Here is a 114,934-nt window from a genome sequence, read left to right on the forward strand (position 1 = left end):
ATCCGGAGTTTTGCAGGCAGTGATGACGCTATTTTCTGGTTGTGCCGTGCTTTACCGCTTCGCGGTGGGTTTGCTGCCTCGCCCCAATCCTCCCTCACCGGGGGAGGGGGCTCTGTGGCGGCATTTTGTTTTTCTGTTGTCTGTTTACATTCACCTGAGCGCTCAAGGTGTATGTAAATGGCATCTGGGGTTTTGCAGGCAGTTATGACGCTATTTTCTGGTTGTGCCGTGCTTTGTCGCTTCGCGGTGGGTTTGCTGCCCCCACCCCAACCCTCCCCCACCGGGGGAGGGGGCTCTGGACGGTTTTCCCCGCCTCATCCCCAAAGAGGCGCTTTTTATTGCGGGCGGAATTTGAGCAGGGTGCCGTCGTCGAGTTGCCAGAGGATGCTGTCGCGCAGGACGACGGCCGGGGTGTCGGCGCTGCCCGCGGCGATTTTTTGTTGGCCGATGAGTTCGCCACTCGTGCCATCTATCCAGTGCAGCCAGCCTTCGTAGTCCAGTACGCCAACGCGGCCATCGGAGAGGGCGAATGGCGGCGAGAGGCGGCGGCCTTCGAGGCGGTCGTTTTGCCAGCGCATGCGGCCATCCTGCGGGTTGAGCGCGATGAGGTGGTCGGTGTCGCTGACGAGGTAGATGCCGTTGCGGTTGAGTGCGATGTCTTTTTGGGTGGAGGCTTGTTCTTGTTGCCACAGCGGCTGGCCTTTTTGCAGGTCCACCGCGAAGAGCATGGATTGGTAGGCGGCACCGTAGAGGACGCCGTTGGCGACGAGCGGGGTGCTGTCCATATCGACCAAGCGGGCGACGGGGTTGCTGCCGCTGCTGCTGGCAACGCGCTGTTCGATGACCGGCAGGCCGTTTTTTTGGTCGAGGACGACGAAGTAGCCGTTGTCGGTGGTGATGATGACGACGCCACCGCCCACTACGGGTTCGGCGTTGCCGCGCACGCTCAGCACGGGTTCGTTGATGTGGTAGCGCCACAGTTCGCTGCCGTTGTCGGCGTCAAAGGCGGTGAGGGTGCCGTCAATGCTGCGCGCATAGACCATGCCGTCGGCGGCAACCGGCGCGGCGAGCATCAGTCCGGAGAGGGGTGCGCGCCAGCGGGTTTCGCCGTCTTCGGTGGAGAGGGCGAGCAGGTCGCCGCTGTCGGTGCCGACGAAGACGCTGTTGTGGTTGACGGCAACTCCGGCGCTGATGTTGTTGCCGAGTTTTTCCCGCCACAGTTGTGCGCCGCTTTCGGCTTCGAAGGCGTAGAGGCGGCCGTCGGCGGAGACGGCATAGACGCGGCCGCCGTCGTAGGCGGGTTTGAGGGCGAGGCCTTTGTCCGCACCACCGTCGCCGAGGTTGTGTTTCCACAGGATGTTGGTCACGACTTGGCCGCTGCTGGCAGGCAGCGGTTTGGGCGCGGGGCGGTTGTCTTTGCCGAGGAAGAAGTCGGAGGTGGCGGAGCAGGAGGCTAGCAGGAGCGCGACGGCGCCCAGCTGGATGAGGCGGCGGCGTTGCATGTCAGTTTTCCTTCACCGCAAGGTGCGCTTGCAGGGCGTTGATTTCGGCAGCGGTCGCCGGGCTGGGCGCGAGTTCCTGGCTGCGTTGCCAGGCTTGCAAGGCTTCCGGCAGTTTGTTTTGTTTTTCGAGGATGAGGCCTTGCAGGGCTGCGGCCTGCGGGGCGTAGGCGCTGTTTTTCAGGGCGTCCGCGCTTTGCAGGGCGGCGTCGTAGTCGCCGTTTTCTACTTGGAACAGCGCCTGTTGCCAGCGTGCGCTTTGGGCGACGAGTGGGTCGGGGCTGGCGGCGGCGAGTTTGAGTGCGGTCTGCGCGTCTTCTTTTTTGTCCGCTTTTTGGTAGGCACTCGCCATGTTGAGCGCGGCCAGCGCGGTGATGTCGCTGCTTTCTTTCAGCAGGGCGTCATATGGGGCGGCGGCGGCTTGCAGGTCGTTTTTTTCCAGCGCCTGCAGCAGGGTGTCGAGTTGTGCCGATTCGTTCAGCCGCTGGGTTTCTTGCTGGTTTTGCCAGTAGCGGTAGCCGCCGATGGCTCCCAGGCCAAGTACCAGTCCGGCGATGATGGTCAGGCCGTATTGTTGCAGCCATTCGCGGATGAGTTCTACGGTTTCTTCGTCGGTTCTGTCGGTTGTGGGGATCATGCGGTTTCCTTGAGGCGTTCTTGGAGGTAGGCGGGTGTTTCGGCCAACGGCAGGCGCTCCTGGTTGCCGTCGCGCAGGTTTTTCAGGCTGGCGCTTTGGTTCGCTGCTTCGTCATCGCCGATGATGAGGGCGTAATGCGCGCCTTCTTGGTCGGCTTTGCGCAGCTGGTTTTTCAGCGCCTGAACCTGGGTTTGTACGAGGACGGCGATGTCGGCGTCGCGCAGGCGTTGTACCAGCGGCAGCAGGCTCGCAAAGTGGGCGTCATCGGTGGCGATGGCATAGACGGCGGGCGGGGTGTCGCGGAAGGTGTCGCGCGTTTGCGCCAGTAGCAGGATGCGCTCGATGCCGAAGGCAAATCCGGCGGCAGGGGTCGGTTTGCCACCCAGTTGTTCGACCAAGCCATCGTAGCGGCCGCCGGCGGTGACGGTGCCTTGCGCACCGAGGGCGTCGGTCGTCCATTCGAAGACAGTGTGGCAGTAGTAGTCGAGGCCGCGGACGAGGCGCGGGTTGCGCCGCCAGGCGATACCCTGCGCGTCCAGTAGTGCTGTCAGGCGGGCAAAGTGGGCGCGGCTTTCGGCGCCGAGGTAGTCGTCCAGCGCGGGTGCACCGTCCAGCACCGCCTGTACGCCAGCGTTTTTGCTGTCGAGGATGCGCAGCGGGTTGATAGTCAAACGGCGGCGGCTGTCGTCATCCAGCGCGTCCAGGTGGTTTTGCAGGTAGGCAACCAGCGCTTGTTGGAAGGCGTGGCGTTCTTCGGCAAGGCCGATGGTATTCAGCTCCAGCGTCAGCAGGTCAAGTACGCCTAGGCGACGGAAGAGGTCGGCGCAGATGGCGATGAGTTCGGCGTCAAGTGCCGCACCTGCCATGCCGAAGGCTTCGACGCTGACTTGCGAGAATTGGCGGCTACGTCCTTTTTGCGGGCGTTCGTAGCGGAACATTGGCCCTTCGGCATAGACGCGCTGCGGTTGTTGCAGTTTGCCGTGCTGGATCATCGCCCGCACCACGCCTGCGGTCGCTTCCGGGCGCAGGGTGATGCTTTCGTCGTTGCGGTCGCAGAAGGTGTACATTTCTTTGCTGACGACGTCGGTTTCTTCGCCGACGGCACGCTTGAACAGGCCGGTTTGTTCGAGGAGCGGCAGTTGTAGCGGGCGGTAGGCGTAGCGGGCAAGCACGGCGTGGATGAGGTCGTGCAGTTGTTGCAGGTGGCTGGCTTCGGGCGGGAAGACGTCGTTCATCCCGCGCAGCGACTGGATTTGTGCTTTAGCCATTGGGGACATCTACGTTGAAGCGGCGGCCGGAGTTTTTCTGGCGGTAGTTTTCCAGCGGCTGTTCTTGGCCGTTTATCAGCATGACGACGCCATCGGGGCGACCGAGGTTGAGGTTGTACGGCGCGCCGTCGGCGGGCAGTTCGATTTTTTCGCCCGCTTTGACGAGTTTGGACAGTACTTTTTTGTTGCCGCTGTCTTTGATTTCTATCCAGCTTTCGACGGAGAACGAGAGCTGGATGCCGCGGTTAGCGGTACTAGCGGGCGGGGTGTCGCTAGCCGGGGTTTCTGCGCCTTGTTCGCTGTTGGTGGCGCTGCTGTCGCTGGCAGGCGGCGGGGTCAGGCCGGGGATGTTCTGCGCGCTTTCGGGGGAGAGCGGCGTGCCTTCCGGCGAGAGCGGGGTGCCGCCCACTTCCAGCACAATTTCGTTGCCGCTGTTGGCGCTGCCGCCTTCGGCCGGGGTGGTTTCGCCGCTCGCCTGCGGGGCGTTGAAGGCGCCGTTGATTTGTGTCATCAGCCAGGAGTTGTTGTCAAACAGCTGGTAGAGGAGGATGCCGCCGATGGCAACGACCGGGATGAGCAGCAGCCAGGAGCCGAGGTAGCTGCGGCGGCGGTAGGGGCGCGCCTGGCTTTCGATGTTGGCAGCGGTCAAGCGCAATTCTGGCGCGGGTTCGCTTTTGATTTTGTTGAATGCCTGGCTGACCGCCGCTTCGTTTAGGCCGAGGAAGCGGGCATAGAGGCCAAGGTAGCCGCGGGTAAAAACCGGTGCGCCGATTTCGGCGAAGCGGTTTTGTTCGAGTCTTTCGATGATTTCCTGGCTGAGGTTGGACTGCATCGCCGCGGTGGCGATGGAGAGGTCCCGCTTCATGCGCGCGGCCGAGAGGACTGCGCCGATATCCAGCGCGCCGGTGGTGTTGGTCTTTTCGCTCATGGTCAGATTCCTAGCGCTTTTGCCTCAGGGGTACTTTTGTAGTTGCCGCGCATGACGCGTACCAGTTCTTCTTCCATGCGCGTGTCGCCGCTTTTGCGCGCCGCCTCAATGCCGAGTTTGACGCTTTCCGGGCTGTAGCCGACGTAGGTGTGCACGACACGCAGGTAACGCAAGGCGCTGGCGTAGTCGCCTTTTTGCAGGGAGATTTGTGCCAGCGGCAAGAGCGCGCCTTCGGCCTGCGGGTTGGCGGCAAGCGCCTGTTTGTAGGCGTTTTCGGCGGTGCCACTCTGGCCGCGGCGCTGCATGCAGTTGCCTTCGGCGATACCGGCGGCAGCTTTGAATTCGGCATTGCGGCCGCGCATTTGTCCGAGCAGGGTTTGCATTTCGCTGTCGCGGTCGAATTTGCAGAGGAAGGTGGCGTAGTTGGTATAGCCGAGCAGGTATTCGGGATGGCTGTGAATCAGTTTTTGGTACACCTGGTTGCCGGAGGCGATATCGCGTTTTTCTTCGTAAAGGACGGCGAGGATGTTCCAGGCTTCCGGCGGGTGCGAGTCGATTTCGATGGCGCGTTGCAGTTTGGGTTCGGCGAGGTCGTAGCGCCCCATTTGCAGGTATTGCGCGCCCAGCTCGACGTAGTCTTTGTAGGCTTGGCCGTAGTCGGCTTTTTTCTTGACGACGGTGGGGACGTTGTCGTCATCGTTGTTGCTGCCGCCAAAGCCGAATGTGCTACAGCCGCCCAAAAGCACCGTCGCGGCGGCGCAGAGCAGGGGAAATTTTTTCATTTTCATACGGTTTCCACCTCTTTTCTGGTTTGTTTGCGTTCTCGGATAAGGCGGTCTTTGAACTGCCCCACCAGCTGCCCGCAGGCAGCGTCAATGTCTTCTCCGCGGGTTTTGCGGATGGTGGCTACGTAACCGTTTTCGGTCAGGTAGCGCTGGAAAGCGAGGATGTCGCTGCGGCGTGAGCATTGGTAGCGACTGCCGGGAAAGGCGTTGAACGGGATCAGGTTGATTTTGCCGGGGATGCCGCGCAGCAGTTCGGCCAGTTGGCGTGCGTGCTCCAGGCTGTCATTGACGTCGCGCAGCATGACGTATTCCCAGGTGACGCCGCCGTGCTGGCCGTTATGGCGCACGTATTGGTGGCAGGCGTCAAGCAGTGCGGCGAGGCCGTAGCGGGCGTTTACCGGGACGATTTGGTTGCGCAGTTCGTCGTTCGGCGCGTGCAGCGAGACGGCGAGGCTCAGGTCGGTCACTTCGCGCAGGGCGTGGATGGCGGGGACGATACCGGAGGTGCTCAGGGTCACGCGGCGCTTGGAGAGGCCGAAGGCGTGGTCGTCCATCATCAGCCGGGTGGCGGGCAGGACGTTGTTGAAGTTCACCAGCGGCTCGCCCATGCCCATGAGGACGACGTTGGTCACGACGCGGTTGTTGCCGTGGCGGTCGCAGTTGAGGATGTCTTTGGCAAGCCATACCTGGACGATGATTTCGCCGGTGGTGAGGTTGCGGTTAAAGCCCGCGTGGCCGGTGGAGCAGAAGGGGCAGGCCAGGGCGCAGCCTGCCTGCGAGGAGATGCAGAGGGTGCCGCGGTCGTCTTCCGGGATGAAGACGGCTTCGATGCTGTTGCCGCAGTCGTAGCGGAAAATCCATTTGCGTGTGCCGTCGCTGGCGGTTTTGTCGGCGATGATGGTCGGGAAGCGCAGTTCGGCGATGTTTTTCAGTTTTTCGCGCAGCGGTTTGCTGAGGTCGGTCATCGCGTCAAAGTCGGTGACGCGCTCGTGGTAAATCCATTTCAGCAGTTGTTTGGCGCGGAAGGGTTTTTCGCCGTTGTCGATGAACCACGCGGTCATTGCCTCGCGGTCCAGATCGAACAGGTTGATTTTGTCTGCCATCAGCGGCACAGCTCGCGTTCGGCGAAGAAGAAGGCGATTTCGCGCGCGGCGTTTTCAAGGCTGTCCGAGCCGTGCACGGCGTTGCGTCCCTTGTCTTCGGCAAAGTCGGCACGCAGCGTGCCGGGGGCGGCTTCTTTCGGGTCGGTCGCGCCCATGAGTGTGCGGTAACGGGCGACGGCATCCTCGCCGCGCAGCACTTGCACCATCACCGCGCCGGAGGTCATGAATTCGACCAGTTCGGCAAAAAAAGGACGTTCGCGGTGAACGTCGTAGAAACGGGCGGCATCGTCGCGGCTAAGGCGCAGCATTTTGGCGGCGACGATTTCCAGGCCGTTTTTTTCGAGGCGGTCGAGGATGGCGCCGGTATGGTGGTTTTGCACGGCATCGGGTTTGATGATGGAGAGCGTCATTTGCGCGGGCATGGAGACTCCGTGAAGATGGTGTGAGGTTAAAAACGGGCGGTATGGTAGCACATCGGGCGACGTTTGAAATTAGTCGTATTGTGCTTGCAGGGCGGCGAGACGCTCCGGTGTGCCGATGTCCTGCCAGACGCCGCCGTACTCCTCGCCGCTCAATTCGCCGCGCGGCAGATGCTCGCGCAGAATGGGGGCGAGCGGGCGGAAACCGGGGGCAACGCCGGCGAACAGGCGCGGATGCAGCACGGAAATGCCGGTAAACGTCAGCGTTTCGCCCGCAATCAGCATTTGCCCGGCAAGGGAAAAATCGCCGCGCGCTTTCCATGCGGGCGTCGGCACGAGCAGGAGGTGGGCGAGGCTGTCCGCCGGGCGGTTTTCGCGGAAACGGTGCAGGTCGGCGTCGCACCAGATGTCGGCATTGACGACGAGAAACGGCGCATCGCCCAAGAGCGGCAAGGCCTGGATGATGCCGCCGGCGGTTTCCAGCCCTTCCTCCGGCTCGCGCGAATAATGGATGCGCAGGCCGTAAGCGCTGCCGTCGCCGAGCGCGTCGGCAATCATCGCGCCGCGATAGCCGAGGTTGATGACCACTTCACGGAACCCGGCGTGCGCAAGGCGCCGCAACTGCCAGCCGATAAGACTGTCGCTGCCGACACGCAACAGCGGTTTGGGGCGGTCGGCGGTCAGCGCCCCCATGCGTTTGCCGCGCCCGGCGGCGAGGATCATGGCTTTCATGTTGATGTTTCCGCTTCAGGAAATTTATACGCTTATTGTGTCTGTATTTGCTGCAACTGCGCTGTTAAGCGCGGGGCGGCGCTCGTCAGCACTTCCGCCAGCGGTGCGTATTCCCGCAGGGCGGCGGCTTCTTCGCAGGCGTAGGCGAGCACACGCGGCAGGTCGGCCAGATACCCGCTTTTGCCGTCGCGCGTGGCGAGGCGGACGAACAGCCCCAGCACTTTCAGGTGGCGTTGCAGCGACACGGCATCGCAGGCGCGCGCCCAGTCTTGCGCAGCAACCGCCGGATGGTGGCGGACACGGAAGGCTTCTTCCCAGCGGCGCACGTCGGCAGACGGGTAGCGCAGGTAGCAGTCGCGGGTGAGGGAAACGAGGTCGTAGGCGGGATGCCCCCACAGCGCATCCTGATAGTCGAGAATGCCGATGCTGCCATCATTGCAGCGCATCAGGTTGCGGCAGTGGTAGTCGCGGTGCACGCAGACGGCGTTGTCGCTGACTTCTTCTGCCAGCCGCGTTTCCAGCGCCTGTAACGGCGCGCTGTCTGCGTGGATGCCAAGCCACGGCAAAAACCATTCGCGCATGAGCGCGGCTTCGGTGTGCAGGCGGGCGGTTTCATACGGCGGGATGGCATCGCGCAGGTTGGCGGTCGCCTGTTGCCAGTCGCCGAGCAGGGCGAGCGCTTGGGTCATCGCCGCTTCCGGCGCGGCGGCGAGGTCGTGATAGAGCCAGCGGTCGCCGTAGTCTTGCAGCAGCAGCAAACCTTGCGCGGTATCGGCGGCGTGGATTTCCGGCACCGGCAGACCGCAGGCGCGGAACTGGTCGCTGCGCGTTTGGAATAGTGCAACGCCGCCGTGTTCGGGCGGTGCGTCCATCAGGATGAAGGAGCGGTCGCCATCCTGCACGCGGAAGTAGCGGCGGAAACTGGCATCGCCGCCGAGCGCGGTGAGGGTGATGCCCGCGCCCAATGCAGAAACCGCGAAAGCACGGCGGGCACTTTCGCGGTTTTCGGTTGGGGTTTGCATCAGGAGGCGGGTTTCGCTTCTTCGGCAGGCTTCGCTGCTTCTGCCGGTTTGGCTTCCGGTTTGGTCGCGAGCGTGTTCAGTTCGTCAAAGAGGCGCGGGTAGTCTTCGCTGGAGTTCGGCACGTATTTGCCATCGACGACAAATCCCGGTACGCCTTCGAGTTTGCTCGCTTCAAAGAGGTTTTTGGCGCGGTTCACTTTTTCTTTGACGGCGAGTGAGTCCCAGGCTTTTTCAGCCTCTTCCTGTTTGGCACCGTTGGCGACGAGGAAGGCAATGGCTTCTTTTTTGTCGAAAATGATGCCGCGCTTGCGGTCTTTGTGGACGGCCTCGAAGATTTTTTCATCCATCGCTTTTTCGTCCATGCCCAGCTCGCGCACGGTGTAATACATTTGCGCGCCGCCCGCCCAGTTCGCAGTAACGGCCGGAACACGGGTGAATTTCAGCGCCGGGTCAATGCCGTTTTCCAGCCATTTTTGCAGCGCCGGCTCCATGTGGTAGCAGTGCGGGCAGCCGTACCAGAAGAATTCGACGATTTCGCCCGGTTTGATGTCTTCAACGGCGACGGGCAGAACGGTGTAATCAGCGCCTTCGCGGTATTTCACCGGTTGTGCCTGGGCGACGGTAGCAAGGGCGGCGGCAAGGGCGAGGACGGTCAGGGATTTTTTCAACATATTAAACTCCGTGTGGGTACCAAAAGAGGCGCGCATTATAACGGCTCGCGCTTAGGCGACAGCGGGTTATCCGAACGGTAATACCGCATGCTAAGATGCGCCCGTTTTTTCTACCGGACACCGCCATGCACCTGCCCCCGCAATCTTTTCCGCTGACGCGCAAACGCCGCAACCGCAAGGACGACTTTACCCGCCGCCTGATGCGCGAAACCACCCTGAGCGCCGCCGATTTCATCCTGCCCGTCTTTGTCTGTGAGGGCGAAGGCAAGCGCGAGGCGGTGCCGTCCATGCCCGGCGTGTACCGCCTTTCCATCGACCTGCTGCTCGCCGAATGCGCGGAGCTGGTCGCGCTCGGCATTCCGGCGATAGCGCCGTTTCCCGTCATCAGTCCCGAATACAAAAGCGCGGACGCCGCCGCCGCTTACGACCCGGACGGACTCATCCCGCGCACGGTGCGCGCGGTCAAAGCCGCCTACCCCGAGCTGGGTGTGATGACCGACGTCGCGCTTGACCCCTACACCATCCACGGTCAGGACGGCATCACTGACGAAGCTGGCTACATCCTGAACGACACCACCGTCGCCACCCTCATCAAACAGGCGCTGAGTCATGCCGACGCGGGGGTGGACATCGTCGCGCCGTCGGACATGATGGACGGCCGCATCGGCGCCATCCGCCAGGCGCTGGAAACAAACGGCCACGAAAACGTGCGCATCATGGCGTATTCCGCCAAATACGCCAGCGCCTACTACGGCCCCTTCCGCGACGCGGTCGGCTCTGCGGCGAACCTCGGCAAGGCGGACAAACGCAACTACCAGATGGACCCGGCCAACAGCAACGAAGCGCTGCACGAAATCGCGCTGGACATCAGCGAGGGCGCGGATTTCGTTATGGTCAAACCCGGCATGCCCTACCTCGACGTGCTGCGCCGCGCCAAAGACCAGTTCGCCTTCCCGCTCGCCGTCTACCAAGTCAGCGGCGAATACGCGATGCTCAATGCCGCCTTTGAAAAAGGCTGGCTCGACCGCGAAGCGGTTATCCTCGAAACCCTGCTCGCCTTCAAACGCGCCGGCGCCGACATCATCATCAGCTACTTCGCCAAAGACGCGGCGCAGCTGCTACAACGCCCATAACCTTCCCATTTATAGCGATATACTCAAAGTTTTACACAAAGAGCAACGCCGAAGACAGTACAGATAGTACGGCGAAGCGGCGCAACACCGTATGAAGCTTTCAGTAGATTGCTATATCAATAAAATTGGAGAGAACTATGGATAGATATAATAACTCTATTTATCAGGAAATAGAGCGCAGACAAATCAAATATCTCTGTCATTTTACTCCGCAGAATAATTTAGAACATATTAAAAATTATGGACTTTTATTGCGTAATGAAATGCCATGTGGTGCTACTATTACCGATAGTACTCGCGCGGATAACGTCAGGAGTGCCATTTGTATGACCATTAGTAAGCCTAATAGATGGATGCTTGAGCAGAAGCAACGAGAAGGACATCATTTAGCATTGTTACTAATTTCGCCCGATGTACTTTTTATGAGAAAGTGTCTATTTTACCCACATAATGCAGCAACTGCTAGTTTAAGAAGACGTCCAATAGAAGATTTTATGGGCATAGACGCATTTAAAGAAATCTTTGCAGAAGAAGTTGAATATAAGAAAAGTGGAAAAGAGTCACAAATTATTCGCAGATCCTCCCATTTAAGCGCTGCAGAAACCACCTCTGATCAAGCAGAAGTCCAATGTTTAGAGCAAATATCACCCCAACATATTATGCGGATAATAACTTATAATATTCCACTAGATTATCAGGACGTCCAAATACTTGCAGGCAAACTCTTTCTAAACCCACAAAGATATCGCAATATTCCAGCAGAAAGGCTAATTTATCCAAAACCCAATAATACTTACGACCCTGATAATATTATAGAAATTGACTTTTAAGGAGAATTCATGGAAACTCAAAAGAATAAATTCAGCGCTATTGGGAGAGCAAAACGACCTATTTTTATCCCCAATCCTAACGCGCCTGGTGTGAGTGAAGAATTGATAACGTTTGATTGGCATATGGGCATGAGTGCTGCTGTGAAAAAGCGTTCTATTACCAGCCTGCATGAGCAAGCTAAGAAAAAGGGCTTCAAGAATATTTTAGAGGCTTCCAGTAAATCAGAGCAGCCACTTGGTCTGCCACTAAGCGCTTTTTTTCTAAAGGATGAAGACGGCGTTCCTGTTGAGAACCTTTTTCAAAGTAGCAAAGTATTTGAAAATGGTGGTGCTTTTTTGGATTTACGCCATGTATCTCCCCGCGCTGCAAAAAAAGATCTGCGTTTGAAGGAAAGTGGCGCGATGCTGAAATTCTTGTTTAATGGCAAGGAATTCCCATTAGAACCCAAAAGTTTATTTTATGACTGGCTTTATTCTAAGATTTTATATGGGAATAATAATATTGAACTAAAAAATCAGTTGATTAATGAAGTGTTTGATGCCTTTAGTGACATTGAGTTTAATCCAAAAAAATCGTTTAGCTGCCAAGCGCGAACTTTGGCACTTTTTATTTCTCTTCACTCCACTAACTGCCTCAAAGAATTTATTGAGGATCCATTTGGTACTGCGGACAAATATCAGCTTTATAGAGGAGTAAGTTATGGAGAGCATCGTAAACAGAAAAAATACAATTCGCATAATTCAATGACAGAAGAACCATCTCTTTTTCCTTCGGAATCTATAAAAAAGAAGGAAGAAGCTAGCAATACTAATATCGCCAATACAGCAATCATCTTTACACAACCTGTTATATCGCAAAACATTCATGAAATTACGTTAGGTGTCGCCAGTATTGAAGACTCACGGTATTTCTATCGTAATATTTTTGGCTGGCGAGAAATTGAAAATAGTAATGATGGCGTGGTACGTTTTCAAGTTAATAATATCCTAGTTTTGGTGCTGCGTCCTCGTAAAAGTAGCAATGGCAATATTCCTTACCCTTTCAGCTTATCGCATAGTGTTGCAACCCGTGAAGAAGTAGATCGTTTATTTAGCTGGTTTGCCAGTAAAAATATAAAAATCTCCAAATCCCCCTGTAAAGATAAAGGTAAATATGGTGGCTATATTTCAGACCCTGATGGTTTTTTATGGAATTTTTTTGCGGCTTGAGTTTTTATTTTCTTTTAAAAAATTCTGTCAAATGGCAGAGTTTTTTAAGGTATAACGTATAGACACCTACCTAAAAATTTAGGTACCAAAGAGATAAAGCATCACTGATTAATCTTTTCGGTGCATCGCTATACATACACCTTAGTCGCTACCCTGTATGTAAACGACCATCTAACAAAACCATGCCCCACCACTGCGCCGTCATCGGCAACCCCATCGCCCACTCACGTTCGCCGGAAATCCACGCCGGATTCGCCGCCGCGCGCGGCATTGCGCTGCGCTACGACCGTATCCTCGCCGCAGATGAGGCGGACTTTGCCGTCATCGTCGCCCGTTTCTTTGCCGACGGCGGGCGCGGGCTGAACGTAACCGTTCCCTACAAACAAGCCGCCTACCGCCTCTGCGGCCGCACCACGCCGTATGCCGCAGCGGCCGAAGCCGTCAATACCCTGTGGCAAGAAAACGGCCAACTCTGCGGCGACAACACCGACGGACGCGGCCTCCGCCTCGCCCTGCAAGAGCACGGCATCAGCCTCGCCGGCGCCCGCATCCTCATCCTCGGCGCGGGTGGTGCAGCGCGCGGCGTCATCCTGCCGCTGTGCGAGGCGAAGCCGGCGGCGTTGCACCTCGCCAACCGGACACTGGCGAACGCCGAAGCCATCATCGCCAGCCAACAACTGCTGACCCGCGTGCCGCTTGCCGCCTATGCGCTCACCGACCTCACCACCCGCGCGCCCTACGACCTCATCATCAACGCCACCTCGACCGGCCTAACCGACCAACCGCTCGCCCTGCCCGCCAACCTCGCCCACTGCAACAGCCGCGCCTACGACATGCAATACGGCAAAAGCACGCCATTCCTCGCCTGGGCGGCGGCACAACAAATCACCGCGCACGACGGCTACAGCATGCTCGTCGCGCAAGCCCGCCTCTCCTTCCAACAATGGTTCCCGCTATGAACACCGAACTGCTGAAAAACTACCGCGACCCCATCCTCGACCTGCAACCCTTCGCCCACCCCGGCGCCATCCGCGAAAACAGCGACGGCAGCATCACCCTCGCCCCCGGCTTCCCGGCAGCCAGCGAAGAAACCCGCTGGCGCAGCGGCCTGCAAGCACTCGGCATCGACACCAGCGCACTGCACTTTGACTATCGCATCGAAAGCCAAAACGTCCAAAGCGGCCTGAAGCCCTACCCCGGCGTAAAAAACATCATCGCTGTCGCCTCCGGCAAAGGCGGCGTTGGCAAATCCACCCTCTCGGTGAACCTCGCCATCGCCCTGAGCCAACTGGGCGCGGCGACCGGCCTGCTCGATGCCGACATCTACGGCCCCAGCCAGGCGCGCATGCTCGGCGGCGCGACCCGCCCGGAAAGCACCGACGGCCACACCATGCAGCCCATCGTCCGCCACGGCCTGCAAACCCTCTCGCTCGGCGACCTCGTCGAAGAAGACACCGCGATGATTTGGCGCGGCCCCATCGTCACCCAAACCCTCCTGCAACTCTTCCGCGAAACCCGCTGGAAAGACCTTGACTACCTCATCATCGACCTGCCGCCCGGCACCGGCGACACCCAGCTCACCCTCTCGCAACAAATCCCGGTGGCAGGCGCGGTCATCATCACCACGCCGCAGGACATCGCCCTGCTGGACGCGAAAAAAGCGAAAACCATGTTCGACAAAGTCGCCGTGCCGGTACTTGGCCTCGTCGAAAACATGAGCAGCTACACCTGCCCCAACTGCGGCCATGAAGCGCACATCTTCGGCAAAGACGGCGGCAAACTGCTGGCGGTCAGCCACCATCTGCCCTACCTCGGCGACATCCCGCTGGACATCCGCATCCGCGAAGAAACCGACAACGGCAACCCGACCACCGCCGCCGAACCCGACAGCGACATCGCCCGGCGCTACCGCACTATCGCGCTGCGCACCACCGCCCACCTCGCCGCCAGACAAAAAAGCGAGACGCAGGCATTCCCGAAAATCGTGATCGAACGCTGAAACCGCGGACTTACAGGATGCGTTCGCGTCGTAGGTTGGATGAGCGAGGAACTCGCGTAACCCAACACCACACAAATCAATGCTGAATGACACCTTATTCACCCAAAACAATGAAAAAACACCTCTTCCCCCTCATCGCCGCCTTGGCCTTCCCGCTCGCCCACGCCGCTGACAGCGCGCTGGACGCCGCTCGCCTTTTCTTTGAAGCCGTGCGCGACCAACAAGGCGCTGCCGCCGTCGCCCAACTCGCCATCCCGGCAGACCAACGCGACGCCTTCCAAAAAATGATTGATAACGGCGACATCACCCGCATCTTCGCCGAACACGGCGGCATTGAGCGCTTCAGTATCGACGAAACCGGCGTCAAAGACACGCAGCACCAGCTCGTGCGCGTCACCGTTCACAGCAAAGACGGCAACAGCGCCCCCTTCGGCGACATCCTCATCATCCACACGGACGACCGCGGCTGGCTGGTGGACGCGCGCAGTTTCTAGCCCATCACCCGCGACCTCCTGAAACCCCCAACCCGGAAACCCTCATGAGCATCAAAAACGACCGCTGGATCAAACAAATGGCCGAACAACACGGCATGATTGACCCCTTCGAGCCCAACCTCATCAGCCACGACGAAAACGGGCGCAAAATCGTCTCCTACGGCACCTCCAGCTACGGCTACGACGTCCGCTGCGCGCGCGAATTCAAAGTATTTACCAACATCAACAGCGCCATCGTCGATCCCAAAGCCTTCGACCCGCAGAGCTTCGTCGATATCGAAAGCGACGTCTGCATCATCCCGCCGAACAGCTTTGCCCTCGCGCGCACCGTCGAATACTTCCGCATCCCGCGCGACATCCTCACCATCTGCCTCGGCAAAAGCACCTACGCCAGATGCGGCATCATCGTGAACGTCACCCCGCTCGAACCCGAATGGGAAGGCCACGTCACCCTCGAATTCTCCAACACCACACCGCTGCCGGCGAAAATCTACGCGCACGAAGGCGTGGCGCAAATGCTCTTCCTCCAGTCCGACCAGCCCTGCGCCATCTCCTACAAAGACCGCGCGGGCAAATACCAGGGACAAACCGGCGTTACCCTGCCGCGCACTTAAAAACGCCCCGCGTCACGAACACGCGGGAATCCCGTTATAATCCCCTCCCCTTCACAACACAGGAAAAACCCATGGCAGACTTCAACCAAATCCTCGACGCTGGCGACGTGGACGGCGGCATCATCAACGTCGTTGTCGAAATCCCGGCAGGCTCCAACCACAAAATCGAGTGGAAACGCAAAGTGGGCGCGCTGATGCTTGACCGCGTCGAGCCGCTCATCTTCGCCAAGCCCACCAACTACGGCTTCATCCCGCAAACCCTCGACGAAGACGGCGACGAGCTGGACGCCCTCATCATCACCGACACCCCGCTGCCGACCGGCGTGTACCTGCAAGCGCGCGTCATCGGCGTGATGAAATTCGTCGATGACGGCGAAGTCGATGACAAAATCGTCTGCGTCCCGGCGGACGACCGCCAAACGGGTGACGCCATCAAAACGCTGGCCGACCTGCCGGCGCAACTCATCAAACAAATCGAATTCCACTTCAACAACTACAAAGCGCTGAAAAAACCCGGCTCGACCAAAGTTGACCACTGGGGCGACATCAGCGAAGCCAAACAAGTCATCCGCGACTCACAAACCCGCTGGAAGCAGCAATAACCTCCCGCCCCGCGCCCGCGCGGGGCTTTTTTCACCCAGGAAGGCATCCCGATGAAAAAACTCCTCACCCTCCTCCTCATCCAAGCGAGCACCGCCATGGCAGACACCCAAGACCCCAACCTCTGGCTCGAAGACATCGACGGCGAACGCGCCCTGCAATGGGTGCGCGAACAAAACGCCGTCGCCGAAAAAGCATTGACCACCAGCCCCGACTTCAAACAAGCCGAAGCCGACATCCTCGCCGTCCTCGATTCCCAAGAAAAAATCCCCTACGTCGGCAAGCGCGGCGACTACTACTACAACTACTGGCAGGACGACAAAAACCCGCGCGGCATCTGGCGGCGCACCACGCTGGACGAATACAAGAAGCCCAACCCGCAGTGGGACGTCATCCTCGACCTCGACGCGCTCAACAAAGCGGAAAACGCCACCTGGGTCTGGCACGGCGCCGAGTGCCTGCGCCCTGACTACCGCCATTGCCTCATCAGCCTCTCCGCCGGCGGCTCGGACGCCGACGAAACCCGCGAATACGACCTGGAAAAACGCGAATTCGTCAAAGACGGCTTCTACCGCCCCGAAGCCAAAGGCTCAATGAGCTGGATAGACAAAGACCACGTCTACATCCAGACCGACTTCGGCGAGGGCAGCATGACCAGCTCCGGCTACCCGCGCGAAGCCCGCCTGTGGACGCGCGGTACCCCGCTCGACCAGGCCGAAATCATCTACCAGGGCAAGGCCGATGACATGATGGTTGCCGCCTGGCACGACAGCACCCCCGGCTACGAACGCGACTTCGTCAGCCGCGTCATCGGCTTCTACCAAAAAGAACTCTACCAACGCCTGAAAGACGGCAAACTGGTGAAAATCGACGTGCCCGATACCGCCGAAAAAGGCGTGGTGCGCGACTGGCTGGTCATCACCCCGCGCGAAGACTGGACCGTTGGCGACAAAACCTACCCCTCCGGCAGCTACCTCATCGCCAACTACAACGACTGGATGGCGGGCAAACGCGAACTGACCGCGCTCTTTACCCCGGACGAACACACCTCGCTCTCCGGCAGCACCTGGACCAAAAACTACCTCATCCTCGAAACCCTCGAAGACGTCAAAACCCGCCTCACCGTTTACGACCCGGCGAAAAACTGGGCAAAAACCCCGCTTGCGGGCGTGCCGGACATCGGCACCGCCAGCACCAGCGCGGTGGACGCCGACGAAAACGACCAAATCTGGCTGACCATATCCGGCTACACCCAGCCGACCACCCTCGCCCTCGCAGAAATCGGCAAAGAACCGGAAACCCTGAAAAGCCTGCCCGCCTACTTCGACGCAAGCGACCTTACCGTCGAACAACACTTCGCCACCAGCGCCGACGGCACGCGCATCCCCTACTTCGTCGTCCGGCCGAAAAACCTCAAAACCGACGGCAAAAACCCGACCCTGCTCTACGGCTACGGCGGCTTTGAAGTCGCGCTCATCCCCGGCTACAACGGCGGCATCGGCAAAACCTGGCTGACCCGCAAAACCGCGAGCGGCCGCAGCGGCGTGTACGTCGTCGCCAACATCCGTGGCGGCGGCGAATACGGGCCGCGTTGGCACCAGGCGGCACTCAAACAAAACCGCCACAAAGCCTACGAAGACTTCGCCGCCGTCGCCCGCGATTTGGCCGCACGCGGCATCGCCGACGCGCAGCACCTTGGCATCCAGGGCGGCAGCAACGGCGGCCTACTGATGGGCAACATGCTCACCCAATACCCGGAACTCTTCGGCGCCATCGTCGTACAAGTCCCGTTGCTCGACATGCAGCGCTACCACAAACTGCTTGCCGGTGCTTCGTGGATGGCGGAATACGGCGACCCGGACAAACCCGAAGAATGGGCATACCTGCAAAACTACTCGCCCTACCACCGCTTTGACCCGGCGAAAAACTACCCGCCGGTGCTGTTCACCACCTCGACCCGCGACGACCGCGTCCACCCCGGCCACGCGCGCAAAATGATGGCGAAAATGTTGGACGCGGGCAAAACTGCGCTCTACTACGAAAACATCGAAGGCGGGCACGGCGGCGCGGCCGACAACAAACAGCGCGCCTACATGAGCGCGCTCGCCTATACCTTCCTCTGGAACGAACTGACGAAGGGACTATAACAATCCTCCTAAACCTCATACGGTGTTTCGTTGTAGGGGGTTATAGGGTGCGCCTTGGCGCACCATTAATTAAGAAACAAATGCTTCCGCGACGGTGCGCCGAGGCGCACCCTATGGTGCTGTTTTCAGACCTGACAAAAGACCGGGCATCGCCCGGTCTTTCATATCCAACACCAGTACTTAACCTTCCTGCTCGGCGACGATGCCCGCATCTTCCAATTCGCGCACGATATCCTCCCAGCCCGCATCACGGGCGTATTTGACCATTTGCGCGAGGGTGTGTGCGCTGGCCGGGCGGTGCTGCGTGGCAGGAATTTCTGCCGGACGCATTTTCCAGGGACGCAGGGTGTGCCCGCTTGCTGCGGCGCAACGGCTTATCAGGGCGGCGATGCGGAAGCCGCCTTCGTCAATGTCGCCCCAGTGGTACACGGGGACGTCCGGCGGCAGTCCCGCAAGCAAGCGGCCATACAGGGCGCGCCATGCCGGTGAGGGCATACCGGCGGTATAAAGGCAGAGGGTGTTGCTGTCGCCGTGTTGTCGCGCCCAGACGTGAAAGGTGGTCAGGTTTTCAATGGTGAGGATTTGCGCGGGCTGTGCGGCCAGTCCATGAATCGCAGACGGCGGCAAGGCGCTGTAGGGGAAATCTGGCGGGAAATCGCCCCGCGTGCGGCGCAATAGGACGTTGCCCGCGAGGCGTACCGGCTGCGGCTCGCGGTAGAGGCCGAGTTCTTGCAGGATTTCTGTTTCCGGCCGCGCTTCACCGGCGAGGTTTCCGGTGAGCAGCACGTCAAGGCAGGGATGCAGATTCTCGATGCGTTTGCTGTCTTTGAACAGCAGCGCGCTGGCATCACGCACGGCGCTTTCGGTGATGCCGCGCTGCTCCTGTTCGCGGCACCAGTTGATGGTTTGGCAGGCGTCGTGCCAACGCCCGGCGTCTTCCGGCGCGGTTTGCCGCACGTTTTTCAGTTTTGCCCAGGCAGCGAGGACGTCGTGCAGGACCGGGTAGTCGGCGAGGCAGGCGGCAAGGGTCTCTGTTGCGTGCCGGATTTGTGCGGCGCGGGTTTCTTGGCCGAGGATGGCCGCCAGTTTGGCTGCGTCGGCGAGTTCGATGCGGCTGATGAAACTCTGCGGTTCGTGGCGCGGGCGTGTCAGGGTAATCGCGCCTTCTGCTTGCGCGTGTGCCATGACGGCGTCATAGGTTTCTTTGTCTTGTAGCCGGGGCAGCTGGTGGTAGTCTGCCAGCGCTTTGCCGGAAAGGGCGGCACGGCGCGTCGTCGTGCCTGCCGCATATTTGTCGGCGGCGCGCAGCAACCGCCTCAGCGCCTGATGTGCCAGTTCTTCTGCCGGGGAAGTCATGGCGCACTGCCCTCACCCGCTTGTCGGCTGATTTCGGCTGCAAGCAGTTCCGGATGAAATTCGGGCAGGTCGGCGCGTAATTGTTCGCGGGTTTCGGCGGTGACGTCGTGGCCGTCGAGAACGATGCCGTTTTTTTCGGCATCCCGCAGGATGTCGTAATAGCGGTCAAGGAAGGCCGTCAGGATGCCCAGCGCGTCGCCGGTGCTCGCCATGAGTACTTGCAGTCCCAGTGCTTCAAAGTAGCGCATGGTGGCGACGATGTTGCCCGGGTCCATTTTGATGAAGGCTTCGTCGATGACGAGCAGGCGCTGGCCGCTGTTGTCGCCGCGCGTCAGGCGGCAGGCCGATGCCAATGCTGCGCCGGCGATGACGTAGAGCGGCGCGCGGCGTTCACCGCCGGAGCCGGAGTCAATACGTTTGCTCAGCCACTCTACGCGCCGGGTTTCGCCACTCGCGCGGTCTTCGCGCAGGATTTCGATGTCGTAGTGGTAGAACTCGCGGTAGTCGTCGAGGGCGTTTTGTGCGGCACCCATGCCGGTGGCGGTTTTTTCGTTCATCAGTTCGTCAAAGACGGGCGGGGTGGCGCCCGCATCGCCAAAGAGGTCTTCGTCGGGGCCGTAGCGGGCGATGTCCTTGATGAATTTTAGCAGTGCCGCGGTTTCCGGCCGTTCTTGTGCGCGGAACTGGTAGCGTTCGTTGTTGGTAAACAGCGGGGCGAGGCGCAGCGCTTCGTCGGCAGGCGCGTTCTATCAGGTGGTGTCGGCGCGTCGCTTTCTGCGAGGCAGTTTTTTCCTGTGTTCTGCTTCTGTCTGCCGTGCCTGGTATTGGTCAAAGAGGTAGCCGATGCGTTCGGCTTCGCCGGAAAACGGCACGGCGCGGTAGAGTTTTTCCACGGCTTTATCCAGGGCGCGGTGCGCTTTTTTGAGCGCGGCGGGCATGGTGTCGGGGTGGTAGAGGGCGGCGAGGGTGGCGGCGGGGTCGGTTTGGCGTTCGGCGGCGCGTGCGTCCAGCACTTTTTGCGCGAGGCGGGCGACGGTTTCGCGCTGTTTTTCATCGGTTTGGGGGAAGGGGAAGCTGTGGTACACGTTGGGCGAGTAGCTGTAATCGCTTTTCAGACGGCCTGCCATAGTGCGCATCCAGTCCATGTGCATTTCGCTGTTCAATACGCCGAAGAGGTACAAGTCGGCATCGGGAATCATGTAAATCTTGTTGCTGGCGACGGTATCGGTGGTCAAAAAATCTATCGGGATATAGCGGCGTGTTTCGGACGATACTTCGGGCACGGCGATATAGGTTTTTTCAGGCTGCCTGTTTTGGGTAAACAGGAACGGTTCGTTTGCCAGTTCGCGCACGCTGGCGGTGGGGCTTTTTTGGCGTGTGGCTTTGACGCCTTCGATGCGCGCCTTGATTTCGGGATATTTGAGAAAGCGGGCGCGTTCGGCGGCGCTGCTGTTGGCAAACCACAGGCACCAGCGCTGTTTGCCGTTAATCAGTTCTTCCGCGCCGATAAAGGGTTTGACGAAGGGGGCAAGGTCGGGATGGGCGGCAAGCAGGGTTTGGTGTTCGGCGGCGTTCAAGAGCAGGTGGCCGCCGTCCACAGGTTTGCTGCCTTGGGTCATTTTCGCCATACCTGCGGGCGGGTTGGCGCGCGAAGGAATAATCACGCTTGCGCCTGCGGTGAGGTATTGGTTGATGTTGGCGACTTCATGCTTTTCAGGCTGCCCTTTGATGTCGGGATAGTCAAACAAAAGGCGCGGGGCGCTGTTGGTTTCAGACGGCCTGCCGAAGCCGACGATGATGCAATGCACGGCGGCTTTGCCTTTGGCGGCGGATGTCCATTGGAAGGTGCGGTGCGCGAAGCGGATTTTGAAGCCTTGCGCAAACAGCCATGCCCACAGGATGCCCGCCTGCTCGCCCTGGCAGATGGAGTTGGTGGAGACAAAGGCGGTTTGGATATGCGGCTGCGCGGCCATGCGTTCGGCGGCTTTTACATACCACGCGGCAACGTAATCCATCTTGCCGAATTTGCCGTTTTTGGGGAACACGGCTTCTACATCGGCTTGCTGCGCGGTGCTGCGCCATTGGTGGCCGATAAACGGCGGATTGCCGAAGATATAGTCGGCTTGCGGCCATTCGGTGGTGAGGGCGTTGGCGTTGATGATTTCGGCGCTGTCGGCAAGCGGGATGGTGGGACGGGTTTCGCCGAAGCGTGCGGCGGTGGCGAGGTTGCATTGGTGGTCGGTGAGCCACATGGCGACTTTGGCGATTTGCGCGGGGTATTCGTCGAGCTCGATGCCGTGGAATTGGCCGATGTGGACGCGCTGCATGGTGGCGATGTCTAAAAGCTGGTTTTCGCCGTAAAGCTCGCCGATGATTTCGTCTTCGAGGCGGCGAAGTTCGCGGTAGGCGACGACGAGAAAATTGCCGCAGCCGCAGGCGGGGTCGAGGAAGCGCAGACTGGCAATTTTTTGGTGGAAGTCATCAATGGCTTTTTTGCGGTTGCCTTTGCCGCGCGTTTTGCAGGCGACTGCAAATTCGGCGCGCAGGCCGTCCATGAAGAGGCTGTTGATGACTTTGAGGATGTTGGCTTCTTCGGTGTAGTGCGCACCGGAAGCACGGCGCTCACTGTTGTCCATCACGCTCTGGAAGAGGCTGCCGAAGATTTCCGGGCTGATTTTTGCCCAGTCGCGCCGCGAGCAGGCGAGCAGGTTGTCGCGCAAGGCGGCGTCAAAGTAGAGTTCTTCCGGGGCATCGGCAAAGAGGCGGCCATTGACGTAGGGAAAGGCTTTGAGTTCGGCGTTCATGCCCTGCGGTCGCCGCGTTTCCGGGGTATTGAGCACGCGGTATATTTGGTTGAGTACGCTGCCAGTGTCGGAGCCGTCGGCGCGGGTGTGTTTTTCCAGATAGTCTTCAAACTGGTTTTTAGTGAATATCAGGGTGTCGTCGGCAAAGAAACAGAACAACAGGCGGATGAGGAATTGTTTGAGGCGGTGTTCGTCGTAGGCATTGTCGGCACGGAAGGCGCGGTAGAGTTTGCCCACGGCATTGGCGGCATCGATGTTGGCCTGTTCTTCGGCGGCTTTGAGGTCGCGGCTGATGCCGTCCATGAAGTCAAAGTTGCGGTTTTTGATTTGCTCCGGCAGGTCTTCCAGCGGGAAATCGAGGCGGCTGCCCGCTTGCAGATCGTAGAGGCGCATACGGGCAAAGTCGCAAATGATGAGGTAACGCGGTACGTCGTCCGGGTTTTCGCGGCGGATTTCGTCTACATATCCCGCCGCCTGCGCGTAGGCTTTGTCGAGGTCTTTGTGGGCGGATTTGTGTTCGCAAAGGAGGCGTCCTGCCCAGAAGACGTCGGCAAATTTGGTGGTTTTTTGCTGGCGATGGCGGATGGCGTATTCGAGGCTGGCAGTTTTGTAGCGGTCAAGGTTGAAGATACGGAAAAATTCGTCCCAGAAGGTTTTGGCTTCGGCTTCTTCGCGGGTTTCGTGCCGCCAGCGGGCGGCAAATTGTTGGGCAAGGCGGTATTTGTGTTCGTAGGTGTAGGCGGTCACGGTTTTTCCGGGTGTTTGCAGGCGGCGCGCATTTTATGGTTGGTACCGGGGGCTGCCAACTGTCCGCATGGCGGCGCGTTTTGCGGTGTGGCTTTGCCGTAGCACCAGCGCGAGCAGGGTTTGCTTAACGCTTGCCACCGCATTGCGGCTGTGGCGCGGAATGGCGCAGGCGTAGCGCAGTTGGCCGTTGATGTGCAGGCGGTAACCCAGCGGTTCGAGGGCGCGGCGGAATTCGCGCTCAAAATCGCGGATGAGGGCATAAGCCACTTTGCTGCGGTAATCTGCCGCATACAGCACCTGTTCGGTGATGAGGCGGCTCGCTGCCTGTTCGAAATCGTCTTCCGTCATGCCGTCCGCGCTCGCGACGGCGTTTTCCCAGAAACTCATGTTTTGTCCTCCTTGCTGGCGCGCAAACGGATCAGGCTAAAAGGGATGTGCGAGATGGTGGGCGACGGCTGTTCGTCTTTGCCATCGCGCCGGATGATAAAACCGCCGGGTAGCGGGCGGGGTCTGCCTGCGTGCTCGGTGGCAAGGGTGCAGAGCATCTGCAAGGCGCGCACCGCTTCAATGCTGTCAGTAGGCAATTCAGCGCTGGTCATGGCATCGCGTCCGGCAAGCTGCATGCGGACGAAGGCGGCGAGTTTGGGGAATGTCATCACGCGCCGGTTGCGTGCCTGTAAGACCAGCCGGGCATAGGCCGCCCGTTCCGGAGATATCGTCTGTGTGCGCAGTTTGCCCGGCGGCGCCTGGTAGTTTTGCTGACGGGGGCGGGCGAGGCGCTCGCCGCTGATGGCATTGCCACAGGCAAACGGCGTGCAGGCAGCCGCTTTTTCACCGTGTTTAATGACCGCTGCGACGGCATCATGAATCATTTGCCCCAGCGGTTGCGTAGCGCGCAGGCGGTAATCGAGATAGGCGAGTGCTTGCCGGTTGGCGCGGCGGATTTCGTCATCGAGGCGGTTAAGGTATTCGTCAATGCGCTGCAATTCTTCAATCTTTTGCAAATCGCGTTCAAATAGCGCTTCAGCGCGTGCCGCATTACCCGCCGCCTGTTTTTCCTGATACCAGCGCAGCAGACGTTCGCGCAGCGCTGTCTGCCGGATATAACCCAGCAGGCGGAGGATTTCCTGCCGCCGCGCCAGCGGGTGTTCGCGTGTGCGCAATTCTTTGTAATCGGCGATAAAAATGCGTTCGACGTAATCATCAAAGAAACGGCGCACAAACTCACTCGTCGCTTCAATATCGCCGATTTCACGCATCAGGTCGCGCACATTGGTGCTGGCGATGCGGATATGCTCCAACAGCGCGCGCGACTGTCTGGCAGCTTCCTGCAAGGAGGCACCGTCGGCGTTTTCGTGCAATAGCAATTTCAGGTTCGCCTCAATACTGCGGATTTTGCCGGAGACAAACTCCGGTCCGGTATGGGCAAATTCGATGAGGCGGTTCATGAAATGAGCGACCGCGGGCGGCATGGTCACCATGTCCCGCACGCCCAAGCGCTCAACCCGCAGCCAGCCGCTGTCACGCAGGCGGTTAAATACTGCATTGGCGCGGTTGGCGAGTGGGGTTGACGGCGTCGCCTCGAATTCCTCCAATACCCATTCCTGATGCTGCATTTCTTCGGCAATGTCATGGGTAATCTCGCGCATTAAAAAGCCGCTGCCTGGCGGCAACGGCGCGTCCGGGCCGAAACGTTTGTCGTAGAGGGCACAAAGCAGATGCCAATATTGCCCACGATTAGCAGACGCCAGCGGGGCAAAAATCCGCTCCGGCAGGCGCTTGAACAGGGATGGACTGCGTGCCGTCAGCTGCGTGATTGCGCTGTTCGTCTCGTCAAGCATCATGAGTACCCTCCTCCTGGAATGATTACGTCAAAACGGATTCATAACTCAGAGAAACATAGCACAAATCTTAAGCGCCCAGGGCGCAGACGGCCGCCGCTTGACCCGCCCGCGTTTTGCGCTACATTAGCGCGCTTTCTTCTCTTAAATTCATTCATCATCAGAGGCTTTCATGCTGCGTATTGTGGCGATTCTGCATAATCCCGCCGGTTCGACCGGTTTGATCGGGAAGTTTTTGGACGAACAGCCGGAGGTCGATTTCCGCGTGTTGTGTCCGCTCGCTGGCGACCCTTTGCCGGAGGCGGATACTTTTGACGCGGCGATTGTTTTCGGCGGCAAGATGAGCGCCAATGATTGTCCGGCCCTGCCGCCGCTGCTTTCGGAGCTGCTATGGATTCGCGGCATTGTGGACGCGGGCAAGCCGTTTCTGGGCATTTGTCTGGGCGCGCAGCTGCTCGCGATGGCTTATGGCGGCAAGATTACCCGCCACGCCGAGCATATTGTCGAGATTGGTTTTTATCCGCTCTATCCGACGGTGGACGGCTTTAATTCGATTTTTGCCGAGATGCCGGAGCGCTTTTTTCAGTGGCATAACGAGGGTTTTACCCTGCCGGATGGCGCGGTGAAACTGGCGGCGAGCGATGCTTTTCCCAATCAGGCGTTTTCCTTGGGCGGGCAGGCGTTCGGTTTTCAGTTTCACCCGGAGGCGACGATTGAGCAGATTCGTTATTGGCACACGCGCGACAGCGAGGAGCTGGCAAGCCCCGGCGCGCAGACAGTCACCTCGCAATGGCTCTATCAAGAGCGGCATTGCGAGGAAATCGGCGCATGGCTGCAAGGGTTTTTGGCGTTTTGGTTGAAGGGAGCGGCGTGATGTGGCGCAAATCGGATTTTATGTATGAGTTGCCGGACGAGTTAATCGCCCGCTTCCCGCTCGCCGAGCGCAGCGCGGCGCGGCTCTTGCTGGCGCGGGCGGTATCAGTGGATGAGGTCGCGCTTGCCGACCGCATGGTGCGCGATTTGCCGGATTTGCTCGAGCCCGATGATTTGCTGGTGTTCAACAACACGCGGGTGTTACCTGCGCGGCTGTTCGGGCAGAAGGAAAGCGGCGGCCGCGTCGAGATTTTGCTGGAGCGCCTGAAGAGCGCGCATGAGGCGAATGCTTATGTGCGCGCCTCGAAATCGCCGAAGGTTGGCGGGGTGATTCGCATTGGCTCGGCGGAATTGCGCGTGACCGGGCGGCATGAGGCGCTGTTTGCCCTGTATAGCGAGACGCCGTGGGCGGAGCTGCTGGCGGCGCAGGGCGAGATGCCGATTCCGCCGTATCTGGAGCGGGCGGCGCTGGAGAGCGACAAGCAGCGCTATCAGACGGTGTTTGCCAAGCACAGCGGCGCGGTCGCCGCCCCCACCGCCGGACTGCATTTTGACGAGGCCTTGCTCGCCGCCATCCGCCTGCGCGGCGTGAAGATGGCAGAGGTGACGCTGCACGTTGGCGCGGGGACGTTCCAACCAGTGCGCCACGAAAACCTCGCCGAGCACATCATGCACGAGGAATGGTTACAGGTGGGGCAAGACGTGGTTGATGCGGTCGCGGCTTGCCGTGCGCGCGGCGGGCGGGTGGTCGCCATCGGCACTACCAGTCTGCGTGCGCTGGAGTCGGCGGCGGAGGGCGGCGAACTGGCGCCGTTTAGCGGCGATACCAATCTGTTCATCACGCCGGGTTACCGTTTCCGCGTCGTCGATGCGCTGCTTACCAATTTCCATCTGCCGGAATCCACGCTGCTGATGCTGGTCAGCGCCTTTGCCGGTTACGCCAACATCCGCGCCGCCTATCAGCACGCCATCGCCGCGCGCTACCGCTTTTTCAGCTACGGCGACGCGATGTTTTTGCCGACGCGCCTCGATGTCTGATTTTGACCGCATCGGCGCGGTTTTCCTGAAAAATATTTACGCGACGACGAAAGGCCGCATCCGCCTCGCTGTGTTGCAACGCGACCTGGCGCCGCTGCTCGCCGGCGCGCCGTTGCGCATTCTGGACGTCGGCGGCGGCGCCGGACAGATGGCGCTGTGGTATGCGAGTTTAGGGCATGAAGTGGTGGTTGCCGACCGCTCGCAAGTGCTGCTCGACGAAGGGCGCGCGGCGGCACAAACGCTCGGTTTGGCGGTGGATTTCGTCCATGCCGACGCCTTTCAGCTGGCAGATGCCCTGAATGACGCGACCTTTGACCTCGTCTGCTGCCATGCCGTGCTGGAATGGGTCGAGGATGGCGTGGCGCTGCTCGCGGCGTGCGCGGCGCGGGTGCGCGCGGGCGGACATTTCTCGCTGATGTACTACAACCGCCGCGCGCTCGTCTTCGCGCAGCACGTTTTCGGCAATTTCGACTATCTTGACCGCGGCCTGCGTCCCTACCGCAAAACGGCGAAGCTCACCCCCGATTACCCGCGCGAACCGGAAAGCGTCGCCGCCTGGCTCGACGATTTGGGATTCACGCGCGTGCGCCGCTCCGCCATCCGCTGTTTTCATGACTACATGAAGCCGCACGACCGCGCCCGCCACGATGACGCCGAAATCGTCGCGCGCGAACTGGCGGTGTCGGCAAGCGAAGACTATCTGCCGGTCGCACGCTACATTCACGAATTGTGCCGCAAAACATGAACATCGCAGAAGCGGTCAAGCGCTATATGCAGAATAAAAGAATCATTCCATACACTTGCCAGCAAACGCATTTTTGACAAAAACAGGTGAGGTCGCTATAGTTGCCCTTGCCGCGAAGTAATGAACAAAAAATTACCAAACGCGATTTGATGCGAACCCGTCTGCACCGATTTACGCGGGCGACCCCGGAAAAACAAGAGGAAAAGGACATGCAAAAAACCCTACGAACCCTGAAAGTCGTCCTGATTGCCGCCCTGCTCGGCGCCAGCGCCGCCAGCAGCGCCCAACAAGGACTCTCCGAGCGCTGGCAAACCTTCGGCGCACCCGCGCCCGGCAGCGAAGCCGTGAATCCCGGCTGGGCTGGCGCGATGTTCTACCGCACGGGCGGTGGCGGCGGCGCAGCCAACATCTACGTCAACGGCGAATACCTCGCCTCGCTCCTGCCCGGCGGCTACCGCTACGCCGAACTCTGCCCCTACAACCAGCGCCTCGCCGCCGCCTACACTGGTCGTGACCGCGCCTACGGCATCAAGGCGAACGCGGGCGAGTTTTACGACCTGCCGCAAGGCCACGTCAGCTACTTCCGTGTCGTCGATACCGGCGGCGGCCCGACCCTGCAAGCGGTTGACCGCGGCACCGCCAGCGCTGAAATCAGCCAACTGCGCGAACAAACCCACACCCTGCCGCGCCTCGAACAAAACCGCAACTGCTCACCTGAACTCGTGCAGCAATACAATATTGACGTCTCCGCGCTGTTCAAATTTGACCGCTCCGACTACGCCAGCATCCTGCCGGAAGGCAAACGCCAACTGCAAGAAATCGCGGCCGCCGCCGCGCAATACCGCGACGCGACCAGCGTGATTTACATTGACGGCTACACCGACCCCGAAGGCAAACCGGCATACAACCAGCGCCTGTCACAACGCCGCGCGCAAACCGTCAAACGCGTCATGATCGAAAACGGCTTCCCCGCTGCGTCACTGAAAGCCCGTGGCCACGGCGAAAACGATCCGGTCGTCACCGGCTGCCGCAAACGCAACCCGCGTAACGCCAGCGCCCGCGCCGCCTGCGACCAACCAAACCGTCGCGTGGAAATCAAACTCTACGGCAAGAACATGCACTAAACCCTTGCCATCGAAAAAGCGCTCCGCCACAACGAGAGCGCTTTTTTTAACCCTGCCACTGGACGCCCCATGAACATCAAGAACACCATCACCCCGCCCGTCACCGACGACAACCTCCCGCCTGTCGCACCGCGCAAAAGCAAAGCGCCGCTTGTCACCCTCATCATCAGCGCCGTAGCCGTCCTCATCCTGCTGATGACGACCGGCGGCAGCATGTACACCGTGGACCAGGGCGAGCGCGGCGTCGTCCTCCATTACGGCGAAGTGAGCAAAGTCGCCGATCCGGGCCTGCATTTCAAATGGCCGTATGTGGACCGCGTCGTGCGCGTACCGACCCGCACCACCACCGGTACGATGAAAGACATCTTCGCCTACTCCAGCGACCAGCAACCGGCGCAAATCGCCCTCTCCGTCACCTTTGCCGTCACAGATGACGGCGTCGAAGACCTCTACACCCAGTTCGGCAAAATCGACAACCTCTACGAACTCGCCATCGTCCCCATCGTCAAACAAGAAATCAAAACCGTCTTCGGCCAATTCACCGCCATCCGCTCTGTACAGCACCGCGAAGAGCTGAACAACAAAACGCGCGACGCCATCGTCGGCGCACTGGCCAAATACCCCTACCTGCGCATCGAAAGCGTGCAGATTGAAAACGTCGATTTCTCCGACGCCTACGAACAAACCATCGAAGACCGCATGAAGGCGGAAGTAGAAGTCGAGCGCTACAAACAAAACCTCGAACGCGAACGCATCGAGGCGCAAATCGCCGCTACCCGCGCCCAAGGCCAGGCGGACGCGCAAATCAAGGCGGCAGAAGCGGAGGCGAAAGCCATCGAATTACGCTCCAAAGCCGAAGCCGATTCCATCAACACCAAAGGCGAAGCGCTGCGCAAAAATCCGGAAATTATCCGCCTCATCCAGACAGAAAAATGGAACGGCATCCTGCCGCAAACCATGCTGCCAAACAGCACCGTGCCGATGCTGGAACTGCCCGCACCGCGCACCGATACCCCCTGAACCGCCCCGCAGAAAAAACATTAACGCTACGGCAAACTTCGCTTAATATAGCCGCTCCCACAGCCTGTTCAACAGACGACGTGAGACGCAAGGACGGCGCACACGCGCTCCTTCGCTCCGCCTCGGTTGCGCAGGCTTTTTTTAACCCCGAAACCCAGGAGATCCCATGTACGAGACCTTCATCGTTTTAGACAGCGCGCAGCAAGTCCTCGCGAAGATGCCCGCGCCGCCGCCCACCCCGCTGATTACCGGCGACGCCGTTTCTTTTGGCGTGCTGATGGGCGTGCTCGGCCTGATTTTTTACACCAGTTCACGCAAAAGCGGTTTCTGGGCGAAATTTTATTCGCATATTCCGGCGCTGCTGCTCTGCTATTTCGTGCCGGGGCTGCTCAGCACCTTCCACATCATCGGCGAAGAAAGCGCGAGCCACATTTACCACATCGCCTCGCGCTATCTGCTGCCGGCGGCGCTGTTCCTCCTCACCCTCTCCATTGATATCCAAAAAATCATCGGCCTCGGCTGGAAAGCGCTGGCGATGTTCTTCGCCGCCACCGTCGGCGTTATGCTCGGCGGGCCGTTTGCCGTTTGGCTCTTCAGCATCATCAACCCCGAATGGGTCGCGGGCGATTTGTGGAAAGGTTTTTCCACCGTCGCCGGCAGCTGGATTGGCGGCGGCGCCAACCAGACGGCGATGAAAGAGTTGTATCACGTCAATGACACCCTCTTTGGCACGATGGTCGTGGTGGACGTTATCGTCGCCGAGTTCTGGATGATCGGCCTGCTGTTCATGGCGAAAAAGGCGGAAAGCGTGGACCGCTGGCTGAAAGCGGACACCAGCGCCATTGACACGCTGAAACACACCGTCGAGAAATACGCGCGCGAGAACGAGCGCATTCCGTCGCTCGCCGATTTGATGATTATCCTCGGCATCGCCTTCGCCGTGGTCGGCGCCAGCCATTTCTTTGGCGACCACATCGCCGCCTGGTTCAAGCAGTTCCCGTGGGCGAAAAGCTACAGCCTGAACAGCGCCTTCCTCTGGCTGGTGATGCTCGCCACCGTTTTCGGCATCCTCTTTTCCTTCACCCGCGCGCGTGAACTGGAACACGCGGGCGGCTCGCGCCTCGGCTCCGTCTTCATCTACATCCTCGTCGGCTCGATCGGCATGCAGATGGAGCTGGACAAAATCTTCGACAACTTCGGCGTCATCATGGTCGGCGTGGTCTGGATGCTCTTCCACATCGCCTTTATCTTCATCGTCGCGAAAATCATCCGCGCACCGAGCTTCTTCCTCGCCGTCGGCTCCAAGGCAAATATCGGCGGCGCGGCCTCTGCACCGGTGGTTGCGGCTGCTTTCCACCCGTCGCTTGCTCCGGTCGGCGTGCTGCTCGCCATTTTGGGCTATGCCATCGGCACCGCTGGCGGCTATCTCACCGGCGAGATGATGCGCCTGATTGTTGGCGGTTAAATCGTCCGAAAAAGAAAACCGCCCCGAGGGGCGGTTTTCTTATGGCGCACGCAACCTTTTCCATTTACGGATTTTACTGCGGAAGGTTTTAAATGGCGCGGCGGTATTGATATGCAGCCATTTCCATACTGGCCAATTCGCGGGTGTAGAAGATGCCCATTGCCGTTTGCCCGGTGTAAACAAAGTTTCTTCGTCCAGTGCGTCAATGAGGGCAACGATAGCCGTGACGTTTTCTGTAAATTGTTTTTGTAATGCGCTTAATGATTGCTAGGCATAAGTCCGGTAAAAATATTGATAGAGTCCGCCAAGCTGATTCCATTTGTAATCAGGATGTGGGGTAATCACGCTTTTTCCTTGCCGGTTCGCCGCTTCCCATTGCTGAATCAGCTGCATCCAGCCGATTTGATAGGCAAGCATTTGTGCGGGTGTTCTCTCTACACCTTCTAATAACAAATCCTTGTCAGCTTCAGCGACCGTTTGAAATTCATCGCAAAAGCGCTTGGCGTGTAATTCGATTTCGGTGATAAGCGCAGCTTTATGGGCGTAAGTTTGCATATTTATTTCCTGATACGTTAAGACCCCGCCAGAGCGGGGTCTTTTTTCACCAGTTTCAAGCATTAGCGATGCTCGCTGATTTTTTCCTTGTGCTTGCGAATCTGCTTGTCCAGCACGTCTGCCAATAAATCAATAGCGGCGTACATGTCTTCGTGCGAGGCGTCGCCGTGAATGGTTTTGCCGGAGGCGAGGTGCAGCGTCGCTTCGGCAAATTTCAGATGGTTTTCGGCGCGCAGGGTGATTTGCGCACTGGTAATTTGCTGTATTTCCAGTTTGCCGAGTTTTTCTTCTACATAACTCCGAACTGCATCGCTGATATCGAGATGTTTGCCGGTGATGTTGTAGTTCATCATCCACTCCTTTTTGCTTGGGTTAATGGGCGATTCGTACCGTAGCAAATCGCCCCCGCCCCTGCAAGTATTTCAGAAAATTCCTTTGAGCCACGTGATTTGCGTACCGTCAATGCAAATGGCATCAAAGCGGCAATCCGGCGGCTGCGGGTGGTGTTGCTGTAAATAAGCAAGCGCGGTTTTGCGGATTTTCGCCTGTTTGCCGGGCGTGATGCTGGCGGCGGCGCTGACCTGGCTGCCTGCGCGGCGCGAGCGCACTTCGACGAATACCAATACCGCGCCATCGCGGGCGATGAGGTCGATTTCGCCGTAACGGGAGCGGATGTTGTTCGCTACAATGGAAAGCCCCTGCGCCTTGAGGTAAGCGGCAGCGCGGCGTTCGCCCGCCTGGCCGCGCAAGAGATGCGGCGCGAGTTTTTTGAAGAACATGAGGTGTTTGATGAGTGGTGTGTTGTTTGTGGTGGCGACGCCGATTGGTAATCTGGAAGATGTGAGCCGGCGCGCGCTCGCGGTGCTTGCGGCGGCGGACATTATAGCCTGCGAGGATACGCGCCACAGCCGCCGCCTGCTGGACGCTTACGGCATCGACCGCCCGCTTTTGCCGCTGCATCAGCACAATGAACGCGGCGCGGCGCAGGCGCTGTTGCAGCGTTTGCAGGAAGGCGCGAATGTGGCGCTGGTGAGCGATGCCGGCACGCCGCTCGTCTCCGACCCCGGCGCACTGCTGACGCGCCTCGCGCATGAGGCGGGCATCCGCATCTGCCCGGTGCCGGGGGCGAGCAGCGTGATGGCGGCGCTGTCGGCAAGCGGCCTGCCTGCCGACCGTTTCCAGTTCGCGGGCTTCATTCCGGCGAAAGCGGGCGAACGGCAGCGCTTTTTCGCGGAATTTGCCGCGGCGGCGCAGACGACGATTTTTTTTGAAACGCCGCACCGCATTGCCGAATCGCTGGCGGCGATGGCGGAAATTTTTGACGGCGCACGCCGCCTGTTGGTCGCGCGCGAGCTGACCAAGCAGTTCGAGCAGATTGCCCTGCTAACCGTCGCCAGCGCCCCCGCGTGGCTTGCAGAAGATGACAACCGCCAGCGCGGCGAGTTCGTGCTGCTGCTGGAAGCGGCGGCAGCACAGGAAGCCGCCGACTGGCAACCGCTGGCCGAGGATTTGCGCGCAGCGGGGCTGTCGGCGAAAGATACCGCCGCGCTGGTTGCCAAACACACCGGCGCGAACAAGAAGGCGGTCTACCAATATTTGCTGGATAATCAGGCAAACCGCCCGCGTTAACCATTTCTTCACAAAAACCGCTTGATTTTGGTTTTCTGACCCGCACATCGGCGTTATCCATTTTCAACCAGAGGAAAAACCATGCAAGCCTTTACCTCGCGCTTCCAGGAAGCGCTGCAAACCGCGCAGTCCATTGCCGTCGGCAAGGACAGCAATTACATCGAACCGGCGCACGTCTTTCTCGCCCTCTTGCGGCAGGAAGGCGGCGCGGCGGCATCCATCCTGCGCCAAGCGGGTGCGGACGTCGGCACCTTGCGCGCGCAAGTCGAGCAAATCGTCAATGACTTGCCGCGCGTGGCGAACGCCACCGGCCAGGTGAACATCTCGCCCGACACCTCGCGCCTCTTGAATCTCTGCGACAAATACGCGCAGCAAAACGGCGACAAATTCATCTCCTCCGAACTGTTCCTGCTCGCCGCCTGCGAAGATTCCGGCGCGCTCGGCAAGGCGCTGAAAGCGGCGGGCGTGCAGAAAGCCAAGCTGCAACAAATCATCGACCAACTGCGCGGCGGCGAACCCGTCACCGACGAAGCCGCCGAAGACAAACGCGAGGCGCTGAAAAAATACACCATTGACGTCACCGCGCGCGCCGAGCAGGGCAAGATTGACCCGGTGATTGGCCGCGACGAAGAAATCCGCCGTGCCATGCAAATCCTGCAACGGCGCAACAAAAACAACCCCGTCCTCATCGGCGAGCCGGGGGTGGGCAAAACCGCCATCGTGGAAGGCTTGGCGCAGCGCATCGTCAATGGCGAAGTGCCGGAAAGCCTGAAAGGCAAGCGCCTGCTCTCGCTGGATCTTGCCGCGCTGCTCGCGGGCACCAAATACCGCGGCGAATTTGAAGAGCGGCTGAAAGCGGTGCTGACCGACATCGAAAAAGCCAACGGACAAATCATCCTTTTCATCGACGAAATTCACACCATGGTCGGCGCGGGCAAAACCGAAGGCTCAATGGACGCCGGCAATATGCTCAAACCCGCCCTGGCGCGCGGCGAACTGCACTGCATCGGCGCAACGACGCTGGACGAATACCGCCAATACATGGAAAAAGACGCCGCGCTGGAGCGCCGTTTCCAAAAAGTGATGGTGGAAGAGCCGACGGTGGAAGACACCATCGCCATCCTGCGCGGCCTGCAAGAGCGCTACGAAGTGCACCACGGCATCGACATTACCGACCCCGCGCTGGTCGCCGCTGCCGTCCTTTCCAACCGCTACATCACCAACCGCCAGCTGCCGGACAAAGCCATCGACCTCATCGACGAAGCTGCTGCGCAAATCCGCATGGAGCTCGATAGCAAACCGGAGACGATGGACCGCATCGACCGCCGCCTCATCCAGCTCAAAATGGAGCGGTTGGCGCTGGAAAAAGAACACGACGACGCCTCGAAAAAACGCCTCGCCGACCTGCAAGACGAAATCGACAAACTGGAAAAAGAATACGCCGACCTCGAAGAAGTCTGGCAGGCAGAAAAAGCGACCATTCAGGGCAGCGCCGGCATCAAAGAAGAAATCGACCGCCTGCGGGTGGAGCTGGAAGCGGCGAAACGGCGTGGCGACTACGCGGCGATGAGCGAAATCCAGTACGGCAAAATACCGGCGCTGGAAAAACAACTGGCGCACAGCGAAACCGCCGCCGCCAAGCCGCAGCACACCTTGGTGCGCAGCGAAGTCACCGAAGAAGAAATCGCGCAAATCGTCTCGCGCTGGACGGGCATCCCCGTCGCCAAAATGCTCGAAAGCGAAAAAGAAAAACTGCTGGCGCTGGAAAGCGCACTCGGCGCGCGCGTTGTCGGACAAGAAACGGCGGTAGAAGCGGTGGCAAACGCCATCCGCCGTAACCGCGCAGGCCTCTCCGACCCGAACCGCCCCATCGGCTCGTTCCTCTTCCTCGGGCCCACCGGCGTCGGCAAAACCGAACTGTGCCGCACCCTCGCCGCCTTCCTCTTTGACAGCGACGAAGCCATGGTGCGCATCGACATGAGCGAATTCATGGAAAAACACAGCGTTGCCCGCCTGATTGGCGCGCCCCCCGGCTACGTCGGCTACGACCAGGGCGGTTACCTCACCGAAGCCGTGCGCCGCCGCCCGTACTCGGTAGTCCTGTTCGACGAAATCGAAAAAGCGCACGCCGACGTCTTCAACGTCCTGCTGCAAGTGCTGGACGACGGCCGCCTTACCGATGGCCAGGGGCGCACCGTGGATTTCCGCAACACCGTCATCATCATGACCTCCAACCTCGGCTCGCACCTCATCCAGGAAATGAACTACGACGACTACGAGGCGATGAAACTGGCGGTGATGGAAATCGTCAGCGCGCACTTCCGCCCGGAATTCATCAACCGCATCGACGAAACCGTAGTCTTCCACGCACTCGGCAAAGAGCACATGCAGGGCATCGCCACCATCCAGCTGGCACGCCTGCGCAAACGCCTCGCCGAACGCGAACTGGGACTGGAGATCAGCCCGGCAGCGCTGGCGCAACTGGTGGAAGTCGGCTACGACCCGGTATTCGGCGCGCGCCCGCTGAAACGCGCCATCCAGACCCATCTGGAAAACCCGCTGGCACAGCGCATCCTCGCCGGCGACTTCCTCCCCGGCAGCACCGTGCATGTGGACTATAAAGACGGCGAAGGCTTTACCTTCCGCGCCTGATTTATCCGCCCACAAGAAAACCCGCCGCAAGGCGGGTTTATATTTAGCGGTTACAATGCCAAAAATAGCGTCTTTTAAAATATTCTGTAGTACAATGGACAAGAACACCTTCATTTACAGGGAATCAGGATGAACACTTATCGTAAAGCCATTTTAATACTGCTATCACTGGCATTTTTAATCAACCCGCTTCACCTATCTGCAAATACAGACGTAGCCAATGATTGGGCACTTGAGGGAATATCAAGAGTAGGTGCAACAAGCATTTATACAGGCATCAAACATACTGCCAACGGATCTTATAGAAGTACTGTCAAAATCACACCTAATATCGCTAACATCACCAAATTTGTAGGGCGAACCGGTTTGCTTGCTATAGTAGGGTTAGCCATAAAAGGATTAGTGGGTCTGGTGGATTATGTGATGGATCCGGAAAATAATCGTGTCAAGATTACAAAAAACACGGGATTATGGACGGATCATGATAGAGAAATAGTAGGCAATGTTGCGACTGTTGGACGCTATGAATGTGCAAAACCGCATGGATGGGGCGGTGGTGGCGGTCCTATAGTTAGGGACTATACCCATTTAGGATATGCGTATGTAAAATGCAATAACGGCTACGGATTTATCCGAATGCACCAAGAAGAGGAAACGCTCACGTTCGACCAATTGGCAGATCAAGTCTTTAAAAACGCGCAAGCCGGGCAGCCAGAAGCGATTGCGGCAATCGGGGAAATTGCAGATGCACAAGCAACCTTACAATGGCTGGCGACCAACTGGGAACGCAACAAAAGACCACTAGAAAAAACCAACGCTCAGAACAGAGTCAGCCCAACAGCGATCGCCTTAAGCCAAGCGCATCATTCTGGGAGAAAATATGGAGGGAACTGTACGCCGAAAGAATTCAACGAGCTGGAAGCAATAAAGAAAAAAAATTGTTCCGAGTCAGGACCAATTAGTTGCTCAAGGTTTTTGTCAGATGAAGAAATAGGTCGTCGTACTAAGTTTTTACAACAATGCGCCCTTGCGCGCACCACAATTAACAATAAATGCTTTGCCGGTGGGGACGAAAATCATAGAAAAGAAGCAAGTAACTATTGGGAATCCTATACCGACTGCTTCAAAATATTACAAAATAGACGGAATTATCGATGAAAAATATAGCCCCATTCAATCAAATATCATCTATAGAAAAAGTCATAAAGAAATATTTTCCAAGTAATGAAAAATTACATAGCCTGACAGAAGATGAAGTTGCCATGTGCGGCGCCGCCCATGATGTAGATATCATGTATATGTTTAATGACAGAACCTGGCTTGACGTCTGGAATGATTCTGATGCTTTTTGGATAGACCATATGATACGTATGTTTTTTTACTCCTTAACGATACCAGCTGAATATTACAGAGAAATAAATAATTATCCAAAAATCTGCAGCGAAGAAAATGAGAATAATGTCCGCTTTCTTTTAACCGGACTGCTTTACATGTGTACGGTAGCAGGCTTTAATGATAAATCTTCCCCACCGCGAGCCTCTTATTCTATTTTGAATCACTTGGATCCCAAAAAACCTTATGAAACATATGATGGATATATTGATCCAATTAAAGATTTCTTCCCTTCATTGATAGAGAAATACACATCAGAGCAGTTGTTTTTGCTCTCTATTCTGTTTATGGAATTACCCAAACATGCTGATATAAGTGAACTGGGTAAGAAATATTGGACATGGATTTATGAAAATACCGATGATGATATCCGTGAGAAAATCATGAAAGAGTTTGAAGAAAAATCATAATCATGATCTTATAAACGCTCCACCAGCGCAACGGCGCACATAATTTTCTGCAAGACTCTCATCATATATACCGTCCTCCCAAAACCAAGGCTCATCTAAGAGCCGGTTCGAAATTTTTTGAGTCACAAGCTTAAGAATGCCAAGCATATAAATTGCAAGCTGGTATTGAGCTTTCGCTCGTAGTTCTTCCATAGTCGCCGGTTCTTCTCCAGCTAGGCAAAACTGCGTTCCACTACACAGCATTTTGGCATCCCCTTGAACTTATGCAGCTAGCTGCATTTGCCTATCTGCACTTCGAACTCCCCCTGCTCAGCGCTGCACCCCCTTCGGCAAACGGTTTGTCCGTATATCCTATCGCATAACAACATCTTTAATTTCCGTCAGATTTTCCTTGTTCTCTTGCGACATTACCAAAGCACCTACGTGGTCACCTACATCTATTGCGTACGACAAACCCTACGTATATACCGCATATGCTGTTTGATGCAGTACCTTCGTCCATATCATAGCCTTTCTCCTGCGCACTGTGCTCCTTTAACGCTTTGTACGTCTATTATCAGGAAGCTCGTCGCGGCTTGACGCTCCGCTTTTTCTCGTGTTGCACTGACCAGATTTTTTATACCTGCTCAAGCAGACTGCCACTCTCACGGGGTTCGCTCTAGATAATGTGCGAATGTGTTCGAACTGTTCGCGGTTGATGTTTCTGGGATATGTTTTTCTCATCCGGTTATTTTCTCAATATCTTGCTGAGATTTTGAACAGTCTCTAAGGCGCACCCCGCAACATCCATCGTGCATCGCCCCTGAAATAACGCTAGAATCCCGCGCTTTCTCCAATACTTCGAGGTAACACATGAACAACGACGGCATGGCGACCCGCTACCAGCCCGCAGAAATCGAAAACAAATGGTACAAAGTCTGGGAAGTGGGCGGACATTTCGCGCCCGCGGGCAGCGGCGAACCCTACGCCATCATGATTCCGCCGCCGAACGTTACCGGCACGCTGCACATGGGGCACGCCTTCCAGGACACCATCATGGATGCGCTCATCCGCTACCAGCGCATGAACGGTCGCCGCACCCTGTGGCAGCCGGGCAGCGACCACGCCGGCATTGCCACGCAGATGGTGGTCGAGCGCCAGCTGAACGCGCAGGGCAAGACGCGGCATGACCTCGGCCGCGAAGCCTTCACCGCCAAAGTCTGGGAATGGAAGGCGCAATCCGGCGGACAAATCATGCAGCAGCTGCGCCGCCTCGGCGCCTCGCTTGACTGGACGCGCGAGCGCTTCACCATGGACGACGACCTCTCGCGCGCGGTGCGCACCCTCTTCGTCCGCCTGCACGAAGACGGCCTCATCTATCGCGGCAAGCGCCTGGTGAACTGGGACCCGGTGCTGAAAACCGCCATTTCCGACCTTGAAGTCGAGAACCGCGAAGAAAGCGGCTTCATGTACCACGTGCGTTACCCCTTCGTCGCCGGACAAGGGCTGGACGGCGAATATATGCACATCGCCACCACCCGCCCGGAAACCATCCTCGCCGACGGCGCGCTCGCCGTGCATCCCGATGACGAACGCTACCGCCACCTGCTCGGCAAAATGGTGCACGTGCCGCTGACTGAGCGCGTTATCCCCATCATCGCTGATGAATACGTCGAAATGGACTTCGGCACCGGCTGCGTGAAAATCACCCCCGCGCACGACTTCAACGACTATGCGGTCGGCCAGCGGCACACCATGGAAGTCATCAACCTGATGAACCCGGACGCCACCCTGAACGACAACGTCCCCGCCGCCTATCGCGGCCTTGACCGCTGGGTGGCGCGCGACAAAATCGTTGCCGACCTTGATGCTGCCGGATTACTGGAAAAAGTAGAACCGCACACCTTGAAACGCCCCTACGGCGACCGCAGCGGTGTCGTCATCGAACCCTACCTCACCGACCAGTGGTTCGTGGACCTGTCCAGCGCCAAAGGCATGGAAAAACTGACCCGCCCGGCGATTGAGGCGGTGCGCGGCGGCCGCATCCAGTTCGTGCCGAAAAACTGGGAAAACACCTACTACAACTGGATGGAAAACCTGCAAGACTGGTGTATCTCGCGCCAACTCTGGTGGGGGCACCGGATACCTGCCTGGTACGACGCGGACGGCAACACCTACGTCGCCGAAAACGAAGCAGCGGCGCGCGCCAAATACCAGTTGCCCGCCGACCTGCCGCTCACCCAGGACGAAGACGTGCTGGATACCTGGTTTTCCTCGGCGCTGTGGCCATTTGCGACACAAGGCTGGCCGGACGACACCGCCGACCTGCGCGACTTCTACCCCGGCAACGTCCTCGTTACCGGTTTTGACATCATCTTCTTCTGGGTGGCGCGCATGGTCTTGATGGGACTGTACTGCATGGACGGCGCGGTGCCGTTCAAAGAAGTCTATATCCACGGCCTCGTGCGCGACAGCGAAGGACAGAAAATGTCCAAATCCAAAGGAAACGTGCTCGACCCACTCGACATCATCGACGGCATCGACCTCGAAAACCTCGTCGCCAAACGCACCAGTGGCATGATGCAGCCACAAAAAGCAGCAAAAATCGAAGCACAAACGCGCAAAGAATTTCCCGACGGCATCGCCGCGCACGGCACCGACGCGCTGCGCTTCACCTTCGCCGCGCAGGCAACGATGGGGCGCGACGTCGTCTTTGACCTCAAGCGCGTCGAAGGCTACCGCAACTTCTGCAACAAACTGTGGAATGCTGCCCGCTTCGTCCTCATGCAAACTGACGGGCAGACCATCACCGCCGCGCCCTTTGCCGAAAAAAGCGCCGCCGACCGCTGGATCTACGGCGCGCTTGACCGCACCACCGCCGCCGTGCGCGAAGCCTTTGCCACCTACCGCTTCGACTTCGCCGCGCAGGCGGTGTACGAATTCCTCTGGAACCAGTACTGCGACTGGTATCTGGAGCTGGTCAAACCCGTGCTTGCCAAGAACAATCCCGATGAAGCCGAAAAAGCGCGCACCCGCCACACCCTGCTCGACGTCCTCGAACAAACCCTGCGCCTCATCCACCCGCTGATGCCGTTCATCAGCGAAGAAATCTGGCAACAAACCGCGCCTGCACTCGGCAACAGCGGCGACACCATCATGAGCCAGCCCTACCCGCAGGCGACAAACGGCAGCGACCCAGCAGCCGACGCCGAAATCTACTGGCTGCAACAAACCCTGCTCGGCGTGCGCAAAATCCGCGCCGACATGAACATCGCCCCCGGCAAAGCCCTGCCGTTGCTCATCAGCGGCCAGGACGAAAGCGCCGCACGCCATCTCGCCCAACAAGAGCGCTGCCTGCTGGCGCTGGGGCGCCTCGAAAACGTGCGCGTCCTTGCCAAAGATGAGGCCGAACCCGAAGCCGCCGCCTTCATGGTTGATGGCGCGAAAAACATGATTCCGCTCGCCGGCCTCATCGACAAAGACGCCGAACTGGCGCGGCTTGACAAAGAAATCGACAAACTGGCGAAAAACATCGCCCGCCTGCAAGGCCAACTCGGCAACGAACGCTTCACCGCCAAAGCGCCGCCGGAGCTGGTCGCGCAAACCCGCGCGCTGCTCTCCGCCGACGAAGAAACCGTCGCCGCGCTCAAAACCCAGCGGGAAAAAGTCGCCGCGATGTAAAAAACGCCCGTGACGGACGTATAGCAATCCACATAAAGTTTCAGTCCAGGCGCGCCGCTGAAAACACCATAGGGTGCGCACGACTCTGCTCCGGCCGCCCCTGGCGGGTAACAAATCCGTCAGGGGCGTTTTGGGTGCGCTTCGGTACACTGTTGCGAAAATATTTGTTTCGAATCAATGGAGTGCCAAGTCGCACTCTATAATCCCCGGAAGCGAAACACCGCATGAGGTTCGCGGAAGATTGCTATACCCGCGTCCGCTGCAGGACTAAAACTGCCATACATTTCTCTCGTCGTATCTTTGGCGGCTGCTTCACGCCGCATCTTCTCGCAGCGACTTATGCCAACAACTGCCGGTTTTCCTGCCAGATATGGTTCAAATGCTGCTGCACCTCGCGTACCGTGCTTTTTTTCACGCCGAGGGCGAGCGCGGTAGCACCGAAAGTCGCGGCGGTGTCGGCAATCTGCTGGATGATTTTTTGTGCTTCCGGCCAGCGCGGAAATCCGGCGTGGGCGGCGAGCTGTTGCATGGTTTTCAGCGGCGGTGCTTTGCCGTAGCCACCGAACGCGGTCATGTGTTCGCCGCGCGGGTGCGGGCTGAAAGTGGCGTCGTAGAACGGCGCCGGTTGCCAGTCGCCGCGGTCGTCTTGCAGGAACGCCCAGTTTTTGCCGTGGTCGTCGTGATTGGCAAGGAGCAGATTGAAGATGGCGCGCGCGAACTGGAGCCGCCCGATGGCAGGTGCGCGGCAGAGTTGCTTGCTCATTTTTAGCAGGTCGCTGTAATCGAGGCTGGGCAGGCGGTAATCGGCATGAAGCAAGCCGCTGGCGCTGTGTAGGTGATAGCGGCCTTGCGCTGTGCAATCGAAGCGCTTGAGGGCGAGCCAGCGCTTGGCGCCGCTTTTCGCCGGTGCGTCCAGCAGGCGCCAGGCGCAGGGTTGCAGCCCGGCGCGTTCGGCCAGTTGCAGGTAGGCGGCTTCGCACAGCCCTTCTTCATGGCCAAGCGGCGGCAGGTGGCGCGAAGTGTATTTGACGAGCCAGGCTTCATCGCCCGGCTGCGCGACGGTGCGGCAATGACGCGGCTCGTCCGGCGCCATCCAGATTTGCGCTTTCGGACGCGCGCCGCCGGAGCTGCCGACGCGGATGAGTTCTTGCAGCACGTCTTCCGTCTGCCCGTCAAACACCGCCTGCGCGGCAAGACCCAGCGCGGCGTAATCGCGGTTTTCCGGCGGCGCCTGCGGTTGCCACAGCGGCTCGAAGCCAAGCGCCCCCATGCCGCGGTCGCCAATAAAGGCGAGGCGGTCAAGCGCGGTCACTTGCGCGGGCAGGATGCCCTGTTGGCGGAAATGGCGGTCTTGCAGGAGCATGCCCCAGCCGTCCGGCAGACAGTCGGCAAATACCCCATGCAGACCGTGCGGCAAACCGCGCGCCGCCAGTTGCACGCTGCCGTCAGCGCGCAGATGGTAGGGCGAGAGGTTGCCGTACTGTTGCAGATAGGCCGCGTCATAGGCGAAGTACACGCCGTCGCGGTTTTGCGCCAACGTGCCGACCGCAACCTTGCGCCCGTCGGCGAGGATGCGGCTAACGGCAAGGCGGCGCGTGGCTTCATAAGGGGTCATTGAGCACGTCCTCGATACTTTGCGGGGCAAGGCGCGCCGCACCGGTGGTGAGTACATACAGCGCCTGCAAGTCGTCCAGGCTTTGCCAGAGCAGGAGAAACTGGCGCAGCGAAATCTGCCCGGTCAGCTCAAATTTTTTGATGGTCGCCGCCGGAACGCCACTGCGCTCGGCAAGCTGCTCGCGCGAATAACCGCGTACCTTGCGCCGCCGACGCAAATGGGCGGCGAGTGCGCTTTGTACATCGCCTTCGTCCAGGAGAGAAATGGATACCATAGTGTCTAAAATCGGCAAAAATGTCGTGTTTTGGACACTATTATATCCAATTTGGGCGAGCGGCGTGCGGTTAGTCTGCGCTTATATAGCGCTCATCCGACTTGTGTTTAGGCGGTATCGTTGTGTGCTTTCGTGATGCGTCCAACCAGCGCAGCGCTATGCCTGCAACACAGCCTCTCCGCTGAAGGCGTCGAGGTTGTCGGCGTGGTCGCCGTTGGTTTCGATCCAGGCGCGGCGGTCGGCGGCGCGTTTGTCGGCAAGCAGCATGTCAAGCAGGGCATCGGCCTGCATGGCGTCGTGGTAGGTGAGTTGTACGAGGCGGCGCGTGTCCGGGTTCATCGTGGTTTCGCGCAGCTGCGGCGGGTTCATTTCGCCCAAGCCTTTGAAGCGGGTGACGTTGATTTTGCCGTGATAGCCGTCGCGGCGGATGGTGGCGATCGCGGTGTCACGTTCGCCTTCGTCCAGCGCGTATTCGATGCGTTTGCCGGCGTCGATGCGGTAGAGCGGCGGCATGGCGACGTATAGGTGCCCGGCTTTGACCAGTGCCGGGAAGTGTTTGACCATCAGCGCGCAGATGAGGGTGGCGATGTGCAGGCCGTCCGAGTCGGCGTCCGCCAGGATGCAGATTTTGCCGTAGCGCAGGCCGCTCAGGTCGTCGCTCGCCGGGTCGATGCCGATGGCGACGGCGATGTCGTGGATTTCTTGTGAGCTCATGACCACGGCGGAGTCGTCTTCCCAGGTGTTTTTGATTTTGCCGCGCAGCGGCATGATGGCCTGGTTTTGTCGGTCGCGTGCTTGTTTGGCCGAGCCGCCGGCACTGTCGCCTTCGACTAGAAACAGTTCGGTGAGGCGGGTGTCCTGGCTGATGCAGTCGGCGAGTTTGCCGGGTAGCGCCGGACCGCTGGTGGCGCGTTTGCGCGTAACTTGTTTGTTGTGGTTGAGGCGTTTTTGTGCGTGGCTGATGGCTAGCGCGGCGAGCGCTTCGCCGATGTCGGCGTGTTTGTTGAGGTAGAGGCCGAATTGGTCTTTGCTGATGCCCGCTACCCAGGCGGCGCACTGGCGCGAGGTGAGGCGTTCTTTGGTTTGGCTGGAGAATTGCGGTTCGGGGATTTTGACGGAGAGGACGTACTGGCAGCCTTCCCAGATGTCTTCCGGCGCGAGTTTGACGCCGCGCGGCAGGAGATCACGAAATTCGCAGAATTCGCGCAGCGCTTCGACGAGGCCGGTGCGCAGGCCGTTCACGTGTGTGCCGCCGCCGGTGGTGGGGATGAGGTTGGCGTAGCTTTCGTAGGTGCCGTTCGCGCCCGCGCTTTCGCTCCAGGTGAGGGCGAGGTCGATTTGGCCTTCGTCGTCGTGATGGCTCAAGGTGTAGGGTTCAGCGGGCAGGGTGTCGTCGCCGGTTTGTTCGCGCAGGTAGGCGGTGAGGCCGTCCTGGTAGCACCATTCGTCGTGTTCGCCGCTGATTTGGTTGTCAAAGCTGATGTGCAGTCCGGCGCAGAGCACGGCTTTGGCTTTCAGCGTTTGTTTGAGGCGGGCGACGGCGTAGTGCGGGGTATCGAAGTAGCTTTCATCGACCCAGAAGCGCACGGTGGTGCCGTGGCGGCGTTTGCCAATGGTTTCCACCACGGTGAGCGGTTCGACGACGTCGCCATGCGCGCAGGCAAGGCGGTAAAGGTTGCCGTCGCGCGCGATTTCGACTTCGAGGCGGGTGGAGAGGGCATTGACGACGGAGACGCCGACGCCGTGCAGGCCGCCGGAGAAGTTGTAATTTTTGCGGCTGAATTTGCCGCCCGCGTGCAGGCGGGTGAGGATGAGTTCAACGCCGCTGACGCCTTCTTCCGGATGGATATCAACCGGCATGCCGCGGCCGTCGTCGCTGACGGAAAGCGAGCCGTCGGCGTGCAGGGTAACGCGGATGGTGGTGGCGTATCCGGCAAGTGCTTCATCGACGCTGTTGTCGATGACTTCCTGCGCGAGGTGGTTGGGGCGGGTGGTGTCGGTGTACATGCCCGGTCGGCGACGGACGGGGTCAAGGCCTTTTAATACGTCGATGTCGGCGGCGCGGTAGTTATTCATGCGAGGCTCCGGTGTGAGGTTCATAGCTGCGTAAGATTGTGAATGAACAAGAAATGCCCCATAAGGGGCATTATTCTTGGACAAATTTCTGTAGGTGCGTGATTTTAGCAGCAATATCGCCCTCACCCCAACCCCTCTCCCAAAGGGAGAGGGGCTTAATTGAGGCATTACAGCTTGCCTTCTTTGCGTAGGCGTTCGCGTTCTTCGCGGTCTTTGCGCATGAGTTCGCGCGAGAGCGCGTCGTCGCTTTTGACGCTGAAGATTTCGCCGCGTGATTGCATTTCCGGCGGCAGACGGCGGTTGGACTGGGCACGGATGCGGATGCGGAAGTTGTTTTCGGATTCGACGTAGTTGATGGCGTCCTGGAAGGAGATAACGCCCGATTCGTACAGCTCGAAGATGCTGTGGTCGAAGGTAAAGACGCCTTCCGCCGGGTTGCCGCGTTCCATCGCCTCGGGAATGGAGCCGAGGTCGCCTTCGGAGATGAGGTGGCTGATGTACGGGGTGTTCATCATCATTTCCATGGCGACTATCCGGCCGGGGCGGTCAGAGCGCGGAAGGAGGCGCTGGGTGATGAGGCAGTGCAGGTTTTCTGCAAGTTCCGGCTGGATTTGGTGGCGCTGCTCACGCGGGAAGAAGTTGTAAATCCGCTCCAGCGCTTGTACGGAGTTGGTGGCGTGCAGGGTCGCGAGACACAGGTGACCGGTTTCGGCGAAGTGCATCGCGTATTGCATGGTATCCACATCCCGGATTTCCCCGATGAGGATGACGTCCGGCGCCTGACGCAGTGAGTTTTTCAACGCGGTGCCGTAGGAGGCGGTGTCAATGCCGACTTCACGCTGGATGACCACGGATTTTTTCGGCTTGTGCACGAATTCGATCGGGTCTTCGACGGTGATGATGTGGTTGCTGGAGTTTTCGTTGCGGTGATCGATCATCGAAGCCAGCGTGGTGGATTTACCGTTACCGGTCGCCCCGATGACGATAACCAGACCGCGTTTGACCATGGAGATTTTTTTCAGAATGTCCGGTACCGGCAATTCGAGGTCGTCCAGTTTCGGAATCATCGCCGGAATCAGACGTAGCACGAGGCCGGGAACGTTTTTCTGCAGGTAAACGTTGACCCGCAGGTAGGTAACGTTCGGCACTTCCACCATCATGTTCAGTTCGTGGTTGCGCAGGAATTCGCGGAAGGCTTCCGGACGCGAGATGACCTCAATCAGGTTATAGACGTCGCCCTCTTCCATGTATTTTTTGGTGTAGTTGAGCTGGCCGTCGGTTTTGATGCTGATGTAGTTCTCGGAGTTGATGAAGATATCCGACGCTTTTTTCTCGGCGGCGTGCGCCACCAGTTTGTCGAACATCGGCCGCAGTTCTTCGCGCGCCATGCTGGTTTTTTTCTGGGCGATTTCGTCGCGGCTGATCGGGGTGAGATCAAGGGCGGTATCAAGGGTTGCGTGTTCCATGTTTCAACTCCGTGGTTAGCCGTGCAGGAAGAGGGTTTTGTCGTGCGCTTTCGAGGCGGCGGTTTGCCGGTCGATGAGGCCTTGTGACACCAGTTTTTGCAGGCATTGGTCAAGGGTTTGCATGCCGTATTGCGCACCGGTTTGGATGGAGGAATAGATTTGCGCGATTTTGTCTTCGCGGATGAGGTTTTTCACCGCTGAAGTGGCGACGAGGATTTCGTGCGCAGCGATACGGCCGCCGGCGATTTTCTTCAAAAGCGTTTGCGCGATAACTGCCCGCAGTGATTCGGAGAGCATGGAGCGTACCAGTTGTTTTTCTTCGCCGGGGAAGACATCGATGATACGGTCAATGGTTTTTGCCGCAGACGAGGTGTGCAGGGTGCCAAACACCAAGTGACCGGTTTCGGCGGCGGTCAGCGCAAGGCGGATGGTTTCCAGGTCGCGCAACTCACCAACGAGAATGATGTCCGGGTCTTCACGCAGCGCGGCGCGCAGGGCGTTGGAGAAACTTTGCGTGTCGCGGTGTACCTCGCGCTGGTTCACCAGGCATTTTTTCGATTCGTGCACGAATTCAATCGGATCTTCGATGGTAAGGATGTGTTCGTGGCGGTTTTCGTTGATGTGGTTTAGCATCGCCGCCAGCGTGGTGGACTTGCCGGAACCGGTCGGGCCGGTAACCAATACGAGGCCACGCGGCACGTCAATAATATCGACGAATTTTTCCGGCGCTTTCAGATCCTCAAGCGACAGCACGCGGCTCGGAATCGTCCGGAACACCACCGCCAGACCGCGGTTCTGGTTAAAAACGTTTACCCGGAAACGGGCGATACCCTTGACTTCGGTGGAGAAGTCCGCCTCCCAGTGCTCCTCGAAGTTCTTGACCTGCGTATCGGTCATGATGGAATAAATCATGTCGCGCAGTTGCTGGCGGTCCAGCGGCGGCAGGTTGAGACGCTTGATATCGCCGTCCACGCGAATCATCGGCGGCAACTCAGAACTCAAGTGCAAGTCCGACGCCTTCTGCTTGTCAGTAAACCGCAGCAGGTCGTCCAGTTTGGTTTCGTGCTTATCGCTCATAACAACATCCTTTTTCTTTCGTTAAAAAAAATCAAGAAATGTATTTTACCGAAAAACGGCGGAAAACAAAGCCAAACTTCACGCCCGCCCGCGGCAAACATGATAAGATTCGCCCGATTTTCACCCAGAAAGACCCAGGGACACCCGCCCATGACAACAACCATCGGTTTTCTCGGCGCCGGCCACATGGGCGCCGCGATTATCAGCGGCCTGCTCGCAGACCAAGAAAACGGCTTCACCGGCAAACAAATCCACGCCACTTGTCGCACCCCGGCGAGCGCCGCCGCCCTCAAACAAATCCACGGCATAAATGCCCATACCGATAACCGCCAGCTCGTCAAAGACTGCGACTACCTCATCCTCGGCGTCAAACCCACACAAATGAAAGCCGTGCTGGACGAACTTGCCACTTACGACCTGGACGACAAAATCCTCATCACGCTGGCCGCCGGCATCCGCATCGAGCACTACCGCCGCATCCTGGGCGACGATGCCGTCATCATCCGCGCCATGCCGAACATCGCTGCCTCGCACCAAGCCTCACTTACCGGCGTCTATAGCGACAGCGAGCTTGACCCCGAAGAAGAAGCGCTGATTAACACCATCTTCAGCGCCATCGGCGAAACCGCCTGGCTGGACGATGAAACCCAAATCGACGGCATCACCGCCCTTTCCGGCAGCGGCATCGCCTACTTCTTCCGCCTGATGCAGGCGATGCTGGACGCTGGCGAGCGCTACGGCTTCGAACGCGACGAACTCTACGACATCATCACCTGGACGGCCGTCGGCGCGGGCACCCTCGCGCTCGATAACAATGCCACCCCGCCAGAATTCGCCGACTACTGCAAACAAATCGCCGTCCCCGGCGGCACCACCGAAGCGGCACTTGACATCTTTAACCATGCCAACCTTGACCGCATCGTTGATGATGCCATGGCTGCCGTCGCCGCACGCAGCCGCGCCATTGCCGACGAACTCACCCGCGACTGGTAACCCCCCCCCCAAAAAACACGACAAACACGACCTCACACATGCAAGACCTCATCATCTTCCTCGGCAAACTGGCCATCGCCCTCTTTATCGTCCGCTTCCATACCAACCTCTACCGCCTCGGCTTCAACCCCGTAGCCGCCAAACTGAACCGCGCAACCGATCCGCTCGTCCTGCCCTTCCGCAAACTGCTACCGGCCTCGCGCTTTGACTTCGGTGCGGTCATCGTCGCCGCCATCATCGCGCTGTTCGTCGCCTTCATCCTCATCCCTGCCCCTCTCGCCCTGCCGATTGCCCTGCTTATGCTGGTGAGCGTCTGGCTGAACACCGTCTTCTACGCCATCCTCATCACCGTCATCGGCTCCTGGCTACAAACCGACCCGCGTCAGCCGGTAATGCAAATCGCGCTTTCCTGCAGCGACTGGCTGATGGCCCCCCTGCGCCGCATCATCCCGCCGGTCGGCATGCTGGACTTCACCCCGATGGCAGCGCTGTTTCTCATCTACTTTGCCCAGCGTGGCATCGCCACCCTCATCCTCGGCGGCTTTGGCGGATAAAGCATGCCCGCCGCCCAATGGGAACAAGGCGACCTCATCCTCGCCGTCAAAATCACCGCGCGCGCCAGCCGCGATCAATGCCAGGGCATCCATGACGAGCGCTACAAAATCGCCATCACCGCGCCGCCCGAAGACGGCAAAGCCAACAAACACCTCACCGCCTGGCTTGCCAAAACCTTCGCCGTCGCCAAAAAAAACGTGGCGCTCCAAAGCGGTGCCTTCAGCCCGCTGAAAACCCTGCGCATCACCGCCCCCAAACACCTGCCGCCCGAATGGCAACTGCCCGAAAAACCATGAAATACCCCATCCATTACGACGTCCTCGTCGTCGGCGGCGGTCACGCCGGCGTCGAAGCCGCCTGCGCCGCAGCCCGCATGGGCGCGCGCACCCTGCTGCTCACCCACAACATCGAAACCATCGGCCAAATGAGCTGCAACCCCGCCATTGGCGGCATCGGCAAAGGCCACCTCGTCAAAGAAATCGACGCCCTCGGCGGCATCATGGCGCGCGCTGCCGACCGCGCCGGCATCCAGTGGCGCATCCTCAACCGCCGCAAAGGCCCCGCCGTGCGTGCCACCCGTGCCCAGGCCGACCGCATCCTCTACAAAGCGGCGGTGCGCGAAATCGTCGAAAACCAGCCCAACCTCGACATCTTCCAAACCCCCGTCACCGACCTCATCCTCGAAGGCACGCGCATCGCCGGCGTCAAAAGCCAACACCAAATCGACTACTACGCCACCGCCACCGTCCTCACCGCCGGCACCTTCCTCGGCGGCAAAATCCACGTCGGCCTCAACAGCTTTGCCGGAGGCCGCGCCGGCGACCCGCCTGCGAACGAACTCGCCGCCCGCCTGCACGACCTGCCCTTCGCCCTCGCCCGCATGAAAACTGGCACGCCGCCGCGCCTGGACGCGCGCACCGTTGATTACAGCCGCATGGAAGCCCAACCGGGCGACACCCCGCTGCCCGTCTTCTCCTACCTCGGCAATGCCGCCGAACACCCGCGCCAAGTCGCCTGCCACATCACCCGCACCAACGAACGCACGCACGACATCATCCGCGCCTACATCGACCAGGCGCCGATGTACGCGGGCGTCATCAAAGACGCCTTCGGCCCGCGCTACTGCCCCTCCATCGAAGACAAAGTCATGCGCTTTGCCGACAAGGACAGCCACCAAATCTTCATCGAACCCGAAAGCCTGACCACCAACGAACTCTACCCGAACGGCGTCTCCACCAGCCTGCCGTTTGCAGCACAAATCGCCTACATCCAAACCATCCCCGGCCTCGAACAGGCGCGCATCACCCGTCCCGGCTACGCCATCGAATACGACTACTTCGACCCGCAGCACCTCAAACACAGCCTGGAAAGCCGCCACATCGACAACCTCTACCTTGCCGGACAAATCAACGGCACCACCGGCTACGAAGAAGCGGGCGCGCAAGGCCTGCTGGCGGGCATCAACGCCGCCCGCCGTGCGCGCGACCTCGAACCCTGGTACCCCGAACGCGAACAAGCCTACCTCGGCGTCCTCATCGACGACCTCATCACCCAAGGCACACGCGAACCGTACCGGATGTTCACCAGCCGCGCCGAGCACCGCCTGCTCTTGCGCGAAGACAACGCCGACGCACGTTTGACCGCCATTGGCCACGAGCTTGGCGTCGTGGGCGAACCCCGCTACCGCGCGTTCAGCGAAAAAATGGAAGCCATCGCGCGCGAACAAGAGCGGCTGCGCCACACCCTCATCCGCCAAGAACACCTGCCCGGTCTCTCCCAAAACCTTGCCGCCAGCGAACTGCTCAAACGCCCGGAAATCGACTACGCGACCCTTGCCGCCCTGCCCGGTTTCGACGCGCCATCGCTCGACGAAGCCGTCATCGAACAAATCGACATCGCCGCCAAATACGCGGGCTACATCGAGCGCCAACAGAGTGAGGTCGCCAAACTCAAAGAAAACCGCGCACACCGCCTGCCGGTACCCTGCGACTACCGCGCCATCCACGGCCTCTCGGCAGAAGTCGCCGAAAAACTCGACAAAATCCAGCCGGAAAACCTTGACCAGGCAGCACGCATCCCCGGCGTTACCCCTGCCGCCCTCTCCATCCTGCTCATCCACCTGAAAAAACAAAAAACGCCCCCCTCCCCCATCACCACCGGAACACCATGACCCCCAAACAACCACCCGCCGCCGACAAACCCAACTGGGGCGAGCCCGTCTTCCCCATCCACGCACCCTACCCCGGCGGCTACAGCCCGACGGGCAGTCCGCGATTCCCCGGCATCGCGCCTGACGCACCGCCGCTTACCCACAAAATTCGCATCACCACGGCGCCAGACCCCACACCACCGCCGGAACCGGTAGTACAAAAAACACAGACGGATAACGCAGAACCCGCGCCCCGCCTGCCACGAACCCCATCCCAAACCAAACCCAAGGACCCCCGTATGGCACTCGGAAAACTCCTCTTTGGTGGCGGCAACCGCCGCACGCCCGTCCTCGAATGGCAAAAACTCAAAAGTCGCAACAACAAATACACGCCGGAACTCTACCGCACCGCCGTCCCCGGCGGCTGGCTCATCAGCCAGAGCTTAACCGGCGGCCTCGTCTTCCTCCCCGACCCCGAACACGAATGGGACGGCGACTCCCTCACCCTCTACCCGAACAACAACGACTAGCGAATAAGCCCCTCTCCCTTTGGAAGGGTTAGGGCGTGTATGCATTTCAGCGGATAAGCCCCTCTCCCTCTGGGACAAGCATTGCTCGTCCGTAGGACGAGAGAGGGGTTGGGGTGAGGGCAGTAATCAATTGAAAAACCAGAATTTCGATTCATCAACAACATCGCCCTAGCGGATGCCCCCTTCTCCCTTTAGGGCAAGAGAGGCGTTGGAGTGAGGACAAAAACAACACAACCACATGATTCCATTTCCAGAACCAATACCAAAACATCAAGCGGATACAATGTCGAAACCAAATTCCAAACATGCACCCTGCCCTCCCCTGTGGAGGGCAACGCATTCATCCCAATAACGACAAAGGAGACCCAACCATGACCCACCGCATCCACAACTTCTGCGCCGGCCCCTGCACCCTGCCGCTATCCGTGCTCGAAGAAGCGCGCGCCGAGCTGACCGACTTCCAGGGCTGCGGCATGTCCGTGCTGGAAATCAGCCACCGCAGCGCCCGCTTCGAAGCACTGCATCACGAAACCCTCGCCCTTGCCAGCCGCCTCATCGGCGCGCCGGACGACTTCCAGGCACTGCTCCTGCCCGGCGGCGCACACCAACAATTCGACATGATTCCGCTCAACCTGCTCGCCGACGACGGCAGCGCCGCCTACATCGACAGCGGCGTCTGGGCGGACAAAGCGCTGAAAGAAGCCGAGCGCGTCGGCCAAGCGCAAGCCATCTGGAGCGGGCGCGACGGCGGCTACACCACCCTGCCGGACAGCCTGCCCGCCCTGCCCGCCGACTGCCGCTACCTCTACCTCACCAGCAACGAAACCGTAAACGGCATCCAGTACCGCAGCTATCCCGAAGCCGCCGCGCCGCTGGTGATTGACGCCTCCTCCGACTACTACACCCGCGCCGACCTCCCCTGGGCGCGCTGTGCCATCGTCTATGGCGGCGTGCAGAAAAACCTCGCCCCGGCAGGGCTTGCCCTCGTTTACGTGCGCCGCGACCTCCTCACCGACCACCCGCGCGTGCCGCGCTTCCTCACCTACGCCGCGCACGCCGCCGCCAACAGCCTCTACAACACCCCGCCTACCTGGCAAATCTACCTGCTGCACAAAGTAATGCAGTGGATTGAAAGCAAAGGCGGCATCATTCACTTTGACCGCGCCAGCCAGGAAAAATCGGCACTGCTTTACGACTACCTCGACCGCAGCGACTACTACACGAACACCATCGCGCCAGCCTACCGCTCACGCACCAACATCGTCTTCCGCACCCGCAGCGCCGAACTCGATACCCGCTTCTGGCAAGAGGCGGAAAAAAACGGCCTCTCCGGTCTCAAAGGCCACAAAATCGTCGGCGGCCTGCGCGCCAGCCTCTACAACGCCCTCGACATTCGCTCAGTACACGCCCTAATTGACTACATGGACGCCTTCGCCGCTGAAAATCCCTAACACAAAACGCAGATTGAATTAAGTGTTTGCCATTTGAATTTGCCTCCCCTGCGAAGCGGGGAGAGTGTGTAAAAACCGCGTAGCGACCGCATCCAAAATGAAATACAAACAGCCCTCGGCGCAGCGCATAACCCAACATCCGCGCTACCAAATTGCCCCGTTGCGTTGCCCCGCCGTACAAAAGCGCACTGCCCACCCGCGAAACAGACAAACATGAACCTGCACATCACCCCCTGCGAACCCGCTGACTGCGACACCATCGACCGCCTGACCGCCCTTGCCTACGCACCCAGCGGCCTCGCACCAGACGACCCGTACTTCATCGAAATCCTGAACGCCGCCCAACGCGCGCAACAGGCGCTAGTGCTCGTCGCGCGACAAAACGGCGTACCCGTCGGCACCCTCACCTGCGCCCTGCCCGGCAGCAGCTGGCAAGAAATCGCCCGTGCCCACGAAGCCGAACTGCGCATCCTTGCCGTTGCGCCAGAAGCGCAGCGGCGAGGCATCGGCAGCGCGCTCGTGCGCGCCAGCATGGAACACGCGCGCCGCGCGGGTTGCACCGCGCTCGTCCTCTCCAGCGCCGCCTGGATGCACGCCGGACACCGCCTCTACGAACGCCTCGGCTTCCATCACACCCCGGAACGCGACTGGCAACCGCGCGCCGATGTCCACCTCACCACCTACCGCCTGGATCTAGCGCCATAATTTGCACGTGGGGTGGGGCTTGCCCCGCCCTGTTCTGCGACCACGAAATAATGGTGCGCCCAGGCGCATGCTACGTATCGTGAAAAACCGCGCTGGGGCGCGGTAATGCGGTGGGGCGTTCCCCACCCTACAGTTTCCGGCGGTTATTTGGGTTTATGCGTCGGGTCGATGCCGAGGCTGCGCAGTTTGCGGTAGAGGTTGGTGCGGTCCATCCCTACTTTGTTCGCGAGTTTGGCGATGTTGCCGTCGCATTGGCGGAAGGATTCGAGCAGGTATTGGCGTTCGAAGACTTCGCGCGCGTCTCTGAGTGTCATGTCTTTCGGGATGATTTGCGACCAGAGGTTGTCCGGGGCGCTGTGTTCGTTCGGGATGAGCGCCGCTTTGGCTTCGTCCGCGCTGATTTCGGGTTCGTCGCTGTTGATGAGCAGGCGCTGTACGAGGTTTTTGAGTTCGCGGATGTTGCCCGCGTTCCAGTTGTGCTGGCGCAAGAGGTTTTGGGCGGCGAGGCTGAAGTGGCGGTAGGGCAGTTGTTCGTTGTCGGCGTATTGTTGGCTGTAGTAGTCGAGCAGTTCGGGGACGTCTTCGCTGTGTTGTTCGAGCGGGGCGATGCCGATGGTGGCGATGGTGATGTGGTCGTAGAGGCCGGGGGTCAGGCGTTCTTTGAGGATGTTCAGTGGCAGGCGGGTCGCGGCGATGATGCGTGCTTCGCTGGTTTGCGCGCCGTGGTTGTCGCCGGGGTAGTATTCGTGGTGTTCGAGCAGGTGTTGCAGGGTGGTCTGGATGTCTTCGCGCAGGTTGCCGATTTCGTCAAGGTAGAGGGTGCCGTTGCCTGCCTGGGCGATGAGGCCGGGGCGTTTGTGGGTGCCTAGCAGGATGGCGGGGATGTCGTTGCTGTCGATGGCGGCGAGGTTGGTGTTGATGAAGGGTGCGTCGCGACGGTTGCTTTTTTGGTGGATGTGGCGCGCCAGGTGTTGTTTGCCGGTGCCGGCGTTGCCGTGGATGAGCAGCGGGATGTTCTGGTCGGCGAGGTGTTCGGCCTGGCGGCGCAGTTCTTGGCTTTGGCTGCTTTTGCCGATGAGTTCGGCGGGCGGGTTGATTTTGGCTTTGAGCGCGGCGTTTTGGGTTTGCAGGTTGTGGGTTTGTAGGGCGCGCTGCACGGTGAGGAGGAGTTTGGCGCTCGATAGGGGTTTTTCGAGGAAGTCGTAGGCGCCGAGTTTGGTGGCTTCGACTGCGGTTTCGATGGTGCCGTGGCCGCTCATGATGACGACGGGGCATTGGAGGGTGCCGCTTTTTTGCCATTCGCGCAGGAGGCTGATGCCGTCGGTGTCGGGCATCCAGATGTCGAGCAGGATGAGTTGGGGTTTGTGCTGGAGGTTTTTTTGGCGCGCTTCTTCGGCGTTGGCGGCGGTGTGGGTGAGATAGCCTTCGTCGCCAAGGATGTCGGAGAGGGTGTCGAGGATGCCGGTTTCGTCGTCGATGATGAGGATTTCGGTGCGGGTGTTGTTGTCGTTCATGGTGTGGTGCTCGTCGTGGTGAGGGGCAGGGTGATGGTGATTTTGGCGCCGCCAAGGTCGCGGCTGTGGCCGGCGCTGATGGTGCCGTCGTGTTCGTGCACGATTTTTTTGACGATGGCGAGGCCGAGGCCGGTGCCTTTGGGTTTGTTGGTGACGTAGGGCTCGAAGGGGTCTTTGTTGAGGTCGGCAAAGCCGGGGCCGTTGTCTTCGATGTCCAGGGTGATTTGGCCGTTGTGTTGGCTGGTATGCCAGCGGATTTGCGGGGCGTCCTGGTTTTGGGTGGCTTCTATGGCGTTTTTCATGAGGTTGATGAGGATTTGTCGCAGGTGCACCGGGTCGGCGCTGATGTCGCCGAGGGGGTCGTGCAGGTCGAGGGTCAGGTGTTGTTCGCGGTAGAGTTCGGCGATTTGTCGCAGGAGCGGGTTGAGTTGGAGATTTTGTCGTCGGGTTTCCAGGGGTTTCGCGATTTGGCTAAAGTCGGCGACGATTTGTTGCATGGCTTCGACTTGGTCGATGATGGTGCCGGTCGCTTTGGCAAGGATTTGTTGGTCGTTTTCGTCGGCGAGTTTGTCGGCAAGGCGTTTTTGTAGGCGCTCGCTTTGTAGGCGGATGGGGGTGAGCGGGTTTTTGATTTCGTGGGCGAGGCGTTTGGCGACTTCTTCCCAGGCGGCGTTGCGCTGGGCGTGCAGGAATTCGGTGATGTCGTCGATGACGATGACGTGACCGTTGCGTCCGCGTTTGCCGCTGTCGGGCAGGCGGCTGCCGTGGCACATGAGGATTTTGCGCGCGCCGTGGCGGTTCAGGGTGATTTCTTGTTGCCAGTTCTCTTGGTTGGCGGTGATGTAGGGCAAGAGTGCCTGCATGAGTTCTTCGTAGCTGTTTTCGCTGGTTTTGTTGGCTTCGGGCAGGCTGGTTTTGTGCAGGCTGGCGAGCGGCAGGTCGAGGATTTTGCCGGCGTTTTGGTTCCAGCTTTGTAGGCGCCCGCCGCCGTCCAGGGTGAGGACGCCGCCGGTGATGTTGTCCATGATGGTTTCGAGTCGCGCTTTTTGTTCGACGAGCAGGCGCTGCACGCGGTCGTTGGTTTCGCGCGCTTCTTCGAGGTTTTGGCTCATGTGGTTGAATTGGCGGCCGAGGATGCCGAGTTCGTTGTGCGGCAGTTCGGTGATGCGCGCGTGGTAGTTGCCTTCGGCGATGTTGGAGGCGGCGCGGCTCAGGGTGCGTAGCGGGTGGCTCAGGCGTTCGCTGAAGTGGGCGGCCAGCCAGATGATGATGAGCGCGGTGAGGAGGATGGTGGTGGAGAAGACGAGGATGATGTTGGCGCGGATGCGCGGCTGCAGGGCGTTGTAGTTCTGGTGTTGGCGGTATTGTTCGCGCACGCTTTCGGCCTGGGTGTTGAAGGCTTCCGGCATGGTGTAGATGGCTTGCAGGTAGAAGGTGTTTTCGGGTTTGTGGATGATGGTGAGGACGGTGATGGTGTATTCGCTGTTGTTTTCGCCGTATTCGAAGTGTTCTTGTTCGTCGGTGGCGTTGAGCATGGCGGCGGTGCTTGGCGCTTCTACGATGAGTTTGCCGGTATCGACGCTACTGTAGGCGACGATGGTGCCTTGCAGGTCAAAGACGGCGAGTTCGAGCGCGCCGGTTTGGCGGCGCAGCGGTTCGATGTTTTCGATGAGGGTCGCCTGGTTCATGTCGCCCATCGCCTGGCGCAGGATGCGGGTTTGTTCGAGCGTTTGGCCGGTGCGGATGGCTATTGCGGTTCGCGTCAGCTGCAGGGCGTTGTCGAGGGCGTTGTTGATGCGGGTGTTGAAGACTTTGCCGAGGTCGTAGGTGAGGTATTGCCAGCTGAAGGCGGCGATGATGGCGGCGGGGATGATGGCGGTGGTGAAGATGCGCCAGCCGTAGTAGAAGCCGAGGCTGCTTTTTTTTTTGCGGCGGTGGTTGCGGGCGCTGCGGATGATTTGCCAGAAGGTGATGAGGCTTAAGATGCCGAGGCCGGCGATGGTGATGTTGATGAGCGCGAGGTGGCTTTTTTGCAGGGGTTGGCCGCTCATCGCCGCCTGGCCGAAGCGGTGGATGCTGATGAGGGTGAGCAGCGCGAAGATGCTGCAGATGAGGATGATGCCGGTGCGGCGGGCGTTCAGGTGGCGGGTGCTGGTGGTCATGTTTGTGATTGTGTGCGGCTTGGTTCCGTGCGGTCTGTAGGTCTGTTTTGTACTGGTGGTCGTTTTGTGGACGCTACCCCCACCCCAGCCCTCCCCCGCTGCGGGCTTCGCCCTGCGGGGGAGGGGGCAGTTTGGCGGGTGTTCAGGTGGCGGGTGCTGGTGGTCATGTTGGTGAGTGTGTGCGGCTTGGTTTACATACACGTTGAGCGCTTAGGTGTATGTGGCGAATTTACAATTCAAGTGCAACAGCCACAAAAAAGACATCCATAAGCGATACTGCAAAAAAACATCAAAACATTGCAGGAGACCAAAAATGGATGCCTACAGTCATATTACGCCCATTGAGCGGGGTTGCATAATGACTTTGTTCAACCAGGGTCATTGCCCCGCCGCTATTGCTACCATGTTGAAGCGCCACAGATGCACCATCTTGCGCGAACTGAAGCGCAATAGCGATGGCGAAAGCTACGACGCCAGCAAGGCGCAGGAGAAATACGACAGCAGGCGTAAGCGCTGCCGCCGCAAGCGTAAACTTGATGACCCGGAACTTTTTGCCCTGGTCAAGGAGAGGTTTCTGAAACTGCACTGGTCGCCGGAGCAGATTCAGTACCGCTTGCGCCACGAAGGCCGCCCGCACGCCATCAGCTACGCGACTATCTACCGCGGTATCTACGCCGGGCGTTTCAATGACCCCGACTGGGTGATAAGCGGCAAGCAAAGGCTGCGCCACCGTGGCAAGAAGCGGCGGCGCAAGGGCGAGCCGACACGTGATAACTTCCCTGTTGAGCATGCGCTGTCGGCGCGTCCGCCAGAGGCACAGGCGCGGGAGCGCATGGGCGACTGGGAAGCTGATACCGTTGCAGGCGTGGTGGGTGGTGCGGTGTTGCTGACGTTGGTCGACCGTAAAAGCCGCTATCTGCGGTGCGTTCGGCTGGAGAAGAAGACGGCGGACGGCGTGAATGCGGCGATGATTGAAGCCTTGCGCGAGCAGACGGTACACAGCATCACGCCGGACCGGGGCAAGGAGTTTGCACGGCATGCGGTGGTGGCGGAGGCGTTGGGGATAAAAATATACATCCCGCCGCCGTACCAGCCGTGGCAACGCGGCACGAACGAGAACACCAACGGCTTGTTGCGTGAATATTTTCCGAAGCATCAGGATATTGCCCAATATCCTGATGAATACATTGAAAAGGCGGTGCTGGCATTGAATAACCGCCCGCGCAAATGTTTGCAGTGGAGGACACCTTATGAAGTGTATTTTGATGAGGCGTTGCACTTGGTTTGACAATTCGCCGTAAATGGGGTTTGTCGCTGATGCGGGATGTTTGCTGCCCCCACCCCGGGTACCCATGAAAAAGGCATCCGCCTTTTTCATGGGAGTCCCGTCCCTCCCCCACGGGGGAGGGAACTGATCGGCGGGTGTTTTGGCGATGGTTGCCGTAATGGCAACGAATGTTTTTCTGCCGTGCGTGTGGCGGGTGCTGGTCATGCGGGGTTTTTGTGCAGCATGGCGTAGTAGAAGCCGTCGCCGTCGTCGTCCGGCAGGTGCAGGCTGCCGTAGCCGGTGTCGGCGGGGAGGGCGAGGGTTTGTAGACGGGCGTCCGGGTGCGCGGCGAGGAAGGCGCGGATGTTGTCCTGGTTTTCAGCAGGCAGGATGGTGCAGGTGGTGTAGAGCAGGCGGCCGCCGGGTTTGAGGGTCGGCCAGAGGCGCTCCAGCAGTTGGCGTTGGCTGGCGGCGAGGCGTTTTAAATCGGCCGGGGTGCGCAGCCAGGCGATGTCCGGGTGGCGGCGCAGCACGCCGCTGCCGCTACAAGGGGCGTCCAGGAGGATGGCGTCGAAGGGTTTGCCGTCCCACCAGGCGGCGGTATCGGCGGCGTCTGCGGCTTTGAGGGTGGCGCGCAGGCCGAGGCGATCAAGGTTTTCTTGGACGCGCACGAGGCGGTCGCGGTCGTGGTCAAGCGCGAGTAATTCGGCGGTGGGTGCGAGTTCGAGCAGGTGGCCGGTTTTGCCGCCGGGGGCAGCGCAGGCGTCCAGGATGTGTTCGCCGTTTTGTGGGGCGAGCAGGGTGGCGGCGTGTTGCGCGGCGGCGTCTTGTACGCTGACGGCGCCGTCGTTAAAGCCGGGGATGTGTTGGACGTTGTGGCCGTGCGTCAGGGTAATGGCCTGCGGGTGCAGCGGGTTGGCGCGGGCGTCGCCGTGCGCGGCGAGCCAGGCAGCGCGGTCGTGTGTGTGGTTGAGGCGCAGGGTGAGCGGCGGTTGGCGGCTGTTGCTGGCGGCAATCGCCGCTTCTTCGGCGGGGTATTGGCCGCGCAGCCAGTCGGGCAGGTTGGCGGTGGCGGCGTTTTCGAGTGCTTGTTGCCAGTGGGCGCGCTCGCGCTGGACGCGGCGCAGGATGGCGTTGATGAGGCCTTTGGCGCGGGCAAGGCGGTGGTGCGGCGCGAGGTTCACGGTTTCGTTGATGACGCCGTGGTCGCCGAGGTTCATTTGTAGCAGTTGGTAGAGGCCGAGGTTCAGGATGATGGCAAGCGGGTGGCCGGGTGTTGCCGGCGGTTTTTCCATCATTTGGGCGCAGAGGGCGGACAGCGCGCGGTATTGGCGCAGGGTGCCATAGACGAGCGCTTGGTAGAGCGCCTGGTCGGCGGCGCTGACGCGGCTTTTGTCTTGCGCGAGGAGGGTGTTCAGTGTGCGGTGCTGGTTGATGACGCCGTCGATGGTGTGCAGCGCGGCTTGTCTGGCTTTCATTGGAGTTGCTGTCCGGTGAGGTCGCGACTGTGGCGCAGGGCGGCGGCATCGGTCGCGGTTTTGCCGGGCAGTTGCAGGCGGGTGATGCGCAGGGTGCCGTCGGCACAGGCGACGTCAAGGCCGTCGGCATGGTGCGCGGTGATGGTGCCGGGCGCGGCGGCGGGGGTGTGGTTCAATACGTGCGCGGCGTGGATGCGCAGCACTTCGCCGTCGAGGGTGGTGTGGGCGATGGGCGTCGGGTTGTAGGCGCGGATTTTGCGGTCAAGGGTGGCGACGGGTGCGTGCCAGTCAAGGCGCGCCTCGGCTTTGTTGAGTTTGTGCGCATAGGTGATGCCGTCTGCCGCTTGGGGCGTCGGCTGGCGGGTTTGCGCGAGGACGTCCGGCAGGGTGCGCAGCAGGGTGGCGCTGCCGAGCGTCATCAGGCGGTCGTGCAGGCTGGCGGCGGTGTCGTCGGCGGTGATGGGCAGGCGCGCTTCTGTCCAGACGGCGCCGGTGTCCAGGCCTTTATCCATTTGCATGATGCAGATGCCGGTCTCCGCGTCGCCTGCTTCGATGGCGCGCTGGATGGGGGCGGCACCGCGCCAGCGCGGCAGCAGCGAGGCGTGGATGTTGAGGCAGCCAAGGCGGGGGTAGGCGAGAAACCACGGCGGCAAGAGCAGGCCGTAAGCGGCAACGATGATGAGGTCGGGGCGCGGCAGTTCGGCAAAAGGCGGCGCGTCGGCGTGCAGTTTTTCTGGCTGGGCGACGGGGAGGTTATGCGCGAGTGCGGTTTCTTTGACGGCGCTGGCAGTGAGTTTGCGCCCGCGTCCGGCTGGGCGGTCAGGCTGGGTAAGGACGCCGTCAATGGTGTAGTCGCCGCTGTTAATCAGCGTTTGCAGGCTGTGCGCGGCGAAGGCGGGGGTGCCGGCGAACCAGAGGCGGGCGCTCATGTCTCGCGTTCCTTTTGCAAGAGGGATTTGGCGAGTTTTTTCTCAAGGCGTTCGCGTTTCAAGCGCGAGAGGTGGTCGATAAAGAGAACGCCGTTTAAGTGGTCGATTTCGTGCTGGATGCACACGCCCAACAGGCCTTCCGCCTCGCCTTCGCAGCGGCTGCCGCCGAGGTCGTAGTAGGCGTAGCGGATTTTTGCCGGGCGCTCGACGTCGGCAAATTGTCCCGGCAGGGACAGGCAGCCTTCTTGCCAGCTCGCCGTTTCTTCGGAGGTGGCGATGATTTCCGGGTTTATCAGGACGAGCTTGGTATGGGGAATCGGCGCGTCCGGGGTTTCGGTTTCGTCATCTTCGCGGCGCTCCGGCACGTCCATGACCACGATGCGCTGGTGAATGTTCACTTGCGTTGCCGCGAGGCCAATGCCATGCGCCTCGTACATGGTGGCGAACATGTTGTCGGTTATCGTCTTGAGTGCATTGGTGAATTGGCTGACGGGTTCGGCGGTTTTGCGCAGGCGGCGGTCGGGATGGATGAGGATGTCAAGCAGCGGCATGTGTGGGTCCGGGAAAAATTTTTACCGAAAAATGAATTTTTGGTATGAAAATGGTTAGGAAACCGCTATTATACGCGAACAGCCCTTACGGGGTGAAATGGAACCGATGAGATCAGATAGGAGTAATTATTGTGTATAAAAGCCAATTAAAAGGACTGGGCATCGCCCTGGCAGTGGTCCTGGCGGGGTGTACTTCGCCGCGCGACCCTTTCCTGAACCGGCAGGAGCGCCCGACCGAGCTCTGTCTCAATGACGGCAGCTTCCCGCGCCAGCTTGCCAATACCGATGACGCCTTCCAGCAGCAATACCCGATGCGCTATGTGGTGAAGAAGGGCGATACGCTCTGGGGCATCTCCAAGCGCTTCCTCATCCAGCCCTGGTACTGGACGAACATCTGGTATGACAACCCGCAAGTCAAAAACCCGCACCTTATTTATCCGGGCGACGTCTTGAGCGTGGTCGCCATCAACGGGCAAAAACGGGTAACGATTGTGGAAGCAGGCGAATATCACGGCGTTGATACCGGCCGCACGACCCGCGACGGCCTGCCGATTATCCGTTACTCGCCGCATATGCGCGTTGACAACTTCGGCTCGCGTCCGGTTTCCATCGCAGGCGATGCCATTCAGGCACACGCGCTCAAGACCCGCATCCTGCGTCCGAACGAAATCCAGAACCTGCCGTTTGTCCTCGGCGACGCGGGCGATTACCTCACCCTGACCGAGCAGCAGGAAATCTACGCCAAGGGCATGAACAACGCCCAGCAAGGCCAGACCTACGGCATCTTCCGCCCGATTGGCGAGCCGATCGTCGATCAGGCCAAGTACAAAGGTCAGAAACAGGCTCCGGCGATAGGCTACGAAATGCGCTACATCGGCGAAGTCGGCGTGGTGGGCTATGACGTTGCCACCGACCTCACCAAACTGCACATTCAGGAAGCGGTCGAGCCGATGCACGAAGAAGACGTCGTCCTGCCGATTGACGCGCACGAAGACCCGCTCAACTACTTCCCGAAAATGCCGTCCGGCCAATGTTCACGCGGCTACATCATCCGCAGCTCGAACATCTACCCGACCATCAAGGAATTCGATACCGTCATCACCAGCTTTGGCCGTGATAACGGCGCCGAAGTCGGCGATATCTGGAAGATCGTCCGCGAAGGCCCGACACGCCAGATGAAAGGCCAACCGGTACAAGTCCCCGGTCGCCAGGTCGGCTACCTGATGATTATCCGCGTCTATGACGACGTCAGTATCGGCTTCGTGCTGGATTCCAACGAAAGCATCTACGAAACCGATTCCCTCGTCCGACCCTGATGCGCTTTGACCTGCGAGCCTGGTGCGCGCTCCTGCGTGCGCCGGGCGTCGGGAGCAAAACCTACCACACGCTTCTGGAAGCCTTCGGCTCGCCGGAAGCGTTTTTTCATGCCCCGACCGCCGACATCCGCAAACGCCTGCCTAACCTCAGCGCCGACAAAATCGCCGCCTGGCAGGCGATGCTTAACGACCCCGCGGTAAATGCCGACCTTGACTGGCTGCAACAGGGCGATGGGCGGCACATCATCCCGCTGCATCACCCCGCCTACCCGCCACTCTTGCGCGAAACCGACGACGCACCGCCGCTACTGTTCGTGCATGGCGACGCGGCACTGCTCGCTTCCACGCAAATCGCCATCGTCGGTAGCCGCAACGCCACCGAACCGGCGCGGCGTACCTGCCACAGCTTCGCGCAGGATTTTGCCCAAGCGGGTATTACCGTCACCAGCGGCCTCGCGCTCGGCATCGACGGCGCCGCGCATGAAGGCGCCTTGCGGGGCGGCGGCAAAACCATCGCCGTCGTCGGTACCGGGCTTGACCGTGTCTATCCCGCCCGCCACCACGACCTCGCGCACCGCATCAGCGCGCAGGGGGCGATAGTCTCCGAATACCCGATTGGCACCGGCGTGCGCGCCGGCAACTTTCCGCGTCGCAACCGCATCATCAGCGGTCTCGCCCTCGGCGTACTGGTCGTTGAAGCCTCGGCACAAAGCGGCTCGCTCATCACCGCCCGCCTTGCCGCCGACCAAGGGCGCGAAGTCTTCGCCATCCCCGGCTCCATTCACAACCCGCTTGCCAAAGGCTGCCACCGCCTCATCAAAGACGGCGCAAAACTGATCGAAACCGCACAGGACGTCCTCGAAGAACTCTACCCGCTGGCGCGCGCCAACCTCGAAATGCAGATACAAAGCGCGCCGCCAGCCGCTGAAACAACCGACAATGACAGCCATCCGCTGCTGGAAGCAATGGGCTTTGACCCCTGCCGCGTGGACGACCTCGTCGCCCGCCTCGATTTGACGCCCGCAGAAATTTCCGCCATGCTGATAATATTCGAGCTGGACGGTCGCGTCGCCGCATTGCCGGGTGGCATGTTCCAGCGCCTCTCCTGACTTACCGGAACAAAAAGCCAGCCATGAGCAAACACCTCCTCATCGTCGAATCCCCGGCAAAAGCCAAAACCCTGCACAAATACCTCGGCAAAGACTACGAAGTCATGGCCTCCTACGGCCATGTGCGTGACCTCGTCCCGAAAAACGGCGCGGTCGATACCGCCGACGACTTCGCCATGCACTACGAAATCATCGAGCGCAACGCCCGCCACGTCAACGAAATCACCAAAGCGGCGAAAACCGCCGAAAACGTCTACCTCGCAACGGACCCCGATCGCGAAGGCGAAGCCATCTCCTGGCACCTGCGCGAAATCCTGCGCGAACGCGGCGCGCTCGATAACAAAAACGTCTACCGCGTTGCCTTCCACGAAATCACCCAAAACGCCATCCAGCAAGCCGTCGCCCACCCGCGCCAGCTCGAAATGGACCTGGTGAACGCACAACAGGCACGGCGCGCGCTGGACTACCTCGTCGGCTTCAACCTCTCGCCGCTCCTGTGGCGCAAAGTCCGCCCCGGCCTCTCCGCCGGCCGCGTACAATCGCCCGCGTTGCGCATGATCGTCGAACGCGAGCGCGAAATCGAAGCCTTTAACAGCGAAGAATACTGGGATATCGCCGCCGCCATCAGCTACGGCGGCCAAGAATTCCCCGGCAAACTCACCATTTACGCTGGCGAAAAAACCAAAAAATTCAGCTTCACCAACGCCGCAGACACCCACGCCGCGATAGACGCGCTCAAAGCTGCCGCACAAGGCGTGCTCACCGTCGCCGAAGTCGCCAAAAAAGACAGCAAACGCAACCCGGCACCGCCCTTCACCACCTCCACCATGCAACAGGCGGCGGCGAACAAACTGCATTTCGGCGCACAAAAAACCATGCGCGTCGCGCAGCGCCTCTACGAAGCAGGCCACATCACCTACATGAGAACCGACTCGGTCAACCTCGCACAAGAAGCCATCAGCGCCATCCGCACCTGGGTTAGCCAACAATACGGCGCCAACTACCTGCCGGACAAACCGCGCTACTACAAAACCAAAGCCAAAAACGCGCAAGAAGCGCACGAAGCCATCCGCCCCACCGACTGCGGCCGCGACGCGGCAAGCCTCGGCCTCTCCGGCGACGAACACAAACTCTACGAACTCATCCGCAAGCGCGCTATCGCCTCCCAAATGGCCTCCGCCATCCTCGAAAACGTCAGCGCCGACCTCCATGCGGGCGATGACAAAAACCAGTTCCGCGCCAGCGGCTCCACCGTCAAATTCCCCGGCTACATGAGCGTGTACCAGGAAGAGCGCGACGACAAAGACGAAGACGACGACAACCGCCTGCTGCCGCCGATGCAAGCGGGCGACCGCCTGCAACTGCTGGACATCCTCGGCAACCAGCACTTCACCCAGCCGCCGCCACGCTACTCCGAAGCAGCCCTCATCAAAGAACTCGAAAACAACGGCATCGGCCGCCCCTCCACCTACGCCAGCATCATCAGCACCCTGCAAGACCGCGAATACGTCGAACAAGAAAACCGCCGCTTCATCCCGACCACCATCGGCAAAGTCGTCAACGACTTCCTCACCAAACACTTCGAGCGCTACGTTGATTACGACTTCACCGCCCGCCTTGAAGACGACCTGGACGCCGTCTCGCGCGGCGAGCGCGCGTGGAAACCGCTGCTCGGCGACTTCTGGAGCGCGTTCTCGCACCAGCTTGACGAAAAAAAAGACATCCCGCGCGAAGAAGTCATGCAGGCGCGCGAACTCGGCACCGACCCGAAAAGCGGCAAACCCGTCAGCGTCCGCTTTGGCCGCTTCGGGCCGTTTGTGCAAATCGGCAGCAAAGACGACGAAGAAAAACCCCAATTTGCCAGCATCCCGTCTGACCGCAACATGGACGAAATCACCCTGGAAGAAGCGCTGGAATTGTTCAAACTGCCGCGTGTTGTCGGCCACTCCGAAGAAGATGGCGAAATCGTAACCAGCATTGGCCGCTTCGGCCCCTACGTGCGTTACGGCAAGCGCTACGTCTCCCTGCCCAAAGAAGAAGACCCGCTCACCATCACGCTTGAGCGCGCACTCGAACTCATCGCCGCCAAAAAAGAAGCCGACAGCCAAAAATACATAAAAGAGATAAAACATGGCGACGAAATATTACAAGTATTGAATGGTCGCTTTGGCCCATATGTAAGCAATGGTAGTATTAACGCATCTATCCCAAAAACGATAGAACCGGCCTCACTCGAACTCGAAGCCGCCCTGGAACTCCTCGAAAAAGCCAAAGAACGCAAAGCCAAGCGGGGAACGACGGGCAAAAGCACCACAAAAACCGCGAAAAAAGCCAGCACTGCGACAGGGAAGACGAGCCGCAGCAAGGCGACAAAAACAAAAGAGAGCAAAAAATGATAGACCCGCAAGAACACAGCCTGGACGACCTGCGCCACGGCTTCGGCTTCCTCATGCACGACACCACGCGCCTGATGAACCGCTACTACGACCGGCGCGTGCGCATCTACGGCATCAGCCGTACCCAATGGACGCTTTTGACCTACCTCTCGCGCTACGAAGGGGTCAGCCAGACGCGGCTCGCCGAATACATGGATCTGGCGCCGATGACGCTCACCCGGCAAATCGACAAACTCGAACGCGAAGGACTGCTGGACCGCCGTCAGGATCCGCAAGACCGCCGCACCAACCTCATCTTCCTCACCGAAAAAAGCCAGCCGCTGATGAACCACATGCACGAAATCGCGGTAGAGGCCAAAGAAGCGGCGCTGAAAAACTTCAACGAAGGTGAACGCGAAATCCTGCGCGACTACCTCGTGCGCATGCGGGAAAACATGGCCTCCGCCTGAACCGCTCCCCATTCTCGAAAAGCCCGCAACTGCGGGCTTTTCAGCGCTGCAAAACCTGCCACCGATATGACCCACCGCCTCCTGCCGTTCCTCATGACCGCCCTTGCGCCGCTCATCTGGGGTTCAACTTACCTCGTCACGACCACATACCTCCCGCCTGAGCGTCCGCTCACCGCTGCTGTCCTGCGCGCCTTGCCTGCCGGACTGCTCCTGCTGCTATGGACACGCGAATGGCCGCGTCGCCAAGAAGTCGCCCGACTTATCGTTCTTGGCATCCTCAACATCGGTCTGTTTCAGGCGATGCTGTTCATCTCCGCCTACCGTCTGCCGGGCGGATTGGCCGCTATTCTCAATTCCACCCAAACCTTGTGGGTACTTGCCTTTATGGCGCTTGCGGGCACACGACCGCCGCGGCTGGCGTGGCTTTCGGCCGCACTTGGTGTTATCGGTATTGTGCTACTCGTCGCCTCGCCGCAAACACAGCTGGATTCCCTCGGCATCGCAGCGGCACTCTGTGCGGCGTTGTCCATGGCAGCGGGCATCATCTTCACCAAACGCTGGCATCTGCACCTCTCCGTACTGGCGCTGACGGGTTGGCAACTTTGTATCGGCGGACTATGCCTGCTGCCGTTTGCCCTTTGGTATGAGCCGCCTTTGCCTGCGCTTGGCGCGCGCCATATCGGCGGTTACCTGTACCTGAGCTTATGCGGAGCATTGCTTGCCTACGTCCTCTTTTTTCGCGGTGTCCGCCATCTCTCGCCTGCGACCGTTACCTCGTTGGGGCTGCTCAGCCCGCTCTGCGCCTTCGCTCTTGGCTGGATTTTCCTCGACCAACACTTTGGCTGGCGTGCGATTACCGGTTTTGCGCTGGTACTGGCATCCATTTACGGCGTGCAGCGGGCGACGGCGTGCATGGCAAAGTCGCAGTCAATGGTGTGATCGGGGTAGTCCAGGGTTGCGACGATGCCGAGCGCCCAGAGCAGTATCCAGTAGGCTTCGTATTTCCACACCATGTTGATGTTGTCCTGTTCGCTGGCGCGGGCGGCAAAAACCATGCTTTCGTTGGGCGTGATGCCGTCGGTAACACCCTATTGTTCGAGGCGGTCGTGACACCAGGCGGCGCCGGCCTCGCTGTAGCTGCCGTCGTGTTGGGCAAAGGCCGCCTGGATGGCAATCAGGCAGGCGATGGCGCGGCGCGCGATTTCTTCCGCGCTGCGGATGCGCGCTGCGTCTGCCGCTTCAATAACGGGCAGACTGTCGAGACAGGGAATGCCGCGCGCTTGCAGTTTGGCGATGGAAGCGGCTTTGCGGGTTTCAGGGCTTTTCGGCATGGGATTCTCCGGTAAAGGTTCGGGCGGCACTATGCCAGCAAGCCTCTGCTTCCTTATCTAGCAATCCACACAACGCCCTGTGCGGCGTTGCGTGTACCGCTAGATAACCAAAGCCTCACGCAACCTGACGGCGAAATTTGTACCATGACGCCACGCCAACCTCGCCGGAAACACTTATGCCTAACGACGCCCCCGCCAAAGTCCTTCTCGTGCATGGCCTTTTCATGCGCGCCACCATGCTGCGCCCGATGATGGCACAACTGCGCCGTCGCGGTTACCAGTGCCTCGCGCTCACCTACCCAACACGCACGCAAACGCTGCACGACAGCGTCGCCCGCCACCTACCGCAGATTCAGGATTTTGCCGGCGACGCCCCGCTCCATGCCATCGGCCACAGCCTCGGCGGCCTTTACCTCCGCCATCTGCGCCAGCAATGGCCGCAGGGACTGGCGCGCGGCCGCGTCGTCACCCTCGGCACGCCGCATCTGGGCAGCAAGGTGGGGCGCTATTTTCACGAACACCCCTGGCGCCGCCGCATTCTCGGCCACTGCTGGGAGCAGGGGCTGGATGGCGAGGCGCCGCCGTGGGACAGCACCATCCCGCTACTCAGCATCGCTGGCACAAAGGCCATCGGCGTGGGCAATGCGCTGCATATTTTCGCTGCCGACGAGCCGAACGACGGCACGGTTGCGGTCAGCGAAACGGAACTGCCACAAGCCGCCGCCTTTTACCGCTTGCCGACCTCGCACAGCGCGTTGCAATTTGACCGCAAGGCGGCGTTACTCGCCGACCGTTGGTTTCGCAGCCTGCCGCTCGCAGATAAAAACGCTTAATAATCATCCGTCTAAAAAAGTTTTTATTGTCCGCCTTGAAAGCGCCGCGCCCTAACCCTATCTAGGGCGTTGTGTCATTAAACACCCCCGCGACAGCGGGATTTTTCATCTATCTATCTTTTCAGGAGCTCATTCATGAACCTTCGCCCTCTGCACGATCGCGTGATCGTCAAACGTCAGGAAAAAGAAACCACCACCGCCGGCGGCATCGTCCTCGCCAGCAGCGCTGCCGAAAAGCCGTCTGAAGGCGTCGTTGTCGCCGTTGGCCCGGGCAAGAGCAAGCACGGCGAAGTCCGCCCGCTGGATGTCAAAGTTGGCGACCGCGTGCTGTTCGGCAAGTTTTCCGGCTCGGAAGTGAAAGTTGATGGCGAGGATTACGTCATCATGCGTGAAGAAGAAATTTTTGCCGTTATTCAATAATTCATAAACCATTCAGGAGTTAATACATGTCAGCTAAAGAAGTCCGCTTCGGCGAAGCCGCCCGCAAAGAAATGCTCAAAGGCGTGAACATCCTCGCCAATGCCGTCAAAGTCACCCTCGGCCCGAAAGGCCGTAACGTCATCCTCGAAAAATCCTTCGGCGCGCCGACCATCACCAAAGACGGCGTTTCTGTTGCCAAGGAAATCGAGCTGGAAGACAAGTTCCAGAACATGGGCGCGCAAATGGTGAAAGAAGTCGCCTCCAAGACTAACGACGTCGCCGGCGACGGTACCACCACCGCCACCGTCCTCGCGCAAGCCATCGTCAGCGAAGGCCTGAAAGCCGTTGCTGCCGGCATGAACCCGATGGACGTCAAACGCGGTATCGACAAGGCCGTCTTGGAAGCCGTGAAAGCGCTGCACGCCATGTCCAAGCCGTGCGAAACCCACAAGGAAATCGCGCAAGTCGGCACCATCTCCGCTAACTCTGACAGCACCGTCGGCGACAAAATCGCCGAAGCGATGGAAAAAGTCGGCAAAGAAGGCGTGATTACCGTCGAAGAAGGCCAAGGCTTGGAAGACTCGCTCGAAGTCGTCGAAGGCATGCAGTTTGACCGCGGCTACCTCTCGCCCTACTTCATCAACAACGCGCAAAACCAAAACGTTGAGCTGGACGCGCCCTACATCCTGCTGCACGACAAGAAAATCTCCAACATCCGCGACCTGCTGCCGATTCTCGAAGGCGTCGCCAAATCCGGCAAACCGCTGCTGATTGTTGCTGAAGACGTCGAAGGCGAAGCACTCGCTACCCTGGTTATCAACAGCATGCGCGGCATCGTCAAAGTCGCCGCCGTCAAGGCGCCGGGCTTCGGCGACCGTCGCAAAGCCATGCTCGAAGACATCGCCATCCTCACCAACGGCCAAGTCATCTCTGAAGAACTGGGCATGACCCTGGAAAGCTCCGACATGACCGTCCTCGGCACCGCCAAGCGTGTCGTCGTCGGCAAAGAAAACACCACCATCATCGGCGGCAGCGGCGACTCCGCGAAAATCGAAGCCCGCGTGGCCAGCATCCGTGCGCAAATCGAAGAATCCACCTCCGATTACGACCGCGAAAAACTGCAAGAGCGCGTCGCCAAACTGGCGGGTGGCGTTGCCGTCATCAAAGTGGGCGCTGCGACCGAAGTTGAGATGAAAGAGAAAAAAGACCGCGTTGAAGACGCGCTGCACGCCACCCGCGCTGCCGTTGAAGAAGGCATCGTCCCCGGCGGTGGTGTTGCTCTCATCCGCGCCGTCAAAGCCATTGAAAACCTCAAAGGCGAAAACTACGACCAACAAGTCGGCATCGACATCGCCCGCCGCGCGATGGAATACCCGCTGCGCACCATCGTTGCCAACGCAGGCGTTGAGGCCGCTGTCGTCGTGGATCGCGTCAAGGCCGGCAAAGACAACGAAGGCTACAACGCTACCAGCGGCGAATACGTCGATATGCTCGCTGCCGGTATCATCGACCCGACCAAAGTCACCCGCTTTGCCCTGCAAAACGCGGCCTCTATCGCCGGACTGATGATCACCACCGAAGCGATGGTGGCAGAAATTCCGAAGAAAGAAGAAGCCGCGCCGGACATGGGCGGCATGGGAGGCATGGGCGGCATGGGCATGATGTAAGCCCTGCGCCTAGGGCGTGTTGACAATTGAGACATCCCCCTCCCCCGCGGAGCGGGGGAGGGTCGGGGAGGGGGTATAAAAAGTCGCGTAGCGACGGCATTATTCAAAACGAGGTAGTCCTCAAACGTATGTTGTCATGCGAGGTTTGATTATCCTGCCCTCACCCCAACCCCTCTCCCAGAGGGAGAGGGGTTCGTTTGTCAAATTGTCAACAGCCTCTAGCGCATTCCCGCACCAACGCGAAACCGGACACTGCAAAGTGTCCGGTTTTTTTGTGTGCGCGGAAAAACCATGCAGCACGGACAGAAATGGCCGATAATCGCCATGACAAGACAGCTTGCCTTGTCGTAATTTTTCAGAAAAGGATTGAAATATGAAGAAATTACCCCTTAAGTCCCCCATGCTGGTGCTCGCGCTGTTGCCGCTTTTACTCGCTGCCTGCGGTGGCAGTGATGACAAGGACAGCGGCGCAAACAGCAATAATCCGGCCGACCCGCAAGCCGGTGCAACGCAAAAATCCAAACACCCGCCCATCCCCGATACCGGCGTCGCGCCGCCCAATGACGAAGAAAAAGCCGCATTCAACGCGAGCAAAATCTCCATTGAACCCTACAACGCCCTCAATGGCGCCAAACCTGCGCCGTTCCTGATTACGGCGGAAGATGGCACGCCGACCCGCGGCTTTGACGGCGAAAACGCACAACGCGATTTCAGCAAACTGCCTTCTGGCTTTACCTCCGTGAAAGGCACGCTGACTCTGGTCAAGAACGATAATAACGGCGGCACCAACCCGACGCCTACCCCACCGAAGAAAGACGACAAGGACAACCAGGCCGTCACCCTGCGCAGCTACCAGGGCTTCCGCAGCGGGGTCGTTGTTGGTTACTACGATGCGGGCGGCGTTGCCAGCAGCGACACTTACGGCATCACCACGCCCGTTGCGCAAATCCCCGTGAGCGGCAAGGCAACCTATACCGGCGCCGCCTTTGACCGCCTCGACCGCGGCACCTTCATCTACAACGTGGATTTCGCCACCCGACAAGGCGATGGCCGCATCGAAAACATCAGCCGCTTTGGCATGATCACGCTGAAAAACGCAGCGCTGACCGAGATGAACGGCGGCTTCGGCGTGACCGGCAACGCCAGCGACCGCTATAAACAGCCGTTGGTTTATCAGGCGATGTTTTACGGCAACCGCGCGGAAGAAATGGCCGGACAGGTGGTTAATACCGACAACCGCGATGTCGTCGGCTTCCACGGGGCGCGCGGCGATATCGTCCAGTAAGCGCGTCTGTTCGCATAAAAAACGCCGGATATCCGGCGTTTTTTATGGATGCGGTTCAGAAATCGTTGCGGTAGCGGCCGATGGCATTGAGGAACAGGATGAGCATCAGCAGGTTGATGTTGATGGCAAAGTCCGCGCTCTCGTACTGGTAGTAGAAGTTGAGCGCGCTGGGCAGATAAAGCGAAAGGCCGCCCAGTTGCAGGGCGACGCTTTGCAGGCCAAAGAGGAGGATCAGGGTGATGATGCCGTTGGCGCGGCAACGGAAGCATTGCACCGCACCATAAATGCCCGCCGCGGCGGTGGCGAGCGCGAGCAGGTTGGCAAAGCCGCTGTAGCCGGTGAGTTTGATGACTTTGCAGTATTCCTTGATGTGCGCCAGGTCAATGTGCATGCCGTGCTGTTGGCAGCCCGCACCGGCAAAGGTGGCAACGCCTATCAGGCGCAGCAATGTCCAGAGGCTCAGGGTAATGGCAATGGTGGCGAGCAGGCCGGTTTCAAAGGTGAGGGAAATTTGTCTTTTTCTCATGGGGCAACGGGATGCGGTGGCAGGGTGGCAAGGTCCCAACGTGCCTGGACGGCGATGTCGAGCGGACTGTCGTGGCCGTCGTAACGCTGCGCGGCGGCGAAGGCAATCATCAGGGCGTTGTCGCCGCAGAGGGCGAGCGGCGGGAAGTACACGCGCCGCCGCTGTTTTTCGGCTTCTTGTTGCAGGGTCTGGCGCAGCAGGCGGTTGGCGCTGACGCCACCGGCGACGACCAGGTCGCGGTAGCCGGTTTCTTGCCAGGCGCGGCGGCATTTGATGGCCAGTGTTTCGATGACGGCTTGCTGGAAGGCGGCGGCAATGTCGGCGCGGGTTTGCGTGTCGTTGCCCTGTTTTTCGAGGTGTTCTTCAATGAGCAGGCGCACTTGGGTTTTGAGGCCGCTGAAGCTGAAGTCCATGCCGGGGCGGTTGGTCATCGGCCGTGGCAGCGGGAAGCGGTTGGCGTCGCCTTGTTCGGCAAGCGCAGCCAGTTCGGGGCCGCCGGGGTAAGGCAGTCCCATCAGTTTGGCGGTTTTGTCGAAGGCTTCTCCGACAGCGTCGTCCAGCGTTTGCCCCAGCAGGCGGTATTTGCCGGGGGCGTCCACCGCCATCAGTTGGGTATGGCCGCCGGAGACGAGCAGGGCGACAAACGGCACTTCGGGTTGCGCTTCGGCCAGTAGCGGCGAGAGCAGGTGGCCTTCCATGTGATGAATAGCAATCGCGGGGATGCCGAGCGCGTAAGCGAGCGCGCGCGCGTAACCGGCGCCGGTCATCAGTGCGCCGAGCAGGCCGGGGCCGGCGGTGTAGGCGATGAGTTCGATGTCTTGCAGGGTCTTGTCGGCGCGCTCCAGGGCCTGTTGCAGGACGAGCGGCAGGCGGCGCAGGTGGTCGCGTGCGGCGAGTTCGGGGACAACGCCGCCGTGCTGGCGGTGCAGTTCGATTTGGGAATAGACTTCGTTGGCGAGGATGCCGTCGGCTTTGCTGTAGAGTGCGACGGCGGTTTCATCGCAGGAGGATTCGATGGCAAGGATTAGGGGAGCGCGCGTGGTCATGGGGCAGATCTTGCGGGAATGAGAAAGCCCCGCGCGGGGTGCGGGGCTGTCGGGCGACCAGGCAAGGCGGTCATGCAAGGAGCAGCAGCCGTTTGCCGATTTGGTCGGAGAGTTTGTTGGCGCCGTGCAGGATGTGGGCAAGCATGGCGTTTTGTGTGGACTGGATAAGGAGGATCAGCGCTTTGTCGTCGGCATGGACGGAGCTGATGTAAACCTTGCCTTTTTCGCTGTCGATGGTGATGGAGCGGGTCGCACCCAGCTCGAATTCTCCGATGAGCGAGGAACCCAAGGCAAAAAGGGAGCTACCGACGGCTGCAAGGCTGTCCGCGCTGTGCTTGGAACTGTCCGCATGTGCTGCGATTTCAAAGCCGTCCGGCGTGGCGAGGATTACGTTTTTCACGCCGGGGGTTTCTGCGGCGAAGGTTTCCAGTGCACGGGTGCAGTAGGTAACGAAGCTGCTTTCGCGGTAGTCTTCCAGTGTTGCCATGGGCGCTCCTTAATTCAGTTCTGCTTCGATGGAAGCTATCAGGGTTTCGACCAGCAATAATACATCATCGCGCTTGCGGGCATCCACTTCGAAGATGGGGAATTTGAAGTCACGCGCTTCCAGCAGTTTGAAGCCGTCAGCGAGCGTCAGATGTGCGCCATCCACGTCACAGTGGGTGATGCCGACGACGATGCTGTTCATGTTGTGGTTATGGAAATAATCTACGTAGTACGGCAGTTCTTTCGCTGCTTTCGGTGAGGAGCCGTCCACGAGGACAATGGCGCCTAGCGCGCCTTCGGTAACGACGCGCCAGACGAGCTCGAAGCGCTCTTGTCCGGGCGTACCATAGAGGCCGACTTTGGTATCCGGCGGCAAGAGGATTTGCCCGTAGTCAATGCCGACGGTAGTCAGCAGTTTGTTGTGGGCTTTTTTGTCGCTGTTGGCGACATCGGTCGAGATGACTTCCTTGTCGGACAGCGCCTTGATTGCCGTGGTTTTTCCGGCGCCCATGCTGCCTGCGAAGATAATTTTGAATTCTTGCATGTGAATGGTGTCTGGTTAGGTTTAGTTATAGTCCGAGTTTCGCGCGCAGACGTTGCAGCAGGCTGCGTTTTTGCTCCACTTTTTCTTTCTCTTGTGGCGTAAAAACGCGCTTGACGGGTTCATCAGCGACGAAACTTTCTTGCTCGACTTTTTGTACTTGTCCGGCCATTAACGTCGCAAAAAGGAAGCGGCGGATGCGGTCGTAGGAATAGGAGGTTTTTTCAAAAAGGGTGGCGATATTGACCGGATGCGATTGCGCGCAAGTCGCCAGGCGCAGCGCTTCGGTACGGCCATGTCGTCCCAGGGGCTGCGGGAAACGGATGAGGCGGTAATAAGCGTGGTCGTCAATATCGTGCCGCCCGTCCATATTCGATTGCCACAGGCTTTCAAACAGCCATAAATCAAATTGCAGTTTGCGTGCGTTATCGGGAATATCGTTATGGTCGGTTGCAATCCATGTCCAGGAATCAAAGCCGGGGACGGATTCACGCGGGTAATTGATATAAACCAATCCTTCGCGCGGTTTAATCCAGGTGGTGCTTTTATCGGAAGTGGCACGAATCACCATGTTATCGCGGCGGCGAATGTGGTCGAGCAATTCGCGGGTATCGGTGCTGCTGACGCTGGAATAAACTGGGCTTGCTGCTTCTGGCGCGGTTTGACTATTGGTGTGTGCATCTAATATCGGGGTGGTATTGGCACTGCCGAACAGTTTGCCGAGCCAGTAACTGTTATCGGCCTGCTCTGCTTCACGCAAGTCAAGCGCCGGATAACTGTGGTTTTTTGCCTGATTTGCGCCATCATCGCTATTAAAAGCGCAAACAATCGGGCAATTAACCAGCGAGATGTATTTCTGGATTTGCGGCGTGGATAAAAAGCTGGCATTGATGACAACGCCATTCAAGCCTTTATGATTGGCAGCAACCCACGTAATATCCGGATGGTCGGGGGTACTGTTGATGATTTTCTTGATGCGGTTTTCTGATTCCGGAGAGAATCCGAGCAGACAAATACTGTGATTATCCGGCATAACGAGGTTTTCCGTTTACAATAAATAAAAATTGCGCCCCCTATTTGGGGATAGGGAGCGCACGAGATCAGTCCTTGGATCAGGAGAAATCAAGCTCTTTCTCGAAAGCGCGCAATTCGTGGCGAGCCATGGCGAGGTTGGAACGTGAACGATCCAGAACGAGATAGAGGAACAATTTTTCGTTGCGCTCCAGCGGACGAATGAGGTGATAGCCTTTGCCCAAAGTGATGAGGATATCTTCAATGCTGTCGTTCAGTGACAGGGATTTGGAAACGCGACGCTTGGCATTGAGGACTTCGGTATTACCGGCGGCAGCGAGTTCGAGGTCAAGACCTGAACCTTCGGTAGCGAGTGCCAGACCGCTATCAGCATCAACCAGTGCGGCAGCTTTGAAACCATCAATGTCTTGCAGACTGCTAAGATCAATTTTAGCCATGTAGATTTACTCCAAGTGATATAACTATTTTGCATAACGCCCAAGGCATGAGGCATTATGCCTCGCCCGTACCCATCGCTGAAAAACGATGAACAACAAAATATTACCACAGAATTTCCGCCATTGTCGCGCGCAATTTTGCCAGCGGCGCGGATTGCTGCTGTAATGACGCCCTCTTTCTTAATGATTCGGGAGTGCCGGATGGAGCGAATTTTTGACATCACCACCTGGGAAGCGCTGGATGCGGCAGTCGCAGCATTGCGGCAATGTGCTGATAAAAAAGTCTATTATCTGGAAGGGACGCTGGGGGCGGGCAAAACGACTTTCGTGCAGCACTGGCTGCGGCAGGCGGGTTATAGCGGTGTGGTGCAAAGCCCTACCTATGCCCTTATGAATGAATATTATATAGGGCAACAGACTGTTATCCATGCAGATTTGTACCGTTTGGCGGCGCCGGACGAGCTTTTGTATCTCGATGTGCGCGACTGGAGCGAGCGTGCCACGCATATTTTCATCGAATGGGCACAAAACGGCGGTGATTACCTGCCCGCGGCTGACGTTTTCTGTCAGTTTGCCTTGCGCGACGGCAGGCGCTATTTGTCGGTTGCCGCCGCGTAAATTGCGCTTCCCCCAGCAAGACAGGCATAATGCAATCTTTCTACAAATTCAAAGGGAAACCCGTGCTGCGAACCGCAATACAGATGCTCTACGGCTGGCGCAAATTGCTGCTGATGCTTCTCTGCCTGTGCTTTGGCGCGCAGGCGCTGGCGGTAACCTTGCAAGACGTGCGTTATAACCGCCTGCCGGACAAAACCCAGCTCGTCCTCGACCTTGACCGCCCCACCGTCTTCCGCCAGTTCAGCCTCGCCGGACCGCCGCGCATCGTGCTGGATCTGCCCGATGCCGCACGCAGCGGCCGCGCCGGTCTGACCCTGAATACCGGTGCGGTGAGCAGTATCCGTACCGGCTTTAGCAACGAAACCACCCTGCGCGTTGTCATCGACCTGCTTTATCCCGCCAAGGCCAACATTTACACCATGCCGCCGGAAAACGGGCGCGGCAACCGCATCGTCATTGATATCTACGACAACCTTGCCGAACAGGCGCTGACCCTCGAATCGCTGGAAGAAGCGCAGCCGCCCTACGTCGTCTTCGCAGGCGAAGCGCTGGAAAACGGGCGCGACAACGGCGGCATCAGCATCGCCAGCCCACCGGGTTCAATGCCGCTGCCGCAAAATCCGCCGCCTGTCGCCAGCACAGGCTATCCCAACGGCAACCTGCCACGCACCAGCACCGCGCCGCCGCCCTTTATGCAAACCGCGCCGTTGCCGCAAACGGCGCCGCGTCCACAGCCGAACATCGTCGCTGTCACCCCGCCGCCGCGACCGGCTCCGAACGTCAGACCCATCCCGGCGCCGACGACCGTTACCGTTGAGCGCGACATCTCATCCACCGGCAGAATCGAAAAACAGAACAAAATCCTCACGCCGACCGCCATCTCCAAGCGCACCATTGTGGTTGCCATCGACCCTGGCCACGGCGGCAAAGACACCGGCGCGGTCAACCCGAATACCGGCCTGCGCGAAAAAGACGTCGTCCTGCAAATCGCGCACCGCCTGAAAAAACAGCTCAACAGCAGAAAAGGCTTCAGCGCCTTCCTCACCCGCGACGGCGACACCTACATCCCGCTGCAAGAGCGCCCGGCGAGCGCACGGCGGCGCGGCGCGGACATCTTCGTCTCCATCCACGCCGACTCCGCCGAAAGCGACCAACCCAGTGGCGCCTCCGTCTTCATCCTCTCCACCAAAGGCGCGAATACCCAGCTCGGCAAATACCTCGAACGCACCGAAAACACCGTGGACCAGCGCTGGGGCGTGGACGTCAGCAAATACGACAACGACGTGCAGCAGGCGCTACTCAGCATCCAGCAAGAAGCAACCATCGAAGCCAGTCATGCGCTTGCCAGCCGCACCCTGAACGAACTTGCCCGCTTGGGCAACATCCACGGCAAGCGCGTCAACAGCGCCAACTTCGTCGTGCTGCGCTCGCTCGCCGTACCCTCCATGCTGGTTGAAACTGCCTTCATCTCCAACCCCAATGAAGCGCGCAAACTCGCCTCGCCCGACTACCAGGAACAACTGGCGCGCGGCATCGCAAACGGCATCGCCCGCTACTTTGAAGAACACCTGCCGCAGCACATGCTGCTCGGCAAATGAGGGTGCGCGCATGACCGCCGGACGCAAAATCGTACTGATTGGCCCGATGGGCGCGGGCAAAACCTCGCTCGGCCGCCGCCTTGCCACCCGCCTGCGCTGGGAATTCACCGACACCGACCACGCCCTGTGCGCGCGCACCGGAGTGGACATCCCGACCATCTTCGCCGCCGAAGGCGAAGCGGGCTTTCGCAAACGCGAGCACGACGTGCTGGCGGACATCCTCGCCGAACCGCGCGACATGGTCGTCGCCTGCGGTGGCGGCATCGTTCTCAAAGCCGAAAACCGCCGCCTCATCGCCGGACAATTCCTCGTCGTCTTCCTCGACGTCTCCGTGCGCCGGCAAATCCTGCGCATCGGTCGCGACCGCAACCGCCCGCTCGTCCAAGAAGCCGAAAACCTGCAAGCCAAACTGGAGCAACTGCGCGACGAACGCCTCGGTCTCTACGAAGGCCTGGCGGACATCCGCGTCGATACCGACAACAACCACTTCACCAACTCCTTCAAAAAACTGCTGCACGACGTGGAAAACCGCCTGCGGCGCGAGAAATAGCGCGGCGCGGCGCTTCCGTGCCAAAAGAAACCCCGCTGTGGCGGGGTTTTTGATGGGTGCGAAGAATGCCTTGCGTGCGGCGAAATACTGGGGTGCTTACAGCGCCACCCCGTCTTCCTGCATCTTGCCGAGCAGGGCGGCGAGGCGTTTTTGCGGATCAAGCAGCGGGTCGCGGAGGTGCGCCAGCATCGCCTCCGCCGATTGCGCGACGGCTTCCGGCGTTGCCTGTACCGCACCGTGGAAGATAAACGGCGGCAGGAAGGTGGTTTGCAGCAGATGCGCGGTTTGTTGCAGCGGTTTCAGGAACTCGCTCATCGAGAAGCGGTTGTAGCCGCCCGCCTGGTAGGAGTCCGCCGGGCCGCCGGTGGAGATGAGCGACAGCCATTCTTTGCCGGCAAGCGCGTTGCCGCCCGCGCCGTACGCCCAGCCGTAGGTGAGGACATCGTCCAGCCATTGTTTCATCAAGGGCGGCGTGCTGTACCAGTAAAAGGGATGCTCGAAGACGAGGCGGTCGTGCGCGAGCAGCGCGGCCTGTTCGGCGGCAACGTCTATTTTGCCGTCCGGATAGCGCGCGTAGAGGTCGCGCAGGGTGATGTCCGCTTCTTGCGCGAGGCGCTGCGCCCAACTGCGGTGCACGGTGGATTTGTCGAGGTGCGGATGAAAGAGATTGACGAGGGTTTTCATGTTTGGCTCCGTGAGGGGGTTAAGCACATCTTAGGCGGCGCGATGCGCTAGCATAAGCCCCGTTTTGTTGTATGCCTTGTTGCCGGAGAGCCATCAATGCGAGCAGGTGATTTTGCGGATTTTGCGATTTTTGTGGCGATTGCCGAGGAAGGCAGTTTGCGTGCGGCGGCGGCGCGCCTCGATTTGCGGCCGTCCACGGTATCGCACGGGCTGCGCGCGCTGGAAGCGCGGCTCGGTGTGCGCCTTTTCCACCGCACGACGCGCAGTGTGGCGCTGACTGAGGCGGGGCAAGCGCTGCTCGCGCGGATTGCGCCGGCGCTTTCGACGCTGGAGGCGGCGGATGAGGCGGTCAATGATTTCCGCGCACATCCGACGGGGCAGGTGCGGCTTTCTGTGCCGCGCGGCATTGCGTCGTGTGTGTTGTTGCCGAAGCTGCGCGCTTTTGCCGAACGCTTCCCCGATGTGCGGCTGGATATTGCCGCCGAGAATGGCTTTGTCGATATCGTCAGCGCCGGTTTTGATGTGGGGGTGCGTCTGGGCGAGAGTGTGGCGCGCGATATGGTCGCGCTGCGCATCACCCCGCCGGTTCAGGCGGTGATTGTCGCCGCGCCGGATTATTTGGCGCGCTGTCCGGCGCCGCAGTCACCGCAGGATTTGGCCGGGCATCGCTGTATTGGTTTTCGTCAGTTGGGCGGCGGCAGGCTGTACCGCTGGGAGTTTGTGCGCGACGGGCAGGCGTTTGAGCAGGCGGTGTCCAGCGCGCTGGTGTTGGACGATCCGGAGCTGATGCTGGATGCGGCGATGCGCGGCTTGGGGCTGGCCTATGCGCTGGATGTGTTCTGCCGCGCTGCGCTCACAGACGGGCGGTTGCTGCCGGTGCTGGAGGGCTGGCTGCCGCGCTATGACGGTTTCTTTTTGTATTATCCGAACCGGCAGGTGTCGGCCGCGCTGCGGGCGTTGTGCGAGGTGCTGCGGGAGGGGTAAGGCGCGGTGTTAGCGGTAGTCGCAGGGGTATTCGTTTTTCAGCGCGTCTGCTTTGTCGAGTACGCTTTGCCGCATTTCGTCCTGGTAGGCGGCGAGGCGGTTGCGCAGGGTTTCGTCGCTGGCGCCGAGGATGCGCAGCGCGAGCAGAGCGGCGTTTTTCGCGCCATCGAGGGCGACAGTGGCGACCGGCACGCCCGCCGGCATTTGCAGGATGGAGAGGACGCTGTCCCAGCCGTCAATGGAGTTGCTGGAGTGGATGGGGACGCCGATGACCGGCAGCGGGGTGACGGCGGCAATCATCCCCGGCAGGTGGGCGGCGCCGCCCGCACCGGCGATGATGACGCGCAGGCCGCGCGCGGTGGCGGTTTTGCCGTAGTCCAGGAGGCGCTCCGGGGTGCGGTGCGCCGAGACGATGGTGACTTCGTGCGCGATGTGGAATTGGGCGCAGGTTTGTGCAGCCTCGCGCATGATGCGCAGGTCGCTGTCGCTGCCCATGATGATGCCGATTTTGTGCATGGTGTGTTGTGTCGGGTTGGTTTGGCTTAGGGCGTGTTGATAATTGAAAAGTCCCCCTCCCCCGCAGGGCGAAGGAGGGATTGGCTTTAGCGGCTTATTACCCGCACCGCCTGGCGGATTTGTTCGATTTTGGCTTTGAGCGCCGGTTCGTGGTCGGCAAGCACGGTGATATGTCCCATTTTGCGTCCGGGGCGGGTTTCGGCTTTGCCGTACCAGTGGATGTAGGTTTCGTCCAGGGCGAGTACCGCGTCCAGTCCTTCGAGCAGCGCCGGGCCGCTGTGGCCGTAGGCGCCGATGAGGTTGATCATCGCCGCCGGGCGGTATTGTTGGACGGAGCCGAGCGGCATGCCGGCGAGCAGGCGCCACATTTGTTCGAATTGGGAGTTGGCACAGGCTTCGATGGTGAGGTGGCCGCTGTTGTGCACGCGCGGCGCGGTTTCGTTAATCCAGATGTCGCCGTCTTTGGTGACGAACATTTCTACCGCGTAAAGGCCGGGCGCGGCGAAGGCCTGCACGAGTTGCTGCGCCAGTTGTTGTGCTTTATCGCGTACTTTGGCGCTGAGGAAGGAGGGCATTTGCACGTAATCGACGAGGTTCAGCACGTTGTCAAAGACCATTTCGACGACGGGATAGGCAACGGTGCCGCCGTTGCCGTCGGCGGCGACGATGACCGCGATTTCGTGGGCAATGGGGCAGAGGGTTTCGATGACGGAGGGGACGTCCCACAGTTTGTGCAGGTCTTCTTCGCTGACGATGACTTGTACGCCTTTGCCGTCGTAGCCGCCGGTGCGTGTTTTCTGCACGAAGGGCAGCGGGATGCGTTCGGGGTCGATGTCGGCGAGGCCGCTGGCGAGGTAGAACGACGCGGTCGGCAGGCCGTGGTCGGCGTAAAACTGTTTTTGCAGGCCTTTGTCCTGGATGAGGCGCAGCACGCGCGGCGCGGGGATGACGCGCTTGCCCGCTTCTTCCAGCGCTTCCAGCGCTTCTACCGAGACGTGCTCGATTTCGATGCCAACCGCGTCGGCGTCCTTGGCGAAATCCAGCACAGTTTGTTTGTCGCGGTAATCGCCCTGTTTGAACAGGCCGGTGAGCGCGGCGCAGGGCGCGCGCGGGTCGGGGTCGAGGACGGCGACAGGCATGGGGTAGTCCGCTGCTTCTTGCAGGAACATTTTGCCCAGTTGGCCGCCGCCGAGTATTGCCAGTTTCATGTGCACTCCTTAGTCTCGTAATGCTGTGGCGTTTGCCACGTCCCACAGGCGGCTCGGTCGCGCTTCGCCGCCTGTTTCTCCCGCAATGACCGGCAGCGCGGGGAAGTAGTGTTGCACTTCTGCCGCGCTGCGCGCCGGTGACGCCGCGCTGGGGTTGGCAGAGGTGGAAATGAGCGGGCTGTCTGCCCAGGTACAAAGCTGGCGCACCAGCGGGTGCTGGCTGACGCGGATGGCGATGCGGCCGCTGGCCGCGTCACGCAGATAAACAGGAACACTGGCGGCTGCGGGCAGGATGAAGGTGGTGGCGCGGTCGGCGGCGAGCGCTTGCAACTTGGCGATGAGGGCGGCGTCCAGACCGTCCACCCAGTCGGCGCATTGCGCCCAGTTGGCGGCAACCAGCAGCATGCCTTGCCCCGGCGTGCGTGCGCCCTTCAGCCGCAGAATTTCCGCGAACACCTCCGGTGCCCGCGGATCGCCGCCTAAGCCATAAACCGCTTCCGTCGGATACGCAAAAACCTGCCGCGAGTGCAGCAGGTTCAGGAAGGCATTTTTTTCTGGGGGAACAAGCATCTAGTACGACCAGCCGACCGGGCAGTCGCGCAACTGCGCCTGATAAAGCGCGGCGCGGTCGGCGACCTTGTCGCTAATCGTCATCAGCCACGGCTTGGCCAAAAAGCTGCGGTTCTCAAACCCGCCCAGCCCTTCATGATAGGCAAGATACTGGTTTCTCACGTCATTCAAATCGACGCCATTGCGGATGACATTCTGGTTGGCATACCAGCCGATAAAATCCACCGCATCATCAAAGCGCTCGCGCGAGACATTCTGCCGTCCGCGTTTCATCTGATACCACTCCCAGGTCGGCTGCTTCACCTGCGCATAACCATAAGCCTGCGAAGTACTCATCGCCGTCGGATTAAAGCGCGACTCCTGATGCATGAACGCCAGCACCTGCCACGGCTCGATATGCCAGCGGATGCGCGTCGCATCCAGTGCCTCCGCCCAATGCGGCCGCTGCGACAACAACACGCAGGCATTTTCCATCGACGACACTGCCGGCTGCGGCTCATTCTGATAACGCGGGTCGCGCGGCGCCAAATTATCCCAAGGATCCTGGCTCATATCGGCGCTGGCCGGATGATGACGGTGCTTCTTATAACCCGAATGTGAAGACGAACACGCCACCAAGACCAGGCATGCCAAAACGCAAAAACTCCCATGCAAACGCATAGCTGCTCCGCTATCTGCTAAAATGCCGCATTCTACACCGGCGCACGACAAAGCCAAAACAACAACACACGAGGATCCTACATGAGCCAGACCCCGGAAGCAGCCAACTTCATCAAAAACATCATCGAAGAAGACCTGAAAAACGGCAAAAACGGCGGCAACGTCATCACCCGCTTCCCGCCCGAACCCAACGGCTACCTGCACCTCGGCCACGTCAAATCCATCTGCCTCAACTTCGACATGGCCGAGCGCTTCAACGGCTACTGCAACCTGCGCTTTGACGACACCAACCCCGAAAAAGAAAACGAAGAATACATGGCGAGCATCAAGCGCGACGTGCACTGGCTCGGATTCGACTGGAAACACCTGCGCCACGCCAGCGACTACTTCCCGCAGCTGCTGGACTACGCCTGGCAACTCATCGACAAAGGCCTCGCCTACGTGGACAGCCAAAGCGCCGAAGACATCCGCGTGAATCGCGGCACACTCACCGAACCCGGCAAAAACAGCCCCTACCGCGAACGCAGCATCGCCGAAAACCGCACGCTCTTCCAGGAAATGGTGGACGGCAAACACCCCGACGGCAGCCACGTCCTGCGCGCCAAAATCGACATGGCCTCGCCCAACATCAACCTGCGCGACCCGGTCATCTACCGCATCCGCCACGCCGCGCACTTCTACTCGGGCGACTCATGGAAAGTCTATCCCATGTACGACTACACCCACTGCCTGTCGGACATGCTGGAAAACATCACCCACTCGCTCTGCACCCTCGAATTCGAAGACCACCGCCCGCTCTACGACTGGGTACTGAACGTCCTCGAAACCCCCTGCCACCCGCAACAAATCGAATTCGCCCGCCTCTCGCTTGAATACACCGTCCTCTCCAAACGCCGCCTCATCCAGCTCGTGACCGAAAAACACGTCAACGGCTGGGACGACCCGCGCATGCCGACCATCGCGGGCATGCGCCGCCGCGGCATCCCGGCGGGCGCGCTGCGCGAATTCTGCCGCAAAATCGGCATCAGCAAAGCCGACGGCACCATCGCCATCGAATACTTCGAAAGCACCATCCGCGACTACCTGAACGAACACGCCGCGCGCCGCATGACCGTCGTCCGCCCGCTCAAAGTCACCATCACCAGCCTGCCGGATGACCACGAAGAACACTACCAACTCGCCAACCACCCGCAAGACGAAAGCCAGGGCAGCCGCAGCGTCCCCTTCAGCAACACCCTCTACATCGAGCGCGACGACATCAGCGAAGACCCGCCGAAAAAATGGAAACGCCTCGCCCCCGGCCAGGCGGTGCGCCTGCGCGGCAGCTACGTCATCACCTGCGACGAAATCATCAAAGACGCGGACGGCAACATCACCGAACTGCGTTGTCACCACGACCCGGACACCCTCGGTAAAAACCCCGAAGGCTACAAAGCCAACGGCGTCATCCACTGGGTCAGCGCCAAACACGCGCTCGACTGCGAAATCCGCAACTACGACCGCCTCTTCAGCCAGGCGAACCCGATGGAAGCCGAAAACTTCCTTGACACCATCAACCCGCACTCGCTCACCATCATCCAGGGCGCGAAAACCGAACCCGCCGCCCCGGCAGAAGCAGGCACCGTGTACCAATTCGAGCGCCTCGGCTACTACGCGGTTGACCCCGACAGCACGGCAGACAAACCCGTCTTCAACCGCACCGTCGAACTGCGCGACGGCTTCAAATAAGCGGACATAACCATCCACGCAAAGCTCTGTGCGGTGGCATCCCCTAGGGGCTGTTTACAATTCAGCGAACTAGCCCCTCTCCCTGTGGGAGAGGGGTTGGGGTGAGGGCAGCAAACGATTGAAAAATCGAAATTTCATCTCGTAAGCGGCATTGTCCACCCCCCTCCCCATCCCTCCCCCGCTGCGGGCTTCGCCCTGCAGGGGAGGGAGATTTGAATTGTAAACAGCCTCTAGGGCGTGTTTGCATTTCAGCGGATAGGCCCCTCTCCCTTTGGGAGAGGGGTTGGGGTGAGGGCAGCTTAATTACAATGAAGTCATGGATGAAATGGCTATCCTTGCAGAGGAGGCAAAAGCAATGCTGCGCAGTCATTATGTCTCCATCCCGAAACGGGCGGTGCGCTGGAGCTGGGGACTGGCTTTTGTTGCCTTCGCGATTTGTGGGGTGATGACGACATTTGCGTATGGGCAGGCGCAACGTGCAGCGTTCTATTACGCGCAGGCAGAAGATGCAAAGGCACACGGTGCCCAAATCACCAGCTGTAACAAGCATGACTGGAAAACGCCGGTGCGTTGTGTACTGGTAAAAACCGGCACAACCTGGAAAGGGGAAAACAACAAAACAGCGTATATGGAAATTGCACGATAGCAGTCTGCGGAGTGATAAAATTTACTGCTTGTGGAGGAATATTTTTGTGGTTTGGGATGGAGAAGATGCCGCCGCGTCCGGCTTTGTCTTCGCGGTGGGTGTATAGCATCCACCGAAAGCTTCATACTGTGTTGCGCTGCCTTGCCGCACAAATGTGCACTGTCTTCGGCAGCGCGCCTTATCTGAAACTTTCGGTGTATCGCTATATTCGGCGGGGGCGATACGTTGCAGGGTCTTCATAAAGGGTTTATGGCAGTAGCAGCTCATCGGACGAACACGGCTAACACGCCTTCGAAATCATGAAGACCGTTTGTCGTATTTTTCCATCATTTCTATCACTGCCTTGAAGCGGGGGGCGTCACTGCTGTATTTTTTTATTCCTTCCAGGATGCCATGTTGACCCGTAAAAAAGTTTACATCGGCGCCCTTGTCCAGCATCAGCTGCAACAACTCCAGCTCCTGCGGCATACCGTTGATATATGCCAAGGGAGTTGCGCCGTCTCTATCGGGAATATTCGGGTCGGCACCTGCTTCCAGCAATGCCCTGGCCGCGGCCACATTTTGGGCACGCATCGCATAAAGCAACGGGGTGTTTTTGTAGCAGTCCTGGGCATTGACAGGAACGCCGTGCTGGATGTAGAAATTGACGCTTGCGACCGGTGCATAATCCGGTCTTGGTGTTATCAAGAGCCGATGTAGCCAATTCCAATGTGAACTGGTTACTTTTAAAATGTCTGCTTTCTTGTCAACCAGAAAGATTTTTTCCAAAAAAGGAATATCTCCTTCTCGGTTAGCAACAACAATTTGCATATCTAAATCTTCCTGATACAGCCTATCAATATCAGGATCGGAAGAATATTGGCGTGTATTATTACCGTTTATAGCATTCATTTTATACCTCTCTCTCTTTTGAATTGATTCATTTCATCTCTGATGTTTTGAATGTCATCAGAACCGGGCTTTTCGTCCACGTGGCTTCGATTGCGTGAACGGTTTTCCACGCGGAAATAGTCGGGATGTGCATTGACGAACTCGTTAAACTCTTTTTGGCTCAGCTTGATTTCGTGCGCTGCCAACGCCAACCGGCGGTGTTCATAGCCATCTTTATGCCCAATATCAAACGGGCCATTTATGATTTCACCCTTTTGACCTTTATAACTGCCATCGGGCTGTAATTCATATTTTGCCAATATTTTTTCTTTGGTTTCTTTGGTCAGATTCGGACGATAGTAGTCTGTGAGGGGTCTGTCCGGGTCGTAGGTATAATTACCCTTGTCATCCCTGGCCCGGCCATCGCGATAGCTGCGTCTTATATCAGGCGAACCTTCATTGACATAGACCAGTTTACCGCCAATTTCTTCCACCTCAATATAACGGGGGCCTTATCCTGGTGTCCAGTTCGGGTTTTGTACGACATTTATTTCGCGGCCATAATGGTTGAATCTGCGAACTTCCTGATTTGCGATTCTTCGTATTTCGTGGTCGGGCGTAATATCGAACCAGCAATTCTGATTATGCACCCATATACCCGCATCACCGCCCAGGCCGCGGATGAAGAAGGTGTGGTCGTTTTCAACTTCGAGGTTGTAGCTGTTGAGCGGTTTGGGTTCTACGCGGACGCTGACCACGGTTTGCCAGTTGCCGCTGTCGTCAATCAGTTTGTGCCCGGCTTCGAGGTTGGCAGCATTGACCCAGTAGGCGTTGGCGATGTCGCCGTGATACGGTTTGCCCGGTGAGGGTTGCGGCGGTGTGGGGTCGGTACCGTATTGGGCAAAGTACGGGTGTTTGCTGTCCGAGACAATGGTTTGCTGTTTGCCGTTTTGGTCGGCAACGACAAGGTATGCGGTATCCGGGTCGGTACTGTTGATGGTACGCAGCACGGACTGGTATTTCATCAGCCCGCTTTGTTCGTTGCGCGCCCAGACTTTGTCTTCGATAGCGATAAATTTTTTGTTAATTTTGATTTTTTAATTACCACCCATGTTTTATAAAATGTTCTGACATTGTTTTCAAATATTCTTTGGCTCTTTCCGGCGAATCACGATAATCTGCGATTAACCTAATCTCTCCTTTTTTGCTTACAGCAAAAGCGCTAGTTGCCGGTCCTTTTTCTGGGGGAATAATAATTCTTTCATGTCTAAAAAAAATCCAACACCCTTTATCTTCCATATAATAATTAGAAAGATATGGCGGAGAAGGGTTTTCTAAATCACCCCATACAGTTATTAATTTCTTGGCAGAACTTTCTGCTAGCATTTTCGCTTCTATAAAATTTATTTCTTTATTGTTCATAAATTAGTCCAGATACCTTATTCCAAGTTGGATATTCAAATTTGGATTCAATTCTACTATTTGAAATTTTTCTTAACCTCTCTATTTAGATCTAACGTGCCTTCAGGGAGTTGAGACTGTATATATATTTCCCATGGTTCACCCTGTTTTTGTATCCCATCACCCCATTTTATATTTATTCGCTCATATTGCATTATATTAAAAATACGGTTTGGTAAAAACTAGCAAAACCTTTTTGCAATGTAAGGTGTGCTATATTTTTTAAATTAAATTTAACAATTGCTAACTAACTTCATTTAACGGCCTCCAATTATTGATAATATTCATCAAGAAAGTTTGGTATTTTTTTTCAGGATGAATTTTCATAAAACGTTCACAAGCAAGTTTCGTATATTCAAAGCAAGTCTGCTCTGAAACGTATACTGTATAGTCTGGATCATCAAATCCTATAGAAAAAACAATACCATCAAAATGATCTTCAGGGAAAGGACTATTCAAATCAGGATAAGACCAACATATACCATCACCTGAAAAAGTTTCATATTCAACCAATATTGAATATACAGCTTCAAGGAAATAACCATCATGGTAAACAATACTAAAAAGCCTCTTTATGGTTTTTTGAGGATTTGGGGTATATTTATTTACATCATTGTAAAAATAATTCATAAATGACGACTTCTCATGTCTATCTTTCGGAATATAGAAAAAATCATTGTCCTGGGTGTACATTTCTAATAGCTCCACTTTTGTCTAAATAAATTCTAAAAGTAACTCCATTGACGGTTGCTGAATATTGATCCCAGCCGTTTACAATAGCTTCATTATATCGCTTGGCCGCAGCTTCTTGGGCCATTTTTAGCATTTGTTCGTCAGAAAATTTGGCTGGGTCATAAACCGTTTTAGGGTCTTTAATGATTTTATAGCTACCATCTGGCTTCCCTGCTCGATCTAGTCGAGGTATCTTGTATTTTATTTCAAAAATACCATCTGCTATAGGAGTTTTTGAAACCACTGCTCCGTTACGAGCTGATAATTCTGATAAGAAATTATTCATGTTATGACCTCCTTTTATTCCAATATTTTGTTTAAAACCATCTACATTAGCTAAATGGTTCTTTAAATTAGAGGGGAAAGTAATTCTATCAGGATAAATGACTTTCGCATTTGTTGCTTCAATAAATTCAACTTCATTTTCTGCATATTTTGTAAAATTTGACGATTCTCTTGCTTGTTTACTTATCTCAATATTTTCTAAAACTTTATTTTTAATTATTTCACCTGCTGTTTCTTGAGTTGTCCTGTAAGGATGTATTTTTCTGGCAGCATTTACTGCAGAATTTAATGCTCGTACTCCGCCTGATATAGCACTAGTACCTGCACTCTCTGCTATATTCCCCGTGGCTATACGACTATACGCTGTATCCCGGTTGTAAAATTCAGCAAGTGTAAAAAGACTGCTCGCATTTGGGTAATTGGCAGACGTCGCTTCATGCAGTGTCGAGGCATTACGTATGTATTCATGTGCTTTTTTAAACTGCTCTTCGTCACCATTTTCATTGTTGTACGCTAGTTCGTCCGCCTTTTGTCGATAGTCATTAATGCGTTTTTCCAGTCCCGCATACAGGCCAAGCACCTCTTCTTTACCCGCTTTTTTATATGCGTTCTTATCGTCGTATGTCGCCAGCCATAGGGTGTAATCCGTACTGTCTTTAAACCCGTTGTTTACTATTGGTGCCTGTTTGTAAAGTTTTGCTTTGGGCTCTACGTGTTGGATGTTATACAGACTGTTGCGGTATTCGTCGCTTTCGCGATCCAAAACGCCAAAGAGATGTTGGCCATTGTTGGTAATTTTGCCAGCTTCCGGCAGTTGGTTAATAAATGTTCTTGCTGCTTGGTTTTCTTTTATGTCTGCGTAGTCATCAGATACGCCGCGCAGGGTTTCTCCTACGAGGAGGCTTATTGCTTCTTCTTCGCTGATACCTTGTTGTTTCGCGAATGTTCGAGCGTTCTTTTCGATAAGCATCATTTCTGTGGGATGCAACTGCCGGTTATGCCAGTCGGTATTGGCCGCCCCGGCAATCACTGCCGGGTTGTTGCCGCTCATCGCCGCACCTATCGCTGCCCCGCCGACGGTGTTGAGTAGCGGGTTGTCCAGTTTGTTCAGTGTCGGCGAGAGTGCCGAGGTGGTATAGCCTGCAAGCGCTCCTTCCGGCGTTCCGCTCATCAGCGCGGTGCTTGCCGCGTGCAGGAGGTTTCTGCCGCTGCCGCCTTCTTTCCAGTAGTCGTAGTTGGCTTTGTTGGCGGCAAGGTAGCTGTCGCGTTCGTTGATGTAGTTTTGCAACGCCGCCCGTTTTGCCGGATCGCTGGTGCGGGTCAGCGCTTCTTCGGCTGTTGCTTTGGCCAGTTGTTGTTGTTCGTATTCGCGCAGGTTGCCCCGTCTTTCGGCGATGTCGTTGATGGCGCGCGGCGCAATTTTCCCAAATTCCCGGGTGATTTCGGCATCGGCTTCAAGTTGGCGCTGGAGTTTTTCGCCATTGTCGATAGCGGTAAGGGCGCTGCCATGCTGTGCGCTGTCTTCAGTGTGGATGCCCTGGTTGGCGCGGGCGATGGTATCCCCCACGCTTTCTCCGGTTAACGCCTGTTGTGCTACTTCGTCCCGGATGGTGATGTTTTGGGTATTGATTGAGGCACGGCTGGTGTCGTAGGCGTTTTCCCGGATATGTCCACCGCCCAGCCCCCTGTTGAGCTGTCCTTCTTGTTCCATGCCATCTGTGTAGCCCAGGCTGGTACTGATGGACGAGCCTTTGAGGTTGCGGTGGTTTTCGATGTCTTCCAGTTCCAGGGTGGCGGTGTTGAAGCGGTTAAGCCCCGCTTCTTCTGCCGCCTTGCTGCTGGTGATGATGTCACCACGGTTTTTGGTCGCGCCTGCCACGTCTATCTGGAAGCCGTCGTCTCCGGCGTAAACGCCTGCCTGGCGGTTGACCAGGGTGGCATCGCCTTGCAGTTTGCTGCGGCTGTAGTCCATTGAGCCTGAGTGGTAACCCCAGCCGGCGGTGCCGCCTGCGCCTTTGTATTCTTGGCGGCCTTTGTAGTCCGAGGTGTCTTGCAGGCTTTCGATGTTCAGCGCGCTCGCCTGGATTTGCACGCCTTTGCCGATGGCTTGCGAACCGCTGAGGGTGGTGGCTTCGCCGCTTTGCAGGGTGGTCTGGCTATCCGCATCGCCTATGTGGCTGCCGCGCCAGCGGTTGCTGTTGGCCTGGCTGTATCCTTTGCCTTCGCCGCCTTCTGCGGTAACGCCCAGGGCTACGCCGTTCTTGCCTGCACGGGCGGCAACGCCTGCGGCGGCATTGTAGTTTTGGTTGTAGTTGTTTTCGTGATGTTCTTCGCTGGCGGCGTAGAGGTTAATCTGGTGTTCGGCTTTGAGGTGGGTACCCATTTTGCCCGCTACGTCCGAGCCGGTGATATTGATGTCCGACTCCGCGCCTGCGCCTTGTGCCTGCAGGTAAACTTTGCCGCCCGCGTGGATGGTGCTCGGGGTGAGGATATTGCCGTGGTAGTCGTTTTCGGTTTTGCTGCGCTGCACGGCGTAGGTGGCCGCGATGTTGATGCCGTTTTCGCGGGTACTGCCGATGAAGCTGGTGAGGCCGCCGATGTTGAAGCTGCTGACGTGCTGTTTGTTGGTGTTTTCCTGTTCGGTGTGTCCGCCCGCGGCGAGGATTGCTGCCAATATCGAAACCCACAGGATCGTACTCATTGTTCTTAATTCCAATATGGCGCAGATTGCTGACATTCCCCTGGAGCTTAACGTATTGGCGGTCGGCATTGGCGACGTGGGGCACGGAACAGACATTTTGAGCGCTATAGCGGGAATGACGCAATCCGGTAATTAGTACGTATATTTCTTGGGTCTTGGCGCATTAATCAACCCCCTTTGTTTTCGCCATTCCACGCACTTTGGATCATCAAAAAAACGCCATTTAACGAGACAAACAGGCCCTTTTGTGTAATACCAACCTTTTTCTTCAAGACATAAGTAGCCATCTAGCTCTGAGTGTACATTTTGATTTTCACCATTCCAAGAACCACCGGTAGGATCTAAATTGCATCCCTGCCTAAAATCTCTTTCCATTTTCTCTATATATTCACTAAGGTTTTTAGTATTATCATAAGCTTTATTCAACTTCCAATAAGCACTAACATCGGGTGGAGGTTTAAACCCCCTGAAACTACAGGATATCATTATTATGCATGCCAAAATTAATATCGTGAGTTTCTTCATAATTTGACTCCATTATTAGGTTGATAGACAGGAGGAAGAAAATAATTTTGTCAAAAAATTATGTTCAAATAGATGCCATGTCCACTATTTTAGTGCAGGAACAATGCAATCTAATAATTAGTTATGTATATTTCTTGGGTCTTGGTGCGTTCATCAATCCCCTTTGTTTTCGCCATTCTATACATTCAGGTTTGTCAAAATACATCCATTCCACCAAACAGGTAGCACCTCTGGTGTTATACCATCCTTTGCTCTCTATACATAAATATCCTTCTGCCTCTGAATTGGTATTATAATTCATTTTTACAAATCCTCCTCCATAAGGATCTATATTACAATCCCGAAAATCTTTTAATTGTTTATCTGCATATTCATTCAAATCCCTGGTATTGTCATACGCTTTATTCAACATCCATCCAGCGCTGGCATCCGGAGCGGGTTTAAATCCCCTGAAACTGCAAGATATTATTGTTATGCTTGCCAAAATCAATGCTGTGAGTTTTTTCATGATTTGACTCCATTTTTAGATTGATAGACAGGAGGAAGAAAATAATTTTGTCAAAAAATTATGTGCAAATAGGTGTCACGTCCACTATTTTAGTGCAGAAACAATGCAATCTAATAATTGGTTATGTGGTATATTTCTTGGGTCTTGGCGCATTAATCAACCCCCTTTGTTTTCGCCATTCCACGCACTTTGGATCATCAAAAAAACGCCATTTAACGAGACAAACAGGCCCTTTTGTGTAATACCAGCCTTTGCTCTCTATACATAAATATCCTTCTGCCTCTGAATTGGTATTATAATTCATTTTTACAAATCCTCCTCCATAAGGATCTATATTACAATCCCGAAAATCTTGTAATTGTTTGTCTGCATAAGCATTAAATCCTTCATTGGTGTTTGTGTCATAAGGATTTGCCCATTTATGCAATCGCCAGTGAGCGCTGGCATCCGGCGCAGGTTTAAACCCCCTGAAACTGCAAGACATTATTGTCATGCTTGCCAAAATCAATATCGTGAGTTTTTTCATGGGTTGACTCCATTATTGTTTTTTTTAGGTTGGTAGACAGAGGGCAAAAGGTGATTTTGCCAATAAATCATGTCCCAATATTTATGAGGTTTTAATTTATTGATAGGTGTTGCAGGATGCATGACGTCATCTTTTCGATATCCCGTATCTATGCATATCTGATTCCCCAAGCCATAGCAGTTATGCGCCGAGGCATCACTGCCAAAGATATCCCCAACCACACCCCAAAATCCTTTGTCTTCCGGTTTGTTGGACATCGTCTGAGGATTGCCACCAATATTGGAGCCGACGAAATCATGGCTATTGTTTTCTATCTTGATATGGCGCGGATTATTGACATTGCCCTGGAGCTTAGCGTATTGGCGGTCGGCATTAGCGACGTGGGTCGCAGGCCCGACCATTTTGATTTCCGTGCCGGAGAGCACGCCAATGTTGTCCGGGTCGCGCAACAGATCATTCATGGCATTGTGGCCGGTAAAGGTGCCGCGGCTATGCAATCCCAGATAAAGGTCATCTTTGCCATATTGCTTCATCAAATCACGTGCCTGAATGGTGGAATTACCCAAGCCAAAAAAGCCGCCAGCACCGCTTTCAAACATTTTTTGGTAACCCGCGACAAACAGTTCACCCAAGGTGCTGTCAGCAGTCGGGTTATGGACAAAATAGATGTTTTGGTACACTTTCTGGTTGAGGTTTCCATCTTTGTCCTTGGTAGCCACATAGTTCTGGGTTGCGTATTTGGCCGCCGCCTGCAGGTCGTTGAAGATACCGTTGAATGCAACAAAGTGCTTCTGCACGGGTTGTCCCGATTGCGGGTCAATAAAGGTTGCCTTGCCAAGGTGTGCCCGCTCGCTGTCCTTGACTTCGCGCAGTTTATAAACATTAAAGCCGTTTGCTTTTGCTTCTTCAAAATAGGCTTCGGGATCTTTGCCCAAGCTTCTACCTTCAGCCATAATTTCGCTGCGACGTTCTGGATCTTCTATGGGGTTGCCATTGGCATCGGTTTCAAAGGTCATCATGCGATGTTCGGCTATGGCCTGGCTGCGATAGACGGCATCCATCCCGGAAACGGCGAAATCGTCAAAGAGCATGTTTTTGCGGCGATGAATGTCTTCGTTCAGTTTGTTTTTCAATGCCTGTATGTCCACCGGCATCACCGGCTTGTGCGCTGCCTGGTAATCATCCAGGTTAAACTTGCTGATGGTTGCGAGGTTTTGTCTGCCTTCGGCGCTGCCTACTTCAAAGATGCCATCGCTGATGACCGCACGGCTGTAGCCGCGTTCGTTGCGTTTTTCCCTGCCAAGTCCCAGCAGGTTGCTGCCTAGTATTTTGCTGGCTGCATAGCGGTCACTGCTATGGGTGTCGCTATTATTGATGCCAAATTTGACGAAGCTATTGTCTTTGTTTGGATTGGCCTGTTTGTATTCTTCGTTGTGGACTTTGCCATCCGCACCGGTGCGATATTTTTCGTTGAGTTTTTTATCTGCTTCCGAGGTTTGATCGCGGCCAAAGGACGCGGCGAATCCGGGATTTGCACTTTTGACCTTGCCCGTGGCGAAGTCTTCCACGTCACTGTAAGTGAAATGATCTGTTTTGAGGTAGTTTTTCTCGCGTTCTGCCGCGGAGAGGATGACCCCGCCCTGCAAATCGACGGTACCGGTATTTTCTATATGGTAGCCGTCTTTCCCAGCATAGATGCCGCTTTGGCCGCTGCGCCAGGCATGGGCAGCGTTCCAGGCGGCATTGGTGACACTAATGTTGTCTGCCAGCGCCGTACCACGCGCTTCCCGTCCTTCCGCCTCTGCCGTGCGTGTACCGCTGATGGCATTGACGGTGCGGTGTTCGCCTTTCATTCTGGTGTAACTGAAGCTTGGGTTAACGCTCACGCCATAGCCGTAGGTGCCATCACCCCCCGCCTGATATTGTTGTCCCCGTTCTTTGCCGCTGCCTTGCGGGCTGATGATGGTCAGCCCGTTGGTCAGCCCGGTAACGCTTTTGCCGAATACCTGGGCACCGTTAATGAGGGTGCCGCCCTCACCAAGGTCGGTATGACCGCTCAAGGTTCCGATGTGGGAGAGGCGGTGCGCGGTATTTTCGTTTTGGTAGTAGCCGTGACCAATGCTGCCACCACCATTTACGCCGAATGCAGCGGATGATGAGGACTTGCTAAGATCAAAGGCAATGCCGCCATGAGCTTCCCAGCTACGGTTGTCATTACGCATGTGCTGGCTGGTTTGGGCGGAGCGGAAGGTCTTTTTACCTTCAACATCAAAGACCGTACTTTCATTGCCGCCGATGTCCGAGCCTGTGCTGGTAAAGGTACTTGCTGCGCCTTTGCCGCGTATCTGCATGATGACGCTGCCGTCGGCCGTGGTTTGTGAGGGATGGACGGTTTGCCAGTCGCGATGTGTCTCGCTTTTTGATTGGCTGACGCTGTAGTTAATAGCCACTTTAACGCCCTGCGCAAGACCTCCCTGGGATGCATCGCCTTCACCAGAGGGCTTGATTGCTCCCTGGAGGTGCTTAGCGCCATCCCAGATTTCACGCCCCAACAATATGCCTGCCATTGCCTTGGTTCGTCCGTTTTTGCTGCCAATCAACTGGTCAAGATAGCCTGTGCCGTTATTGATGTAACCTGCCATACCGCCCTGCAAGCCGATTTTCAGGCCGCGGCTTTTGAATTTCTGTTCGCCATCCTGGTAGTGCTGACCAATCATCGCGCTTTCTGCACCGCTCTTGGCACGAATAATGACGTTACCGGCCTGCATACGCTTTTCCCAGTAGGCCTGGCGTGCTTCCGGGGTCATTGCCGCTAATTCAGCCTTGCTGGCAACCGGACCGAGATTTTCCAGGCGACTGGCGTGAACGATACTGCCGTTTTTCTGATAGTGTCCGCCAGAGTCAATGATGACGTTGCCATCCAACGCACCGACCACACTGGGAGCGTAGCCGGTACCGTGGGTGGTTTGTGTATTGTCCCACTGACGGTGTTCAATACCAAGCGTGAGAGGCGTTTTCAGGCTATAGAAGACTCCCGTTTTGCGCTGATAGTTGTTGCTGGTCTGGTGGTAGCTTTCTGCTGCCGGGTTGAGGGTGATGTCGCCCGTGGCCTTGAGCAGGGTGCCTTTGTCAGAGACGACGTGCATACCGCCGAGGGTGATTTTGGCATTGCCGTTGGTGTTCTCGCCGCTCATGTCTCGTCCGGCGATGAGTGCGACGGTTTTACCGGTGATGCTGCCTGCTTCGGCACCATGTATTTTTTCATTAATGTAGTGTTCGCTGACCTTGCTCCCCAGGAAGCGGCTACCTTTTTTATACTCGCTGTAGCTGCTTTCGCTATCACGCCAGCTGTTTTTAAGGTTGATGCCGTCGCGGGCGAAGAGGGCGACGTGGCCGTCGCTGCTGTCAATGTCCGCCCCGCGGCCGGTGATTTTGCCTTCGCGTGCGTCAAGGATGATGTCGCCTTTGCCTTTGATGGTACCGCCGTGGTCGCGCGTGGTGCGGGTGTGCAGGCTGTCGCGCGCTGGCGCGCCGACGCGGCTTTCGCCACCGCCGTTGTAGGTGAAGCTTTCGTCCGTGCGTTGGGTGCCGAAGCGGATGTTGGCACCGCTGAGGATGGTCTTACTGCCGTCGTTGCGGTTTTCGATGCTGCCTGCTTTGGCTTCGATGTCGCCTTTGGCATGGAGTCGGAGGTAGCCTTCGCTTTCTTGCCCTTCGCCGTCGAGGATGACTTGGCCTTCGCGCAGGCGCTGTTCGCTGCGGCGCATGGCGTCGTTGCCGGTGCTGTGGGCGGCGGTTTCTGTCGCCGCGTTGGTGATTTTACCGCCGCTTTTGATGTCAATGCTGCGGCGGCCGCGCAGGGTGCCGGCGGTGTTGTTGATGTCGCCTTCGCTCTGCATGTGCAGGTCACGCGCCTGGACGGTACCGCCCTGGTTGTTCACTTGGCTGAAGGTGGCGTCATTGGTGCCACGTGCGTTGAAGATGGCGTGGTTTTCCAGTTTGCCGCCCTTGCCAGTGATGTGCTCGGCGCTGATGTGGGTCATGCGGCCGTCAATGTCGCCTGCGCGTTTTTTGCTGTAGAGCTGTAGGGTGGTGACTTGTTGGGTGCTGCCGTCTGCCAGGCGGATGGTCCGGTTGACCGGGATGACGGTGTCGCCGGTCAGTTGTTGCATTTGTTCCGCGGTGAGCGCCACGCCGGGGGTGAGTCCCAGACGCTGGATGATTTCAGCGCCGCTGTTGAGCAGTGCTTTGTAGCGCTCAATCGGGTCGCCTTCGCCCGGCAGTTCGCCGCGGCCAGTTTGCAGCGCATACTGGCGGCGCAGGTTTTCCATTTCGGCATAGATGTCGCCCATGCGTTTGTGCAGGTCGTGCGGGTCGATGCCGCTTGGCGTGTAGGGCGCGAGCGCGGCGATTTTGCGTTCGTCCACGCCGAAGTTCACGCCGTTTTGCGGGGCGTCCGCCGGGTTGATGCTGGCAAGGCCGCCTTCGATGTGGTTAAGGCGGTTTTGCAGATGTTCTGCCAGGTTGGCGCTGACGCGGTCAAAGCGGTTGCCAGTTGCCGGGGTTTTATTGCTGTTTGTGCTGCTGCCGCCGTTTGCGGTTTGCGCGGTGGCAGGTTCGCGCCAGGTAGGGACGTCGGCAACGACGCCGCCGATGTAGTCCGGGTCGGTCTGTACCAGGTAGTCGCGGTTATTGGCATCGCTGTTGAAGAGTTTGCTGCTTGGCAGTTGTTGGGCGACACCTTCAATGGTGACGTAGCCGCCGCTTTCGATGCGTTGCAGGCCGCCGTCACTGGCGCCAACGTCGCTACTGGCGGCGCTGTTGTGCTCGCGCAGTTCGGGTTGTTGGTTTTCGTTGAGGGTGGCTATGGGCAGGCTGATGTCGGTTTTGGCATCAGATTCGTGTAGTTCGCCACGCGGGTTGGTGCCCAAATCAACGCGATCTGTTCTTCCATGCCTCAAGCGGCGCCCAATGCCTTTCCAACTGTTTCTTACTTGTTGACTGTTGCGGAAATTGCCGTCGTAGAAAATTTGTGAAGTGGCATTGACATCTTTGTCGGAGTTATGGATATCGCCACCGTTACGGTTAATTACGCCGTTTATGGTAACGGTACTCTTATCGTTGTAGATGTTGCTGTGGTTCAGGTCAATCCCGCCTCCGGCGAGGATTTGTCCCGGGGTACTGCTGGCGACTTCGGTACGTTCTTCTTTGACGTCAACGGTGATTTCCGAAGCGTGATTAATTTGCGTGATACCACCTGTTTTGCTGGGGTCTTTGGAATAGAAAATGTCTCTTTTGGGGTAGAACAGGTCAAGTTCATACATTTTGCCGTCGCTACCGGGATCCAGGCTGCGCAGGTATTTTTTGCCCTGTCCCCGCTGGTAGGTGACTTGATGGGTGCTGAAGAAGGGGTTTTCGTTTTTCACCTCCATCCCGTTCAGTACCATCCGTCCGGCACTTTGCAGCGTAGCGCCGGCGTTGGTCAGGCGTGAGCCAGTGAGGGTCATGGTGCCGTCGCTTTTGATGATTGGGCTGTCGCCATCGGCGCTCTCGCGCAGGTTGTCGATGGTGTTGATGCGGGCGTCCAAATGCTCGCGTGCTGCAATGGCACCGCCGCCGTGGTTTTTCAGGTAGCTGGCGTTGAGGTTGACCCAGTCGCCATAGAGGCGGCCCAAGTTGTCGATGACGTGCGCCTGAATGTTGGTCGCACCGCTGCTGTTAATCAGGCCGTCTGCGGCGTTGTTGAGCTGACCTGTACTCAGGTTTAGCACTTCACCAGCGAGGACGCGGCCGTGGTTATTGAGGTTGGGGATATTGATGTCGGCCTGTCCGGCGGCGCCGAGGGTGCCGTGGTTATCAACGTCGCTGGCGACGTTCAGCTCCAGATGTTCGCCTGCGGTGACGCTTTGCCCGCCGCCCAGACTGCCGACGTTGACTTTTGCCCACTCGGCACCGGAGACGGTGCCTGCGCCGTAGAGGCTGTCGGCGGTAACTTCGGTCTGACGAGCGAGGATGTTGCCGCTGTTGTGGATATCAAGGCGGTCATGCAGTGCTGCGATGTCGATTTTTGCCGGGCTGGAGAGGGTGCCGCTGTTGCTGAGGTTGTCCACCCGCACCTGGTAGCCTGCTTCGCCGTAGATGAGGCCGCTGTTCGTGATGTCCGGGGTGTTCAGCGCAAGGTTGCGCGCGATGATGCTGCCGCCGTTGGCAAGGCGCTTCAGCAGGTTCAGTTCGAGATCCACAGCGCTGATGCGGCCGCCCGTGCTGTGCAGCTCCGGGCTGTTGACGGTGAGTTTTGCTGCCGAGAGCAGGTTGCCGCTTTCTGATGCAGAAAAGGCAGGAGCAATGATTAGTCTTACTGGAATGAATAAAAACATGCAGGTAACAAAATATAGTTCGCGCATCTTTAAGGGGTAGATTCTATTCTAGAAATTATTCTTCCACCTGATGCAATAATTATTTGCTCAAATGCATTTATCCTTTCTGGGATTTCTAAAGATATTAGGTAAAATTTGGCTATATTTCCATCTAATTTATATGACCACCATTCCCATGCTCTGTCACGAATAGCATCAATCCAAGAATAAAATTCCCAAGGAAGCTTATTCCATAATTCCCTTGGAGTATCGTTTAATATCTTTTGGCATTCTTCTGGAGTCAGTTTTGGAATTTTTTCTTGTATCCATACAGGCATAATGTTGTCCCACGCTGCGTCATCTGGCCATGAATCGGGATTATATCTTATAATAGTTTTAACAACTTCTAATATTTTTTCTATTTTATTGGTGGCATCTTCTCCCAAATCTGCCTCAATAATCCAACCATATTTAGCCATCTTTTCATCATGGCTTCTAGAGATGACTCTGTCTAACTCATTGAGTCTAATCATTTGTTTTACCTTTTCCCTCTGCCGCCGTTATTGCCTTTTCCACCGTTATTGCCTTTTCCACCGTTATTGCCTTTGCCACCGTTATTGCCTTTGCCACCGTTATTGCCTTTGCCACCGTTATTGCCTTTGCCACCGTTATTGCCTTTATTAGTGTTCTGATTAGAGATGTTTTTATGATTTTTTATTACTTTACCACTGCCGGGTACAACAGATTTCTGTAAATCATCGAGATAGTTGCTAGGTATCCCATACTGATCAGGATAAGGATCTAGGCTAATGATAGGCTTATTTTTATTAGCGCGATGCATTGATTCAGGAACTGCATCCTGTCTTATTTTCTCTAAGAAATCCTCTGAAGATTTGAATGTTTTTATACTAGGGCTTTCCATTCCACCTTTAACTCTCTTATTAAAAAATTGGTAAGCTCTTTCCTTATCTCCAAAATTAAGCCATGTAACTTTTCCATCATTTTTGAAACTAACATCACCATCTTCTGCAATATAAACTTTCTCATTCGGTTTACCTTCAACTCGATAAACATCAACAGTTTTGTTATCCGTAGGTAAATCATGTTTACTCAACGCTTTTTTTGCGGCGTCATCGGTAATATCAGCAACTGATTCGACTTTTTTGATATCTTTAGCAAAGCTTATTTTTTTCGCTCCTTTGTGTATTTTGTAAGCTATATTTATTCCATCTCCTATGCCAGGAATCAGGCCTATGGCCGCAAACGTATAATCAAAAAAGGTTTCTGCTTCGTAAAAAGCTTTGACATCTCCAACAATAGGAGTGCTATCAACAGCAAGTTCACCGGCGATTAAAGCAATATTTTTAGCCCGTTCTGCTTCCTCTGGCGCAAGATGAGCTTTTTCTTGGTCGCTATGGAACTGCTGCGTAAATGCTGCGCCGCTATTTGGGCCGTAAAGATCATCGATCCGTGCCACCAAAGAAGCAACTGTGTTTTGTGGCTCGTTTGGCTTCTGTGCCTCCATCGAGGTGTACTTACGGTTGATGGCTTCTGCTTCCAGATCTGCCGCTTTCGGCGGTTTCGGTGCCGGAGGGCGATAGTTCGATTCCTGCGGTTCCATTGATGAGTATTTACCGCCGTGGTCATCGTCGTAGTTTTTGTATTTTGAACGCCATGGTGTGCCGCCATACGAATAGCCATATGAAGACGATGAATAGGTCGGCGTCGGCAGCGGGATGATTTTCGGCGGTGGTGCGGTAATTTTGCTGACGTTGACGGTTCCGGTCGTCGCTTTTTCGTATTCATCGCTGACTTCGAGGTTAATAGCCCCCATCGCCAGCAGTTTGCCGTAGTTGTTCAGTTTGTCGCTGACGTTGATGTAGCCGTCTTCGTGGCTTGCGCTGCTAACCGGCATTTGCAGAGTACTGGTGGTTGCGCCGTCCGGTTTGCCGAGATTGTCGAGGATTTTCGCGCCGTGGTCGTTGCGCAGTCTGGCCGTCTTGATGTTGAGTTTGCCCAGGCCGAGTTGCAAGATGCTGCCGTGGTTGTTCAGGGTTTTGCTGTCAATGGCAAGCACGCCGCCAAGCAGGATACCGTGGTTATTGAGTTCAGGGGCGTTAAGGCGTAGGCGCCCGCCGGTGAGGATTTGGCCGTGGTTGTCGAGTTGAGGGCTGTCCAGGTGGATGTTGCCGCCGTAGAGCAGGCCGCCACTTTGGTTGTCGGTGCGTGCTGTGGTGATGTGTAGTGCGTTGTCGCCGATGATTTTGCCGCTGTTGGCGAGTGTGCCGCCGTTGATGGCGAGTTGTGGCGCACGCAGTTCGCCCTGGTTGCCAGTCTGGCTGCTGTTAAGTTCAAGGCGTCCCTCGCTGGTAATTTTGCCGTTCCGCCCGTTGTTGATGCGCGGGCTTTCGATACGGTAGTCGCTGCGGCCCAGGATTTGTCCGTCGTTGCTGATGTAATCGCGGTAGTGGAATGTTTCTATACGGTCAGCGGTGAGGGTGCCGTAGTTGTTGAGGCGGTTGCCTCGCAGGAAGGCGCTGGCGGCTTCGATGCTCCCGTGATTCACCGCGGTATTCAGCTCAAAACGCAGGTTTTGTTTGGCGAGAATGCGGCCGTGGTTGTGCAAGGTGTCGCCGTCGGCAATCACTTGCCCGCCAAAGAGCAGGCCGTCCGCCTGGTTGTCGGTGCTTTTTTGGCTGAGTTGCAGGGTGTTCTCGCCGGTGACGTTGCCGCTGTTGGTCAGTTTGCCGTCGCCGCTGATGACCAGCGTGCTGGCGCGCAGTTCACCGCGGTTATCAATCTGGCTGTCGGCAATCTCCAGGCGGCCTGCACCTAGGATTTTGGCATCCTGGCCGTTAATCAGCCGCGGGGTATCTATGCGGTAGTCGGCGCGGCCAAAGATTTGTCCTTGGTTGTTAACGCTGCCGCTGTACTGGAATTTGTCAAAGCGGTCGGCAATCAGTGCACCGTAGTTGTTGAGCTGGCTGCCTTGCAGCCAGGCGCTTTGTGCCTGCAGGTGGCCGTGGTTGTCGAGGGTGCCCAGTTCGCTGTGCAGTTCGGCGACCTGGATATGACCATCGTTGCGGAACTGTTCGCCGGTTTCCAGGCGGATGCCGCCGGCGGCACCGATGCGGCCGCTGTTATCCAGTTTGCCGTTGACGGCGATGTGTCCGGGGGCACTGGTCCCGCTGCCGCCTGCTGGCGCGCTGCCGGCCTTGGCGGCAAGCGCGGCACCGGCATCGTGGCTATCGGTCGTGGCGGTTTTGTCTTTCTCCGCTGGGGCGGTGCCGATAATGCCGTCTTTTTGGTTGTGCAGGTTTTTTGCTTTGACGGTGAGGATGCCGCGCCCGGTTTGTTCGATGGTGCCGGGGTTGTTCAGGTCAACGGTATCAATGGCGAGCGCGCCGCCTTGCAGGTTGCCGCGGTTGTTGAGGCGTTGTGCTTCAAGTTCCAGTACGTTGTTGGCGAAGAGGCGGCCATCGTTGTCAATGATTGGGCTTTTGACGCTCAGGGTTTTGCCGCTGCCGATGGTCGAGCCTGCCGGGTTTTCAAAGTGGGCAACACTGAAGCGCAGGTCGTCGCCAGAGTAGAAGACGCCGTTTTTGTTGTTCAGTTTCTGGATGTCGAGGCGGGTGATGTGTTCGGCGGCAAAGAGGCCGCTTTCGTTGTCAAGGGTGGTCGCTTGCACTGAAGCGGTTTGGCTGCGGATTTTGCCTTCGCGGTTGTCCAGGGTTTCGCCCTGGTAGTTGAGGCTTTTTAGGGTCATGTCGCCGCGGTTGGTGAAGGTGCCCGCGACGTTGAGGTCCACCCCGCCACTCTGGCTGATGCTGCCACTGTTTGTGATGTGGCTGAAGTTGAGGCTGCTGCTACCTGCGCTGTTGTCGCTGCTTGAGGTGGTTGCTGCGCTACTGCCACCGGTTTGTTTGCGGGTAGCGGTTTTGTTTTGTGCGCCGTCTGTATCGCTGTTGTCCGGTGCGCTGCCGCCAGCGCTGTTGCCAACGTGGCCGTAGTTGTTCCAGTCGGCGGTCCAGATTTGCATGCTGCCGCTGCCAGTGCCGATGATTTGTCCGCTGTTGTTCAGGCTGTCGCCACGCAGGTAGAGTGAGGGCGCCATCAGCACGCCGCTGTTGTCCATTTCATGGGTCGCGGCGTCTATGTGTTTGCTGGCGCTGAAGTGGCCGCTATTGTCGAGTTTGTTGCCACGGATGCTCGCCGTCTCTGCCTGGATGCGGCCGCTGTTGTGTGTCTCGCCGTCTTTGACTTGCAGAGCACCGACGTCCAATTGGCCGCGGTTGTTGAGGTTTTCTGCAACTTGCAGGTGCAGCTCGCTGCCACTACTGATTTGTCCGCGGTTGTCCAGCCCTTCTTTGAGGTGGATGTGGCCGTCTTTGCCGCGGCTTTTGGCGGTGGTTTTTGTGCCTGCCGTGTCGTTGCCGGTTTGTGCTTTGGGGTTTTCCGGAACGTGGTTGCGGCGGATGCTGCCCGCGTTGTCGAGGGTTTTGGCGCTCACTTGCAGGGTACCGCTGCCCTGGCTGATGCGACCGTGGTTATCAAGGCTGTGCGCATCCAGTTCGAGTTGGTCGCTGTCAATGCTGCCACGGTTGATAAGTTTGCCGTCGGCACTGATTTGCAGTTGTTGTGCCTGCACCGCGCCGGCATGGTTGACACCGACACCCTGGTCAGTGCTAATCAGGCGGATGCTGCTGCCATACATGCCGCCGAGTTGGCCGGTATCAATAGCGGTATTGGCGCTACCTGTGCTGCTGCCGCCTTTGCCGCTGATTTTGCCGTCACTGGCGACGTGGTTGCTGCCGGTAATGACGTCCAGCGGACGGTCACCTGCCTGCACCGGACCGTCAATTTTGCTCGCCTTGGCGATGATGGCAGCGTAGTCGCTGTTGCGCACGTCCAAACCGCGTTCGCCGATGTGGACGGTGCCGCGTTCGACGTTAACGCCGTTGAAGGTACCGTTTTCCAGCTGCGGGCTGCCGGTGGTCAGCCAGGTTTTGCCCGCGTTGATGAAGCCGCTGCCGTTGACGCTGATACCTGCCGGGTTAGCGAGGATGACGTCGGCTTTTTGTCCGGCGACTTCGATTTGTCCGCGCAGTTGTGAGGGATTGCTGCTGTTGACCTGGTTGACGATGACTTGCGCCTCGCCCTTGATCAGGTTCGGGTTGCCGCTGACCCAGCCGCCTGTGTGGGTGGGCGCGCCTTTGCGGCTGTTGTTGAGCAGCGCGCCTTCTTGGCCGACGTCAAACTGACGGTATTCGTTGACGGAGACACCGGCCGCGCTTGGTGTCTGGATATCCACCTGCGGTAGTTGTTCGGTGCTGAGCAGCACTTGCGGCTGGTGTTCGCGCGGCGCCTGTGGATCGGCGACGATTTGCGCTTGCGCCAGCGGTAGGATGAGCAAGCTGCCCGTGGCAAGGGCAATGCGCCAGACGGGTTGGCGCAGGGCGCAGCAGCGGTCTGCAACGGGATGGGTGGTGATGTTGCCGCGCCCGGCTTTGCCTTCGCCGCGGGCATGTTCGGCGACGACGATGATGCGTTGCAGGGTTTTGCTGTAAATGGTTTTGTAGCAGTAACGGTTCATGGTAGTTCTCTATCTATATGTATCTGCGGTGGTTGTTCAGAAGCTGTAACCGAACTGGAAGCCGGTCACGAAGCGGTCGGCATTCATGCCTTGTGGTTGGCGCACAGGGGTGCCGACGAAGAGGTCGTAGTTCCAGCGACCATGCCAGTTGTGTTGTCCCTTGATGCCGAGTGCGCTGCCGATGATGTGTTTGCCAGGAAGGTTGCGAGCGGAAGGCCCGGCAACGCTGCCGCCATCCAGCGCCAGATAGAGACTGTGTTGTGGCTGGAAGTGCCATTGCAGGTCGTTGCGCAGGTACCAGCCGCGGTCGCCAGAGAGGGTGATCTCGCCGTTAAAACCACGCACGTTGTAGCGCCCACCGATACTGATACGGTCTACCGGGGTTAGGCGGTTTGCTGTCCATTGACCGTGCAGGCGGCTGTTCCAGGCAAAGGCCTGTTTGCCGAGGGTGAAGTTTTTCTGCCAGTTGATGTCGGCACTCCAGATGCCAAAGCGTGCCGTGCCTTCACCCAGCGCGGTTTCCGGGGCGGGCAACGAGGAGAAGATGCCGGTGCCTTTTTTGTATTGCAGCTGGCTATAGAGGCTGGCGTCATCAAAGTAAACAGTGTGTTCCAGTCCCGCCTGCCAGCCGCCCTGACGACGGCGTTGTACGGTTATCTCGGCGTCATCAACGTAGCTTTTATTGGTCTTTTGCCAAAGGCCAACGCTGGCATCGAGTTTGCTGCGGGCACTGCGGTAGAGGGTTCGCGAGACGCCCGCCTGTTCCTGGGTACTGGTGCCGCGGTAGTGATAAGTACGGGTTTGTCCGGCGACAGCCTGGTCGTAGTAGTAACGACTGGCGCTGAGATCAAAAGACCAGTAGCCAAGCGGTACGCTGTAGTTGGCGCTGTAGTTGTCGGTGCGCCCGCGGCCGCTGTGCCCGCTCAGGCTGGTACGGCGCTGGCCAGGGGTGAGGTTGCGACTGTAGTTGAGGTTGAGGCTGTCGCTTAAGCGCAGCGGATTGTCCACGGCAAGACCAATGGTGCCGAGGTACTTGCCGGTCGCCTTGCTGCCGCTGTCATCAAGCGAGAAATTGAAGCGGTACCAGCGGGATTGTTGCCAGCGGATACGCAGGTCGCTGCGCCCTTCGTCCGCGCCGGGGGCAATGTCAATCTCGGCCTGCACACTCGGCAGGCGGCGTAGGTTTTCCAGCCCCTGTTCTATGTCGCGCAGCGAGAGTTTCTCACCCGTGCTGACCGGTACGGTACTGGCGAAAAACGGGGCGCGTTGCCCGGCACTTTCTGGTGCAAGGCTAACCGTTCCGGCATAGCCCGGCAGAATGGTGAAGGTCAACTCGCCACGGTTGAGATCCTGTTCTGGCACAAAAACGCGGGCAGTAATCCAGCCCGCGTCAATGATGGCGTTTTGTGTCAGCTTCGCCAGCTGTTCGATATTGGCGCCGCTCAGGCAGGCGCTTTTACCGTTCTTTTGTTGGATGCTTAAGGTGCTGTCGCCGACACGTTTACCGCGCAGTTTGAGCTGCGGTAGGGATTTGGCAACATAGCGACGGAAAAAAGCAGCCTCTTGGCTGTCAATGTGCAGGGTATGAATGTTCAGGCAACGACCAGGATCGGCGACGGTAGCAGCTGGCGGGGTTTGCGGGGCAAGATCACTCGGCCGGAATCCCAGTGGCGCCTGCTTGCGCTCAAGCTCGGCCTGACGGGCTTCGGCTTGTTGTTGTAATTGCGAGAGGGGAACGGGTTGCTGTTGCGCAAAGAGGGCGCTGCTGGCAAAAAGCAGCAGCCAAAGGGAATGGCGGGGCGGCATAGAGCTGGTTTCCTCCCTGAAGGATTGCCTTCATGTTGTTTATGCTGGATGCCTTGAAAAGATGACTGGATTATAAAAATACATTCAGATAACGGTAAAGTTTTTTGGACGGTTTTGTACTGTTTGGAACAAAAAGTGGGTGTAACTCTCGCAGGGTTACAACAAAACGGATGGCAAGATTTTCTAACGGTATGGCAATAGGTTATGCATCAACATCGAACGCGGTAAATCTTGAAAACACTATATTGTTACCATCTCTTCATTTTGGCGGATTTGTACGATTCGGCACGAAACGAAACGATACTGGAGCCAGTTATGCTGTTACGACACAACAAACGGGTAAACAGCTACACACGATAAACAGACAAAGGAAAGCCCGACAAACCTTCTCGAATTTCATAGAACCTTCAGGTTGGCTTGTCGGGTAGATAAGTGCGTTAACGTCCGGGACATATGCGGCATAAAGCCGGGATGAACCACGGTGAAACCTACGGTATTATCGTAAGTCTTTGCCGTATCTGGTACAAGTAATGCCAATAATCCCATAACAATTATAAATCAAAATGACGCGCCATGTCTATTAGAGGCGGTAATAAATAAATTGCTAAACATAGCCATCCACCGAAAGTATCACACTGTATTGTCTCACTATATAACCACATATCACTTTAGCATTACTCTTTGTATAAAATTTCGAGTATATCTCTATAATATTCTTGTTTTTCTTCTATAATTTTGACAGATACCGCAGAAGCTAAAGTTGTTTATGCTGAACTAGGAGTTAAAAATGCATTATTTCGCCTGCTTTAATTATGCCAATGATGGTATTACTGTCACCTTCCCGGATATCCCGGAAGCCATTACCTGTGAAAAAACAGAGAATGCGGCCATGATAATGGCGGAAGATGTACTATTATCTTGTGTGGAAATTTATTTTGAGGAAGGCTGGCCTTTTCCCTTGACTCGGCAAGAAAAAGTCGGCGAGAGGGCGGTGTATCTCCCAGAATCCGTCTATGCCAGAATCCTGTTGCACAACACTTTGCTAGAGAAAGGCGTCAGCAAAACACAGCTTGCTCAATTTCTCAACATTACCCCGCCAGAAGTAGATCGTATCTTTGAACTGCACCACAAGACGTCAAGTGTTCTGCTAAATCGTGCGTTAACTTTTCTTGATTGTTCTTTGACTCCCTTTGTTTGAGCTATTCAGAAGCTAGCATAAAAGAATAGTCTGATAAGTCTGGTTATTTTTTTGCACAACGGTCCCAATCACGTTTTGTCCACTTGCCGCCAACATTGGCGCAAATAATCACTGTATCATTGCATCATGCGCTGGCGTTCTTCCAGATATTCGGCGCGGTTATAGGCCGCCCTAATTTTGTTGCGTTCACGATGCGCCAGTTGGCGCTCAATCGCATCAGGATTCCATTGACCGCTCTCATTCAGAATGCTTGAACCCATTGCGCGAAAACCATGCGGCACTGCCCGCTCACCATAGCCCATGTGTTGCATCGCCTTGGACAAAACAACGCTGTTTAAAGGGCGGTTAAGGCGGTTGGTGGCGAAGTACGGGCTGTCATGGTCGCTCAACTGACGTAGTTCTGCCAGCGTTTCCAATGCCCAATCGGATAGCGGCACGACGTGTGCCATACCCATCTTCATGCGCGCTGCCGGAATATGCCATTCGTTGCCGTGGATTTCTGACCATGCGCCATATCGCACTTCACCACTGCGGGTTAGCGTCAGAACCAAGAGGCGCAACAGCAATGCGGTTTTACGGTTGGGGTATTCTTCCCGGCTGCGCAGGAACGTGCCGATTTCTGCGACAGGCAGGCTAGGATGATGTTTGACACGCTTGTCTGCACTGCGCACGATTTTTGGCGCGGCTGCTGCCGGGTTATGTGTTGCCCGGCCTGTCTGGATGGCAAAGTCAAAAACAGCGCTGATACGTTGTTTGACACGGCTCGCCGTCTCCGGCTTATCGTTCATGGCGTTGAGAATGGCCAAAATGTCGGTTGGCAGGATGCTATCCATGCCTTTCTTGCCGATGCCCGGAAAAGCGTAGTGCTCCAGCGAGCCAATGACTTGCTGCACGTGCTGGGCATTCTTCCAGGCCGGTTTTTGATGGGCGTACCACTCACGGGCAATACGTTCAAAACTGGCCTGCCTGGCTTTGACTTACCGTTGTTCTCTCTTGTGCACCAGCGGATCAATGCCGCGGTTTAGCAGGCTTTGTGCATCGCGATGCCGCTGTCTGGCTTCACGCAGGCTGATTTTGTTGTAAACGCCCAGAGTGAGGGTGCAATCCTTGCCGGCAAAACGATAGCGGTAACGCTAGTATTTGCCGCCTTGCGGCGTGATGAGTAGGTGCAGGCCGCCACCATCGAAAAGTTTGCGCGGACGTTCGGCAGGCAAGGCGTGCTTGATGGTTTTTTCTGTAAGAGGCATAGGCAAAAAAGTCAGGTAAGATGCCCTGATTCTACCCTGGAAAAATGCCCCCGCTTATACCCCCGTTTTGCGCTTGCTTAAGTGAAATTAGATGAAATTAACTGGAATTGCTTTGAACAAAAGAAATTTTATTACAATTTGTTTCTAATAAGAATTTTTGAGAAAATTGGCTAGCTTGGAACGAAAAGAGACCACTCCGAATAAGACAATTTTTGGCCATTTAAGGGAGAGGGCAGGATAAACAAACTTCGCATGACAGCATACGTTTGAGGACTACCTCGTTTTGAATAATGCCGTCGCTACGCGATTTTTTACACCCTTCCCCGCCCCTCCCCCGCTCCGCAGGGGGAGGGGGATGTCTCAATTGTCAACACGCCCTAACCCAAGCCACGCCGCGGCGCAGTCTCGCTATAAACCCGACGCACAAGCCTAAATAAACGCAGGGGCAGTTAAGCGTAGCCGTAACCGCCCCTACTCTCCATTTTTATTCCACCCGGCGGCAGCCGGGGCCGCTGATGATGCTGTTGCCGCCGTTTTGCGGGGTAATCTGGATGCGGGTGGCGATGCGTTCGGTCAGCGCCGCGACGTGCGAGATGATGCCGATGTGTTTGCCGTGTGTGCGCAGTTGGGCGAGGGTTTCCAGCGCGCTGTCCAGGGTTTCTTCGTCCAGCGTGCCGAAGCCTTCGTCGAGAAAGAGTGTGTCTATTTGCATGTTTTCGCCGCTCATTTGGGCAAGTCCCAGCGCGAGGGCGAGGCTGACGATGAAGCTTTCGCCGCCGGAGAGGTTTTTGGCGCTGCGGGTTTCGCCGCCCTGGTAGTTGTCAATGATGTTGAGTTCGAGCGGGCGTGCCGGGTCGGCGGTGAGCAGGTAGCGGTCGCTCAGTTGTACCAGTTGGCGGTTTGCCTGGGCGATGACGCTGGCAAATGTCAGGCTTTGTGCGTAGTTGCGGTATTTTTTGCCGTCCGCCGCGCCGATGAGTTCGTGCAGGTTTTGCCAGCGCCGGGTTTCGGCGGCTTGTTTTGCGATGGCTTGTTGTTGGGCGGCAAGGCGCTCGCTGGCGCGTTTGTGTTCGGCGAGGCGGTGTTGGTTTGCGGCGAGGGTTTGTTGGTGTTGTTGGCGGGTGTGTTCGTCAGCTTCTTGGCGCGCTTGCAGGGTGGCGGTGTCGGGGTCGTCGGTGCTTTGTGCGGTGAGGCTGGCAAGGCGGGCGGCGCGGTCTTGTTGGCGGGTGTGCAGGGTGAGGGTTTGTTGGTCCAGGGCGGCGGCTTGGCGGGCGAGCGCTTCGCGTGTGGCGGCGGGCAGGCGTGCGGCCTGCCAGGCGGTTTCGTCGGCGAATGTTTCGGTGAAGTCTGTTGTCGCTGCGCGGTTTTTTACACCCCCTCCCCGGGTTCCCATGTAAAAGGCTTTCGCCTTTTTCATGGGTATCCCCGTGCCCTCCCCCGCTTCGCAGGGGAGGGGGTTAGTTTCAGTCTCGTGGGCGCGGAGAGGGTTGTTTACAGGGATGCTTTTGAGGGCGGCGGCGAATTGTTGTTCTGCGGTTTGTAGTTCTTGTTGTTGGGCGGTCAGACGGGCGTGCAGTTGTGCGCGTTGTTGTTGGTTGGCGGCGGCGGCGGTTTGGGCGGTTTGGCAGGTGTCGCGCGCTTTTTCCATGGCGGCTTCTGCTTCTGCGATGGCGCGTTGTTGTGCGGTTTCTTCGGCGTCGGGGTCGCGGTTTACGAGTAGCGCTTGTCGCGCCGCCAAGGTTTGGGCGTAAGTTTGTTGTAGGGCGGCGTGTTGTTCGGCATGCACGGCGCTGTTGCGGGCTTTTTCGGCGGCAAGGGCGAGGGTGTTTTCTGTCTGTTGTTGTTTTTCGCGCGCGCTGGCGAGGGCGTGTTGTGCGTTTTCGTGTTGTTCGCCGAGGGTTTCGGCTCGTTTGATGTAGGTGTCGAGCGTTTCCAGGCGGGCGGTGAGGTCGTCGGGCTGTGCCGGTAGTTCGCTGGCGTAGGGGTGTTCGGTGGCGCCGCAGAGCGGGCAGGGTTCGCCGTCGTGCAGGTGGGCGCGTTGTTGTTCGAGGTCGGCGATGCGCTGGTGGTAGGCGAGTTCGCGCAGGATGTTGTCTTTTTCGGCGCGGTATTCGCGCAGCAGGCGGCCTTGGAGGTGGGCGGCGAGTGCGGTTTCTGTTTTTTTGCGGGCGACGTCAGCACGGGCGCTGTTTTCGCGCGCGGCGGCGGCGTGTTTTTCGGCGGCCGCCAGGGCGGTTTGTGCGGCGGTGTGCGTGGCGGCGCTTTGTTCGAGGGTGGCGAGTTGTTCGCGCTGGTGGCGCAGGGTGTGGTCGTAGGCGCGGGTTTGTTGCCAGCGGGGTTGGGCGGCGGCGAGGCGCTGTTTTTCGGCGTGAACGCGGGTGGTGGCAGCGGCGAGGTTCTGTTGGGCGGCCGCTACAGCGGCGGTGTGGACGGGCGCCTGGGCGTCCAGCGTGGCGAGGGCGGTGCGGTCTTGTTGTTGGGTGTGGCGCAGGGTGTCGAGGCGGGCGTAGTCGGCATCAAGCAGCGCAGCGCGTTGGGCGAGGGCGAGGCGTTCGCGCTCCGGGGCGAAGCGGGCAAGGGCGGCTTGGTGCGCGGTGTGTTGTTCGTCGAGGCGGGCGAGTTCGGCGGTGAGTTCGGCGATGTTTTGTGCGCGGGCAAGGGCGGCGGCGGTTTGTTGTTGGCGGGTGGCCAGGGCGGCGAGTTGTTTTTGTAGGGCGGCGCTTTCTTGGGTGAGTGCGGTGTGGGTGGCGGCGTCCAGCGGGGTGATGCCTGCGGTTTCGGTGGCGAGCTGGCGCTGTTGTTCGAGGGCGTCGCGCAGGCGCTCGTGCACGGCGATGGAGATGCGGCTGTAGATTTCGGTGCCGGTGATTTGTTCGAGCAGCGGCGCGCGTTCGTCCGGTGCAGCGCGGAGGAAGGCGGCGAAGTCGCCTTGGGCGAGGAGCATGGCGCGGGTGAAGCGTTGGTAGTCCATGCCGGTGAGGCGTTCGATGGCGGCGGCGACGTCTTTGAGGCCGGTGGCAAGGAGTTCGCCGCTTTCGGCGTCGGCCAGTTCGTGTTTGGGGTTTTGGAGTTCGCCGCCTGCTTTGCGCCGCGCGCGGTGTTGGCTCCAATGGCTGCGGTAGCGCCCGGTGCGGGTGCTGAAGGTGATTTCGGCGTGGCAGGTGCCGCTGTGGCGGCTCATGATTTCGTTGCCTGCTTTGCCGATGCGCGCGAGGCGCGGGGTGCGGCCGTAGAGAGCGAGGCTGATGGCGTCCAGGATGGTGGTTTTGCCCGCGCCGGTCGGGCCGGTCAGGGCGTAGATGTTGTCGCTGTAGGCGGGGTGGTCGAGGTCGATTTCCCAGGTGCCGGTCAGGGCGTTCAGGTTGGCGAGGCGGATGGTGTGGATGCGCATGGTGTGGGTCGTCAGGTATGGGGCTCGCAGGGTTTCGGGTGTCGTCGCGCTTGTCTTGGTCTTCTTCTACTGGGGGCGGTCGTCGTCCAGCCCGGCGAGTATTTCGCGGTAATTCTGGCGCAGGGCGTCGCGCTGGTCGGCGGAGATGTGGTGTGCGGCGAGGCAGCGTTCGAAGACGTCCAGCGGGTTGAGGTCGTCCAGGGTTTCGCTGTCTGTGTTTTGTGTGAGGACGCGCTCGCGGATGCGCTCGTTTTTCAGGCGCAGGATTTCAAGTGGTGTGTCGGCGGTCAGTGCGTGCAGGCGGTCGCGCAGGCCGCCTTCTACGGCCTCGCCTTCGTAGTGGATTTCCAGCCAGATGTTGTCGCCCGTTGCCGCGAGTTCGTTTATTTGCGCCTCAAGGGCGGGCAGGTCGCCGCGCAGGCGTGCGCGTTTTTGGAAGTCGGGCACGGCGAGCGGGCGGACGGCGGCGCTTCTTCCCTGGAAGGTAACGAGGCAGACGGTTTTGTTTTGTGCGGCTTCGGCGAAGGTGTGCGGTAGCGGTGAGCCGCTGTAGCGCCGTGTTTCGTTGCTGTCGAGCCGTTGTGCGAGGTGGATGTGCCCCAGGGCAAGGTAGTCGATGGCGGCGGGAAAGGCGCTCGCCGGGACGTGCGCCAGGGTGCCGATTTCGTGGTCGTGTGCTTCGCTGGTTTGTCCGCCCGCGGTGTAGAGGTGGCCGGTGGCGATGAGCGGTAGGTCGGCGCCATGCGCGGCGCGCAGGGTTTCGGCGTGGGCGACGGCGGCGGTGTAGTGGGCGCGGATGCCGTCCAGCAGTTTGCCCGCTTTTTCGGCAAGGCTTTCGCCCGCGTCTGCCGTGCGCAGGTCGCGTTCGCGCAGGTAGGGTACGGCGCAGATGATGGCTTCCGGCGC

Annotated in this window: 99 protein-coding genes and 4 pseudogenes (1 of these 103 running past the window's edge); 44 read left to right on the forward strand and 59 right to left on the reverse strand. The window is 58.0% G+C overall.

Annotated features, from left to right (window positions below; genetic code table 11):
• Positions 1-335: 335 nt before the first annotated feature.
• From bamB to EL199_RS10060, 10 genes are all read right to left on the reverse strand, one after another.
• A complete protein-coding gene (gene bamB, locus EL199_RS10015) occupies positions 336-1,502 on the reverse strand; it encodes an outer membrane protein assembly factor BamB (protein ID WP_004141765.1) in 1,167 nt (388 codons plus the stop codon).
• Between the two features lies 1 nt (position 1,503).
• Complete coding sequence (locus tag EL199_RS10020; protein ID WP_004141763.1) at positions 1,504-2,136, reverse strand: YfgM family protein; 633 nt, start codon at positions 2,134-2,136, stop codon at positions 1,504-1,506.
• Complete coding sequence (hisS, locus tag EL199_RS10025; RefSeq protein WP_004141761.1) at positions 2,133-3,404, reverse strand: histidine--tRNA ligase; 1,272 nt, start codon at positions 3,402-3,404, stop codon at positions 2,133-2,135. The genes EL199_RS10020 and hisS overlap by 4 nt, the downstream gene beginning before the upstream one ends.
• Positions 3,397-4,332: a helix-turn-helix domain-containing protein gene (locus tag EL199_RS10030; protein WP_004141759.1), complete on the reverse strand. Its 936-nt coding sequence runs from the start codon at positions 4,330-4,332 to the stop codon at positions 3,397-3,399. Before EL199_RS10030 ends, hisS begins: the two co-directional genes overlap by 8 nt.
• Positions 4,333-4,334: 2 nt before the next feature.
• Positions 4,335-5,114 carry a tetratricopeptide repeat protein gene (locus EL199_RS10035; protein ID WP_232008293.1) on the reverse strand — a complete coding sequence of 260 codons (780 nt, stop codon included), beginning with the start codon at positions 5,112-5,114 and terminating at the stop codon, positions 4,335-4,337.
• A gap of 2 nt (positions 5,115-5,116) precedes the next feature.
• Positions 5,117-6,220, reverse strand: coding sequence for a bifunctional tRNA (adenosine(37)-C2)-methyltransferase TrmG/ribosomal RNA large subunit methyltransferase RlmN (locus EL199_RS10040; RefSeq protein ID WP_004141751.1), 1,104 nt, complete (start codon positions 6,218-6,220; stop codon positions 5,117-5,119).
• Complete coding sequence (gene ndk / locus EL199_RS10045; RefSeq protein ID WP_004141749.1) at positions 6,220-6,642, reverse strand: nucleoside-diphosphate kinase; 423 nt, start codon at positions 6,640-6,642, stop codon at positions 6,220-6,222. The genes EL199_RS10040 and ndk overlap by 1 nt, the downstream gene beginning before the upstream one ends.
• A gap of 69 nt (positions 6,643-6,711) precedes the next feature.
• Entirely contained in the window at positions 6,712-7,371 is a 660-nt protein-coding gene (gene murU / locus EL199_RS10050; RefSeq protein WP_004141747.1) for an N-acetylmuramate alpha-1-phosphate uridylyltransferase MurU, read from the reverse strand.
• A gap of 32 nt (positions 7,372-7,403) precedes the next feature.
• Positions 7,404-8,393, reverse strand: coding sequence for an aminoglycoside phosphotransferase family protein (locus EL199_RS10055; protein ID WP_004141745.1), 990 nt, complete (start codon positions 8,391-8,393; stop codon positions 7,404-7,406).
• Entirely contained in the window at positions 8,393-9,064 is a 672-nt protein-coding gene (locus tag EL199_RS10060) for a thiol:disulfide interchange protein DsbA/DsbL (RefSeq protein WP_126316071.1), read from the reverse strand. Before EL199_RS10060 ends, EL199_RS10055 begins: the two co-directional genes overlap by 1 nt.
• Positions 9,065-9,189: 125 nt before the next feature.
• Between EL199_RS10060 and hemB the strand changes: the two genes are divergently transcribed.
• The 9 genes from hemB to EL199_RS10105 all read left to right on the forward strand — a co-directional run bounded on the left by hemB (position 9,190) and on the right by EL199_RS10105 (position 18,090).
• On the forward strand, positions 9,190-10,197 hold the full coding sequence (gene hemB, locus EL199_RS10065; protein ID WP_040355750.1) for a porphobilinogen synthase: 1,008 nt from the start codon (positions 9,190-9,192) through the stop codon (positions 10,195-10,197).
• 137 nt (positions 10,198-10,334) lie between these two features.
• Entirely contained in the window at positions 10,335-11,027 is a 693-nt protein-coding gene (locus EL199_RS10070; RefSeq protein ID WP_004141740.1) for a DarT ssDNA thymidine ADP-ribosyltransferase family protein, read from the forward strand.
• Positions 11,028-11,036: 9 nt separating this feature from the next.
• Positions 11,037-12,236: a DarT1-associated NADAR antitoxin family protein gene (locus EL199_RS13020; RefSeq protein ID WP_004141738.1), complete on the forward strand. Its 1,200-nt coding sequence runs from the start codon at positions 11,037-11,039 to the stop codon at positions 12,234-12,236.
• 182 nt (positions 12,237-12,418) lie between these two features.
• On the forward strand, positions 12,419-13,195 hold the full coding sequence (aroE, locus tag EL199_RS10080) for a shikimate dehydrogenase (protein ID WP_004141736.1): 777 nt from the start codon (positions 12,419-12,421) through the stop codon (positions 13,193-13,195).
• The gene (apbC, locus tag EL199_RS10085; RefSeq protein WP_004141734.1) at positions 13,192-14,235 is read left to right on the forward strand and encodes an iron-sulfur cluster carrier protein ApbC; all 1,044 of its coding nucleotides are present in this window, start codon (positions 13,192-13,194) and stop codon (positions 14,233-14,235) included. Before aroE ends, apbC begins: the two co-directional genes overlap by 4 nt.
• A gap of 110 nt (positions 14,236-14,345) precedes the next feature.
• The gene (locus tag EL199_RS10090; RefSeq protein ID WP_004141733.1) at positions 14,346-14,729 is read left to right on the forward strand and encodes a hypothetical protein; all 384 of its coding nucleotides are present in this window, start codon (positions 14,346-14,348) and stop codon (positions 14,727-14,729) included.
• Positions 14,730-14,773: 44 nt separating this feature from the next.
• Positions 14,774-15,343, forward strand: a complete 570-nt coding sequence (gene dcd / locus EL199_RS10095; RefSeq protein ID WP_004141731.1) for a dCTP deaminase — start codon at positions 14,774-14,776, stop codon at positions 15,341-15,343.
• A gap of 71 nt (positions 15,344-15,414) precedes the next feature.
• On the forward strand, positions 15,415-15,945 hold the full coding sequence (locus tag EL199_RS10100; RefSeq protein WP_004141729.1) for an inorganic diphosphatase: 531 nt from the start codon (positions 15,415-15,417) through the stop codon (positions 15,943-15,945).
• A 51-nt stretch (positions 15,946-15,996) separates the two neighbouring features.
• Positions 15,997-18,090, forward strand: coding sequence for a prolyl oligopeptidase family serine peptidase (locus EL199_RS10105; protein WP_004141727.1), 2,094 nt, complete (start codon positions 15,997-15,999; stop codon positions 18,088-18,090).
• A gap of 180 nt (positions 18,091-18,270) precedes the next feature.
• Here EL199_RS10105 and EL199_RS10110 read toward each other — a convergent pair whose 3' ends face one another.
• The 5 genes from EL199_RS10110 to EL199_RS10130 form a co-directional block, all read right to left on the reverse strand.
• Complete coding sequence (locus EL199_RS10110; RefSeq protein WP_004141721.1) at positions 18,271-19,446, reverse strand: Wadjet anti-phage system protein JetD domain-containing protein; 1,176 nt, start codon at positions 19,444-19,446, stop codon at positions 18,271-18,273.
• Positions 19,443-20,003: an SbcC/MukB-like Walker B domain-containing protein gene (locus EL199_RS10115; protein WP_004141719.1), complete on the reverse strand. Its 561-nt coding sequence runs from the start codon at positions 20,001-20,003 to the stop codon at positions 19,443-19,445. Before EL199_RS10115 ends, EL199_RS10110 begins: the two co-directional genes overlap by 4 nt.
• Positions 20,004-20,195: 192 nt before the next feature.
• Positions 20,196-22,997 (reverse strand): class I SAM-dependent DNA methyltransferase, encoded by a 2,802-nt coding sequence (locus EL199_RS10120; protein ID WP_004141718.1) that lies wholly within the window; start codon positions 22,995-22,997, stop codon positions 20,196-20,198.
• A gap of 33 nt (positions 22,998-23,030) precedes the next feature.
• Positions 23,031-23,384 carry a DUF4194 domain-containing protein gene (locus EL199_RS10125; protein WP_004141717.1) on the reverse strand — a complete coding sequence of 118 codons (354 nt, stop codon included), beginning with the start codon at positions 23,382-23,384 and terminating at the stop codon, positions 23,031-23,033.
• Positions 23,381-24,841, reverse strand: a complete 1,461-nt coding sequence (locus EL199_RS10130; protein ID WP_004141716.1) for a Wadjet anti-phage system protein JetA family protein — start codon at positions 24,839-24,841, stop codon at positions 23,381-23,383. Before EL199_RS10130 ends, EL199_RS10125 begins: the two co-directional genes overlap by 4 nt.
• Before the next feature lie 169 nt (positions 24,842-25,010).
• Here EL199_RS10130 and EL199_RS10135 point away from each other — a divergent pair, with 169 nt between their 5' ends.
• The 6 genes from EL199_RS10135 to EL199_RS10160 all read left to right on the forward strand — a co-directional run bounded on the left by EL199_RS10135 (position 25,011) and on the right by EL199_RS10160 (position 31,103).
• Complete coding sequence (locus tag EL199_RS10135) at positions 25,011-25,712, forward strand: GMP synthase (RefSeq protein ID WP_004141715.1); 702 nt, start codon at positions 25,011-25,013, stop codon at positions 25,710-25,712.
• Positions 25,667-26,749 (forward strand): tRNA preQ1(34) S-adenosylmethionine ribosyltransferase-isomerase QueA, encoded by a 1,083-nt coding sequence (queA, locus tag EL199_RS10140; RefSeq protein ID WP_126316072.1) that lies wholly within the window; start codon positions 25,667-25,669, stop codon positions 26,747-26,749. Before EL199_RS10135 ends, queA begins: the two co-directional genes overlap by 46 nt.
• On the forward strand, positions 26,742-27,494 hold the full coding sequence (locus EL199_RS10145) for a methyltransferase domain-containing protein (RefSeq protein WP_004141713.1): 753 nt from the start codon (positions 26,742-26,744) through the stop codon (positions 27,492-27,494). The genes queA and EL199_RS10145 overlap by 8 nt, the downstream gene beginning before the upstream one ends.
• A 209-nt stretch (positions 27,495-27,703) precedes the next feature.
• Positions 27,704-28,618: an OmpA family protein gene (locus tag EL199_RS10150; RefSeq protein ID WP_126316073.1), complete on the forward strand. Its 915-nt coding sequence runs from the start codon at positions 27,704-27,706 to the stop codon at positions 28,616-28,618.
• Between the two features lie 69 nt (positions 28,619-28,687).
• Entirely contained in the window at positions 28,688-29,638 is a 951-nt protein-coding gene (locus EL199_RS10155) for a prohibitin family protein (RefSeq protein ID WP_004141704.1), read from the forward strand.
• Between the two features lie 166 nt (positions 29,639-29,804).
• Positions 29,805-31,103: a DUF819 family protein gene (locus EL199_RS10160; protein ID WP_004141702.1), complete on the forward strand. Its 1,299-nt coding sequence runs from the start codon at positions 29,805-29,807 to the stop codon at positions 31,101-31,103.
• Positions 31,104-31,142: 39 nt separating this feature from the next.
• Here the strand turns inward: EL199_RS10160 and EL199_RS13350 are convergent.
• From EL199_RS13350 to EL199_RS10175, 3 genes and pseudogenes are all read right to left on the reverse strand, one after another.
• Positions 31,143-31,721: pseudogene (locus tag EL199_RS13350) on the reverse strand (ClbS/DfsB family four-helix bundle protein).
• On the reverse strand, positions 31,721-32,008 hold the full coding sequence (hpf, locus tag EL199_RS10170; RefSeq protein ID WP_040355508.1) for a ribosome hibernation-promoting factor, HPF/YfiA family: 288 nt from the start codon (positions 32,006-32,008) through the stop codon (positions 31,721-31,723). The pseudogene EL199_RS13350 and the gene hpf overlap by 1 nt, the downstream one beginning before the upstream one ends.
• Before the next feature lie 72 nt (positions 32,009-32,080).
• Positions 32,081-32,437: a YraN family protein gene (locus EL199_RS10175; protein WP_004141694.1), complete on the reverse strand. Its 357-nt coding sequence runs from the start codon at positions 32,435-32,437 to the stop codon at positions 32,081-32,083.
• A gap of 10 nt (positions 32,438-32,447) precedes the next feature.
• Between EL199_RS10175 and rsmI the strand changes: the two genes are divergently transcribed.
• From rsmI to EL199_RS10195, 4 genes are all read left to right on the forward strand, one after another.
• Positions 32,448-33,287, forward strand: a complete 840-nt coding sequence (gene rsmI, locus EL199_RS10180; protein ID WP_040355507.1) for a 16S rRNA (cytidine(1402)-2'-O)-methyltransferase — start codon at positions 32,448-32,450, stop codon at positions 33,285-33,287.
• Positions 33,288-33,368: 81 nt separating this feature from the next.
• Positions 33,369-35,939, forward strand: coding sequence for an ATP-dependent chaperone ClpB (gene clpB, locus EL199_RS10185; RefSeq protein WP_004141690.1), 2,571 nt, complete (start codon positions 33,369-33,371; stop codon positions 35,937-35,939).
• Between the two features lie 129 nt (positions 35,940-36,068).
• Positions 36,069-37,097, forward strand: a complete 1,029-nt coding sequence (locus EL199_RS10190; RefSeq protein WP_004141688.1) for an urease-associated protein — start codon at positions 36,069-36,071, stop codon at positions 37,095-37,097.
• Entirely contained in the window at positions 37,094-37,741 is a 648-nt protein-coding gene (locus EL199_RS10195) for a hypothetical protein (protein ID WP_004141686.1), read from the forward strand. The genes EL199_RS10190 and EL199_RS10195 overlap by 4 nt, the downstream gene beginning before the upstream one ends.
• A gap of 122 nt (positions 37,742-37,863) precedes the next feature.
• On the opposite strand, the pseudogene EL199_RS10200 reads toward EL199_RS10195, so the two are convergent.
• Positions 37,864-38,464: pseudogene (locus EL199_RS10200) on the reverse strand (IS5/IS1182 family transposase).
• Between the two features lie 129 nt (positions 38,465-38,593).
• Here EL199_RS10200 and EL199_RS10205 point away from each other — a divergent pair.
• Positions 38,594-41,401: a valine--tRNA ligase gene (locus tag EL199_RS10205; protein ID WP_004141684.1), complete on the forward strand. Its 2,808-nt coding sequence runs from the start codon at positions 38,594-38,596 to the stop codon at positions 41,399-41,401.
• A gap of 337 nt (positions 41,402-41,738) precedes the next feature.
• On the opposite strand, the gene EL199_RS10210 is transcribed toward EL199_RS10205, so the two are convergent.
• The 5 genes from EL199_RS10210 to EL199_RS10230 form a co-directional block, all read right to left on the reverse strand.
• Entirely contained in the window at positions 41,739-43,016 is a 1,278-nt protein-coding gene (locus tag EL199_RS10210) for a type II toxin-antitoxin system HipA family toxin (protein WP_004141683.1), read from the reverse strand.
• On the reverse strand, positions 43,003-43,290 hold the full coding sequence (locus tag EL199_RS10215; protein ID WP_004141682.1) for a helix-turn-helix domain-containing protein: 288 nt from the start codon (positions 43,288-43,290) through the stop codon (positions 43,003-43,005). Before EL199_RS10215 ends, EL199_RS10210 begins: the two co-directional genes overlap by 14 nt.
• A gap of 156 nt (positions 43,291-43,446) precedes the next feature.
• Entirely contained in the window at positions 43,447-45,366 is a 1,920-nt protein-coding gene (parE, locus tag EL199_RS10220; RefSeq protein ID WP_040355505.1) for a DNA topoisomerase IV subunit B, read from the reverse strand.
• Between the two features lie 167 nt (positions 45,367-45,533).
• Complete coding sequence (locus EL199_RS10225; RefSeq protein WP_004141680.1) at positions 45,534-46,832, reverse strand: PilT/PilU family type 4a pilus ATPase; 1,299 nt, start codon at positions 46,830-46,832, stop codon at positions 45,534-45,536.
• Positions 46,833-46,847: 15 nt separating this feature from the next.
• Positions 46,848-47,909: a type IV pilus twitching motility protein PilT gene (locus EL199_RS10230; protein ID WP_004141679.1), complete on the reverse strand. Its 1,062-nt coding sequence runs from the start codon at positions 47,907-47,909 to the stop codon at positions 46,848-46,850.
• A gap of 150 nt (positions 47,910-48,059) precedes the next feature.
• Between EL199_RS10230 and proC the strand changes: the two genes are divergently transcribed.
• The 7 genes from proC (at position 48,060) to EL199_RS10265 (ending at position 54,292) form a co-directional block, all read left to right on the forward strand.
• The gene (gene proC / locus EL199_RS10235; protein WP_004141675.1) at positions 48,060-48,902 is read left to right on the forward strand and encodes a pyrroline-5-carboxylate reductase; all 843 of its coding nucleotides are present in this window, start codon (positions 48,060-48,062) and stop codon (positions 48,900-48,902) included.
• A gap of 38 nt (positions 48,903-48,940) precedes the next feature.
• Complete coding sequence (locus EL199_RS10240; protein WP_004141674.1) at positions 48,941-49,456, forward strand: YggT family protein; 516 nt, start codon at positions 48,941-48,943, stop codon at positions 49,454-49,456.
• A 3-nt stretch (positions 49,457-49,459) separates the two neighbouring features.
• Positions 49,460-49,753 (forward strand): DUF167 family protein, encoded by a 294-nt coding sequence (locus EL199_RS10245; RefSeq protein WP_004141673.1) that lies wholly within the window; start codon positions 49,460-49,462, stop codon positions 49,751-49,753.
• Positions 49,750-51,627 (forward strand): tRNA uridine-5-carboxymethylaminomethyl(34) synthesis enzyme MnmG, encoded by a 1,878-nt coding sequence (gene mnmG, locus EL199_RS10250; protein ID WP_004141672.1) that lies wholly within the window; start codon positions 49,750-49,752, stop codon positions 51,625-51,627. Before EL199_RS10245 ends, mnmG begins: the two co-directional genes overlap by 4 nt.
• Complete coding sequence (locus EL199_RS13355; protein WP_232008294.1) at positions 51,624-52,136, forward strand: hypothetical protein; 513 nt, start codon at positions 51,624-51,626, stop codon at positions 52,134-52,136. The genes mnmG and EL199_RS13355 overlap by 4 nt, the downstream gene beginning before the upstream one ends.
• 371 nt (positions 52,137-52,507) lie before the next feature.
• A complete protein-coding gene (serC, locus tag EL199_RS10260; RefSeq protein WP_004141669.1) occupies positions 52,508-53,587 on the forward strand; it encodes a 3-phosphoserine/phosphohydroxythreonine transaminase in 1,080 nt (359 codons plus the stop codon).
• Between the two features lie 213 nt (positions 53,588-53,800).
• The gene (locus EL199_RS10265) at positions 53,801-54,292 is read left to right on the forward strand and encodes a GNAT family N-acetyltransferase (RefSeq protein WP_004141667.1); all 492 of its coding nucleotides are present in this window, start codon (positions 53,801-53,803) and stop codon (positions 54,290-54,292) included.
• Between the two features lie 143 nt (positions 54,293-54,435).
• Here the strand turns inward: EL199_RS10265 and EL199_RS10270 are convergent, their stop codons facing one another.
• Entirely contained in the window at positions 54,436-55,806 is a 1,371-nt protein-coding gene (locus EL199_RS10270) for a sigma-54-dependent transcriptional regulator (RefSeq protein WP_004141665.1), read from the reverse strand.
• Positions 55,803-57,968, reverse strand: coding sequence for a sensor histidine kinase (locus EL199_RS10275; protein ID WP_004141663.1), 2,166 nt, complete (start codon positions 57,966-57,968; stop codon positions 55,803-55,805). The genes EL199_RS10270 and EL199_RS10275 overlap by 4 nt, the downstream gene beginning before the upstream one ends.
• A gap of 313 nt (positions 57,969-58,281) precedes the next feature.
• Here EL199_RS10275 and EL199_RS10280 point away from each other — a divergent pair, with 313 nt between their 5' ends.
• Positions 58,282-59,256 carry an IS30 family transposase gene (locus tag EL199_RS10280; RefSeq protein WP_126316074.1) on the forward strand — a complete coding sequence of 325 codons (975 nt, stop codon included), beginning with the start codon at positions 58,282-58,284 and terminating at the stop codon, positions 59,254-59,256.
• 200 nt (positions 59,257-59,456) lie between these two features.
• Here the strand turns inward: EL199_RS10280 and rsmB are convergent, their stop codons facing one another.
• From rsmB to def, 3 genes are read right to left on the reverse strand one after another with little or no spacing between them, the layout of a single operon-like run.
• On the reverse strand, positions 59,457-60,713 hold the full coding sequence (gene rsmB, locus EL199_RS10285; protein WP_004141661.1) for a 16S rRNA (cytosine(967)-C(5))-methyltransferase RsmB: 1,257 nt from the start codon (positions 60,711-60,713) through the stop codon (positions 59,457-59,459).
• Entirely contained in the window at positions 60,710-61,642 is a 933-nt protein-coding gene (gene fmt / locus EL199_RS10290) for a methionyl-tRNA formyltransferase (RefSeq protein WP_004141659.1), read from the reverse strand. The genes rsmB and fmt overlap by 4 nt, the downstream gene beginning before the upstream one ends.
• On the reverse strand, positions 61,639-62,193 hold the full coding sequence (def, locus tag EL199_RS10295; RefSeq protein WP_004141657.1) for a peptide deformylase: 555 nt from the start codon (positions 62,191-62,193) through the stop codon (positions 61,639-61,641). The genes fmt and def overlap by 4 nt, the downstream gene beginning before the upstream one ends.
• A 131-nt stretch (positions 62,194-62,324) precedes the next feature.
• Between def and EL199_RS10300 the strand changes: the two genes are divergently transcribed.
• The 5 genes from EL199_RS10300 (at position 62,325) to EL199_RS10320 (ending at position 68,402) form a co-directional block, all read left to right on the forward strand.
• Entirely contained in the window at positions 62,325-63,509 is a 1,185-nt protein-coding gene (locus tag EL199_RS10300; RefSeq protein WP_004141655.1) for a LysM peptidoglycan-binding domain-containing protein, read from the forward strand.
• Positions 63,509-64,618, forward strand: a complete 1,110-nt coding sequence (gene dprA, locus EL199_RS10305) for a DNA-processing protein DprA (protein ID WP_004141653.1) — start codon at positions 63,509-63,511, stop codon at positions 64,616-64,618. The genes EL199_RS10300 and dprA overlap by 1 nt, the downstream gene beginning before the upstream one ends.
• A 23-nt stretch (positions 64,619-64,641) precedes the next feature.
• Positions 64,642-67,014, forward strand: a complete 2,373-nt coding sequence (gene topA / locus EL199_RS10310; protein ID WP_004141651.1) for a type I DNA topoisomerase — start codon at positions 64,642-64,644, stop codon at positions 67,012-67,014.
• A complete protein-coding gene (locus EL199_RS10315) occupies positions 67,011-67,463 on the forward strand; it encodes a MarR family winged helix-turn-helix transcriptional regulator (protein ID WP_004141649.1) in 453 nt (150 codons plus the stop codon). Before topA ends, EL199_RS10315 begins: the two co-directional genes overlap by 4 nt.
• 66 nt (positions 67,464-67,529) lie before the next feature.
• Positions 67,530-68,402 (forward strand): EamA family transporter, encoded by an 873-nt coding sequence (locus EL199_RS10320; RefSeq protein ID WP_004141647.1) that lies wholly within the window; start codon positions 67,530-67,532, stop codon positions 68,400-68,402.
• Here EL199_RS10320 and EL199_RS13360 read toward each other — a convergent pair.
• Positions 68,348-68,794 (reverse strand): annotated as a pseudogene (locus EL199_RS13360) (DUF4272 domain-containing protein). The gene EL199_RS10320 and the pseudogene EL199_RS13360 sit on opposite strands and share 55 nt — an antisense overlap.
• Positions 68,795-68,970: 176 nt before the next feature.
• Between EL199_RS13360 and EL199_RS10330 the strand changes: the two are divergent.
• From EL199_RS10330 to EL199_RS10345, 4 genes are all read left to right on the forward strand, one after another.
• On the forward strand, positions 68,971-69,627 hold the full coding sequence (locus EL199_RS10330; RefSeq protein ID WP_004141643.1) for an esterase/lipase family protein: 657 nt from the start codon (positions 68,971-68,973) through the stop codon (positions 69,625-69,627).
• A gap of 135 nt (positions 69,628-69,762) precedes the next feature.
• Positions 69,763-70,047, forward strand: coding sequence for a co-chaperone GroES (locus EL199_RS10335; RefSeq protein WP_004141642.1), 285 nt, complete (start codon positions 69,763-69,765; stop codon positions 70,045-70,047).
• 26 nt (positions 70,048-70,073) lie between these two features.
• Positions 70,074-71,714 (forward strand): chaperonin GroEL, encoded by a 1,641-nt coding sequence (gene groL, locus EL199_RS10340; protein WP_004141640.1) that lies wholly within the window; start codon positions 70,074-70,076, stop codon positions 71,712-71,714.
• 373 nt (positions 71,715-72,087) lie between these two features.
• Entirely contained in the window at positions 72,088-72,999 is a 912-nt protein-coding gene (locus EL199_RS10345) for a factor H binding protein domain-containing protein (protein WP_004141631.1), read from the forward strand.
• A 55-nt stretch (positions 73,000-73,054) separates the two neighbouring features.
• On the opposite strand, the gene EL199_RS10350 is transcribed toward EL199_RS10345, so the two are convergent.
• From EL199_RS10350 to EL199_RS10375, 6 genes are all read right to left on the reverse strand, one after another.
• Positions 73,055-73,525 (reverse strand): hypothetical protein, encoded by a 471-nt coding sequence (locus EL199_RS10350; RefSeq protein ID WP_004141628.1) that lies wholly within the window; start codon positions 73,523-73,525, stop codon positions 73,055-73,057.
• A complete protein-coding gene (tsaD, locus tag EL199_RS10355; RefSeq protein WP_004141624.1) occupies positions 73,522-74,571 on the reverse strand; it encodes a tRNA (adenosine(37)-N6)-threonylcarbamoyltransferase complex transferase subunit TsaD in 1,050 nt (349 codons plus the stop codon). Before tsaD ends, EL199_RS10350 begins: the two co-directional genes overlap by 4 nt.
• Positions 74,572-74,641: 70 nt before the next feature.
• A complete protein-coding gene (locus EL199_RS10360; protein ID WP_004141621.1) occupies positions 74,642-75,058 on the reverse strand; it encodes a roadblock/LC7 domain-containing protein in 417 nt (138 codons plus the stop codon).
• Positions 75,059-75,067: 9 nt separating this feature from the next.
• A complete protein-coding gene (locus tag EL199_RS10365) occupies positions 75,068-75,601 on the reverse strand; it encodes a GTP-binding protein (protein WP_004141618.1) in 534 nt (177 codons plus the stop codon).
• Between the two features lie 25 nt (positions 75,602-75,626).
• Positions 75,627-76,631, reverse strand: coding sequence for a hypothetical protein (locus tag EL199_RS10370; RefSeq protein WP_004141614.1), 1,005 nt, complete (start codon positions 76,629-76,631; stop codon positions 75,627-75,629).
• 79 nt (positions 76,632-76,710) lie between these two features.
• Positions 76,711-77,067 carry a roadblock/LC7 domain-containing protein gene (locus EL199_RS10375; protein ID WP_004141611.1) on the reverse strand — a complete coding sequence of 119 codons (357 nt, stop codon included), beginning with the start codon at positions 77,065-77,067 and terminating at the stop codon, positions 76,711-76,713.
• Between the two features lie 57 nt (positions 77,068-77,124).
• On the opposite strand from EL199_RS10375, the gene tsaE reads away from it, so the two are divergent.
• Genes tsaE through EL199_RS10390 form a run of 3 tightly spaced genes read left to right on the forward strand, consistent with a single transcriptional unit; the run spans position 77,125 to position 79,833 of the window.
• A complete protein-coding gene (gene tsaE / locus EL199_RS10380; RefSeq protein ID WP_232008296.1) occupies positions 77,125-77,685 on the forward strand; it encodes a tRNA (adenosine(37)-N6)-threonylcarbamoyltransferase complex ATPase subunit type 1 TsaE in 561 nt (186 codons plus the stop codon).
• Positions 77,686-77,714: 29 nt separating this feature from the next.
• Positions 77,715-79,283, forward strand: a complete 1,569-nt coding sequence (locus tag EL199_RS10385; protein ID WP_004141606.1) for an N-acetylmuramoyl-L-alanine amidase — start codon at positions 77,715-77,717, stop codon at positions 79,281-79,283.
• A 10-nt stretch (positions 79,284-79,293) separates the two neighbouring features.
• Complete coding sequence (locus EL199_RS10390; protein ID WP_004141604.1) at positions 79,294-79,833, forward strand: shikimate kinase; 540 nt, start codon at positions 79,294-79,296, stop codon at positions 79,831-79,833.
• Between the two features lie 96 nt (positions 79,834-79,929).
• Here the strand turns inward: EL199_RS10390 and EL199_RS10395 are convergent, their stop codons facing one another.
• Positions 79,930-80,517, reverse strand: coding sequence for an NAD(P)H-dependent oxidoreductase (locus tag EL199_RS10395; RefSeq protein ID WP_004141603.1), 588 nt, complete (start codon positions 80,515-80,517; stop codon positions 79,930-79,932).
• 96 nt (positions 80,518-80,613) lie between these two features.
• On the opposite strand from EL199_RS10395, the gene EL199_RS10400 reads away from it, so the two are divergent.
• The gene (locus tag EL199_RS10400) at positions 80,614-81,501 is read left to right on the forward strand and encodes a LysR family transcriptional regulator (protein WP_004141600.1); all 888 of its coding nucleotides are present in this window, start codon (positions 80,614-80,616) and stop codon (positions 81,499-81,501) included.
• Between the two features lie 9 nt (positions 81,502-81,510).
• On the opposite strand, the gene purE is transcribed toward EL199_RS10400, so the two are convergent.
• The 4 genes from purE to EL199_RS10420 form a co-directional block, all read right to left on the reverse strand.
• Positions 81,511-82,017 carry a 5-(carboxyamino)imidazole ribonucleotide mutase gene (purE, locus tag EL199_RS10405; RefSeq protein WP_004141598.1) on the reverse strand — a complete coding sequence of 169 codons (507 nt, stop codon included), beginning with the start codon at positions 82,015-82,017 and terminating at the stop codon, positions 81,511-81,513.
• A gap of 86 nt (positions 82,018-82,103) precedes the next feature.
• Positions 82,104-83,225 (reverse strand): 5-(carboxyamino)imidazole ribonucleotide synthase, encoded by a 1,122-nt coding sequence (locus EL199_RS10410; RefSeq protein ID WP_004141596.1) that lies wholly within the window; start codon positions 83,223-83,225, stop codon positions 82,104-82,106.
• Between the two features lie 9 nt (positions 83,226-83,234).
• Positions 83,235-83,795, reverse strand: a complete 561-nt coding sequence (locus EL199_RS10415) for a Sua5/YciO/YrdC/YwlC family protein (RefSeq protein WP_004141594.1) — start codon at positions 83,793-83,795, stop codon at positions 83,235-83,237.
• Positions 83,796-84,455: a transglycosylase SLT domain-containing protein gene (locus EL199_RS10420; RefSeq protein WP_232008297.1), complete on the reverse strand. Its 660-nt coding sequence runs from the start codon at positions 84,453-84,455 to the stop codon at positions 83,796-83,798.
• Positions 84,456-84,536: 81 nt separating this feature from the next.
• Here EL199_RS10420 and EL199_RS10425 point away from each other — a divergent pair, with 81 nt between their 5' ends.
• A complete protein-coding gene (locus EL199_RS10425; protein WP_004141590.1) occupies positions 84,537-86,183 on the forward strand; it encodes a glutamine--tRNA ligase/YqeY domain fusion protein in 1,647 nt (548 codons plus the stop codon).
• 316 nt (positions 86,184-86,499) lie between these two features.
• Positions 86,500-86,829: a hypothetical protein gene (locus tag EL199_RS10435; RefSeq protein ID WP_004141588.1), complete on the forward strand. Its 330-nt coding sequence runs from the start codon at positions 86,500-86,502 to the stop codon at positions 86,827-86,829.
• Between the two features lie 297 nt (positions 86,830-87,126).
• Here EL199_RS10435 and EL199_RS10440 read toward each other — a convergent pair whose 3' ends face one another.
• The 13 genes from EL199_RS10440 to EL199_RS10500 all read right to left on the reverse strand — a co-directional run bounded on the left by EL199_RS10440 (position 87,127) and on the right by EL199_RS10500 (position 108,192).
• Entirely contained in the window at positions 87,127-87,720 is a 594-nt protein-coding gene (locus EL199_RS10440; RefSeq protein WP_004141580.1) for an ankyrin repeat domain-containing protein, read from the reverse strand.
• On the reverse strand, positions 87,717-88,193 hold the full coding sequence (locus EL199_RS10445; protein WP_004141578.1) for a GH-E family nuclease: 477 nt from the start codon (positions 88,191-88,193) through the stop codon (positions 87,717-87,719). Before EL199_RS10445 ends, EL199_RS10440 begins: the two co-directional genes overlap by 4 nt.
• 18 nt (positions 88,194-88,211) lie before the next feature.
• On the reverse strand, positions 88,212-88,793 hold the full coding sequence (locus EL199_RS10450) for a polymorphic toxin-type HINT domain-containing protein (protein WP_315861904.1): 582 nt from the start codon (positions 88,791-88,793) through the stop codon (positions 88,212-88,214).
• Between the two features lie 7 nt (positions 88,794-88,800).
• Positions 88,801-89,121, reverse strand: a complete 321-nt coding sequence (locus EL199_RS10455; RefSeq protein WP_004141574.1) for a hypothetical protein — start codon at positions 89,119-89,121, stop codon at positions 88,801-88,803.
• Positions 89,122-89,403: 282 nt separating this feature from the next.
• A complete protein-coding gene (cdiI, locus tag EL199_RS10460) occupies positions 89,404-89,790 on the reverse strand; it encodes a ribonuclease toxin immunity protein CdiI (protein ID WP_232008298.1) in 387 nt (128 codons plus the stop codon).
• A gap of 43 nt (positions 89,791-89,833) precedes the next feature.
• Entirely contained in the window at positions 89,834-92,878 is a 3,045-nt protein-coding gene (locus EL199_RS10465) for a hemagglutinin repeat-containing protein (RefSeq protein WP_004141570.1), read from the reverse strand.
• 132 nt (positions 92,879-93,010) lie between these two features.
• On the reverse strand, positions 93,011-93,403 hold the full coding sequence (locus EL199_RS10470) for a hypothetical protein (RefSeq protein WP_126316075.1): 393 nt from the start codon (positions 93,401-93,403) through the stop codon (positions 93,011-93,013).
• 121 nt (positions 93,404-93,524) lie between these two features.
• Complete coding sequence (locus EL199_RS10475) at positions 93,525-93,911, reverse strand: hypothetical protein (RefSeq protein WP_126316076.1); 387 nt, start codon at positions 93,909-93,911, stop codon at positions 93,525-93,527.
• 121 nt (positions 93,912-94,032) lie between these two features.
• Complete coding sequence (locus EL199_RS10480) at positions 94,033-94,437, reverse strand: hypothetical protein (protein WP_004141562.1); 405 nt, start codon at positions 94,435-94,437, stop codon at positions 94,033-94,035.
• A complete protein-coding gene (locus EL199_RS10485; protein ID WP_169306934.1) occupies positions 94,434-100,814 on the reverse strand; it encodes a hemagglutinin repeat-containing protein in 6,381 nt (2,126 codons plus the stop codon). The genes EL199_RS10480 and EL199_RS10485 overlap by 4 nt, the downstream gene beginning before the upstream one ends.
• A 29-nt stretch (positions 100,815-100,843) precedes the next feature.
• The gene (locus tag EL199_RS10490; protein ID WP_004141559.1) at positions 100,844-101,326 is read right to left on the reverse strand and encodes a hypothetical protein; all 483 of its coding nucleotides are present in this window, start codon (positions 101,324-101,326) and stop codon (positions 100,844-100,846) included.
• A gap of 5 nt (positions 101,327-101,331) precedes the next feature.
• Positions 101,332-106,386 carry a two-partner secretion domain-containing protein gene (locus tag EL199_RS10495; protein ID WP_004141556.1) on the reverse strand — a complete coding sequence of 1,685 codons (5,055 nt, stop codon included), beginning with the start codon at positions 106,384-106,386 and terminating at the stop codon, positions 101,332-101,334.
• 36 nt (positions 106,387-106,422) lie between these two features.
• Positions 106,423-108,192 (reverse strand): ShlB/FhaC/HecB family hemolysin secretion/activation protein, encoded by a 1,770-nt coding sequence (locus tag EL199_RS10500; RefSeq protein ID WP_004141555.1) that lies wholly within the window; start codon positions 108,190-108,192, stop codon positions 106,423-106,425.
• A gap of 787 nt (positions 108,193-108,979) precedes the next feature.
• Here EL199_RS10500 and EL199_RS10505 point away from each other — a divergent pair.
• A complete protein-coding gene (locus EL199_RS10505) occupies positions 108,980-109,390 on the forward strand; it encodes a type II toxin-antitoxin system HicB family antitoxin (RefSeq protein WP_004141553.1) in 411 nt (136 codons plus the stop codon).
• A gap of 116 nt (positions 109,391-109,506) precedes the next feature.
• Here the strand turns inward: EL199_RS10505 and EL199_RS10510 are convergent, their stop codons facing one another.
• The 5 genes and pseudogenes from EL199_RS10510 to EL199_RS10530 all read right to left on the reverse strand — a co-directional run.
• Positions 109,507-110,337: a tyrosine-type recombinase/integrase gene (locus EL199_RS10510; protein WP_391527314.1), complete on the reverse strand. Its 831-nt coding sequence runs from the start codon at positions 110,335-110,337 to the stop codon at positions 109,507-109,509.
• A gap of 30 nt (positions 110,338-110,367) precedes the next feature.
• A pseudogene (locus EL199_RS13365) lies at positions 110,368-110,511 on the reverse strand (Arm DNA-binding domain-containing protein); the annotation flags it as partial.
• Positions 110,512-110,523: 12 nt separating this feature from the next.
• Positions 110,524-110,637 (reverse strand): Arm DNA-binding domain-containing protein, encoded by a 114-nt coding sequence (locus EL199_RS13370; protein WP_081447832.1) that lies wholly within the window; start codon positions 110,635-110,637, stop codon positions 110,524-110,526.
• Positions 110,638-111,121: 484 nt separating this feature from the next.
• Positions 111,122-114,028: an AAA family ATPase gene (locus EL199_RS10525; protein ID WP_004141546.1), complete on the reverse strand. Its 2,907-nt coding sequence runs from the start codon at positions 114,026-114,028 to the stop codon at positions 111,122-111,124.
• Between the two features lie 66 nt (positions 114,029-114,094).
• On the reverse strand, positions 114,095-114,934 hold the 3' portion of the coding sequence (locus EL199_RS10530; protein ID WP_040355482.1) for an exonuclease SbcCD subunit D C-terminal domain-containing protein. 372 nt of this gene lie beyond the right edge of the window; only the last 840 of its 1,212 coding nucleotides appear in the window; its start codon lies beyond the right edge, outside the window; its stop codon occupies positions 114,095-114,097.

This window comes from Cardiobacterium hominis (genome assembly GCF_900637305.1).
GTDB lineage: Bacteria > Pseudomonadota > Gammaproteobacteria > Cardiobacteriales > Cardiobacteriaceae > Cardiobacterium > Cardiobacterium hominis.

Bases quoted from the DNA above. Each gene is read 5' to 3' on its own strand.
- bamB (WP_004141765.1), bottom strand. From the start codon at position 1,502: ATGCAACGCCGCCGCCTCATCCAGCTGGGCGCCGTCGCGCTCCTGCTA.
- EL199_RS10020 (WP_004141763.1), bottom strand. From the start codon at position 2,136: ATGATCCCCACAACCGACAGAACCGACGAAGAAACCGTAGAACTCATC.
- hisS (WP_004141761.1), bottom strand. From the start codon at position 3,404: ATGGCTAAAGCACAAATCCAGTCGCTGCGCGGGATGAACGACGTCTTC.
- EL199_RS10030 (WP_004141759.1), bottom strand. From the start codon at position 4,332: ATGAGCGAAAAGACCAACACCACCGGCGCGCTGGATATCGGCGCAGTC.
- EL199_RS10035 (WP_232008293.1), bottom strand. From the start codon at position 5,114: ATGAAAAAATTTCCCCTGCTCTGCGCCGCCGCGACGGTGCTTTTGGGC.
- EL199_RS10040 (WP_004141751.1), bottom strand. From the start codon at position 6,220: ATGGCAGACAAAATCAACCTGTTCGATCTGGACCGCGAGGCAATGACC.
- ndk (WP_004141749.1), bottom strand. From the start codon at position 6,642: ATGCCCGCGCAAATGACGCTCTCCATCATCAAACCCGATGCCGTGCAA.
- murU (WP_004141747.1), bottom strand. From the start codon at position 7,371: ATGAAAGCCATGATCCTCGCCGCCGGGCGCGGCAAACGCATGGGGGCG.
- EL199_RS10055 (WP_004141745.1), bottom strand. From the start codon at position 8,393: ATGCAAACCCCAACCGAAAACCGCGAAAGTGCCCGCCGTGCTTTCGCG.
- EL199_RS10060 (WP_126316071.1), bottom strand. From the start codon at position 9,064: ATGTTGAAAAAATCCCTGACCGTCCTCGCCCTTGCCGCCGCCCTTGCT.
- hemB (WP_040355750.1), top strand. From the start codon at position 9,190: ATGCACCTGCCCCCGCAATCTTTTCCGCTGACGCGCAAACGCCGCAAC.
- EL199_RS10070 (WP_004141740.1), top strand. From the start codon at position 10,335: ATGGATAGATATAATAACTCTATTTATCAGGAAATAGAGCGCAGACAA.
- EL199_RS13020 (WP_004141738.1), top strand. From the start codon at position 11,037: ATGGAAACTCAAAAGAATAAATTCAGCGCTATTGGGAGAGCAAAACGA.
- aroE (WP_004141736.1), top strand. From the start codon at position 12,419: ATGCCCCACCACTGCGCCGTCATCGGCAACCCCATCGCCCACTCACGT.
- apbC (WP_004141734.1), top strand. From the start codon at position 13,192: ATGAACACCGAACTGCTGAAAAACTACCGCGACCCCATCCTCGACCTG.
- EL199_RS10090 (WP_004141733.1), top strand. From the start codon at position 14,346: ATGAAAAAACACCTCTTCCCCCTCATCGCCGCCTTGGCCTTCCCGCTC.
- dcd (WP_004141731.1), top strand. From the start codon at position 14,774: ATGAGCATCAAAAACGACCGCTGGATCAAACAAATGGCCGAACAACAC.
- EL199_RS10100 (WP_004141729.1), top strand. From the start codon at position 15,415: ATGGCAGACTTCAACCAAATCCTCGACGCTGGCGACGTGGACGGCGGC.
- EL199_RS10105 (WP_004141727.1), top strand. From the start codon at position 15,997: ATGAAAAAACTCCTCACCCTCCTCCTCATCCAAGCGAGCACCGCCATG.
- EL199_RS10110 (WP_004141721.1), bottom strand. From the start codon at position 19,446: ATGACTTCCCCGGCAGAAGAACTGGCACATCAGGCGCTGAGGCGGTTG.
- EL199_RS10115 (WP_004141719.1), bottom strand. From the start codon at position 20,003: ATGAACGAAAAAACCGCCACCGGCATGGGTGCCGCACAAAACGCCCTC.
- EL199_RS10125 (WP_004141717.1), bottom strand. From the start codon at position 23,384: ATGAGTTTCTGGGAAAACGCCGTCGCGAGCGCGGACGGCATGACGGAA.
- EL199_RS10130 (WP_004141716.1), bottom strand. From the start codon at position 24,841: ATGATGCTTGACGAGACGAACAGCGCAATCACGCAGCTGACGGCACGC.
- EL199_RS10135 (WP_004141715.1), top strand. From the start codon at position 25,011: ATGCTGCGTATTGTGGCGATTCTGCATAATCCCGCCGGTTCGACCGGT.
- queA (WP_126316072.1), top strand. From the start codon at position 25,667: ATGGCTGCAAGGGTTTTTGGCGTTTTGGTTGAAGGGAGCGGCGTGATG.
- EL199_RS10145 (WP_004141713.1), top strand. From the start codon at position 26,742: ATGTCTGATTTTGACCGCATCGGCGCGGTTTTCCTGAAAAATATTTAC.
- EL199_RS10150 (WP_126316073.1), top strand. From the start codon at position 27,704: ATGCAAAAAACCCTACGAACCCTGAAAGTCGTCCTGATTGCCGCCCTG.
- EL199_RS10155 (WP_004141704.1), top strand. From the start codon at position 28,688: ATGAACATCAAGAACACCATCACCCCGCCCGTCACCGACGACAACCTC.
- EL199_RS10160 (WP_004141702.1), top strand. From the start codon at position 29,805: ATGTACGAGACCTTCATCGTTTTAGACAGCGCGCAGCAAGTCCTCGCG.
- hpf (WP_040355508.1), bottom strand. From the start codon at position 32,008: ATGAACTACAACATCACCGGCAAACATCTCGATATCAGCGATGCAGTT.
- EL199_RS10175 (WP_004141694.1), bottom strand. From the start codon at position 32,437: ATGTTCTTCAAAAAACTCGCGCCGCATCTCTTGCGCGGCCAGGCGGGC.
- rsmI (WP_040355507.1), top strand. From the start codon at position 32,448: ATGAGTGGTGTGTTGTTTGTGGTGGCGACGCCGATTGGTAATCTGGAA.
- clpB (WP_004141690.1), top strand. From the start codon at position 33,369: ATGCAAGCCTTTACCTCGCGCTTCCAGGAAGCGCTGCAAACCGCGCAG.
- EL199_RS10190 (WP_004141688.1), top strand. From the start codon at position 36,069: ATGAACACTTATCGTAAAGCCATTTTAATACTGCTATCACTGGCATTT.
- EL199_RS10195 (WP_004141686.1), top strand. From the start codon at position 37,094: ATGAAAAATATAGCCCCATTCAATCAAATATCATCTATAGAAAAAGTC.
- EL199_RS10205 (WP_004141684.1), top strand. From the start codon at position 38,594: ATGAACAACGACGGCATGGCGACCCGCTACCAGCCCGCAGAAATCGAA.
- EL199_RS10210 (WP_004141683.1), bottom strand. From the start codon at position 43,016: ATGACCCCTTATGAAGCCACGCGCCGCCTTGCCGTTAGCCGCATCCTC.
- EL199_RS10215 (WP_004141682.1), bottom strand. From the start codon at position 43,290: ATGGTATCCATTTCTCTCCTGGACGAAGGCGATGTACAAAGCGCACTC.
- parE (WP_040355505.1), bottom strand. From the start codon at position 45,366: ATGAATAACTACCGCGCCGCCGACATCGACGTATTAAAAGGCCTTGAC.
- EL199_RS10225 (WP_004141680.1), bottom strand. From the start codon at position 46,832: ATGGAACACGCAACCCTTGATACCGCCCTTGATCTCACCCCGATCAGC.
- EL199_RS10230 (WP_004141679.1), bottom strand. From the start codon at position 47,909: ATGAGCGATAAGCACGAAACCAAACTGGACGACCTGCTGCGGTTTACT.
- proC (WP_004141675.1), top strand. From the start codon at position 48,060: ATGACAACAACCATCGGTTTTCTCGGCGCCGGCCACATGGGCGCCGCG.
- EL199_RS10240 (WP_004141674.1), top strand. From the start codon at position 48,941: ATGCAAGACCTCATCATCTTCCTCGGCAAACTGGCCATCGCCCTCTTT.
- EL199_RS10245 (WP_004141673.1), top strand. From the start codon at position 49,460: ATGCCCGCCGCCCAATGGGAACAAGGCGACCTCATCCTCGCCGTCAAA.
- mnmG (WP_004141672.1), top strand. From the start codon at position 49,750: ATGAAATACCCCATCCATTACGACGTCCTCGTCGTCGGCGGCGGTCAC.
- EL199_RS13355 (WP_232008294.1), top strand. From the start codon at position 51,624: ATGACCCCCAAACAACCACCCGCCGCCGACAAACCCAACTGGGGCGAG.
- serC (WP_004141669.1), top strand. From the start codon at position 52,508: ATGACCCACCGCATCCACAACTTCTGCGCCGGCCCCTGCACCCTGCCG.
- EL199_RS10265 (WP_004141667.1), top strand. From the start codon at position 53,801: ATGAACCTGCACATCACCCCCTGCGAACCCGCTGACTGCGACACCATC.
- EL199_RS10270 (WP_004141665.1), bottom strand. From the start codon at position 55,806: ATGAACGACAACAACACCCGCACCGAAATCCTCATCATCGACGACGAA.
- EL199_RS10275 (WP_004141663.1), bottom strand. From the start codon at position 57,968: ATGACCACCAGCACCCGCCACCTGAACGCCCGCCGCACCGGCATCATC.
- EL199_RS10280 (WP_126316074.1), top strand. From the start codon at position 58,282: ATGGATGCCTACAGTCATATTACGCCCATTGAGCGGGGTTGCATAATG.
- rsmB (WP_004141661.1), bottom strand. From the start codon at position 60,713: ATGAAAGCCAGACAAGCCGCGCTGCACACCATCGACGGCGTCATCAAC.
- fmt (WP_004141659.1), bottom strand. From the start codon at position 61,642: ATGAGCGCCCGCCTCTGGTTCGCCGGCACCCCCGCCTTCGCCGCGCAC.
- def (WP_004141657.1), bottom strand. From the start codon at position 62,193: ATGCCGCTGCTTGACATCCTCATCCATCCCGACCGCCGCCTGCGCAAA.
- dprA (WP_004141653.1), top strand. From the start codon at position 63,509: ATGCGCTTTGACCTGCGAGCCTGGTGCGCGCTCCTGCGTGCGCCGGGC.
- topA (WP_004141651.1), top strand. From the start codon at position 64,642: ATGAGCAAACACCTCCTCATCGTCGAATCCCCGGCAAAAGCCAAAACC.
- EL199_RS10315 (WP_004141649.1), top strand. From the start codon at position 67,011: ATGATAGACCCGCAAGAACACAGCCTGGACGACCTGCGCCACGGCTTC.
- EL199_RS10320 (WP_004141647.1), top strand. From the start codon at position 67,530: ATGACCCACCGCCTCCTGCCGTTCCTCATGACCGCCCTTGCGCCGCTC.
- EL199_RS10330 (WP_004141643.1), top strand. From the start codon at position 68,971: ATGCCTAACGACGCCCCCGCCAAAGTCCTTCTCGTGCATGGCCTTTTC.
- EL199_RS10335 (WP_004141642.1), top strand. From the start codon at position 69,763: ATGAACCTTCGCCCTCTGCACGATCGCGTGATCGTCAAACGTCAGGAA.
- groL (WP_004141640.1), top strand. From the start codon at position 70,074: ATGTCAGCTAAAGAAGTCCGCTTCGGCGAAGCCGCCCGCAAAGAAATG.
- EL199_RS10345 (WP_004141631.1), top strand. From the start codon at position 72,088: ATGAAGAAATTACCCCTTAAGTCCCCCATGCTGGTGCTCGCGCTGTTG.
- EL199_RS10350 (WP_004141628.1), bottom strand. From the start codon at position 73,525: ATGAGAAAAAGACAAATTTCCCTCACCTTTGAAACCGGCCTGCTCGCC.
- tsaD (WP_004141624.1), bottom strand. From the start codon at position 74,571: ATGACCACGCGCGCTCCCCTAATCCTTGCCATCGAATCCTCCTGCGAT.
- EL199_RS10360 (WP_004141621.1), bottom strand. From the start codon at position 75,058: ATGGCAACACTGGAAGACTACCGCGAAAGCAGCTTCGTTACCTACTGC.
- EL199_RS10365 (WP_004141618.1), bottom strand. From the start codon at position 75,601: ATGCAAGAATTCAAAATTATCTTCGCAGGCAGCATGGGCGCCGGAAAA.
- EL199_RS10370 (WP_004141614.1), bottom strand. From the start codon at position 76,631: ATGCCGGATAATCACAGTATTTGTCTGCTCGGATTCTCTCCGGAATCA.
- EL199_RS10375 (WP_004141611.1), bottom strand. From the start codon at position 77,067: ATGGCTAAAATTGATCTTAGCAGTCTGCAAGACATTGATGGTTTCAAA.
- tsaE (WP_232008296.1), top strand. From the start codon at position 77,125: ATGCCTCGCCCGTACCCATCGCTGAAAAACGATGAACAACAAAATATT.
- EL199_RS10385 (WP_004141606.1), top strand. From the start codon at position 77,715: ATGCAATCTTTCTACAAATTCAAAGGGAAACCCGTGCTGCGAACCGCA.
- EL199_RS10390 (WP_004141604.1), top strand. From the start codon at position 79,294: ATGACCGCCGGACGCAAAATCGTACTGATTGGCCCGATGGGCGCGGGC.
- EL199_RS10395 (WP_004141603.1), bottom strand. From the start codon at position 80,517: ATGAAAACCCTCGTCAATCTCTTTCATCCGCACCTCGACAAATCCACC.
- EL199_RS10400 (WP_004141600.1), top strand. From the start codon at position 80,614: ATGCGAGCAGGTGATTTTGCGGATTTTGCGATTTTTGTGGCGATTGCC.
- purE (WP_004141598.1), bottom strand. From the start codon at position 82,017: ATGCACAAAATCGGCATCATCATGGGCAGCGACAGCGACCTGCGCATC.
- EL199_RS10410 (WP_004141596.1), bottom strand. From the start codon at position 83,225: ATGAAACTGGCAATACTCGGCGGCGGCCAACTGGGCAAAATGTTCCTG.
- EL199_RS10415 (WP_004141594.1), bottom strand. From the start codon at position 83,795: ATGCTTGTTCCCCCAGAAAAAAATGCCTTCCTGAACCTGCTGCACTCG.
- EL199_RS10420 (WP_232008297.1), bottom strand. From the start codon at position 84,455: ATGCGTTTGCATGGGAGTTTTTGCGTTTTGGCATGCCTGGTCTTGGTG.
- EL199_RS10425 (WP_004141590.1), top strand. From the start codon at position 84,537: ATGAGCCAGACCCCGGAAGCAGCCAACTTCATCAAAAACATCATCGAA.
- EL199_RS10435 (WP_004141588.1), top strand. From the start codon at position 86,500: ATGGATGAAATGGCTATCCTTGCAGAGGAGGCAAAAGCAATGCTGCGC.
- EL199_RS10440 (WP_004141580.1), bottom strand. From the start codon at position 87,720: ATGAATGCTATAAACGGTAATAATACACGCCAATATTCTTCCGATCCT.
- EL199_RS10455 (WP_004141574.1), bottom strand. From the start codon at position 89,121: ATGAACAATAAAGAAATAAATTTTATAGAAGCGAAAATGCTAGCAGAA.
- cdiI (WP_232008298.1), bottom strand. From the start codon at position 89,790: ATGAATTATTTTTACAATGATGTAAATAAATATACCCCAAATCCTCAA.
- EL199_RS10465 (WP_004141570.1), bottom strand. From the start codon at position 92,878: ATGAGTACGATCCTGTGGGTTTCGATATTGGCAGCAATCCTCGCCGCG.
- EL199_RS10470 (WP_126316075.1), bottom strand. From the start codon at position 93,403: ATGAAGAAACTCACGATATTAATTTTGGCATGCATAATAATGATATCC.
- EL199_RS10475 (WP_126316076.1), bottom strand. From the start codon at position 93,911: ATGAAAAAACTCACAGCATTGATTTTGGCAAGCATAACAATAATATCT.
- EL199_RS10480 (WP_004141562.1), bottom strand. From the start codon at position 94,437: ATGAAAAAACTCACGATATTGATTTTGGCAAGCATGACAATAATGTCT.
- EL199_RS10485 (WP_169306934.1), bottom strand. From the start codon at position 100,814: ATGTTTTTATTCATTCCAGTAAGACTAATCATTGCTCCTGCCTTTTCT.
- EL199_RS10490 (WP_004141559.1), bottom strand. From the start codon at position 101,326: ATGATTAGACTCAATGAGTTAGACAGAGTCATCTCTAGAAGCCATGAT.
- EL199_RS10495 (WP_004141556.1), bottom strand. From the start codon at position 106,386: ATGAACCGTTACTGCTACAAAACCATTTACAGCAAAACCCTGCAACGC.
- EL199_RS10500 (WP_004141555.1), bottom strand. From the start codon at position 108,192: ATGCCGCCCCGCCATTCCCTTTGGCTGCTGCTTTTTGCCAGCAGCGCC.
- EL199_RS10505 (WP_004141553.1), top strand. From the start codon at position 108,980: ATGCATTATTTCGCCTGCTTTAATTATGCCAATGATGGTATTACTGTC.
- EL199_RS13370 (WP_081447832.1), bottom strand. From the start codon at position 110,637: ATGCCTCTTACAGAAAAAACCATCAAGCACGCCTTGCCTGCCGAACGT.
- EL199_RS10525 (WP_004141546.1), bottom strand. From the start codon at position 114,028: ATGCGCATCCACACCATCCGCCTCGCCAACCTGAACGCCCTGACCGGC.